Below are 114,404 nucleotides of genomic sequence, written 5' to 3'. Positions count from 1 at the left end.
CCACCGTGCTCACCCTGGACGGCCGGTTTCTGGTCGACGGGCTGCTGGAGATCCCCAGCGAGGTCCAGGCCGGCCCGGAGGCGGCGATCGAGGCGCTGGCCCGCGCGCTGGACGGCGTCCTGGCGCACACCGGCGTGCCCCGCGAGCTGGTGCGGGCGGTCGGGCTGGACACGCCGGGACCGGCCAGCGCGACCGGCGTCATCTCCTCGCGGGGGTCGACCAACTTCGCCCAGCCGGCCTGGCACGGGTACGACGTGCGCGGCGCGCTGGAGCGGCGGCTCGGCCTGCCGGTGGTCTACCACAACGACGGCAACGCGGCCGCGCTCTACGCCCACCACGTCCACTTCGGAGCGGAGGCGATGGTCCGGTCCTCGGTGTCGGCGATCGTCGGCACCGGGCTCGGCGGCGGTGTGGTGGAGAACGGTCGGGTGGTCACCGGCGCGGCCGGGATGGCCGGCGAGTTCGGGCACGTGCACATCCCGCTGGCCGGGCTGCTCGCTCCCGGCCAGCCGGAGCCGACCTGCGCCTGCGGCTTCGTCGGGGACGCCGAGAGCATCGCCTCGCTGACCGGGATCCGGCGCAGCCTGCTGCCGTTCTGGCTGGGGCGCCACCCCGACCACCCGCTCGCCGCCGAGCCGGCCGACCGGGCCGCCAAGCTGCTGCGGGGGTACGCCGAGCGCGGCGACGAACTGGCCCGGGAGGTCTTCGCCCAGCAGGCGGCGGCGCTCGGTCGGCTGTTCACCATCGCGGCCAACTTCACCGACCCGCACGCGTACTTCGTCGGGGGTGGGGTGGTGGAGGCGGCGCCGGAGTTCCGGGAGTGGTTTCTGGCCACCGTGCGGGAGAACACCGTGCTCCGTGCCGAGCAGGCGGCGGTGGCCACCTTCGCCCTGGTGCCCGACCGCGACATGGCCGGCGCGCGCGGCGTCGCCATCGCCGCGTTGGAGGCGCTGCGCGCCGCTCCCGCCCCCCAGCCCACCCTGGCGGCCTGACCCACCCCGGCGGCCCACCGGGTTGACCACTCCAGTTCGCGTCCCGGATCGGGCCATCCGGGACGCGAACTTCGTGACCAACCCGATGGGTGGGGCCGGGGTCAGGCGTGGGGTGGGGCGGTGGCGAAGGCGGCCCAGGCGGCCGGGGGGAAGAGCAGCACCGGGCCGGCCGGGTCCTTCGAGTCGCGGACCGCCACCAGGTCCGGCACGGTCGCCAGCTCCACGCAGGCGCCCTGGTCCCCGCTGTATGTGCTCTTGCGCCAGCTGGCCGTCGCCAGCGCCGCGCTGATCGTCGGTGTCATGGTCCTACCGTCCCTTCAACAGTTGCAGGAGCTGGTCGCGGCTGTCCGTCGGGCTGAGCGCGACGGTCCGCAGGTGTTCCATGATCTTGGTGCAGGTACGCAGGTCGCCCGGCCGGTCGAGGACCATCTGCCCGGCGACCGTCTCCACCGAGGCGATGATCGGGTCCTCGGGGTCGGCGAACTCGAGGATGTGCAGCGAGCCGCGGGTGCCCCGGTGGTAGCCCGCCGCCAGCGGGATGACCTGCACCGTGACGTTGGGCAGCTCGGCCATCTTGAGCAGGTGGTGCAGCTGCCGCTCCATCACCGAGCGGTCACCGACCGGGCGCAGCAGCGCGCCCTCGTCGATGATCGCGTCGAAGATGGGCGGGTCGTCGGCGGTGATCCGCTGCTGCCGGTCCAGCCGTAGCTGCACCCGCTGCTCGACCTGGTCGTCGCCGAGGGTGTGCGGCCCGCCGCGCATCACGCCCCGGATGTAGTCCGCGGTCTGCAACAGGCCGGGCACCACCGAAGGCTCGAAGTTGGCGATGCCGGTCGCCTCCGCCTCCAGGGCGATGAAGTCGATGGTGCGTTTGTCCAGCAGGTGCGAGTACGGCACCCACCAGCCGGGCTTACGGGTGTCCTTGGCCAGTTGCACCGCCGCCGCGATGTCGTCCGACCCGACGCCGTAGAGGCTGAGCAGCGCGCGCACGGTGGCCGGGCTGACCAGCGTCTGGGCGTTCTCGTAGCGGGACAGGGTGCTGCGGGTGCTGTTGATCTCGTCGGCGGCGGCCTCGAGGGTCAGGCCGGCGGCCTCGCGGTGGGTGCGCAGGGCGATGCCCAGCCGGCGGGCCCGGGCGGTCTTCGGAGCCATACGTCGATGGTGACATATGTTCACGGGAACGTGTGCATGAGAGAACGTCGATGAGAGTTGCATTCACGCGTGTCCACCTGTCAATCTGTGATGGCGTCCTCACCAACGGTTGTCGTGGCGACGGCGATGGTGAGCGACCGGAGGGGATGGGGCGCGTGGCGATCGGGTTTACTCCCCCGTACCCGATCGCCACGTGCCACCGCCACCGTCCATCGCGGAGGGACTGCGGGATGAGGCTGACCGGATGGCAGGGCGAGCGGCGATGACCCGTTTCCTCGTGGTGCTCACGGACGTCCGCCCCGTCGAGGGCGAGGTCCGGGACGAGCGACGGGCCCCCGAGCGGCGCCGCCAGGTGGTCGGTGCGAGCAGCCGGGAGGCCGCCGACCGGATCGCCGGGGCGTTCATGGCGCTGGGCATGGTGCGCGCCGGGCGGCAGCGGGTGAAGGTCATCGCCGTCGGCCGCCGGCACGGCGCCGTCAGCGTCGGAGGCGACTGAGTCGACTACGCACCGTATCGGTACGGGTGACCGTTTGCGAGGGACGTACGCGTCCTCCCGGGTATCACCTTCGGCGCGCCGCCACCCACAGTAAGGTCGACCGGGTGAGCGCCGCTGGCGGCTCCGCAGTCGCGTACCGAGAGGTGACCCAGTGACCACCCCAGGCAAGACCCGCGTGGCGATCGTCTTCGGCGGCCGCAGCCCCGAGCACGGCATCTCCTGCGTCAGCGCCGGCAGCGTGCTCGGCGCGCTGGACCCCGACGAGTTCGAGGTGGTGCCGGTCGGCATCACCCGCCAGGGGCAGTGGGTGCTGGCCAGCGGTGACCCGGCCCGGCTCGCCATCAGCGACCGCAAGCTGCCGGAGATCACCGCCGGCTCCGGTGCCGAGGTGGTGCTCCGCGCCGACCCGACCGCGGGTGGCCTGATGGTGCTCGACCCGACCGAGGGGCCCCGGGCGCTCGCCGACGTGGACGTGGTCTTCCCGGTGCTGCACGGCGCGTACGGCGAGGACGGCACCATCCAGGGCATGCTGGAGATGGCCGACATCCCGTACGTCGGGGCGAACGTCTTCGCCTCCGCCGCCGCGATGGACAAGGAGTTCACCAAGAAGCTCTGCGCCGCCGAGGGCATCCCGGTCGGCCCGTACGCGGTGCTGCGCAACGGGATGACGCTCAGCGAGCAGGACAAGCAGCGCCTCGGCCTGCCGGTCTTCGTCAAGCCGTCCCGGGCCGGCTCGTCGTTCGGCATCACCAAGGTCGACGACTGGGCGCAGCTCGACGCGGCGGTCGCCACCGCCCGCGAGATCGACACCAAGGTGCTGGTCGAGGGCGCCATCGTCGGCCGGGAGATCGAGTGCGGGGTGCTGGAGGGCGAGGCCGGCGGCGCGCCCGAGGCGTCCGTGCTGGCCGAGGTGCGGGTGGTCTCCGGCCACGACTGGTACGACTTCGAGGCCAAGTACATCGACGACGCCTGCGAGTACGACATCCCCGCCGGGCTGCCGGACGAGGTGACCCGGCAGGTGCGCGAGTACGCCACCCGGGCCTTCACCGCGCTGGACTGCTCCGGCCTGGCCCGGGTCGACTTCTTCGTCACCCCGGAGCTGGACGTCTACCTCAACGAGATCAACACGATGCCGGGCTTCACCCCGACGTCGATGTTCCCCCGGATGTGGGCGGCCTCCGGCCTGGAGTACCCCAAGCTGGTCAACCGCCTCATCCGCACCGCCCTGCACCGCAACGCCGGCCCCCGCTGACCCGCGCACACCCCGCTCAAGATCCGCCCACTTCACGGAAAAAGTGGCCATCCGGGCGCGGATGGCCACTCTTTCTCAGAAAGTGCGCCCGAGTGGGGCGTGGGGCGGGGGGTCAGGCGGTGCAGCCGGCGGGGGTGTCGCCGGCGGAGGGGACCGAGGCGACCACGGCGTCGGCGAGCGGGGCGATCCACTGCAACGGCTGCTCGTACGCGCGGGGGACGGTCACCCGGACCGCGGTCTCCCGGTCGACGGTGGTGAGCACGGTCGCGTCGGCCTCCTCGGCCGCGTACCAGCAGACCTTGTTGATCGTCCAGACGTCGCCGGTGGCCGGGACGGCCGGCTCGGCGCCGCCGCAGGCCACGGTGAGCGCCGGATCACCGTACGCGGCGTTCTGCTCGGCGCCGGCGGTCACCGGCCGCTGGGCCAGGTCCCGCACCGACGGCGGGAGCTGCGACATCAGCGCCCGGCAGACGGTGGCCGGCCGGGCGGCCAGCGCCGGGGCGGCCATCTCGACCGGGGTGGTGGACTGCGGGCGGGCGGTGGTGGCGGTGGGGCTGGGCGCGGCGGCCGGGGTGTCCGGCGCCAGCTTGGCGAAGGTGAAGCCGGCCACGGCCACCGTCACCGGCACCGCGACCAGGGTGGCGACCAGCGCGGCCCGGCGGGTCGACCGGTCCCAGCCCGGCTTGCGGGCGGCGGTCGGCGCGGCCGGCTTGCGGCTGACGGTCTGCTCGGCCGGCTCGGCGCCGGCGGTCGGGGAGGAAGTCATCTCGTCCACTTACAGGCGCACCACCGAACACGTGAGGGTGCGGGTGATGCCGGGCACCATCTGCACCTTGCTGACGATGAGTTTGCCGAGCTCGTCGACGGTGTTCGCCTCGGTGAGCACCACCACGTCGTACGGCCCGGTGACGGCGTCGACCCGTACCACGCCGGCAAGGTCCGCGATCAGCCCGGCCACGTCACGCGCCCGGCCGACCTCGGTCTGGATGAGGATGTACGCCTGTACCACGACTCGACCTCCGTCCGTCGCCGCCCGTGGGCGGCCCGAAGGGTGAAAGTACCTTACGGAGCAGGCGTGATCCCTATCGGTGGTCGAGGGGAAGCAGTGAGCGAGCGCGGCGAGGGAGTGGCATGAGTGTCGGGGGTCTCGGGGAGTTCGGCCTGATCGACCGGGTGACCGCGCGGCTGACGTACGGATCGGGCTGCCTGCTCGGTCCGGGCGACGACGGCGCGGTGGTGGCCGCCCCGGACGCGCGGGTGGTCGCGTCGACGGACGTGCTGGTCGAGGGGCGGCACTTCCGGCGGGACTGGTCCGGCGCGCGGGACGTCGGCCACCGGGCGGCGGCGGCCAACCTGGCCGACATCGCCGCCATGGGGGCCACCCCGACCGCGCTGCTGGTCGCCCTCTGCATGCCGGCGGACCTGGAGACGGCCTGGGCGGAGGAGTTGGCCGACGGGCTGGCCGCGGAGGCGGCCACGGTGGGGGCGAGCGTGGTGGGCGGGGACATGTCCGCCAGCCCGACCCTGACCATCGCCGTCACCGCCCTCGGCGACCTCGGCGGCCGGGCGCCGGTGGTGCGCTCCGGGGCGCGGCCCGGGGACGTGGTGGCGGTGGCCGGGCGCAGCGGCTGGGCGGCGGCCGGGCTGACCGTGCTCTCCCGCGGGTTCCGCACGCCCCGGCTGCTGGTCGAGGCGTACCGGCGGCCGGAGGTGCCGTACGCCGCCGGCCCGCACGCGGCCCGGCTCGGCGCCACCTCCATGATCGACATCTCGGACGGGCTGGTGGCCGACCTGGGGCACGTGGCGAAGGCCAGCGGGGTCGGCCTCGACGTGCACCGGGACGCCTTCGAGGTGCCCCGGCAGATGCGCGACGCCGCGCAGGCGCTCGGCGTCGACCCGTACTCGTGGATCCTCGGCGGGGGCGACGACCACGCGCTGGCCGCGACCTTCCCGCGCTCGGTGGCCCTGCCCGACGAGTGGCGGCCGGTCGGCCGGGTGGTGGCGGGCGCCGGCGTCACCGTCGACGGTGAGAAGTACGACGGTCGGGGCGGCTGGGACCACTTCCGGTAAGGGGTGGTCGTACCCTTCACCCGTGAGTGAGATCGAGATTCGCCCGCTGGCCTTCGACTCGCCGGTGGCGCGGTCGCTGATCAGCGCGGCCCTGGCCGACCTCGGCGAACGGTACGGCGGCAGCGGCGACGACACGCCGGTCGACGCGGGCGAGTTCGTCCCACCGCAGGGCGCCTTCCTGGTCGCGTACCTCGACGGCGAACCGGTCGGCTGCGGCGGCTGGCGCAGCCACGGCGACGACACCGCCGAGCTGAAGCGGATGTACACCGCCCCGACCGCCCGGGGCCGCGGGGTGGCCCGCGCCGTGCTGGCCGCCGTCGAGGAGTCCGCCCGCTACCACGGGCGCAAGCGGATGATCCTGGAGTGCGGCGACAAGCAGCCCGAGGCGATCGGCATGTACACCTCGGCCGGGTACGAGCGGATCCCCAACTTCGGCTTCTACGCCGACGCGCCGGGCTGCCTCTCCTTCGGCCGTACCCTCTGACCCGGCCCGGCGGGCTCGGTCTCAGCCGACGCTGATCTCCACCAGCCCCGCCGCGTGCCGGGCGGCCCGGGTCGCCTCGGCGGGGTCGTCGCCCCAGGCCAGCACCAGACCGCTGCGCCGGGCCGAGCAGACCACCTCGCCGAGGGTGTCGCCGACCGCGACGTCCACCTGCGCGCTGAGCACCCCGGGCGCCCGCAGCGCGGCGCGCACGCCGGTCACCGCGGTCACCGTGCCGGGCGGGGCGAGCAGGAACTCCACCGCCGCCGCGCCCGCCGGGCGGGCCGGCAGCGCGGGCCGTTCGCCGCGCAGCAGCCGCAGGTACGCGGGGATGAACCCGCAGTCGTACGCGACCGAGACCAGCGCGGCGATCATGTCACCGGGCAGTCGGGCGGCGCACTCCACCAGGGTCGGCACCCCGTCGGCGAGGATCCACTCGCTGTGCAGCACCCCGGTGCGGAACCCGGCCGCCGCCGCCAGCCGGGTGGCGACCTCGACCAGCTCGGCCCGGGCGGTCGCGGGCAGGGCCGACGGCACGGTGTGACCAGTCTCGACCGGTCGGGGGCCCGGCAGCACCCGTTTGTCGGTGACGTTGGCGAAGCACACCTCGCCGTCGGCGACCAGCAGCTCGACGCTGTGCTCCGGGCCGACGACCAGCTGCTCGACCAGCACCTCGGTGGGCAGGCCCCGGTCGGTGGCCTCGGGCGGCTCCTCCGGCGTGGCGGTCGACGCCCAGGCCGCGGCGATCGCCGCCGGTTCGGTGATCAACTGCACGCCCAGGCTGCCGGAACGCCGGGTCGGCTTCAGCACGCACCGGCCGCCGAAGCGCTCCGCGAAGGCCGCCGCCCGCTCGGGCGTGCCGACGAGCTCGTACGCCGGGTTGGGCAGCCCGGCCCCGGCCGCGACCTGCCGCATCCGGTGCTTGTCGGCGAAGACCTCGGCGGCCTCCGGGCCGGCGCCGGGCAGGCCGAGCCGGTCGGCCAGGCGGGCGGCGGCCGGGACGGCGTACTCGATGCCGGGCACCACCAGCCGCGCGGCGGCCAGCCCCGGTTCCCGGGCCAGCAGCGCGTCGACGTCCAGCCCGGTCTGGTACTCGGCGGGCACCACCCGCGAGACGACGGGCAGGTCGGCCGCGAGCGCCGCGACCTCCCGACGGTGGATGACGTCGGGCTCCTCCACCAGCACCACGGCGCCGGGCGGGAGTTGCTCGTCGAGCCAGCGCAGCATGCCGAGCGCCGCGCCGATGAAGATCAGCTCGTCGCGGCCCAGGTCCAGGTCCACCGGTCGTCCTCCGTACGGCGTCGGTGCGCCGAGGCCGGAGACCGGTCGGTCGGGCGGCGCAGGCAGACCGTAGCCGGGCGCCCGGGGCTGGTCGAGAGAGTCGTCGGGGACCGGTCACCGGTGCGGCGAACGGCCCCGGACACGACAGAACCGGCGGACCGTCACGGCCCGCCGGTGCTGGCGAATGTTCGAGCTGGAGGCGTTACCGCGTCAGGCGCGGGTGACCTTGCCGGCCTTGATGCACGAGGTGCAGACCTGCATCTTCTTGGTGTTACCGCCACCGGCCGGGGTACGCACCGACTGGATGTTCGGGTTCCAGCGGCGGTTGGTCCGCCGGTGCGAGTGGGACACGTTGTGGCCGAAGCCCGGCCCCTTGCCACAGACGTCGCACACGCTAGCCACGGGATACTCCTGGGATTGATACGTTCATGAGGTCGCCGGCAGGCGCTGCCCGGGCAACCTGGCCAGGTTACCCGATGAACGGGGTGTCCGACCAACCGCCCCGGAGGGACCGGCCGGCTGTGAGCCGGGCCACCGTCACGGCGGGCGCGGGAGACACGCCGGGGCGGGCCGTCCGGCCCGGGCGGGTGTCGGTGCGCGACAGTAGGCTTCTGGCCGTGCTGGACACCCTCGACGCCGCCGCGGTGCGCCGCTGGTGCGCGGGTGGGCTCAGCGCGCTGCGGTGCCACCAGGGCGAGATCGACGAGCTCAACGTCTACCCCGTCCCCGACGGCGACACCGGCACCAACATGGTGCTCACCCTCACCTCCGCCCAGCAGGCGCTGGCGATGGACCTCGACACCCTTCCGGCGGACGCGCCCACCGCGCACGGGCACGCGCTGCGGCTGATGGCGCGCGGGGCGCTGCTCGGCGCCCGGGGCAACTCCGGGGTGATCCTGTCGCAGATCCTGCGCGGCCTGGCCGACGCGCTCGCCCCCGTCCCGGCCGTCGCCGGCCGGGAGCTGGCCGTCGCGCTGCGCGTCGCCGCCGACGCGGCCTACGCGGCCGTCGCCCGCCCGGTGGAGGGGACACTGCTGACCGTGGTCGCGGCCGCCGCGACCGCCGCCGAGCAGGCCGACAGCGACGACCTGCGCACGGTGGCCCGGGCGGCGGCGGGCGAGGCCGCCCGCGCCCTGGCCCGCACCCCGGAGCAACTGCCCGAGCTGGCCCGGGCCGGCGTCGTCGACGCCGGCGGCCGGGGGCTCTGCCTGCTGCTCGACGCGCTGGTCGAGGTGATCACCGGGGAGAGCCCACCCCGGCCGGCGCCGGTGACCCGGGCGGTCCGCCCGCCGCTCACCACCGTCCGCGAGGCCGGCTCCGACGAGTACGCGTACGAGGTGCAGTTCCTGCTCGACGCCGACCACGAGGCGGTGGCCCGGATGCGCGCCGAGCTGGCCGGGCTGGGCGACTCGCTGGTGGTGGTCGGCGACGGCGCCTCACCGGCGGCCTCCACCACCTGGAACGTGCACGTGCACGTCAACGACGTGGGCGCCGCGGTCGAGGCGGGCGTGGTCGCCGGCCGGCCGTACCGGATCTCGGTGACCCGCTTCGCCGACCAGACCGCGCCGGCGCCCCGGCCCGGCCCGTCCGCCGCCGGTCGGGCGGCCGTGGTGGTCGCGGCCGGCGCGGGCATCGCGGAGCTCTTCGCCGGCGAGGGCGCCACGGTCGTGCCGGGCAACCCGTCCACCGGCGAGCTGCTGGACGCGATCCGCGCCACCGACGCGGCCCGCGTGGTGGTGCTCCCCAACGACCCGAACACCCAGGCCGTGGCGAGCGCCGCCGCGAAGGAGGCGCACCGGCTGGGCATCAAGGTCAGCGTGGTGCCGACCCGCTCGCCGGTGCAGGCGCTGGCCGCGCTCGCGGTGCGCGACCCCCGGCGGCGCTTCGAGGACGACGTGATCGCGATGGCCGAGGCCGCCGGCGCCTGCCGGTACGCCGAGGTGTGCCACGCCAGCCGGGAGGCGCTCACCGTGGCCGGCCCCTGCCGCCCCGGTGACGTGCTGGCGCTGGTGGAGGGGGAGGTGCACCTGATCGGCGCCGATCTGGTCGACACCTGCGCCGCGGTGGTCGACCGGATGCTGGGCGGCGGTGGTGAGCTGGTCACCCTGCTCACCGGCGCGGACGCCCCGGACGGTCTCGCCGACGCGGTGCGGGCGCACGTCGGCCGGCGCTGGCCGTTCGTCGAGGTGCAGGCGTACCCGGGCGGCCAGCCGCACTATCCGCTCCTGGTGGGGGTCGAATGACGTCCGAGGCGTCCACGGTGGACACGCCGTTGAAGAAGCTGGTCGGGGAGAAGACGGCCAAGGCCCTGGCCAGCCACCTCGACCTGCACACCGCCGGCGACCTGGTCTACCACTTCCCCCGCCGGTACGACGAGCGCGGCGAGCACACCGACATCCGCTCCCTCGACGTGGGCGAGCAGGTCACCGTGCTGGCCCAGGTGCAGCGCACGGCGGTGCGGCCGATGCGCCAGCGCCGGGGCAACCTGCTGGAGGTCACCGTCGGCGACGGCTCCGGCGGCGTGCTCACCCTGACCTTCTTCGGCAACCAGGCGTGGCGGGAGCGGGAGTTGCGCCCCGGGCGCTGGGGGCTCTTCGCCGGCAAGGTCACCGAGTTCCGGGGCAAGCGGCAGCTCAACGGCCCGGAATACCAGCTCCTCGGGGAGTCGACCGACGGCGAGGCGGCGGCGAGCGAGGAGATCGAGGAGTTCGCCGGCGCGCTGATCCCGGTCTACCCGGCCGCCGCGGCCGTACCGACCTGGGTGATCGCCCGCTGCGTCCGGGTGGTGCTGGACACCTTCACTCCGCCGGAGGACCCGCTGCCGGCGACCGTGCGGGCCGGGCGCAACCTGGTCGGCATCGGCGCCGCCCTGCGGGAGATCCACCGCCCCTCCAGCAAGGAGGAGCTGTACCGGGCACGCCGCCGGCTCAAGTGGGACGAGGCGTTCGCCGTCCAGCTCACCCTGGTGCAGCGCAAGCACCGGGCGGCGTCCTGGCCGGCCCGGCCCCGCCCGCCGAAGCCCGGCGGGCTGCTCGACGCGTTCGACGCCCGGCTGCCGTACGAGCTGACCTCCGGGCAGCGCGACGTCGGCGTCGAGATCGCCGCCGACCTGGCCACCCCGCACCCCATGCACCGGCTGTTGCAGGGCGAGGTGGGTTCCGGCAAGACGGTGGTGGCGCTGCGGGCCATGCTCCAGGTGGTCGACGCCGGGGGGCAGGCGGCGCTGCTCGCCCCGACCGAGGTGCTCGCCGCGCAGCATTACCGGGGCATGCTCGACCTGCTCGGCCCGCTGGCCACGGCCGGGGAGCTGGGCGCGGCCGACGACGCCACCCGGGTGGAGCTGGTCACCGGTTCGCTCGGGGCGGCGGCCCGGCGGCGGGCGTTGACCGAGGTCGCGGAGGGGCGGGCCGGCATCGTGCTCGGCACCCACGCCCTGCTCTACGAGGGGGTGGACTTCGCCGACCTGGGCCTGGTGGTCGTCGACGAGCAGCACCGGTTCGGCGTCGAGCAGCGCGACGCGCTGCGGTCCAAGGCCGACCAGCCGCCGCACGTGCTGGTGATGACCGCGACCCCGATCCCGCGCACGGTGGCGATGACGGTCTACGGCGACCTGGAGACGTCCACCCTGTCCCAGCTGCCGCAGGGCCGCTCGCCGATCGCCTCGCACGTGGTGCCGGCGGCGGAGAAACCGGCCTTCCTGGACCGGGCGTGGCGCCGGCTGCGCGAGGAGGTCGCCGCCGGCCACCAGGCGTACGTGGTGTGCCCCCGGATCGGCGAGGGCCCGCAGAGCGAGGAGGAGCCGCCGCGGGAGGACGACAACGGGCGGCGGCCCCCGCTGGCCGTGACGGAGGTGGCGCCGCTGCTCGCCGAGGGGCCGCTGCACGGGCTGCGGATCGGTGTCCTGCACGGGAAGCTGCCCGCCGACGAGAAGGACGCGGTGATGCGCTCCTTCGCCGACGGCAACCTGGACGTGCTGGTCGCCACCACCGTGGTGGAGGTCGGCGTCAACGTGCCGAACGCCACCGTGATGATCGTGCTGGACGCCGACCGGTTCGGCGTCTCCCAGCTGCACCAGCTGCGTGGCCGGGTGGGTCGGGGCACCGCCCCCGGGCTCTGCCTGCTGGTGACCGAGGCGGCCGAGGGGTCCTCGGCCCGGGAACGCCTGGACGCGGTGGCCTCCACCACGGACGGTTTCAAGCTGGCCGAACTGGACCTGGAACAGCGCCGGGAGGGCGACGTGCTCGGCGCCACCCAGTCGGGGCGCCGCTCGCACCTGCGGTTGCTGTCCCTGCTGCGCGACACCGACCTGATCCGCGACGCCCGCGCCGAGGCGATCGCCCTGGTCGAGGAGGACCCGGAGCTGGACCGGCACCCGGCGCTGGCCGCGTCGGTCGCCGCCCTGGTGGACGAGGAACGCGCCGAGTACCTGGAAAAGGGCTGACCACCGGGCGTAGCGTCTCCCGCGCGGTTGCGTCCCGCGGGGCTGCGTCCCGCGCGGATGCGCGCCGCGCGGCTGCGCGCCCCGGCGGGGTGTGGGCCCGGGCGTTGCCGAATCGTCGGGCTGTCGGTCCGTCCCGCCGGGGCGAGGCCACGTCACCCCCTGCGCGTCCTTTCGAGCTGATGACGTAGACGATTCACGGCGGCCTTCCTCGCCCTCGCCCCGCGCCCCTTGGCGGCCAGCTTCGACCACCCCCTGCCGTGCCGCGGGGTTGCTGGTGGACCGGCGGGGTGAGCCGCACCACGTGCGTCTCTCTCTTACCGTGTGCGGATTTTGGCGGGTGCACGGGGGAGGCCGACGCCCGCGCCCCTCATCACCCAGCGTGAGTTCACGCCGCCCCCCGGCGTGCACTTTCGCGGAAAGCGTGGCTATTCCGCGCGCCGCTTGGCCACTCGTTCCCACGCCGGGCCGCGGGCATCGCCCCGCACCTGCCGCGCTGAATCGTTCACGTCATCAGCTCCAAAGGACGCGCAGGGGGTGACGTAGCCCCACGGGTCCGGCAGGCCGCGAGGACCGGGCGTCGGGCGCGCGCTGTCCGCACCGCCCGCACCGCCGCGCCGCCCGCACCGCCGCGCCGTCCGCGCTGTCCGCGCCGTCCGCGCTGTCCGCGCCGCCCGCGCTGTCCGCGCTGTCCGCGCCGCCCGCGCTGTCCGTGCTGACCGCGCCGGCCGGCGTGGGCACCGGTCGAGCTGAGCCCCAGCCGGCGCTGCCGCGGATCCAACAGGGCGGGCGGGAACGGTGCGAGGGCGCGCCGACCGGTCGGTCGACGCGCCCTCGGCTTCAGGCAGGTGGTGCTCAGGCGGTGAAGCGCACCCGGCGGCGGCGGGCCACCACGAACAGGATCGCGCCCGCGGCCAGCAGCACGACGGCGCCGGCGGCGATGCCACCGGTGGCGGCGCCGGTGACCGGCAGGCCACCACCCTCACCCTCGTCGCACTTCTTCGGCTGGGTGTACTCGATGGTCTCGGAGCCCTCGACCACGTCGTAGGAGACGGTGACCTTCAGGCCCTGGTACGCGTCGAAGGTGACCGAGCTGGTCTTGCCCGGGGTCGACTCGAGCTTCTTGGTAACGCCCTTCTCGGTGGTGAGCGTGGCGGTGAAGGGGATGCCCTTCGCCGGGTTCTCCACGATGAAGGTCATCTCGTCGCAGGTCTCCTCGAGCCGGAACACCGGCTCCTCCGGCGCGCTCGGCGTGCTCGACGGCGTCGCGGTCGGGCTGGTGGTCGACGGCGACGGGGTGACCTCGGGGGACTTGGTCGGCTCCGGGGACTTGGTCGGCTCCGGCGTGGTCGGCGCGCTCGGCGACGGCGACTCGGTTGCGGCGCAGTCGCCGGCCGGCTGCGCGACGACCGTGCGCTCCTCGGTGATGATCCGGTCGCCCCGCTCCCACCGGGCCTCGACGGTCAGCTTGAGCTCCGGCAGCGCGCCGGTGAAGGTGTGCGCTTGGGTGCCGGTCAGCGGGCCGTCACCCTTCTTGGGCAGCACCGCGTTCAGCGCCAGCGCGCCGGTGAAGCTACCCGGCACGGTCGACTCGAGCTTGGTGATGGTGCCGGCGAGGTCGGTCTCGCTGTTGCCGACGGTCCAGCTGACGACGATCTTGCCGTCGGGCGCGGCGCAGTAGGTGCCCGAGGGCTCGGGGTGGTGGGCCATCGCGGGTCCGGCGACCGTGGCGACGCCGGCGAGGCCGATCAGCGTGCCAGCGGCGATCGCCGCGACGCGCCGGAACTTCAGGCGGTTCACGTGTACTCCTGACGGGGGGAGATTCGCGGGGTGTGCGGCCGGGGAGGCGGGAGCCGGCGGGACCGAGCGGTCGTGCGGGACCGAGCGGTCGTGGCTCAGCGCGACCTCCTCGGGATCGCGGCGCGTCCGCGCGAGCGCGAGCGCGCCGGGTGACTGTACCGACGGGTAGTGAACGCTCCCGCCGCCGGAGGTTGTTGTTGCCGTTTCGAGATCATCGATGGACCGAGCGTCACCGGACGACTGCGCCTCCATGGTGGACGATCGATATGCGAAGGGCGCGCCGACCGGTCGGTCGGCGCGCCCTCAGGCGACCACAGTGGATCAGGCGGCGTCGGGCCACGACGAAGAGCACCGCGCCGGCCGCCAGCAGGGCGAGCGCGCCCGCAGCGATGCCGCCGGCCGCCGCGCCGGTCACCGGCAGGCCCTCACCGGGCGTACCGCCGCCAGCGCCGCCCTCGGCGCAGTCCTTCGGCTGCTCCCAGGCCAGCGGCCCGCCGGAGTCCAGGTCGCCGGTCACCGTCACGGTCAGGCCCTTGCTGGCCTTGAAGCTGACCGAGCCGGTACGGCCCGGCTCGACGGTCAGCGTCTTGGCCTCACCCTTGCTCGGGGTGAAGGTCGAGGTGACGGTCGCGCCGTCCTCCGGGTTGCTGATCCGGAAGGTCATCGCGTCGCAGGTCGACTCGTAGACGGCGTCCGGCGCGCCGACCTCGGGCTGCTGGCAGTCCTCGGGCTTCTGCCAGCCGCCGGTGAAGTTCTTCATGCCCGCGGCGGTCACGGTGATCTCCTGCGCCTGCCCGGGGTTGAGCTTCCGGGTCTCGATCTTGCGCATGGGCACGGTGACGGTCTCGGTGAAGCCGCTACTGCCGGTGACGGCGAAGGTCGCCGCGGCGTTGCCGGTCCGGTTGACCAGGGTCAGCTCGACGCTGCCCTGGCAGTCGGACTCGGCGATCACCTCGGGCGCCGCCGAGCAGCTGCCCGAGCCGCCGTTGTACCAGCCCTTCGGGCCGGTGGACCGGGCGCCGATGCCGGCGGAGCTGCCGACCTTGCGGTCGCCGTACCGGTCGCTGGTGTCGGTGAGCGGGTCGATGATCGTGCTGCCGAAGAGGAAGTCGACCTGGGTGTGGCAGTTCGGCACCTCGACCCGGAAGTCCAGGGTGGCCACACCCAGCTCCCCGTCGGCCACGCCGACGAACTTCTTGATCGACTTGTCGAGCACGTACTGCGGCACGGCGAATGTGGCCGACGGCGTCACGTACGACACCAGGGCCAGTTCCTGCTGCTCGCCCGGGCAGAGCGGGCCGTTGGTGAGGGTGATCGAGGCTTCGCCCTTCGGGCCGTCGAAGGTGTGCGTGTATTTCGCGTCGTCGGCCTTGACGCAGTTCGGCGCCGGCTGCGTCGGCGTGCTCGGCGAGGCCGTCACGGTCGGGGAGGCCGACGGCGAGGGCGACGTGTTGGTGGCGCTCGCCGGCGCCGTGAGGGCGAAGGCCGTGGCGAGGCCGGCCAGCGCGGCGGCGGCCACGGCGAGCGGTCGCCGGAGCGACGGCTGGGGACGGATCACGCGTACTCCCGGGGTGAAGATGCGTCAGGGTGCGGCGTGGGGTGGCGGTGGCTCTGGTCCCGGTCGCATTGCGGCACGGCCCGTGACGGCGCGCTCCCCGGCGCCGCGCGGCCGGCGGAGCGTCGCCGGCACCCGGCCGACCCTAAAGGGATCGCCGTCGGCGTTACAACGCTCAGGAGGAGCTAAGGATCATGTTATGAATCTGAGATCATTGATATACCGGCAGTGATCATGGAGGTACCCGTCCGGGACGCACCGTGTCGGCCGGGCCGACCCGGCCGTCGCGTAGCGTCATCTCCATGAGCAGGGGTAGACCGTGACCCGGATCGTCGCCGGCACGCTCGGCGGCCGGCGGATCGCCGCGCCGCCCGGCGCCGGCACCCGACCCACCTCCGACCGGGTCCGCGAGGCGTTGTTCAGCGCGGTGCAGACCGAGATCGACCTGTCCGGCGCCCGCTTCGCCGACCTGTACGCCGGCTCCGGCGCGGTCGGGCTGGAGGCGCTGTCCCGGGGCGCCGAGCACGTGCTGCTGGTCGAGTCCGACCCGCGCGCCGCGCGCGTGATCAGGGAGAACGTCGCCGCGCTCCGGGCCGCCCCGGCCGCCCGGCTGGTCACCGGCAAGGTGGCCGGCGTGCTCGCGGCCGGGCCGGGCGGCGAGCCGTACGACGTGGTCTTCGCCGACCCGCCCTACGCGGTGCCCGACGCCGAGATCACCGCCATGCTGGCCGCCCTGGTGGAACACGACTGGCTGGCCCCCGGAGCCCTGGTGGTGGTGGAGCGCTCCAGCCGCACCGGCCCGGTCGAGTGGGTGGAGGGCGTCACCGCGGAGCGCAGTCGCCGTTACGGCGAGACCACCCTTTGGTACGGTCGCCGATCATGAGACGTGCGGTGTGTCCCGGCTCGTTCGACCCGGTCACCAACGGACACCTCGACATCATCGGACGGGCCAGCCGGCTCTTCGACGAGGTGATCGTCGGCGTGCTGGTGAACCAGGCGAAGAGTGGCCTGTTCACCGTCGAGGAGCGGATCGACATGCTCCGCGAGGTGACCTCCTCGTACGAGAACGTCCGGGTCGAGTCCTTCCGTGGCCTGCTGGTCGACTTCTGTCGGGCGCAGGAGGCCAGCGTGCTGATCAAGGGCCTGCGGGCGGTCAGCGACTTCGACTACGAGTTGCAGATGGCGCAGATGAACATCGGCCTCGCCGGGGTCGAGACGCTGTTCATGCCGACCAACCCGCTCTACTCCTTCCTCTCCTCCAGCCTGGTCAAGGACGTGGCGAAGTGGGGTGGCGACATCTCCGCGCACGTGCCGGACGTGGTGCGCCACGAGCTGGTCGCCCGGCTCGGCCCGGAGCACCGGGGCTGACACCTCGCCACGCACCGCCGCCCGCCGGAACCGGCGGGCGGCGCGTCGCGACGCGCCGCGCCGGGGTGGATCGGGCGGGGCTCGCCCGCGCAGGACATCATGTGTGGAGCGGGAACCCGGCCGTAACCCGCATCATGTAGGTCGGCCGACGAACGACAGGAGTGAGGTACCGGTGGACCCGCTCGATCGCATCGACGAACTGATCGCCATGGTGGAGCAGGCCCGCTCCGTACCGATGTCGCGGAACAACTGCATGGTCGACCGGGGCGAGATGATCGCGGTCCTGGACGAGCTGCGCGCCGAACTCCCCGCCGACCTGCGCCGGGCCGCCGCGCTCCTGGAGGAGCGGGACAAGATCATGGAGGCCGGCAAGCGGGAGGCCGACCGGATCATCAGCGAGGGTGAGGCGGAACACGCCCGCCTGGTGTCGGTGAACGAGATCACCGTCTCGGCGGAGCACGAGGGCGCCCGGATCATCGCGGAGGCCCGGGCCGAGGCGCAGCGGCTGCGCGACGAGGTCGACGACTACGTCGACACGGCGCTGGCCAACTTCGAGCAGTTCCTGACCCGGGCGCTGGCCTCGATCGAGCGCGGCCGGGACAAGATGCACGCGCTGCGCGAGATCGGCACCTTCGGTGGGGACGAGGCCGAACGCCCGCTACCCTTCTGAGCGGCACCTCACCAGCCGACACTCGGGGCGGGGGTCGCCCCCGGTTCGACGCTGGGGCGGTCGCCCAGGTAACCTTTTTTGTCGGCCTCTCACCGGCCGGAGTCTGACTATGCCCAAACACTCGCCATCGACACTCAATCCCAGGTCGCCGCTGGTCCTCGACACGAGGGACCTGCCGCGTCGGCCTGGTGCGTTGCGTACGGTCAAGCGGGTCGCCTCGGCACCGGCGGACCTCGGCGTGGAGTTGATCGGCGTGCCGGAGGGCGCGGACCTCGACCTCGACCTGAGGTTGGAGTCGGTGTCCGAGGGCGTGCTCGTCTCCGGGACCATCAGCGGTCCCGTCCGGGGCGAGTGCGGCCGGTGCCTGCGCGAGATCAACGACTCGGTGGTCGTGAACATCCAGGAGCTGTACGCGTACGAGAACAGCACCACGGACGACACGACCGACGAGGACGAGGTGGGCCGGATGCAGGGCGATCTGATCGACCTGGAGCCGGCGCTGCGGGACGCGGTGGTGCTGACGCTGCCGACCAACCCGCTCTGCCGGGAGGACTGCCCAGGACTGTGCCCCGAGTGCGGGGTGCACTGGGACGATCTGCCGGTCGACCACAGCCACCAGCAGATCGACCCGCGTTGGGCGGGCCTGTCGCAACTGAACCGTACAGAGGAGTAGGAACCGTGGCCGTCCCGAAGCGCAAGATGTCGCGCAGCAACACCCGGTCCCGCCGGGCGAACTGGAAGGCGGCCGTGGTCGCGACCGTGGCCTGCCCGCAGTGCAAGTCGCCCAAGCTGCCGCACGCCGCGTGCTCCGTCTGCGGCACGTACAACGGCCGCCAGGTCCTCGAGGTCTGAGACCTGGACGCCGAGTGACGCCCCCGACCACGGGTCGGGTGGCGCGCGCACCCTGGCGATCGCCCGGTGCCCCGGCTCCTTCCGACGCCGGCCGGCCTGCTCCGGCCGGCGTTCCGATGGAGCCGGGCACCGCGCGGATCGCCGTTGACCTCCTCGGCGGGGACGATGCCCCCGCCGTCGTGGTTGACGGCGCTCTGCGAGCCGTACGCGCCGATCCGAACCTGCACCTGCTGCTCGTCGGCCCGACCGAGGTCGCGGCCGCGGTGACGGACGCCCTCACCCCGGCGCAGCGCGCCCGGACGACGGTCCGCCCGGTGCGGGCCGCCGCCGGCCCGGCGCACCACGCGCCGCGCGCCGACAGCACCGTCCGCGCGGCGGTCGCCGCCATCCGCGACGGTGCCGCCGACGCGCTGGTCTCCGCCGGCTCGACCGGCGCCACCGTCTCCGCCGCCGCGCTCGGCTTCGGCCGCTGGGCCGACGTCCGCCGGCCGGCCCTGGTGGCCACCCTGCCGGCCGTCGCCGGCCCGGTGGTCCTGCTCGACGTCGGCGGCTCCCTGGAACCCCGCCCGCTCACCCTCGCCCGGCACGCCGTGCTCGGTGCCGCCTACGCCGCGGTCGCGCACGCCGTCGACCGGCCCCGGGTCGGCCTGCTCTCGGTCGGCACGGAGGCCGGCAAGGGCGACCGTCCCCGCAAGGCCGCCGACGCCCTGCTCACCGCCGCGTCGCTGCCCTGCGGGGCGCGCTACGTCGGCCTGGTCGAGGGGTACGACGTCGCGCTCGGCGCGCGCGCCGACGTGGTGGTCACCGACGGGTTCACCGGTAACGTGCTGCTCAAGGCGATCGAGGGCGCGTACGCGATGGCCGGCGGCCCGCCCGCCGGCGGCGGTGCCCCCCGCGCGGCGGCCCTGCTCGGGGTGGCCGGGACGGTGGTGGTGTGTCACGGCGCCGCCGGGGCCGAGGACGTGGCCTCCGGCATCGCCCTCGCCGCCCACCTGTGGCGGCGGGGCGCCAGCGACCGGGTCCGCGCGCTGCTCGACGGCGCCGCCGTCGGGTCGCCGGCCGTGGACCGCATCGACGAGGTACGCCCGTGAGCGCGAGAACGGGGTTCGCGCCCCCGGCAGTCCCGAACGAAGAGGTAGGCACATGACGAACGACAAGCGGCGGCGTGCTCCCGTCGGTCACCTCGAGGCGGCGTTCGGTGTGACGCTCGACCCCGAACTGCTGGAGCGCGCGCTCACCCACCGCTCGTACGCGTACGAGAACGGTGGCCTGCCCACCAACGAGCGGCTGGAGTTCCTCGGCGACTCGGTGCTCGGGGTGGTGATCACCACCGCGCTCTTCCGCAACCACCCGGACCTGCCCGAGGGGCAGCTCGCCAAGCTGCGGGCCAGCGTGGTGAACATGCGCGCGCTGGCCGACGTGGCGCGCGGCCTGGGGCCGGACGGGCTCGGCGCGTACCTGCTGCTGGGCAAGGGCGAGGAGAGCACCGGCGGCCGGGACAAGGCGAGCATCCTCGCCGACACCCTGGAGGCGCTGCTCGGCGCGATCTACCTCCAGTACGGCCTGGAGACCGCCGCGATCGTCATCCACCGGCTCTTCGACCCGCTGATGGCGGAGTCGGCCGGCCGGGGCGCCGCGCTGGACTGGAAGACCAGCCTCCAGGAGCTCACCGCCGCGCTGGGGCTGGGCGTCCCGGAGTACCGCATCGAGGGCACCGGGCCGGACCACCTCAAGACCTTCACGGCCTGGGTGGTGGTGGCCGGCAACCGCTACGGCGGGGCCGAGGGGCGCAGCAAGAAGGAGGCCGAGCAGCGGGCGGCCGAGGCGGCCTGGCGGAAGCTGACCGAGCAGGCCGAGAAGGAGCAGGCCGAGCGGGCCGAGAAGGAGCAGGCCGAGCGGTCGGCGGCGGAGGCCGGAGCGGCCACCGACCCGGCCGAGGCGGGGCTGGGGCGTGCCTGAGCTGCCCGAGGTCGAGACGGTTCGGCAGGGCCTGGCCCAGTGGGTCACCGGCCGCCGGATCACCTCGGTCGAGGTACGCCACCCGCGCGCCGTCCGGCGGCACGTCCCCGGCGCGGGCCACTTCGCCGACGTGCTGACCGGTCGGACGGTCACCGACGTGCGCCGGCGCGGCAAGTACCTCTGGCTCCCGCTGGACAGCGGCGACGCCCTGATCGGCCACCTCGGGATGTCTGGCCAACTGCTGCTCCAGCCGATCGCGGCGGCCGACGAGCTGCACCTGCGGGTCCGGTTCCGGTTCGCCGACGACGGTCCGGAGCTGCGCTTCGTCGACCAGCGCACCTTCGGTGGCCTCTCGGTCAGCGAGGGCGGCGCCGAGCTGCCCGCGGAGATCGCGCACATCGCGCGGGACCCGATGGACGAGGAGTTCTCCGACGCCGGGTTCGTCGCGGCGCTGCGGCGACGGCGTACCGAGGTGAAGCGGGCGCTGCTGGACCAGACGCTGATCTCCGGGGTGGGCAACATCTACGCCGACGAGGCGCTCTGGCGGGCGAAGCTGCACGGCGCCCGCCCGACCGACGCGCTGACCGCGCCGGCGGCCACCCGGCTGCTCGGCCACGTCCGCGACGTCCTCGGCGAGGCGATCAAGCAGGGCGGCACCAGCTTCGACGAGCTCTACGTCAACGTCAACGGCGAGAGCGGCTACTTCGACCGGTCGCTCAACGCGTACGGCCGGGAGGGTGAGCCCTGCCGGCGGTGCGGTACGCCGATCCGGCGCGAGTCGTTCATGAACCGGTCGTCGTTCAGCTGTCCGCGGTGTCAGCCGCGGCCCCGCGGCGCCCTGAAGGGGTGACCCCGAGCCGGCTCGGGGTTGCGCCGGTGTGCCGTCCCCCGGCGTCCCGCAGATCCGCCCGGTTTGCCCGGCCGTCCGCTCCGATCACCCGCACGGCCGGCCTTCGCCGCGTCCGGGACGAGCCGGGGCCGATCCCCGATGTCCGCGCCCGCCGTTGTCCCTAGCGTCGACACGGTCGGCAGCGGGCCGACGCGTGGAGGGGGGCCCGGGAGATGGGCAGGAGACCGGTGACGGTGCGGGTGGCGCGGTGGAGCGCCGAGCACCCGTGGCGGGCGATCGCGCTCTGGGTGGTGTTCGTGGCGGTGTGCTTCGTCGGGGGCAACGCCGCCGGCATGAAGGAGGCGACGAGCGCCGACCAGGCGGTGGGGGAGTCCGGCCGCGCCGAGGCGATCGTCACCGAGGGGAACTTCGCCGACCCGGCGGTCGAGAACATCCTGATCACCTCCCGGGCCGGGGCGCTGGACCAGGCCGCGGCGAAGCGCGCGGCGGCCGACGCCGCCGACCGGCTCCGGCAGGTCACCGGGGTCGCGTCGGTGGGCACGCCGGTGCCGTCCCACGACGGCGACGCCCTGCTGCTGCCGATCACCATGTCCGGCGAGCGCGAGGACGCGTCCGACCGGGTGCAGCCGCTGCGCGACGCCACCGCCGAGGTCCAGGCGGCGCACCCGCAGCTGCGCGTCGAGGAGGTCGGCGGGCCGTCGATCAGCCAGGCGCTGGACGAGACCCTGGGCAAGGACTTCAAGCGGGCCGAGCTGCTCAGCCTGCCGGTCACCCTGGCCATCCTGATCGTCGCGTTCGGCGCGCTGATCGCCGCCGGCGTGCCGGTGCTGCTGGCGCTCTCCTCGGTGGCCGCCGCGATGGGGCTGTCCACCCTGGCCTCGCACCTGGTGCCGGCCACCGACACCACGGCCAGTGTGATCCTGCTGATCGGCATGGCCGTCGGCGTCGACTACTCGCTGTTCTACGTCCGCCGGGAACGGGAGGAACGGGCCAAGGGGCGCTCCGGGCTCGACGCGGTGGAGATCGCGGCGGAGACGTCCGGGCACGCGGTGGTGGTCTCCGGCTTCGCCGTGGTCATCTCGATGGCCGGGCTGCTGCTCGCCAACGACGCGGTCTTCTCGTCCCTCGCGGTCGGCTCGATCCTGGTGGTCGCGGTCGCGGTGACCGGCTCGCTGACCGTGCTGCCGGCGCTGCTGGCCAAGCTCGGCCGCTGGGTCGACCGGCCCCGGGTGCCGCTGCTCTGGCGGCTCACCGCCCCGCGTACCGGGCCGGACGGTCGGCCGGCGACGCCGCGCTTCTGGCCGGCCGTGCTGCGCCCCGCGCTGCGGGCGCCGCTGGCCACCCTGGTCGTCTCGGTCGGGCTGCTGCTCGCCCTGGCCGCGCCCGCGCTGGGCATGAAGCTGAACTTCCCCGGCATGGAGGACCTGCCGCGCACCACGCCGGCGATGCAGGCGTACGACCGGCTCACCGCCGCCTTCCCGAGCACCGGCACCAGCCACCAGGTGGCCGTGCGGGCGCCCGCCGAGCAGGCCGACCGGGTGCGCGCCGCGCTGACCGAGCTGGCCGGGCGGGCCGGTGCCGACCCACTGTTCGCCCCGGTCGAGGCGGACGGCCCGAAGATCGAGGTGTCGGCCGACCGGCGGGTGTCGGTGCTGGAGCTGGCCACCCCGTACGCCGGTCGGTCCGACGAGGCGGCGCGCTCGCTGGACGAGCTCCGCGACGACCTGCTGCCGGCGGCGCTCAAGGGCATCCCCGGCGTCGAGTACGCGGTCGGCGGCGAGGTCGCCGGCAACCAGGACTACGCCCGGCACATCGGGGAGAAGCTGCCGATCGTGATGGCCTTCGTGCTGGCGCTGACGTTCGCGGTGATGGTGCTGACGTTCCGTTCGGTGGTCGTCGCGCTCACCTCGATCGTGCTCAACCTGCTCTCCGCCGGCGCCGCGTACGGCCTGCTGGTGCTGGTCTTCCAGGGCACCTGGGCGGAGGGGCTGCTCGGGTTCACCTCGATGGGGGCGATCGTCTCCTGGCTGCCGCTCTTCCTCTTCGTGGTGCTCTTCGGGCTCTCCATGGACTACCACGTCTTCGTGGTCAGCCGGATCCGCGAGGGGGTCCGGGCCGGCATGTCGAACCGCGACGCGGTGGCGTACGGGATCACCTCGTCGGCGGGCGTGGTGACCAGCGCGGCGGTCGTCATGGTCGGGGTGTTCGGGATCTTCGCCTCGCTCAGCACGATCGACATGAAGCAGCTCGGCGTCGGGTTGGCCGCCGCGATCCTGCTGGACGCCACGATCATCCGGGCGGTGGTGCTGCCGTCGCTGATGACGCTGCTCGGCGACGCCAACTGGTGGGCCCCGCGCTTCCTGCGGCAGAAGGCGGCGGCCCCGCCGGCCGACCCGCCCGCCCCGACCCCGGAGCTGGTCGGCGCCCGCTGAAAATCCCCGCCGAGGGGCCCCTGCCGCAGCAGGGGCCCCTCGCGGCGTCAGGGGAGCTGGCAGGGGTCGCGCCAGGCGTCCAGCGACCGGTTCTTGCGGATGGAGGCGAAGCCGTACCCGAGGGTGGTCACGCAGAACGTCGCCGTGTGCCCGGTGTACTCGACGTGGAAGACCGGCTTGTCCGCATCGGCGAACGGCAGCAGCTTGGCGCAGACCTTCAGCCGGACGCACTCCTCGACGACCGCGAAGTCGAAGTCGGGCGCGAGCGCGGCCACCTGGCCCACGTCGTTCATCAGGCCGGGGGAGAGGTCGAGGGAGCGGGCCAGCACCGCCAGCCGCCGGTTGAACGTCAGTTGTTCGTCGTAGCCGAGCGGGAAGCCGGAGCGGTGGGCGTACCCGTCGGCGTCGGCCAGCGCCACCGCGCCGAAGCCCTTGCCCCGGCAGAGCCGGAACCGGTCGGCCAGCACCGGCTCCAGCACGTCCCACCGGCGTACGTCGAGCCAGCGGCGCTGCGCCCGGCCGGTGGGGGTGCCCCGCACGGCCGTCGGGAAGCGGGTGGCGTCCGGGTCGGTGCCGGCGTATGAGCCGACGTGCACCTGGCAGACCAGCCGGCGGTCCCGTCCGCGCAGCGCGGAGGTCTCGGCGGCGGTGGTCCGTACCGGGTCGAGCAGGAAGACGTCCGCCGCGACGTCGGTGTCGACCGGCCCCTCGAGCTGCCACTGCCACTGCCACCGGTGCGCGTACGCGGACGGCCACGGCGTCGGCGCGCCCGGCGGGACCAGCGGCGTGTGGCAGGCGGGGGTCAGCAGGGTGAGCGCGACGGCGGCCGGCAGAGCCCGGCGGACGCCGCGCCGGGTCGGCGGTCGCCGGCGCGCGGCGCTCGGCAGCGGCCTGCTCCGCCGCGCGGACGCTGGCAGCCGGATCCGCATCGGCAGCTCCCGGGTCGTCGGGCGGCGCGACACCGCCCCGCGCCGTCCCGCACGGCGCACCTCACCCGGTCAAACGAGAGCGCCCCCGCCGACGACGCGGTCGCGTCGTGGACGGGGGCGCCCGCGGTACGCCTCAGCGCGGTGCGGCGAAGACCTGGGTCCAGTACGGCCCGTTGCTGCTGGCCACGCCGACGCCGATCTCGGTGAACGCGCAGTTGAGGATGTTGGCCCGGTGCCCGGAGCTGTTCATCCAGGCGTCCATCACCGCGGCCGGGGTCTTCTGGTTCCAGGCGACGTTCTCGCCGTAGGTGCGCCAGGTGTAGCCGACCCGCTCGATCCGGTCACCGGCGTCGCTGCCGTCGCTGCCGTCGTGCGACATGTTCTGGTGGTCGGCCTGGTCCTGGCTGTGCCGCTGGGCGGCCAGCATCAGCTTGTCGTCGATGCTCACCTTCCCGCAGCCGGCCTTGGCCCGTTCGGCGTTGACCAGGTCGACGACCTGCTGTTTCTGGCTGCTGACGCCGGGGCTGACGGAGTTCGGGGTCGACGCGCTGCTGGTCCGGGTGCTCTGCCGGGACGCGGCCGTGGTCCGCTTCGGCGCGGGTGTCGGCTTGACCGTCCGGCTCGGCGACGGGGTCGGGCGGGCGGTGGTCGGCGTGCCGGTGGGGGAGGCGGTGGCGGCGCCGGCCAGCGCGTCGGCGGGGGTCCCGGCGTCCGGCGCCAGCGGGGCGGCGGCGACGGTGTCGTCGACGGAGGCCGGGTCGGCCGCTCCGCCGTCGCCACCGGCCAGCGCCAGGGCGCCCACGCCGAGGCTCACCACCAGCGTGGCGGCCGCGGCGGCGCCGCCGATGACCAGCGGGCGCGGGAACCGGTTCCGCTGCCGGTGCCGGCCCTGCCCCTCGGCCGACGGCTCGGCGTCGACGGCCCGCAGGCTGCCGGTGGCGTGCCGCCAGTCGGCGGGCGGGGCGAACTCGGGGGCGGGCGCGAAGGGAGCACCGGGTGCGTCCGGGTACGCCGCCGGGTCGAGGTGACCGTTCGGCGGGCCGGCCGGGGTCCGGTCGGTCCACGCGTACGCCCGGTCGTCCGGTTCGGTACGCCACTGCGCGGTCGGGGCGTCCGCCAGGTCGTCGCCCGGCTGCTCCGGGTCGTCGCCGAAGAGGTACGCCGAGCGCGGCTCGGGACGGTCGGTCAGCCAGGCCGGCGGCTCGTCGGTGGGCGGTTGCGGACGCCGGGGGGCGCCGTCCGGGTCGATCGGGTCGGTCCAGCCGTACACGCCTGTCGCCTCCACGGGGTCGGTTGTGGGCCGCGCTGACGCTACGGGTGCGCCCTGAACTGCGGCAACGTGGCTAAGGAAGAGTTAAGGCGATGTCGACTCACGTAGTGACCGTACGCACATTTCCCGGCGTACAGTTAAGGAGTCCGGACAGAGCGTGTCCGAGCCTTGCGGCCCCCCGGCAAGTGACAGGGTAGACGTGGAGATGATCTACGGCCTGCGTGAACTTGACGAAGAGGGGGGTGTCGGCTCAATATGTAGGTGTCGCCAGTCGCGCCCAGTCATGCCCGGATTATGCCGGGGTGGCAGTCGCGGACAGTTATTGGGCGCGCGTTGGCCGGCCATTCCGGCAGCGCATATCAAGGAGTCAGCATGGCGAAAGCCCTCTACGGCCACGTAGGCGCAGCGCCCGACCGGCGTCTGCTCGACGAGGTCACCCGTCTGCGGGCCAGGGTTCAGGCACTCGAGTTCGAGATCACGCGGCTGCGTGCCGACAACGATCGGCTCGCCGCGGCCGCCGCGGAGGCCGACGACCTCCTCCGGCTGGCCGAGCCGGCCCTGACCTGATCCACGGGATCTGGAAAAACTGAATCGCACCACCGCGAAAACGCGCGCCGACACTTTTGTGCCGGCGCGCAGCTCTGTCTCCCGTGGCTTTCCGCCGCAATTTCCCGATCTTGTAGGCGTCGACTCCGCCATTCGCGGTCCGGTCCGCGCCCGGTGCCGTCCCGCGGGGCGGGTCGCGTGCCGACGGGTCGCCGCCGAGGGGTTAGTCTGCGGGTTTACCAGGCTCGCGCAGCCGGCGACGGTACGGCGGCCACCGGACGAGGATCGAGAAGGTGCATCTCAAGAGCCTGACGGTGAAGGGTTTCAAGTCCTTCGCCTCCGCCACGACGCTCAAGCTGGAGCCCGGGATCACCTGCGTGGTCGGCCCGAACGGCTCCGGCAAGTCCAACGTCGTCGACGCCATCGCCTGGGTGCTGGGCGAGCAGGGCGCCAAGGCGCTGCGCGGCGGCAAGATGGAGGACGTCATCTTCGCCGGCACCGCCGGGCGGGCGCCGCTGGGCCGGGCCGAGGTCACCCTCACCATCGACAACACCGACGGCGCCCTGCCGATCGAGTACACCGAGGTCTCCATCACCCGCCGGATGTTCCGCTCCGGCGAGAGCGAGTACGAGATCAACGGCGACTCCTGCCGGCTGCTCGACATCCAGGAACTGCTGTCCGACTCCGGCATCGGCCGGGAGATGCACATCATCGTCGGCCAGGGCCGGCTCGACGGCATGCTGCACGCCAAGCCGGAGGACCGGCGGGCGTTCATCGAGGAGGCGGCCGGCGTCCTCAAGCACCGCAAGCGCAAGGAAAAGGCGCTGCGGAAGCTCGACGCGATGCAAGTAAATCTCAACCGCTTGACCGACCTCACCGCCGAGCTGCGCCGCCAGCTCAAGCCGCTGGGCCGGCAGGCCGAGGTGGCCCGGCGGGCCGCCGCCATCCAGGCCAACCTGCGCGACGCCCGGCTGCGGCTGCTCGCCGACGACCTCGCCACCCTGCGCACCACCCTGGACCGGGAGATCGCCGACGAGACCGCGCTGCGCGAGCGGCGCGAGCAGGTCGAGGCCGAACACAGCGAGGTGCAGGCCCGCCTGGGCGAGCTGGAGGCGGCCCTGGCCGAGGACGCGCCGCTGCTCGCCGCCGCCCAGGACACCTGGTACAAGCTCTCCGCCCTGCAGGAACGGTTCCGCTCCATCGAGCAGCTCGCCCGGGAACGGCTGCGCCACCTCAGCGCCACCACCGACGACGAGCGGCCCGGCCGCGACCCGGAGCAGCTGGAGGCCGAGTCGCAGCGGGTCCGCGAGCAGGAGGAGGAGCTGCGCGCGGCGCTCACCGACGACCAGATCCGGCTGGCCGAGGCGGTGGAGCACCGGCAGGAGCTGGAACGGCAACTGGCCGCCGCCGAGCGGGAACTGGTCGCCGCCGCCAAGGCGATCGCCGACCGCCGGGAGGGCCTGGCCCGGCTCACCGGCCAGGTCAACTCGGCCCGGGCCCGGACCACCAGTGCCGGCGAGGAGATCGAGCGGCTCGCCGCCGCCCACGCCGACGCGCTGGCCCGCGCCGAGAAGGCCCAGGCCGACCTGGACGCGGTGGCCGAACAGTCCACCGAGGCGGACCGGGACAACGCCGAACTCGACGAGCGGCACGCCGAGGCCGTCGCCGTCCACGAGAAGGCCCAGGCCGCCGTGCGCTCCCTCGCCGACGCCGAGCGGGCCGCCGAGAAGGACGCCGCCACCTGGAAGGCCCGCGAGGAGGCGCTCGCCCTCGGCCTGCGCCGCAAGGACGGCGCGGGCGCGCTGCTGGCCCGCGCCGGCGACGTGCCCGGCCTGCTGGGCAGCCTCGCCAGCCTGCTCACCGTTGCCCCCGGCCACGAGGCGGCCCTCGCCGCGGCCCTCGGCGGGCTCGCCGACGCGGTCGCGGTCAGCGGGGTGGACGAGGCCGTCGAGGCGATGCGGCTGCTGAAGATCTCCGACGCCGGGCGGGCCGGGCTGCTGGTCGGCAGCCCCGCCGGCCCCGGCATGGACGGCCCGGCCGACGCCCTGCGCCCGAAGCTGCCGGACACCGCCCGCTGGGCGCCCGACCTGGTGGAGTGCGCCGCCGAGATCCGCCCGGCCGTGCACCGGGCGCTGCGCGACGTGGTGCTCGTCGCCGACCTCGCCGCCGCGGCCGAGCTGGTCGCCGGCAACCCGGAGCTGCGCGCGGTCACGCCCGACGGCGACGTGGTCGGGGCGTACGCGGCGGCCGGCGGGTCGGCCAAGGCGCCCAGCTACATCGAGGTGCAGGCCGCCGTCGAGGAGGCCCGCACCAACCGGCTCACCGCCGAGCGGACCAGCGCCGAGCTGCGCGACCAGCTGGTCGACGCGCGGGCCGAGGTGGCCGCCGCCAAGGAGGCGGTGCAGCACGCCGCGGCCGCCAAGCGGGAGGCGGAGAGCCACCGCAACGCCGCCGCCCGCCGGCTCGCCGAGCTGGGCGCCGCCGCCCGCTCCGCGAAGGCGGAGACCGATCGGCTCGGCGAGTCCCGTTCCCGGGCCGAGGCGGCCCGCGAACGCGACCTGCTCGCCCTGGCCGAGCTGGAGGAGCGGCTGCGGCTGGCCGAGGACACCCCGATCGACGCCGAACCCTCCACCGAGGAGCGGGACCAGCTCGCCGCGATGGTGCCCCGGGCCCGGCAGAACGAGATGGAGGTCCGGCTGGCGGTGCGTACCGCCGAGGAGCGGGTCTCCTCGATCGCCGGCCGGGCCGACTCGCTGGCCCGGCAGGCGACCGCCGAGCGGGCGGCCCGCGAACGCGCCGCGGCCCGGCGGGCGGCGCGCACCCGCGGCGCGGCCATCGCCCGGGCCGTGGTGGGCGGCGCGCGCGAGGCGCTCACCCGGCTCACCGCCTCGATCGCCGCGGCCGAGGAGCACCGCGACGCGGTGGCGCGCGAACGCGCCGGCCGCGAGGCCGAACTCCAGGAGGTACGCGGCGCGGCCAAGCGCCTCGGCGCGGAGCTGGAACGGCTGACCAGCCAGGTGCACCGCGACGAGGTGGCCCGCGCCGAGCAGCGGCTGCGCATCGAGCAGTTGGAGGCGAAGGCCGCCGAGGACTTCGGCCTGGACGTGGAGACCCTGGTCGCCGAGTACGGCCCGGACCAGCTTGTCCCACCCACCCAGGTGGACGTGGCGACGGCCGAACGCGACGGCCTGCCGGTGCCCGAGCCGGTCCGCTACGAGCGGCCGGTGCAGGAGAAGCGGGCCGCCAAGGCGGAGCGGGAACTGGCCCTGCTCGGCAAGGTCAACCCGCTGGCGCTGGAGGAGTTCGCCGCGCTGGAGGAGCGCTTCAAGTTCCTCTCCGAGCAGCTGGAGGACCTGAAGGCCACCCGGCGGGACCTGCTCACCGTGGTCAAGGACGTCGACGACCGGATCCTGGAGGTCTTCGCCAGCGCCTTCGAGGACACCGCCCGGGAGTTCGAGCAGGTCTTCACCGTGCTCTTCCCCGGCGGCGAGGGCCGGCTGATCCTCACCGACCCGGAGGACCTCCTCACCACCGGCGTCGAGGTGGAGGCCCGCCCGCCGGGCAAGAAGATCAAGCGGCTGTCGCTGCTCTCCGGCGGCGAGCGGTCGCTGACCGCGGTGGCCATGCTGGTGGCGATCTTCCGCGCCCGGCCCAGCCCGTTCTACATCATGGACGAGGTGGAAGCGGCGCTGGACGACGTGAACCTCGGCAGACTGATCACGCTGCTGGCACAGTTGCGGGAGAAGAGCCAGCTGATCGTCATCACGCACCAGAAGCGGACGATGGAGATCGCCGACGCGCTCTACGGCGTGACCATGCGCAGCGGGGTCACCCAGGTGATCAGCCAACGGCTCAACCGGGCCGACGAGGACGAGCGGCCTGGCCGCGGCGAGGAGAACGGGTAGTGGCTCGGGAACGCGCGACGGCGCTCCTGCTGGACTTCGACGGCGTACTGCGCCGGTGGGATCCGGCGGTGGCCGCCGGTGTCGAGCGGGAGTACGGCCTCGCCGAGGGGGTGCTCGGCGAGATCGCCATGCAGTGGGGGCGGCTCCAGCCGGTGCTGACCGGCCGGGTCAGCCACGCCGAGTGGGTGAGCAGCGTCGCGGACGCGCTGACCGATTCGGTGGGCAGCCCGGAACGGGCCCGCGCCGCCGTCGACCAGTGGCAGCGCTACCGGGGTGAGGTCGACCCGGAGGTGCTGGCGTTCGTCCGGGAGGTCCGCGCGGCGGGCGTCCGGGTCGGGCTGGGCACCAACGCCACCGACCTGCTCGACGCCGACCTCGCCGCGCTCGGCCTGGTCGGCGAGCTGGACGTGGTGGTCAACTCCTCGGTGATCGGCGTGCACAAGCCGGCCAAGGAGTACTTCCAGGCGGCCTGCGACGCGCTGCAGACCCCGCCGGCCCGGGTGCTCTTCGTCGACGACGAGGACTGGGCGGTCCGCGGCGCCCGCGCCGCCGGGCTGTCGGCGCACCGGTGGGGCGGCCCGGCCGACCTGCGCTACCTGCGGGCGGCGCTGGCGTACTGAGCGCGGCACACGCTGACCCCGCTCGGGGAGCATCTCCTGCGGGCCGGGCGCGGCAGCTGACCGACGCCCGGCGGCGGGAGGGCTCAGTCGCCGGTCACCCCGTCGAGGCGCTCGCGGATCAGGTCGGCGTGGCCGTTGTGCCGGGCGTACTCCTCGATCATGTGGACGTACACCCAGCGGACGTTCACCTCGTCGGCGCTGCCGTCGCGGCGCTTGCGCGCGAAGGTCTGGTCCAGCGACAGGTCGGCGGCGGCCTTGCGGGCGGCCTCGACCTCGGCGGCGAAGGTGGCGAACTCGGCCTCGGCGTCGGCGTCGGCGACGGCGTTGAAGTCGGCGTCCGGGTCCTCGTCCGTGCCGTAGATGCCGGCGATGTCCTGCCCGGCGGCCCGGATCCGGAACCACCAGCGCTCCACGTCCGCCATGTGTCGCACCAGCCCGAGCAGAGTCAGCCCGGACGGCTCCACGCTCGGCGTCCTGAGCTGCTCGGCGGTCAGCCCCGCGCACTTGAGCAGCAGCGTCTGCCGGTGGTAGTCGAGCCAGCCCTCCAGCATGGTGCGCTCGTCGCCGACGTACGGTTCGTTGGTCCGGTTGATCTCCGGTGCTCTCCAGGTCATCGGGACATCCTCGTCCTCGGGTGTGACACCGGCGAGTGGTTATCGCCGCCGGCTCGCGCTACCCGGCGGCGGTCCGCCCGACCTGGCCCCGCCAGTGCGCCAGGCTCTCGACCACCATGCCGGTCAGCGGGTGGTCCGGGCCCACCACCCGCAGGCAGTCGGTGACCAGTTCCGCCAGGGCGATGGCCGCGCCGGCCGGGTCGCCGGCCTCGCCCCGCCACCAGGCGAGGTTGCGGCGGGTGTCCAGCGTGCCGGGGTGGTCGACGCCGAGCAGCCGGACGTAGTCGTCGAGCAGCGCCCGCGTCTCCGCGATGGCGGCGGCGTGCTCGCCGGCCGCGCCGAGCTGCCACGCCAGCCCGTTGCGGGCGTTGAGCGTGGTGGTGTGCTCGGGCCCCAGCACCCGCTCGCAGTCGGCGAGCAGCGCGCGCAGGGCGGTGACCGCGCCGGTCCGGTCGCCCGCCTTGCCCCGCAGCCAGGCGAGGCTGCCCCGGGTGTTCAGCGTGTCCGGGTGCTCCGGGCCGTGCAGCCGGAGACGGTCGGTGAGGAGCTGGGCGGTGGCCTCGGCGGCCCCGGCGGCGTCGCCCGCCTCACCCCGCCAGTAGGCGACGTTGTGCCGGGTGGTGAGGGTCAGCGGGTCGTCCGGGCCGACCACCCGCAGGCAGTCGGTGAGCAGCTCGGCGAAGGCGTCCGCGGCCCCCGCGGCGTCCCCGGTCCGGCCCCGCCAGAAGTTGCGGTGGCCGCGGAAGGCCAGCGTCTGGCGATGGTCCGGCCCGAGCAGCCGGAGGCAGTCGGCGATGACCTCGTCCAGGCCGTCCACGGCGGCCCGGACGAGTCCGGACTCGCCGAGGCTCTCGTAGAGGCGGAAGAGCACCTTGTGGGCGCCGGCGCGCAGCAGCAGGTCGCCGACGTGGTCGCGCAGGGCCGCGGCATTGGCCCGGAAGGCCTGGCTGACCGGGGGTTCGACCTCGGTCGGCGGCCAGCGGTGCAGCAGCGCGGCGGCGGCGACCCGGACGGCGGCGACGAGCTGGGCGTCGGTGAGCCGGTCCCGGGCGGCCCGCTGCACCAGGGCGTGCACCCGCAGGCTGCCGCCGTGCGGGTCGTGGGTGACCAGGCTGAGCCGGTGCAGGTTGTGCAGCGCCCGGGCCACGTCGTCGACCTCCACCGGCGCCCCGTCCCCGGCGGCCCGGGCCGTGGCCAGGTGGGCCAGCGCCGCCGGGGTGGCGAAGAGACCGGTGGGTACGCCGTTCGGGTCCAGCAGCGCCGCCAGCTCCAGCAGCGGGCGGGCCAGGCCGACCGGCGCGGCCGCGTCGGCGGCGTCGATCGAGAGCGACCAGGTCGCCGCCACTGTCGCCCGATGGTCGTCGGGGAGGGCGTCCGGCTGCGGCACCAGGTCGTCGAGCCGGCGCTTGCGGTCGGCGAGCATCCGGCGGTACCCGGCGCAGTCCAGGCCCCGGTCCCGGATGAACGCGGCGGCCTGGGCGACGGCCAGCGGCAGGTGGCCCAGGTCGGCGGCGAGCTGCGCGGCCTCGGCGAGCCGGGCCGGGTCGGCGACCGCCCGGGTCAGGTAGCCGACCGCCTCGTCGCCGGTGAAGAGCCCGACCTCGACCAGGGTGCGGTCGTCGGCGCCGAGGACGGCGTCCCGCCGCCTGGTGGTGACGATGGTGCGGCCGTTGCGGTTGGCCGGTGGCCACCAGCCGGCGGCGTCGGCCGGCGCGTCGAGGTTGTCCAGCACCACCAGCCAGCGCCGGTCGGTGCGTTCGCACCAGCTCAGCAGGGCGGCGGCGGCCTGTTCCGGGTCGGCCGCCGGGTCGACCAGCCGCAGTTCCCGGGCCGCCTGGGCGTACGCGGCGACGATCGCGTCCCGGCTGATCGCGGTGGCCCAGACCAGCAGGTCCAGTTCGCCGCTGTCGGCCAGCCGGCGGGCGAACTGGGCGGCGAGCTGGGTCTTGCCCACCCCGCCCATGCCGGAGAGCACCTGGGTGAGCACGGCGGTACGACCGGCCCGGGCCGCGCGGGCCAGGTCCAGCCGGGCACGCCGGTCCTGGAACCAGGACGCCGGTTGCGGGATCCGACCGACCCGCACCGTGCGGGCGCCGCCGGCCGGTGGGCGCTCGGCGGCGCGGGTGGTGCGCAGGGCCTGCACGGCGGCCACCGTGCCGACCAGGGAGAGCACCGCGCTGACGATGCCGGCGATCCAGCCGGCCTGCTCGGTGCCGGCCCAGCCGGGACGGGGCGCGAGCGCGGCCGGGGGCCGCCGGAGCAGCAGGGCCGCCGCGACGGCGGTCAGCAGGGCCAGGGCGAGCAGCACCACGACCCGCCGCCGCGGGGGACGGCGGCCGAAGATCTCACCCACCCCACCATCATCACGGGCGGCCGCACCCCGGCCCCTCGGCGCTCCGGAGCGCATCGGCCGCCCCACGGACGGTGAGCGGATCCGAACAGGTGACCCGCCGGCGGGTCGTCCGGCCACAGTGGTGGCTCGATATGCCGCGCCGGGCGGGTCAGGGCACCACGACGACCGGCCAGCGGCCGGTGCGGACCAGCCGGGTGGCGACGGAGCCGACGAGGCGGTGCCCCGCCTGCTCCGACGCCCCGACCACGACCAGGTCCGCCCGGGTCTCGTCGGCCGCCGCGCACAGCTCGGTGTACGCGTCCCCGCGCCGGCAGAGCAGGGTGACCGGTACACGAACTCGTGCGCGCCGCGCCGGCACTCCCGGCGCAGCTCGGCGACCAGCTCGTCGTGGGTGCGCTGCAGCGCGCCGGCGTCCACGCCGGGGATCAGCGTGGTGAAGCCGGGCGATGAGCTGACGAAGACGACGACCAGGGCGGAGCCCTGCCGACGGCACGAAGATGGTCAGGGAGAGCTGGACCAGGAGCTTCTTGCTGGTCAGGTCGGCGAGCTTGCCCCAGATCGGGGTGGTCGCGGTGGTCGCCAGCAGCGTCGAGGTGACCACCCACGTGTACGCGGACTGACCACCCTTCAGCTCGGTGATGATCCTCGGCAGCGCGTTCGAGACGACCGTCGAGGAGAGGATGGCGACGAACATGCCCAGCAGCAGGCCGGAGAGGGCCTCCAGGATCTGCCGGTGGGTCATGTCGACGGCGGTCGCCCGGGTGGGCGCTGGCGCCTGGGTCATCGTGACTGCCTCCGGTGGGAGCGGAGAGAAGAAGTTGCCTCGGGCAACCGTATGGCCTGGTTGCCTTAAGCAACAGCTTGGTGGCCGGCACGGTATTCCGCCGGACGGTCGGGGTCAGAAGGTCTCGTTGAACCGGTGCAGCAGCCGGGCGAACTCCGCCACGTCTCTCCTCGGCCAGCTCTCCATCGTCCGGCGGATCTGCCCCAGCCGGGCCGCCCGGGCTGCGTCGAAGCGCCGGATGCCCTCCTCGGTGAGACTGATCAGCGCCGCCCGCCGATCGTCCGGGTCCGGGTCCCGGCGCACCAGGCCGAGCCCCTCCAGGCCGTGGATCTGCCGGCTGAGCGTGCCCTTGCCGATGCCGAGCCGGACGGCCAGGTCGGTCAACCGGATCGAACCGGAGCGCCGGAGCCAGAGCAGCAGCCCGTACGCGTTCGGCTCCAGGTTCGGATGCACCTCCCGGGCGATCTCCCAGGACAACGCGCGACCCCGGCGCAGCAACGCGGTCAGTTCGTCCTCCACCGCGCGCAGGGTCTCCGGCGGATGCTCTTCCACGGCACAGAGCGTACGGGGCCGGCTCAGGCCGCCGGGGTGAGCCGCTGCCGGGCGACCTCGCGCAGGTGGCCGTCACTGGTGGTGCCCTCGATCAGCACCTCGGCCTGCCGGCCGGTGTGCGCCAGCGTGGCCACCGCGTTGCCGAAGTACGGCCCGGCCAGCTTCCGCCAGCGGACGCTCGGCCGGCGTACCCCGGCGGAGCGGGCGAGCGCCCGGGTGGCCGCGGCTGGCCCCGGCGACCAGCCCAGCTTCATCAGCGGGCGCATCCCGGCCGGGACCTGGTTGTGGATCGGGGAACAGGTCAACTGGTGCACCGGGGTACGCACCGCCGGGTCGGCGAACCGGGCCCGGGCCACGTACGAGTGGTGCACGTCTCCGGAGAGCACGCTGATCGAGGCCGGCGGCGCGTACGCCGGGCCGGCGCCGACCCGCTCGCCCGGGCTGCCCGGAGCGCCGCTGCCGAGCCGGGCGAAGAGCGCGCCGAGCGCGTCGAAGGAGCGGCTGAACGCGGCCCAGTGCTCCAGGTCACAGGCCCGGCGGATCCGCTCGGAGAGCCCGGCCAGCCACGGTCGGTGGGAGTCGGCGAGCCGCTCGTTCCACGCCTCCACGTGATGGATCCCCGGGGGCAGCAGCCAGGGCAGCGAGGAGCCGACCACCAGGTGGTCGTAGACCCCGTGCGCCCGGTCCAGGAACCAGGACCACTCGCCGGGCGGGAGCATGGCCCGGTTGCCCGGCTGCAGCACCCGGCTGCACCGGTTGTCCAGCATGACCAGGCGGGTCCGCCCCAGGTCGAGGGCGTAGCTCCACTGGTACTGCACGGCCCGCCAGCGCTCGGTGTCATGCGCCTCGTCGGCCTCGGCGTCCACCCGCTCGCCGAACTCGCGCAGCACGATGGTGGCGTCCTCGGCGGCGACCACCTTGGCGTAGAGCGGGTCGTCGGCGATCTCGTCCGGGGAGAGGTTGCCCAGGTGCTGGTAGACCCAGTAGGAGGCGAGGCCGCTGCGGATCCGCTCGGCCCACCAGGGCTGCGTGCGCATCTCCGCCCGCCACGACGCGGAGGTGTTCCAGTCGTCGATGACCTCGTGGTCGTCGAAGATCATCACGCTCGGCACGGTGGAGAGCAGCCAGCGGATCTCCGGATCGCGCCACGACTCCAGGTAGAGCTTGGTGTACTCGTCGAAGCTCACCACCTGGTCGGTGGGGGCGTTCTTCGGGCGCCGGCGGCGCCGCTTGAGCAGCCGCTTCACCGTGGGCGAGGTCACGTCGGCGTAGACCTGGTCGCCGAGCAGCACCAGCAGGTCGGGCAGGCCGGCCCGGTCCGGGTCGGCCATCAACCGCCGGGCGTACGCGTCGAGCGCGTCCGGGGGCAGCCGTCGGGTGGTGGCGTGCTGGGTGGTCTCCCGGCACGAGCCGAAGAGCAGCCGCACCGGCTGGTCGAGGTCGTCGACGGCCCGGGTACGGATCACGCTGGGCGGGAAGCCGTCGCGCGGTACCGGCCAGGCGACCTCGCCGTCGACCAGCACCTCGTAGCTGGTGGCGCTCTCCGGAGTGAGCCCCTCGACGACCACGAGCGCGTAGTGGTGGTCGTACGCGGAGAAGGTCGGCGCGAAGCCGGCGGCCCCGTCGGCCGTGCGGACGGTGACCACGGCGGGCGCGCTGGTCTCGACCCAGACGGTGGCCCGCGTGCCGACCACCCGCCGCAGCAGGGGGCCGATGAGCAGGCATGGGGCGGGCATGGCGAGACCTCCGAGGTGAGCGGACTTCATCTTTACTACCCCGCCGGCGGTCGCACCACTGCTGGCTGTGGCCGAGCCTACCGCCGGAGCCGGCCGACGCCACGGGGTGCGGTCGATGAGACGCCGCCGCCGGCATCTGACAGGATTTCGGCATGACGGAATACCTCCTCGTCGCGCTCGCCCTGCTCGCGGTGCTGATCCTCGGCGGCCTCAGCCTGGTGGTGCCCCGGCTGCGCCGGCGCCCCGAGCCGCCGCTGCCGAAGACCGAGGTCGACACCCGGGCCGAGGAGGACCTGGCCGGTCCGCCCGTCCAGGCGCCCGAGGCCGAACTCTCCACCGGCATCCTGGTCGAGCCGCCGGTGATCGAGGTGCCCGCGCTGGAGGTGCCCGAGCCGACCGCCGGCCGGCTGGTCCGGCTGCGTTCCCGGCTGTCGCGTTCGCAGAACGCCTTCGGCAAGGGCCTGCTCGGCCTGCTCAGCCGCGACCACCTCGACGAGGACACCTGGGAGGAGATCGAGGACAGCCTGATCACCGCCGACGTCGGCATCGACGCGACCCGGGAGATCGTCGACCGGCTCCGCGAGCGGACCCGGGTGCTCGGCACCCGCTCGGCCAACGAGCTGCGCGCGCTGCTCGCCGCCGAGCTGGTCAACGCCCTCGACCCGACCCTGGACCGCGCCCTGCGGACCGCTCCCAAGGACGGCCGGCCGGCGGTGCTGATGGTGGTCGGCGTCAACGGCGCGGGCAAGACCACCACCTGCGGCAAGATCGCCCGGGTGCTGATCGCCGACGGCCGGACGGTCACCCTCGGCGCGGCCGACACCTTCCGGGCCGCCGCGGCCGACCAGCTGGAGACCTGGGGCGGCCGGGTGGGTGCCATCACCGTGCGCGGCGCGGAGCGCGCCGACCCGGCCAGTGTCGCCTTCGACGCCGTCCGCGAGGGCATCGAGGCCGGCACCGACACCGTCGTGATCGACACCGCTGGTCGCCTGCAGAACAAGATCGGCCTGATGGACGAGTTGGGCAAGGTCAAGCGGGTGGTGGAGAAGCACGGCCCGATCGACGAGACACTGCTCGTCCTGGACGCCACCACCGGCCAGAACGGCCTGGAGCAGGCCCGGGTCTTCACCGAGGTGGTCAACGTGACCGGGGTGGTGCTGAGCAAGCTCGACGGCACCGCCAAGGGCGGCATCGTGATCGCCGTGCAGCGCAAGCTCGGCATCCCGGTCAAGCTGGTCGGGCTGGGCGAGGGCGCGGACGACCTGGCCCCGTTCGACCCGGCGCAGTTCGTCGACGCGCTGCTCGGCACCGAGCCGCTCGCCCGGGACGCGTAATCTCGCGGTGACGACTGACGATCGCGCGTTCGCCGGGTGGCGTGACCCTCGCCACGCGCCGCCGGCCCTGGGGAGACCGTACGTGACCTCGCAGGAGATCCCGCTGCACGGCGGGAACGTGAGCACCGTGGTCCGGGTCGGCGACACCGTCCGGCGCAACGCCGGCCCGTGGACGCCCTCCGTGCACGCTCTGCTGCGCCACCTGGAGTACGTCGGGTTCACCGGCGCGCCCCGCGCGCTCGGCATGGACGAGCGCAACCGGGAGGTCCTGTCGTACCTGGAGGGGGAGTGCGGGGAGTACCCGCTGGCCCCGCACTGGGTCACCGACGAGGCGCTGGTGACGGTGGCGACCATGCTGCGGATGTTCCACGACGCGCAGTACGGCTTCGCCCCGCCGCCCGGCGCGGTCTGGCGCTCGTTCGGCCCGCCGCCGCCGGACACCGAGGTCATCTGCCACCACGACGCCGCCCCGCACAACGTCATCTGGCGGCCGGACGGCACCCTCGGGCTGATCGACTTCGACCTCGCCTCGCCCGGCGCCCGGATCTACGACGTGGCGTACGCGGCCTGGACCTGGGTGCCGATCTTCTCCGACCGGGACTCGATCACCCTCGGCTGGAAGCACCCGGACCGGCCGCGCCGGCTGCGGCTCTTCGCCGACGCGTACGGGCTGATCCCGCGCGACCGGCACCGGCTGATCCGGACCATCCGCAAGCGCATCGTCGACCACGTCGAGGGCATCCGTCGGATGGCGGCGGCCGGTGAGCCGGCGTTCGTGCGGATCGTGCACAAGGGCCACCTGCGCCGCCCGATGCGCGACCTGCGGCTGCTCGACTACGAGCGGCACGCCCTGGAGTACGCCCTGCGCTGACCCCGGTCGACCCGACAGGAGTGGCCGTCGCGCGCGCGACGGCCACTCACGTCGTTTCGGGGAGCCATGATCGACGTTCTTCACATGCCCGAAACAAGCCGTCACGCGTCGGAAATCGAGCGGTGTCGGTGAAGGAAACAGGCGGCGGCGAAGCTTCCCGCCAACCGGCTGACGGGCGATGCTGCCAGGTTCCAGTCGGATGGGAGGACTTCCACACCGAGAGGAGGCAGCGTGGAGATCAACACCGGCAACACCGCCTGGTTGCTCCTGTCGTCTGCGCTCGTGCTGCTCATGACGCCGGGGCTGGCCCTGTTCTACGGGGGGCTCAACCGGTCCAAGGGCGTACTCAACATGATGATGATGAGCTTCTCTTCGATCGGGCTCATCTCCGTTCTCTGGGTCATCTACGGCTTCACCCTCGCGTTCGGCACCAACGACAACGCGGGCGTCAACAACGTGATCGGCAGCTTCACCCAGTACCTCGGCACCGAGACCAGCTTCATCGGCGAGGAGTGGCTCTTCCTCGGCGCGGGGACCGGCATCCCCACGTACGTCTTCCTGGTCTTCCAGATGATGTTCGCGGTCATCACGGTGGCCCTGATCAGCGGCGCGGTCTCCGACCGGCTGAAGTTCTCCGGGTGGCTGCTCTTCGCCTTCGCCTGGTTCACGCTGGTCTACATCCCGGTCGCGCACTGGGTGTGGGGTGGCGGCTTCATCGGCGCCAAGATCAAGGCACTGGACTTCGCCGGTGGCACCGCGGTCCACATCAACGCCGGCGCCGCCGCGCTCGGCCTGGTGCTGGTGCTCGGCAAGCGGCTCGGCTGGCCCCGGGAGAGCTTCAAGCCGCACAACGTCCCGCTGGTCGCGCTCGGTGCCGGCCTGCTCTGGTTCGGCTGGTTCGGCTTCAACGCCGGCTCCGAGCTGACCGTCGACGGCACCACCGCGGTGGCCTTCGTCAACACCCAGGTCGCCACGGCCGCCGGCCTGGTCGGCTGGATCATCGTCGAGTGGCTGCGCAACGGGAAGCCGACCCTGGTCGGCGCCTCCTCCGGCGCCGTCGCCGGCCTGGTCGCCATCACCCCGGCCTGCGGCTTCATCGCCCCGCTGCCGGCGGTGCTGCTCGGCCTCATCGCCGGCGCGGTCTGCGCGGTGGCGGTCGGCCTGAAGTACAAGCTCGGGTTCGACGACTCGCTCGACGTGGTCGGCGTGCACTTCGTCGCCGGCTGGATCGGCTCGCTCTCCATCGGCTTCTTCGCCACCCTCCAGGTCAACTCGGCCATCGAGGGCCTGGGCGGCAGCGAGGGCCTGTTCTACGGCGGCGGGCTGACCCAGCTCGGCCGTCAGGCGCTGGGCAGCGGCATCGTCTCGGTCTACTCCTTCGGGGTGGCCGTGGTGATCGCGCTCGCCGTCAAGGCGCTGATCGGGCTCCGCTCCGACGCCGAGGACGAGGTCGCCGGCATCGACGTGGCCGAGCACGCGGAGAGCGCGTACGACATGTCGCCGACCACCGGCAGCGCCGGCGGTGGGGCCTTCGCGCTGGCCGGGCTCACCCCGGGCGCCGGGAAGCCGGCTTCGGGCGAGGCCGGCGAACCGGCCACCGAGCCGGTCAACGAGAAGGTCGCCGGTTAACGTTCCTGGGATGGAGGGGTTGGACATGAAGCTGGTGACCGCGGTCATCAAGCCGTACCAGCTGGACGCGGTGAAGGAGGCCCTGCACGCCCTCGGCGTGGCCGGCCTGACCGTCAGCGAGGTCCAGGGGTACGGGCGGCAGAAGGGGCACACCGAGGTCTACCGGGGTGCCGAGTACACGGTCGAGTTCCTGCCCAAGATCCGGGTCGAGGTGCTCACCGACGAGATGGACGTCGACAAGATCGTGGACGCGATCGTCGCCGCCGCCCGGACCGGCAAGATCGGCGACGGCAAGGTCTGGGTCACCGGGGTCGAGGAGGTCGTCCGGGTCCGTACCGGCGAACGCGGCCTCGACGCCCTCTAGGAGCCACCATGACCTCGTTGATCAAGAGGAATGCGTCAGGAAACACCGACAACGGTGACGCAAACCTCTTGATCAACGAGGTCGGTGGCATCGGGGAGGCGGCGCGGCGGGAGCGGGCTGCCGGGTTTGACCGGTGGCTCGGGTCGTTGGTGCCGGGGCGGGAGGGGATCGCGCTGGTCGCGGTCGGCGGGCTGGGGCGGCGGCAGTGCGCGCCGCACGGCGACCTCGACCTGGTGCTGCTGCACGCCGGGGTGCCCGGCGTCGACGAGTTCGCCGCGTCGCTGTGGTACCCCATCTGGGACGCCGGCGTGCGGCTCGACCACTCGGTGCGCACCCTCGCCGAGGCGCTCTCCGTGGCCCAGGACGACGTCAAGGTCGCCCTCGCGCTGCTCGACGCGCGCTTCGTGGCCGGCGACCGGGCGCTCGCCGACACCCTCATCCGCACCGCCGCCGACCACTGGCGGCGTACCGCCGTCCGCCGGCTCCCCGCCCTGCGGGAGATCACCGAGAGCCGCTGGCGTACCCACGGCGAGCTGGCCTTCCTGCTCGAGGGAGACCTCAAGGAGGCCGCCGGCGGGCTGCGTGACGTGGGCCTGCTGCGGGCCATCGCCACCGCCGGCATCACCGACGCGCTGCGCCCCGCCGTCCGGGCCGCGCACCTGCGCCTGCTGGACACCCGCGACGCCCTGCACCAGCAGGTCGGCCGCCGGGTCGACCGGCTCATCGCCCAGGAACGCGACGGCGTGGCCGGCCTGCTCGGCCTGCGACAGTCCCCGCCCGGCGGGTCCGACGACGCGCAGCAGCCCGGCGCCACGGCCAGCGACGGTGACGTGCTGCTGCGCCGGGTCGCCGGGGACGCCCGGACGGTCAGCCACGCCCTCGACGACGCCTGGCGCGCCGCCGACCGGTTGCGCTCCGGCCGCCGCCGGGGCGGCGACGGCCGCCCGGTGCGCCGGCCCGTCGCCCGGGACGTCGTCGAGCACGACGGGGAACTGGTGCTGGCCCGCACCGCCATCGGCGCCCGCCCCGACCCGAGCCTGTCGCTGCGGATCGCCGCCGCCGCGGCCACCACCCGGCTGCCGATCGCCCGGGCCACCTGCGAGTGGCTGGCCGCGTACTGCCCGCCGCTGCCCGCGCCCTGGCCGCCGGCCGCCCGCGCCGCGCTGATCACCCTGCTCGGGGCCGGTCCCGGTCTGGTGCCCGCCTGGGAGACCTGCGACCGGTACGGCCTGATCGACGGCTGGCTGCCGGAGTGGACCCGGCTGCGCAGCCTGCCCCAGCACAACCCGGTGCACCGGTTCACCCTCGACCGGCACCTGGTGCAGACCGCGTACGAGGCGAGCCGGCACACCCGCGAGGTGGACCGTCCCGACCTGCTGCTGCTCGGCGCGTTCCTGCACGACATCGGCAAGGGGTTACCCGGCGACCACAGCACCGTGGGGGCGCCGGTGGCCGAGGCGGTGGCCGCCCGGATCGGCCTGCCCGCGCCCGAGGCGGCGCTGATCGGCACGCTGGTCCGGCTGCACCTGCTCCTGCCCGACGTGGCCACCCGGCGGGACCTCGACGACCCGGTGACCATCGCCGGGGTCGCCGAGCGGGTCGGCGACACCACCACGCTGGACCTGCTGCACGCCCTGGTCCGCGCCGACGCGGCGGCCACCGGGCCGGCCGCCTGGTCGGACTGGAAGGGGCGGCTGGTCGCCGAGCTGGTGGCCCGGGTGCGTACCGCGCTGGACACCGGCGCCCTGCCCGCGCCCCCGGCCCCGGACCCGGCGCTGGTGGCGGGGCCGCTGCCGGTCGTACACCTGACCGAGGACCGGGTGTCGGTGGCCGCGGCCGACCGGCGCGGCCTGCTCGCGACGGTGGCCGGCTGCCTGGCCCTGCACCGGCTGGAGGTACTGGCCGCGGACGCCTCCACGGTCGACGGCCGGGCCCTGGTCGAGTGCCGGGTGCAGCCCCGCTACGGGCTCGCGCCGGACCCGATCGCGCTCAGCGCCGATCTGCGTCGCGCCGTCAACGGGGACGTCTCCGTCACCCAGCGGCTGCGCGGCCGGGCTCTCGCGGCGCGGGGGGAGGGGGCCGCGCCGCGAGTGGTCTGGCACCGGGAGGCGGCCACCGACGCGGTGCTGCTGGAGCTGCGCGCCGCCGACGCCGCCGGGCTGCTCTACCGGGTGACCTGCGCCCTCGACGAGGCCGGCGCCCAGGTCCGCGCGGCCCGGATCTCCACCCTCGGCGGCGACGTGGTGGACGCGTTCTACCTGGTCGGCGGCTGGCCCTCCGACGCCGAACGGGCCCGGCTCGAAGCCGCCGTGCTGGCCGCCGTCTGACCCGACCGCCGACCGCCGGTACGTCCGGCGGCGTAGCCGCGGTGCCGCGCGCGGGCGGACGACGCCCGCCCGGACCGGGGGCAGAATGACCGGCATGCGCCTGCGGGAACACTCCGGCAGCCGTCGCCAGGAGGCGGCGGCCGACCTGGCGCTGGCCGTGGTCCTGCTGCTGCTCGGCCTGCTCGCCACCGGCCCGGCCGGCCGCAACCAGCCCGGTGCCACGCCGGTCGACGCCGGCTGCCTGGCCCTGGTCACGGTCGCCACCCTCGCGCTGACCGGGCGCCGCCTCGCCCCCCGCGCCACCCTCGCCGTGGTCACCGTCGCCGTCTCCGCCTACCTGGTGCTCGGCTACCCGTACGGGCCGGTGCTGCTGAGCTTCCTGGTCGCCGTCTACACGGTGGCGGTCCGGCTGCCGATCCGGCCGGCCGCCGTCGCCGGGGCGGCGGGGCTCGCGGTGATCCTGGTGCACGTCTTCTGGTCCCGGGGCGCCTCGCCCGGCCTGCCCGGGGTGCTGCCCGGATCGGCCTGGGTCGTCGTACCGTTCGCGCTGGGAGTGGCGGTGCGGACCAACCGGGAGACCGTCACCCGGGCCCGGGCCGAGCAGGCCCGCCGGCAGGCCGACGAGGAGCGGCTGCGCATCGCCCAGGAGGTGCACGACGTGGTGGGGCACGGGCTCGCGGCGATCAGCATGCAGGCCGACATCGCGCTGCACCTGATGCCCAAGCGGCCCGAGCAGGCCGAGGCGGCGCTGACCGCGATCAGCCGGACCAGCCGGGAGGCCCTGGACGAGCTTCGGGTCACCCTCGGTGCGGTCCGGCGGGGCACCGAGCGGGGGCCGGTGCCGGGGCTGGCCCGGCTCGACGCCCTGCGGGAGCGGTTGGCCGGGGCGGGCCTCGCCGTCGACCTGCGGGTGACCGGCGAGCCACGGCCGCTGCCCGCCGCGGTGGACCTGGCCGCCTACCGGGTGGTGCAGGAGGCGCTGACCAACGTGCTGCGGCACGCCCGGGTCGCCGCCGCGCGGGTGCGGGTCGACTACGGCCGGGAGGAACTGGTGGTGGAGGTGACCGACCGGGGCGTGGGCGCGCCCGGCGCGGCGGGGCACGGGCTGGCCGGGATGCGGGAACGGGTCACCGCGCTGGGCGGCTCGCTGACCGCCGGCCCCGGCCCCGACGGCGGCTTCCGGGTGTCCGCCCGGCTGCCGGTGGAGGCGCGGCGGTGATCCGGGTGGTGGTCGCCGACGACCAGGACCTCGTCCGGATCGGGCTGCGCGCGCTGATCGAGAGCGAGGACGACCTCACCCTGGCCGGCGAGGCCGCCGACGGGCTGCGGGCGGTGGAGCTGGCCCGCCAGGTACGCCCCGACGTGGTGCTGATGGACGTCCGGATGCCCGGTGTCGACGGCATCGAGGCCACCCGCCGGATCGTCGCCGACCCGGAGCTGGCCGGTACCCGGGTGATCGTGCTGACCACCTTCGAGCTGGACGAGTACGTCTTCGACGCGCTGCGGCACGGGGCGAGCGGCTTCCTGACCAAGGACACCCGGCCGGCCGAGCTGCTGCGGGCGGTGCGCCTCGTCGCCGAGGGGGAGGCGCTGCTCTCGCCGTCGGTGACCCGGCGGGTGGTGCGGGAGTTCGCCACCCGGCCGGCCCGGGTGCCCCGCCCGCACCCCCGGCTGGACACCCTCACCGAGCGGGAGCGGGAGGTGGTGGGGCTGGTCGGCGAGGGGCTGAGCAACGCCGAGATCGCCGACCGGCTGGTGGTGAGCCCGGCCACCGCGCGTACCCACGTCAGCCGGGCGATGGTCAAGCTGGCCGCCCGGGACCGGGCCCAGCTGGTGGTCTTCGCGTACCAGTCGGGGCTGGTCAGCTCGTGATCGTCTGGCTGAACGGGGCGTTCGTGGTCGACAACCATGGCCGGTCCCCGGCGGAGGTGGCCGCGGACATCCGCACCCGGCTGGGCCTGCGCCGCTGATCCCCGGGACGGCGGGGTGCGCCGGGCGGCGCCCTGCCCTCGCTCGGAGGGGGCGGAGGGCCTCGCAGACGCTGTCGAGCTGATGACGTAGACGATTCAGCCGTCGCCGTGCGGGCCGGCCCGGGTGGCGGGACCGGGCGGGTCCGGCGGCTGGGCCGGGCTGGTACGCGGGTGCGGGCGGCGGGCTACCCTAGCGGTGGCCGGCCGCTGTACACCGGCCGGGTAGTGCCCGCCGTAACACCGACAAACGGGATGTTCGCGTGTTTGACACCTTGAGTGACCGCCTGTCCGGGATCTTCACCAAGCTCCGCGGCAAGGGTCGGCTCACCGACGCCGACATCGACGCCACCGCGCGCGAGATCCGCATGGCGTTGCTGGAGGCGGACGTCGCGCTGCCCGTGGTCAAGGGCTTCATCGCCAACCTCAAGGAGCGGGCCCGCGGCGCGGAGGTCTCCGAGGCGCTCAACCCGGCGCAGCAGATCGTCAAGATCGTCAACGAGGAGCTGATCAACGTCCTCGGCGGCGAGGGGCGGCGGCTCCAGTTCGCCAAGCAGGCGCCGACCGTGATCATGCTGGCCGGCCTGCAGGGCTCCGGTAAGACCACCCTCGCCGGCAAGCTGGCCCGCTGGCTCAAGGCCCAGGGTCACCAGCCGCTGCTGGTCGCCGCCGACCTCCAGCGCCCCAACGCCGTCGGGCAGCTCCAGGTGCTCGGTGGCCGCGCCGGCGTCGAGGTGTACGCCCCGGAGCCCGGGAACGGCACCGGCGACCCGGTGCAGGTCGCGCGTGCCTCGATCGAGCACGCCCGGCGGGCCGCCCGGGACATCGTCATCGTCGACACCGCCGGCCGCCTCGGCATCGACGCCGAGATGATGCAGCAGGCCGCCGACATCCGCGACGCGGTCGACCCGGACGAGGTCATCTTCGTCATCGACGCGATGGTCGGTCAGGACGCGGTCCGCACCGCCGAGGCGTTCCGCGACGGCGTCGGGATCACCGGCGTGGTGCTGTCGAAGCTCGACGGCGACGCCCGCGGTGGCGCCGCGCTCTCCGTCCGGGAGGTCACCGGGCAGCCGATCCTCTTCGCCTCCACCGGCGAGAAGCTGGAGGACTTCGACGTCTTCCACCCCGACCGGATGGCCAGCCGGATCCTTGGCATGGGCGACGTCCTCACTCTGATCGAGCAGGCCGAGCAGGCCTTCGACTCCGATCAGAAGGAGAAGATGACCGCCAAGCTGATGGGCGGCGAGCAGTTCACCCTGGAGGACTTCCTCGACCAGCTCATCGCGGTCCGCCGGATGGGCCCGATCGCCAACGTGCTGGCCATGATGCCCGGCATGGGGCAGATGAAGGACCAGCTCGCCGAGCTGGACGACAAGCACTTCGACCGGGTCACCGCGATCATCCGGTCGATGACCCCGGCCGAGCGCACCACCCCGAAGATCATCAACGGCTCCCGCCGGGCCCGCATCGCGGCCGGTTCGGGTGTCACGGTGATGGACGTCAACCAGCTGCTCAACCGCTTCGCCGACGCGCAGAAGATGATGAAGCAGATGGGCGGCATGATGGGCCTGCCCGGCGCGGGCCGGCGCAAGGCGACCAAGTCGCCGAAGAACAAGCGCAAGGGCACCAAGGGCGGCGGTCGGCCGCGTACCGGGGCGGGCGCCGGGCTGCCGGGCGGCTTCCCGGGCGGCATGCCGCAGCTCCCGCCGGGGCTGGACCCGGGTGACCTGGCCGGCGGTCAGGGCCTGCCGCCGGGCTTCAAGCTCCCGAAGATCGACTTCAACAAGCTCGGCAAGGGCGACAACCGCCCCCGTTGACGCGTGGCGGTGGCGGTGGTCGACGAGATCAACGCTCAGGGTGGTGCCGACCTGCCGGAGCTCACCGTGCGCGTGCGGGACTCCTTGCGCGAGGCGGAGTAACCGCACCGGACCGACCTGCTCAGCGGTGGCCGGCTCCCGCCACCTGCGGCAGTCGTGGGGCCCGGCCGGAGTACGGCCGGGCCCCACGCCACCCTCCTGGTCAGGACACCAGGTCCGGGCGGTTCGTCACCCGCAGCGCGTTGAGGATCGGCTGGCCGTAGCCCTTGTGCGTCACGAACCGCACGTTGAGCTGGCCGTCGGTCACCCGCACGGTGTACGACCTGGTGAGTGCGGCGAAACTGCCGACCTCACCGGCCACGTCGAGCGACGGCAGCACCTCCTGGCCTTCGAGCAGCACGTCGAAGACCCGCTTGTCGGGGGCCTGCCTGCGTACCTCGGCGAAGTCCAGTTCGACGGTGTAGACGCCGTCACTGAGCCCGTCGACGCGGTACTCGTACATCCCCTCCCGCAGGTCGGCGAAGCGGGCCGGATCATTGGTCCCGGTGATCGGGCTGCTGGTCGACTGCCGGTTGGAGTTGCCCAGATATCCCGCGCCGCCGGCGGCCCAGGGCTGGTCGGGCGACCACGTCTGGCCCTCCACGTCGGTCCGTCCCGCCTGCGCTCCCGCGTTGATCGCCAGGGCGTAGCTCGGCACCACCAGGGTGACCGGGATGACCAGGACGGGCTGGCGGCCGCTGGCCGAGGCGACCCGCACCTTGGCCTTGTGGTAGGTCCCCGGTGACAGGCCGGCGGTGCTGACCGCCACGCCGACGGTGTGTCGGCTGCCGCTGGCCAGCGTGCCGCTGGTGCCGGAGAGGCTCAGCCAGCCGATGTCCTGCGGCACTCCGTCGGCGTTGAGCTCGGTGACCGTGAACTCGGTACCGAGCGCCCCGGTGTTGCTCAGGCCGATCTCCCGGGCCCGGGTCTGCGCCGCCGGCGCGACGACGGCCAGCTCGCTGACCGGGGTGCCGACCCGGGCGGTGCGCAGCGCCGCCGAGCGGACGTCCGCCCCACCGGCCGCCACCGCGACCGCAGCGTTGGCGCTCTCGTAGTGCTCCTTCTCGACGCTGAGCTCGATTGCGCCGGCCGGGGCCTGGATCAGGTACGAGCCGTCGGCCTCCGTGGTCTCCGTGGCGGTCGCCCCGCCCACCCGGGCGGTCACCGTGGCACCGACCACCGGTTGCCCGTCGTTGCCGTCGGTGACCACACCGGTCAGCACGCCGTTGCGGGTGGTGCGGAACGCGATCGCGGTACCGTCGGCGAGCGCCGCGGTGTTGTACGAGTACTCGAAGCCGACGGTGCCGTCGACGTTCTCCAGTCCGATCGTCGCGCCGGTGCCGGTTTCCGGGCCGGTGCCGGCGATGTCCCGGTACCGGTAGGTGATCGAGCCGTCCTCGCCGATGGCCGCGCTGAAGGTCAGTCGCGTCGAGCGGTCGCTGAAGATGGAGACGTTGCGCCACTCCACCACGAAGGAGCGGTGCGGCCTGACCCCGGTGACGGCGGTGTAAATGCCCGAGTCGGCCTCCACGTAGAGGTCGTCCCAGAACGGGAAGAGCGCGAGGTCCGGGTTGGTGGTGTTCGGCAGGGCGGTGTTGGCGCGGCTGGTCGACGAGGTGCCGAAGCCGAGCACGCCGTTGGTGCTCACCCAGGCGTCCCGGTACGACCTGCCGTAGAGCGGCACCCGGAAGGGCAGCGTGACGGCGCTGGTCCGGTCGTCCCCGGTCAACGGCATCAGCTCCGTGCCGCTGACGAAGGAACCGCCGGCCGCGCCGCAGGCGTAACCGAAGGCGTCCACCCGGTCGGGCATGCCGACGTCCAGGACGGTGTCCGCGTTGACCGTCGCCGGACGGGTCACCACGTCGGCGCAGCGGTAGGCGTGGGCGAAGCGGACGTCGTACTGACCGTGCGGCACCCTCACCTGGTAGCGACCCTGCTCGTCTGCGGTCGCGGACAGCGGGGTGCCGAGGATGGTGACGCGCGCGCCGCCGGCCGGACCGGCCGAGGTGGTCACCGTGCCGCTGAGCGTGGCCGACGGGGCCTGCTCGACGGTGATGTCCGCCTCGACGGACTGGTTCTCGGTGACCGTCACCGACCTCGTCGCCGTCAGGTAGCCGAACTTGCTGACCGAGATGTTGTAGTCGCCGACCATCAACCGGTCGAACCCGTACGACCCGTCGGCGGCGGTGGTGGTGGTCCGGCCCATCGGGCCGGCGACCGTCACGCTGGCCCCGGCCAGCGCGTTCCCGCCCGAGGTCACCTGACCGCCGAGCGCGCCGAGCGCGCCCCGAGGGGTGGCGTTGACCGCTGCGTACGCGTCGAGCCGACCCTCGCCGAAGACGTTGTTGTCGTCCACCGTCCCACCGCAGGTGAGGGCGTTGACGTCGATGGCGGTGTCGTCCAGGATGCGCCTGGTCTCGGTGATGTCTCCCTGGATGGCTGGCGAGGCCGACCACATCAGCGCCACAGTCGCCGCGGTGTGCGGCGAGGCCATGGAGGTACCGCTGAAGGACGCGTAGCCGCCTCGCACGGACGAGCGGACGTTGGCGCCCGGCGCGGCGATGTTCGGCTTGATGTCGCCGTTCTCGCCGGTGCCCCGGCTGGAGAAGCTTGCGATCGCGTTGTTCACGTCGAACGCGCCGGAGCTGTAGCTGATGGTGTACGACCCGGGGCTGCCGGAGGTGTTGCAGCTCGGGCCGCTGTTGCCGTTGGAGAAGGCCGGGAAGATGCCGGCGGCCAGCCACGACGAGACGGTCTCGGTGTACCACGGGTCGTAGACGCTGGAGCCCCAGGAGTTGTTCACGACGTCGGGGGCGAGATCGGGGCGGGGGTTCGCACCGGTGAGGTCGGTGGGGGCGACGATCCACTGGCCGGCGGCGAGCAGCGATGCCCGCGAGCAGCTGGTGGTCTCGCAGCCCTTGGCGGCGATCCACTTCGCCCCTGGGGCCACGCCGATCACGTTCGCGCCGTCCGCGCCGACCATCGTGCCCATGGTGTGTGTGCCGTGGTCGTTGTTGTCGCACGGTGCCGCGGTGGGGCAGACGCCGGCCGGGTCGAACCAGTTGTAGTTGTGGTTGGTCGTTCCATCACCGTTGCGGCCCCGGTAGCTCGCCGCAACGGCCGGGTGGGTGGCGTCCACCCCGCTGTCGATGTTTGCCACCACGATGCCCTCACCGCGTACGCCCAGCTCGTTCCACACCCGGGGGGCGCCGATGCGGTCGATGTTCCACTCCACCGCGTCGGTGCTGGGGACGACCTCGCCGGGCAGTGGTTCGGGGATGTGTACCGGGTCGTCCGCGAGGATCTCGGCGACGTCGGAGCGTACGGCGATGTCGCCGAGCAGGTCGGCGTCACCGGTCACCTTGATCGTGTTGGCCAGCCAGAAGGGGGTGAAGTCGGCGCCCCGCGTGGCGAGCATCGAGCGCAGGCCGGCCTGGCTGCGGTTGGCGTGCTCGGTCTTGATCCGGTAGACGTGCGCGGCCTTGTCGGCCTTGTGGCGGAGTTTGGCCGCGCCGGAGAGGTTGGCCTTGCTGTCCAGGAAGACCCAGAAACTTGACTTGCCGTCCTTGGCCAGCTGGCTGGTGACCTTCTTGTCGACCTTCGCGGCCACCGCCTCGGCTTCGGCCTTTTCGGGGGTCTGATCGGGGCGGGCGGCGGCGGGTGGTGCGCCGGCGCCGATCGGGAGGAGGAGGCCGGCCGCCAGGCCGGCCGCTGCCGTACGCCATCGTCGTGATGCCACTGTCTCGACGCTCCTTTGTGAGGCGAAACTGTGCGAGCCCTGAGGTGCGGGCGCTTTCGCAGCATCCTGGCGACGAAGGATCTTTTCATCAAGGCATGCTTAAATAAATAAATCTGTCAATCAACTGTTCGTCTCTTAGCGTGCTCTCCCGGCTACCGTGCGGAATCGGGGCTGTTGGGTGACCCGGACTCGGGAAGACGGGAAGGTTGATCGCGGCACCACTTCTGACGTCGAGACGGAGGACGGATGCCCTGGCGGGTCCGCGGCGTGGCCGCCGGACGACGAGGTTCGGGATCTGTGGCCGGTCGGCGACCGGGTCACCTTCGAACCGGTGCCCCGACGCGGAGGCCGTCGTGGACGACGGGTTGGTGCTGCCCGGCCTGGTCGATGCGCGCTGCCACAGCGGCATCGCTCCCGGCGGCGCCCCGATCAGCTCGCACGACGAGGCCCGCGAGCTGGCCCGTACCGATCGGGACGCGGGGGTGCTCGCCATCCGGGACGCCGGCTGGCTGTTCCCGTACCCGGAACTCGACGACGAACCGGATCTGCCGCGACTGGCCCGTGCCGGGCGGCAGGTCGCCCCGCCGCAGGTTTACCTGCGCGACATCGGCGTGGAGGTCGGCGCGGCGGAGGTGGCCGCGACGGTGATGGCGCAGGCCGCCGGCAACGGCTGGGTGGAGGTGGTCGGCGGCTTGCGCCTGCTCAACCGCTCTGCCGACGCGCAGAAGATGATGAAGCAGACGGGGGCGTTACTGGGACCTGCCCGGGTGGTGGCCGGCGCAAGGCGAGCACGTCGCCGAAGAACAAGCGTGAGGGCACGAAGGGTGGCGGCCGGCCTCCGTCGCCGGCACCCGGGGTCCGTCGGGTCGGCCGGGCGGCGGCCGCTACCGCCACCCGGCCCCGGGTCACCGGCCCCGCGACCGCTTCGGTGGACGCTGACCCAGGATGCTCTCCCGCCGCGCCTCCTTGTGCTCGGCGCGGCGCCGCTGCCGCGGTGTCAGCTGCGGCCGGCCACTCTGCCGCAGGTAGTTGGGCACCCGTCGGTCGTTCGGAATCGGCATGCTCATCGCGCGACCTCCTTGTCGGGGTGGACGGCGAGGGGGATGTCCCGCAGCGCGGGCACCTCCTGCCGTTGCGGCTCCCGGGTCAGGGTCGCGGTGAGCCGCTCCGAGCTGACCTCCAGGTACGGCGGCGCGTCGCCCCCGGCGTGCTCCGCCACGGCGATGGCGACCGGCGCGCGGCACTGCCGGTCCGGGCGCACCTGGATGGTCTGCCCCGGCTGGACCAGGTACGAGGACCGGTTGACCTTGCCGCCGTCGACGGTGAAGGTGTTGTGGGCGACGAGATCCCGCGCCGCGTCGACCGAGGGCGCGAAACCGGCCCGGTGCACCAGCGCGTCGATCCGCTGTTCCAACTGCCCGACCAGGTTCTCCGTCGCGTCGCCCGGCTGCCGGCCGGCCGTCACCACCGCGCGGGCCAGCTGCCGCATGCGCAGCTCGTACGCCGACCGGACCTGCCGCTGGTCGTTGTCGGTCAGATGGAACCCGCGCGGGGCGCGCCGCGGCCCGCCGCGGACGCCGACCGGGTGCCGCTGGCGGCGCAGCAGGTAGCCGTACGCCGGGTGCAGCGGGACCTCGTCGGTGGGCGAGGGACGTACCGTCGTCCGGACAGCCATGTTTCCTCCCTGACCTCTCGGGGTCCGACCACCGTCCACCGGCACCGGGTGAGGCCGCCCCACCCCATCCGGGTGAGCCTGCCGGGGTGACTGCCGGGGCGGCTCCGGCCCGGCGCGGCACGGCGGGGGGTGATCGGGTAGGACTGTGCACATGGCTCTGCATGTGCGCGGTGTGCTCCTGCCGGACGACGAGGTCCGGGATCTCTGGATGGTCGGCGACCGGGTCACCTTCGAACCGGTGCCCGGCGCCGAGACCGTGGTGGACGGCGGGTACGTGCTGCCCGGACTGGTCGACGCGCACTGCCACATCGGTATCGCCCGGGGCGGTTCCCCGATCACCTCGCTCGACCAGGCCCGCGAGCTGGCCCGGATCGACCGGGACGCCGGGGTGCTCGCCATCCGGGACGCCGGCTCGCCGTACCCGTACCCGGAACTCGACGACGAGCCGGACCTGCCGCGCCTGGCCCGCGCCGGGCGGCACGTCGCCCCGCCGAAGCGCTACCTGCGCGACATCGGGGTGGAGGTCGGCGCGGCGGAGGTGGCCGCGACGGTGGCGGCCCAGGCCGCCGCCGGCAACGGCTGGGTCAAGCTGGTCGGCGACTGGATCGACCGGGGCGTCGGCGACCTGGCGCCGTCCTGGGACGCCGACACGATGACCGCGGCCGTCGCGGCCGCGCACGCCGCCGGGGCCCGGGCCGCGGTGCACACCTTCTCCGAGTCGGCCGTGGAGATCATGGTGCGCGCCGGGGTGGACTCGGTGGAGCACGGCACCGGCCTGAGCCTCGACCTGATCGACCTGATGGCCCGGCAGGGCACCGCGCTGATCCCCACGATGATCAACATTCGGACCTTCGGCGGCATCGCCGACCAGGCCCGGGCCAGGTTCCCCGGGTACGCCGACCACATGCTCACCCTGCGCGACCGCTTCCCCGAGGTGGTCCGGGCGGCGTACGAGGCCGGCGTGCCGATCTACGTCGGCACCGACGCCGGCGGCGGCATCGACCACGGGCTGGCCGCCGAGGAGATGCTGCTCCTGCACGAGCAGGCCGGCATGTCCGCCACGGACGTCCTCGCCGCCGCCTCCTGGGGCGCCCGCGCCTGGCTCGGCTTCCCCGGCCTGGTCGAGGGCGGCCTCGCCGACCTCACCGTCTACCCCGAGGACCCCCGCCGCGACCTCCGCGTGGTCCGCACCCCCTCCCGCACCATCCTCCGCGGCCACCCCCTCCCCTAACCCCCCCCGGGGCTCCGCCCCGCGCCCCGCGAGCGCCCCCAACCCGCCCCGCCCGGCCGTGCACTTTCCCGGAAAGCGTGGCCATTTCGGGCCGCTTAGCCACTCTTTCCGGGAAAGTGCACGCCGATCTGGGGTGGGGTGGGGGAGGGGGATCCGGGTCAGGGGGTTGCGGCCGTGAGGAAGAGGTGGAGGGCGAGGTCGGCCAGGGAGGAGGCGGTCTGGTCGATGGGGGTGCGGGGCAGGACGATGTGGCTGACCACGAGGCGGACGACGGTGTCGGCGGCGAAGGCCAGGGCTGCCGGATCGGCGGCGGGCAGGTGGTCGCCCGCCCAGTCCAGCAGGGCGCCGGAGGCCTCGGTGAGCACCAGTTCGGCGCGGGTGGTCAGGTACGGCAGCAGCGCGTCCGAGCCGCCCCGGGCGCTGGTCAGGATCGCCTTGATCAGCGGGTTGCCGGCCGCCTCGGTCAGCGTGTGCCAGATGGCCGCGTACGCGCCGGCCCGCACGTCGGCGCCGTGCTCGCGCAGGGCCGCGCGGACGTCGGCGACGAACCGGTCCACCTCGCGTCGGGCGAGCGCCTCGGCCAGCCCCGCCTTGCTGCCGAACTCGTTGTAGACGGTCTGCCGGCTCACCCCGGCCGCGGCCGCCACCCCACCCATCCGCACCCCGTCCCAGCCGGACGCGACGGTCTGCGCGCGAGCGGCGTCGACGATCGTGTCGCGGAGCCGCTGCCGGGCGGAATCCCTCAGCTCAACCATGGTGGTCGAAGTCTACGATCGCCCGGCGGACCCCGTGTCCGCGCGACCGACCCGGCCCGGCGCCGCCGGCCGTCCGGGGACGCGGACGCGGCGCGCCGCCTCCCGGGCGCAGCGGCGGGGCGGACGCCGCCTAGGATGTGCGGTCATGGCACGCGTGCTCACTCCCCGTGCGGAGGACTTTCCCCGCTGGTACCAGGACCTGATCGCCAAGGCGAAGCTGGCCGACAACGGCCCGGTCCGCGGCACCATGGTCATCCGACCGGCCGGCTACGCCATCTGGGAGCGGATGCAGGCCGAGATGGACGCCCGGATCAAGGCGGCCGGCGCGGAGAACGCGTATTTCCCGCTCTTCATCCCGGAGAGCTACCTGAAGCGCGAGGCCGAGCACGTCGAGGGCTTCTCGCCGGAGCTCGCCGTCGTCACCCACGGTGGTGGCAAGCAGCTCGCCGAGCCGGTGGTGGTGCGCCCCACCAGCGAGACGGTGATCGGCGAGTTCATGGCCAAGTGGATCGACTCGTACCGGGACCTGCCGCTGCTGCTCAACCAGTGGGCGAACGTGGTCCGCTGGGAGCTGCGCCCGCGGATCTTCCTGCGGACCAGCGAGTTCCTCTGGCAGGAGGGGCACACGGCGCACGCCACCCGCGAGGATGCCCGCGCCTACGCGCGGCGGATCCTGCACGAGGCGTACGAGGACCTGATGGTCAACGTGCTCGGCATCCCGGTGGTGGTCGGTCTGAAGACCGCCCGTGAGCGCTTCGCCGGCGCGACCGCCACGTACACCTGCGAAGGCATGATGGGCGACGGCAAGGCCCTGCAGCTCGGCACCAGCCACGAGCTGGGGCAGAACTTCGCCAAGGCCTTCGACATCAGCTACTCCTCCGCCGAGGGCGGCCGCGAGCACGCTTGGACGACCTCCTGGGGCACCTCGACCCGGATGCTCGGCGGCCTGATCATGGCCCACGGCGACGACAACGGCCTGCGGGTGCCGCCGAAGCTGGCGCCGATCCAGGCGTACGTGATGATCGTCAAGGACGGCGAGGGCGTCGCCGAGGCGGCAGCCAAGCTCCGTGACGGCCTGCGGGACGCCGGCGTCCGGGTCGCGCTCGACGACCGCACCGACACCGCCTTCGGCCGCCGGGCCGTCGACGCCGAGCTGCGCGGCTACCCGGTACGCGTCGAGGTCGGCCCCCGCGACCTGGCCGCCGGCAACGCGGTCGTGGTCCGGCGTACGGACGGCTCGAAGGCCCCCACCCCGGTGGCGGACGTGGTCGGCGCGGTGCTGGCCGCCCTGGAGGCCGACCAGCGGGTGCTGCACGACCAGGCCCTCGCCCACCGCGAGTCCCGCACCGTCGAGGTGTCGACGCTGGCCGAGGCGATCGAGGCGGCGGCCACCGGCTGGGCCAAGGTGCCGTGGTCGGCGGTCGGCGTGGCGGGTGAGGCCGAGGCGAACGGTCAGGGCGTCACCGTGCGCTGCCTGCTCCGCGCCGACGGCTCGGTGCCCGACTCGGAGGACGAGTCGGACCTGGTCGCCATCCTCGCCCGCGCCTACTGACGTGCGCCCCGGCGCTCCCGCCGACCGGTTCGCGCCGGGTCGTCTGATCATGCACCGCAACGTGCGGCACGGCCGGATCGGCTGGGTCCGGCCGGGCCGGGTGGTCAGCGACGACGAGCGCGGACTGCTGATCTGGATCGCCCGGGACACCCCGGTCGCCCACGAGGTCACCGAGGCCGGCCTGGGGATGCGGGCGATGCCCTTCGCCGAGTGGATCTCCTCGTCGTACCGGCTGGCGCGCGGCCGGTGGAGCGGCCCGCCGCTGCTGAAGTTCCTGCCCACCGGGGCGGCCCACTCGGTCTGGTGGTTCTCCGACGCGCGGGGCCGGTTCGCCAACTGGTACGTCAACCTGGAGGAGCCGGGCGTCCGCTGGGACGACGGCCAGGTCGCCGGGGTCGACGTGGTGGACCAGGACCTCGACGTGGTGGTGTACCCGGACCACAGCTGGCGGTGGAAGGACGAGGAGGAGTTCGCCGAGCGGCTCGCCTTCGGCGACGACTACTGGGTGGCCGACGAGGCGGCGGTACGGGCCGAGGGGGAGCGGGTGATCGCCCAGGCCGAGGCGGGGGTCTTCCCCTTCGACGGCACCTGGTGCGACTTCGTCCCGCCGCCGGACTGGGACGTACCCGACGAACTGCCGCCCGGCTGGGACCGTCCGCCGGTCCGCTGACCGTGTTCCGCGTCACCGCCACGCCGCGTCGGGTGACATGTCCGGGTCCGGTGTGAGAGATCGGCGACGGATCTGGCAGAATGGGTCGCTGGTATCCGGCGCGCGTCCGGCGCCCTCTAACCCGGGCGTGTCGCCAGTCCACCGAGCTGTCTCCGGCCCAAACCCCACTGTGCCGGTCGGCGCTCACCCGTGCACCGCCCGTACCGGGCCGGTGAGATCGCAACAGGAGCGAAACAACTGTGGCCGTAAAGATCCGGCTCCTGCGGATGGGCAAGATCCGCAACCCGCAGTACCGCATCGTCATCGCCGACTCGCGCACCAAGCGCGACGGTCGCGCGATCGAGTTCGTCGGCGTGTACCAGCCGAAGGAAGACCCTTCGGTGATCGAGGTCAAGTCGGACCGGGTCCAGTACTGGCTCTCCGTCGGCGCGCAGCCGAGCGAGGCGGTGCAGCGTCTGCTGGAGCTGACCGGTGACTGGCAGAAGTTCAAGGGCCTGCCGGCCCCGCCGCCGCTGAAGGTCGCCCCCGAGCGTGCCGACCGCAAGGCGGCGTACGAGGCCGAGGCGAAGGCCGCCGCCGGCCTGGCTCCGGAGACCCCGGCCAAGCCGGCCAAGAAGGCCGCCAAGGCCGAGGCGCCGAAGACCGAGGCTCCGGCCGAGGCGCCGAAGACCGAGGCTCCGGCCGAGGCCCCGGCTGCTGCTGCCGACGCCGGTGAGCAGGCCTGACATGCCGCTGCGTCCCGCGCTGGAGCACCTGGTCAAGGGCATCGTGGACCACCCGGACGACGTGCGCGTCCGGATGGTCGACTCCCGTCGGGGCAAGCGGCTCGAGGTCCGCGTGCACCCCGAGGACCTCGGCACCGTGATCGGGCGGTCCGGCCGGACCGCCAAGGCACTGCGCCAGGTGATCGGCTCCATCGGTGGACGCGGAGTACGCGTCGACATCGTCGACTCGTACTGATGCTGCTCATCGTCGGCAGGATCGGCAAACCGCACGGCATCCGCGGTGAGGTCACCGTGGAGGTGCGGACCGACGAGCCCGAAGCGCGTTTCGCCCCCGGCACGGTTCTTCGGACCGAGCCGGGGGCGACCGCCCCGGCCAACCCCGCCCCCGGCCCCGGAGTGCCCTTCACGGTCCCGGCCGAGCTGACCATCGAGGCGGCCCGCTGGCACCAGGGCCGGATGCTGGTCGCCTTCGAGGGCATTCTCGACCGCGAGGTCGCCGAGGCGCTGCGCGGCACCCTGCTCGGCGTGGACAGCGCCGACGTCGCGCCGCCGGAGGACCCCGAGGAGTTCCACGACCATCAGCTGGTCGGTCTCGCCGTGGTCACCCCGGGCGGCGAGCACCTGGGCGAGGTGGCCCGGATCGACCACGCCCCCGCCTCGGACCTGCTGGTCCTGCGTCGCCCCGAGGGGCGTACCGCGCTGATCCCCTTCGTCCAGGCGATCGTCCCCGAGGTCGATCTCGCCGGCGGTCGCGTCGTGGTCGACCCGCCGGCCGGTCTGCTCGACCTCTGAGACCGGAGCCACCCCCATGCGTGTCGACGTCGTGTCGATCTTCCCGGAGTACTTCGCCCCGCTGGACCTGTCGCTGATCGGCCGGGCCCGGGAGAACGGGACGCTGCGGCTGGCCGTACACGATCTGCGGAGCTGGACCCACGACGTGCACCGCACGGTCGACGACACGCCCTACGGCGGCGGCCCGGGCATGGTCATGCGGCCGGAGCCCTGGGGCGAGGCGCTCGACGCCCTCGCCCCCGACGAGCTCAGCCCCGACGGGCACACCCTGCCCCGGCTCCTGGTGCCGTCGCCGGCCGGCGTCCGGTTCACCCAGGCCATGGCCCACGAACTGGCCGCCGAGTCGCACCTGCTCTTCGCCTGCGGCCGGTACGAGGGCATCGACCAGCGGGTGCTGGAGCACGCCGCCACCCGGATGCGGGTCACCGAGGTCTCCCTCGGCGACTACGTGCTCTTCGGCGGCGAGGTGGCGGTGCTGGTGATCCTGGAGGCGGTCACCCGACTGCTGCCCGGGGTGCTCGGCAACGCCGGCTCGCTGGACGAGGAGTCGCACGCGCACGGGCTGCTGGAGGCCCCGATGTACACCAAGCCGGCGACCTGGCGCGGGCACGAGGTGCCGGAGGTGCTCCGCTCCGGCGACCACGGGCGGATCGCCCGGTGGCGGCGCGACGAGGCGCTGGCCCGCACCGCCGCCCGGCGGCCCGACATGATCGCCGCGCTGCCTCCGGAGAGCCTCGACAAACGGGACGTCGCCGCGTTGGACCGGGCCGGATTTCAGCTGCCGCCGGGGGATGTGGCAAAGTAGGGGGGTTGCCGCATCCACCCGCGCCCGCGGGCGGCTGCGAGGATCCTCGACCGGGGTCGGCCCGCCGACCACCACCCGGGGATCAGAATCACCCATCCGCGCACCGAGTGACGGTGCGCCGTGAGCCTCACGAGGACGCAGCGATGAACATCCTGGACGCCCTTGACGCCCAGTCGAAGCGGACCGACCTCCCCGATTTCCGTGCCGGTGACACCGTCAAGGTGCACGCGCGGGTCGTCGAGGGCAACCGGTCCCGTGTCCAGATCTTCCAGGGCGTCGTCATCCGTCGCCAGGGTGACGGTCTGCGCGAGACCTTCTCGGTCCGCAAGGTCAGCTTCGGGGTCGGCGTGGAGCGGACGTACCCGCTCAACGGCCCGGGCATCGACCGGATCGAGGTCGTGACCCGCGGTGACGTGCGTCGCGCCAAGCTCTACTACCTGCGCGAGCTGCGCGGCAAGAAGGCCAAGATCAAGGAGAAGCGGGAGAAGCAGCCCAGCTGACTTCCCGCTCGCCACGCCGCCTGAGCTGCGCGGGTGTCGTATCGACCAGATCCCATTACCCTGGTCGTACGGGCGCAGCGGGGCAGCGACGCCGCGACGCTGGTCACGGCGTGCGAATGTCCACTACCGCCCGTGGGGCCTCGACGAGGCTCCCGGGCGGTAGTGTCGTTTCTGCGGACCGGGGAGTGGCGTGGTGCAGGTGCTTGACGAGGACGGCACAGTCGATCCGTGGCGCCGGCGGACCCGGCGCACCCGTCGGCAGATGCCGCTCTGGCAGGAACTCCCGCTGCTGCTGGTCGTCGCCTTCTGTCTGGCCGTGCTGATCCGCACCTTCCTGCTCCAGGCCTTCTTCATCCCCTCCGGCTCGATGGAGGACACCCTCCTCATCGGCGACCGGGTGCTGGTCAACAAGGTCGTCTACGACGTACGCGACCCGGTGCGCGGCGAGGTCGTGGTCTTCCGGGGCACCGACCGGTGGGTCCCGCAGGAGGTCCAGGAGCCCGAGCCCGGCTTCGCCGACAAGGTCGGGCGGACGTTCGGCGACCTGGTCGGGGTCAGCCGCCCGGGCGAGAAGGACTTCATCAAGCGGGTCATCGGCGTACCCGGCGACCGGGTGAAGTGCTGTGACGACCAGGGGCGCGTACTGGTCAACGGCACCCCCCTGGACGAGCCGTACGTGATCCGCAACTCGCCGCTGGACGTGCCGCCCAACGCCCGCGAGTGCCGGTCCCGGCGCTTCGAGGAGGTGGTCGTGCCGCCCGGCCAGATCTTCGTGATGGGCGACCATCGACTGGTCTCGCAGGACGCCCGCTGCCAGGGCCCGGTGCCGATCGACAACGTGGTCGGCCGGGCGTTCATGGTGGTCTGGCCGTCCCAGCGGTGGACCTCGCTGCCGGTGCCGGCGACCTTCGACGGGCTCTCCCGGCCGGCCGCCGCTCCGGCCGCCCCGCCGCCGGCCGAACCGACTCCGGTGGGCGGTGTCGCTCTCGTCCTCCCGGCGGTGACCCTGATGTCCGTTGTCGCGCGTTCCGGACGATCGGCCCGCACCCGGGGACGTAGGCTCCACCCGTGATTGACGAGCAGACCGACAAGCCCCGCAGTTCCTTCTGGAAGGAACTGCCCATCCTCCTGGGCGTGGCGATCCTGGTGGCGGTGCTGGTCCGCTACTTCGTGTTGCAGACCTTCTTCATCCCGTCCCCGTCGATGGAGAACACCCTCCAGATCGACGATCGGGTGCTGGTCAACAAGTTGGTCTACGACTTCCGGTCACCGCACCGCGGCGAGGTCGTCGTCTTCAAGGCGCCGACCGAGTGGAGCGGCAACCCCGACGGCGAGGACTTCATCAAGCGGGTGATCGGCGTCGGCGGCGATCACGTGGTCTGCTGCGACGACGACAAGCTGGTGATCAACGGCAAGCCGCTCTACGAGCCGTACATCTTCTCCGCCAACGGCGAGCGGGACAAGCCGGCCGACCAGGAGTTCGACATCACCGTGCCGGAAGGGCGACTCTGGGTGATGGGCGACCACCGCTCCGCCTCTGGGGACTCACTGGAGCACTGGCAGCAGTCCGGTCGGAACATCGACAGCGCCACCATCCCCGAGGACCAGGTCGTCGGGCGGGCCTTCACCGTGTTCTGGCCGGTGGACCGGGCCACCTGGCTCACCGTACCCGAGCAGTTCGACGCCATCCCCAACCCGTAGCGGGCCCGCGGCCGGCCCCCGGGCGTGGCAGTTCGTCACCGGCGTCTGGCAGGCTGGGGCGGTGACCGTCTACACCCCTCGCCGCGCGGCCCGGGTGCTGCTCGTCGACGCGGGCGGCCGGGTGCTGCTCTTCAGCGGCTGGGACCCGTCCCGTCCCGAGCACCGGTACTGGTTCACCCCCGGCGGCGGGCTCGACCCGGGGGAGACGCCCGCCCAGGCCGCCGCCCGGGAGTTGGCCGAGGAGACCGGGCTGCGGCTGGACCAGGGCGAGCTGGGCGCGCCGGTCTGGTCCGAGACGGTCGAGTTCCCCTTCGACGGCGTCTGGTACCGGCAGGAGCAGGAGTTCTTCCTGGTCCGGGTGGCGGGCTGGGAGGTGGACACCACGGGCTTCACCGACATCGAGCGGGCCAGCGTCTCGGGGCACCGCTGGTGGTCGGTCGACGAACTGACCGCGACCGGCGACCGCTACTACCCGGAGGACCTGCCCGCCGTGCTGACCCGGGCCCTGACCGACCCGAGCGGGGGCGTGCCGTGCTGACGCCCCCGCGCACGGTGGTGCGCCGCGAAGGTGGGCTCTACGCCCTGGAACGGGCCCTGCAACGGCGCGGCTTCCGGCACGTCGCCGGCGCCGACGAGGCCGGCCGGGGCGCCTGCGCCGGGCCGCTGGTCGCCGCCGCCGCGGTGCTGCCCGAGGGGCGGCGCGGTGAGATCGACGGGCTGGCCGACTCCAAGCTGCTCACCCCGGCCAGCCGGGAGCGGGTGTACGAGGAGGTCGTCGCCCGCGCCCTGGCGTACGCGGTGGTGATCATCCCGGCCGAGGAGGTCGACGCCCGGGGCCTGCACGTGTGCAACCTCGCGGCGATGCGCCGGGCGCTGGCGTCGCTGACCACCCGACCGGAGTACGTGCTGACCGACGGCTTCGGCGTGGACGGGCTGGACGTCCCGGGGCTGGCGGTGTGGAAGGGCGACCGGGTGGCGGCCTGCGTGGCGGCGGCCAGCGTGCTGGCCAAGGTCACCCGGGACCGGCTGATGGTGGAGCTGGACGGGCAGTACCCGGGCTACGGCTTCGCCGAGCACAAGGGGTACATCACACCCGAGCACAGCGAGGCGCTGCGCGAGCGCGGCCCCTGCGTGGAGCACCGATTCTCGTACGTCAACGTGGCCACCGTCTCCGGCCGCGCCGGCCGTCCGCCGCGGTCCCGACGCCCCGTCGTCGGGCCCGCGTCCGAGCCGATGGAGCGCTTCGACGCGTCAGGGGGTACCGTCGGCGTGGCGTTGGGCGAGCAGCCTCGGCCTCCGGCGCCGGTGGGGGAAGATGTGGTCATGGAAGGCGGAGTGCGATGAGCGCGGAAGATCTCGAGAAGTACGAGACCGAGATGGAGCTGCAGCTCTACCGGGAGTACCGCGACATTGTCCGCCAGTTCTCCTACGTGGTGGAGACGGAACGCCGCTTCTACCTCGCCAACCAGGTCGACCTGCACGTGCGCAACTCGGACGGCGAGGTCTACTTCGAGGTCGAGATGCACGACGCCTGGGTGTGGGACATGTACCGCCCTGCCCGCTTCGTGAAGAACGTCCGGGTTATGACCTTCAAGGACGTCAACGTCGAGGAGCTGGAGAAGCCCGACATCTCCCTCCCCGCCGACTCCGGCTTCGGCGGCTGACGCACCGCTCTTCCCACCGGCATCCCCCACCCGCCGGCCCGCGCGACCTCTTCCCCCGACCTGCCGCCTGCCTCCTGGCGTGAACATTCCGGCCTGCCGGCCGGATTGCGCCCGCCACTCTGCCCGCGTCGCCCACGGCACTGACGCGCCGGGGCACCGCCTCGCTGGTCAGTCCGCGAGGACCGCGACCTCGACCCGCTGGACCAGGTTGTTGGCGAACCCGCCCCGGTTCCACGGCTGCTCGACCGGCTGGGTCCGCCCCGACGCGTCGGTGGCCCGGGCGCCGAGGACGTACCGGCCCGGCTGCGGCGACCACTCGTACCGCCAGCGCCGCCAGGACCAGTCCCCGCCGCGCGGCGGGTCCACGATGGCCGCCGCCCAGGTCGCCCCGCCGTCGGTGGTCACCTCCACCGAGGTGATCGGCGCGTGCCCGGACCAGGCCCGACCGTCCACGGTGCACGGCCCGGGACGCAGCACCCGGGTGCGGGTCATGAAGTCCGGGAACCCCGGCGGGCGGACCAGGGCACGCGGCTCGATCCGGGTCACCGGCTCGCCAGGGTCGTCGGCGTCCCGGCGCAGCCGGTAGGCCACCGCGTTCTGGTAGCCGTCGAACTCCTCGGTCAGCACGGTGATGCCGCGCAGCCACTTCACGTGTGCCATGCCGTACCAGCCGGGCACGATCAGCCGCAGCGGCGCGCCGTGCTGCGGCAGCAGGGGAGCGCCGTTCATCTCGTACGCCAGCAGCACCTCCTCCCGCAGCGCGTCGGCGACCGGGAGGGCCCGCTGGTAGTCCTGCTCGACACCGCGCTCGACGCCGTGGTCGGCCCCGGTGAAGACGACGTCGACGGCCTCGGGCGCGATGCCGGCCTCACGCAGCAGCGGCGCGAGCGGCGTGCCGGTCCACTCGGCGTTGCCGACCGCCTCCACCAGCCAGGGCTGGCTCACCGGACGCGGGTGCAGCAGCGCCCGGCCGTTGCCGGCGCACTCCAGCGTCACCTGCCGGGTCACCCGGGGGCGCGAGCGCAGCTCGTCCAGCCCGAGGATGAGCGGCAGGCGTACCGCGCCGTCGACGGTCAGCGCGTGGCCGGCCGGGTCGACGTCCGGGATGTCGTAGTGGATCAGCAGATAGTGCAGGCCGGCCGGGGTGACGTCGTAGCGCAACGCCTCCAGCGGGATGCCGTGGTTGCGGGCGGCCAGTTGCAGCTCCTCGGCGCTGATCGCCTCGTCCGGCCCGGCCAGCCGGGAGGGGCGGCTCACATCGTCCACGCTGGTCACGGCGGCCTCCCCGGTATCTCCCTCGGCGCGTGGGCCCAGCCTAGTCGCCGCGCCGCTCCACCGGTCCGGTGCCGGCGCGGCTCGCGGCCGCGTCCCACGCGCCCACCGGTCGGGTGCCGGCGCGGCCGGCTCCGCCCCCGTCGCCTAGCAGATCGACTCCATTGGTGAGCGTTGTCCACAGGGCGGCCCCTCGTCCACAGCGGACGCGCTGTCCGGGTCGGCCGGTGGTCGATGCGGGCATGCTGCGGACATGCGGAGCGCAGTGCGGGCGGTGACGGTGTGGTGGGCGGTCCTGCTGGTCCTCGGCCCGCCGGGCGCCCTCGCCGCGGCGGCCCCCGGATCGGGGGCGGACCGGGCGGGCGGCACCCGGCCCGTCGCCCCGCCGGCCGCCACGGCCACCCGTGCCGCGGGGCCCGTCCCGTCCGGACCAACGGTCGACCGCCGACCGCCCGCGAAAGTCGCGGCGGCGCCGGCCACCCTCGGCGCGCCGGCCGGTGCGCCGGCCTTCCGGTGGCCGCTCGACGGCACGCCCCGCCCGGTGCGGCGCTTCGACCCGCCGCCCCGACCGTGGCTGCCCGGTCATCGCGGGGTCGACCTGGCCGGCGCCGCGGGGGCGACCGTGCGCGCGGCCGGCGCCGGAACGGTGCTCTTCGCGGGCGTGGTCGCCGGCCGGCCGGTGGTCACGGTGGGGCACGCGGCGGGCCTGCGGACCACCTACGAGCCGGTCCGACCCGAGGTACGCCTCGGCGACCCGGTCCGGCCCGGCGCGCCCCTCGGCGTGCTGCTGGCCGGGCACCCCGGCTGTCCCACCCCGGCCTGCCTGCACTGGGGGCTGCGGCGCGGTGCGGACTACCTCGACCCGCTGGCCCTGCTCGGGCTCGGGCCGGTCCGGCTGCTCCCGGTGCGCGACCCGAGCGGCCCGCTCACCGAGCGGATCGCGAGCGGCCCGCCGACCGCGCGGATCGCCAGCGGCCCGCTCACCGAGCGGATCGCGAGCGGTGCAGTCGCCGAGCGGACGGCGCGGGCCGCCTGCCGGTGCGGTCGGCGCGGGCCGGGGTCAGGGCCGGGCGAGCAGCGGGGGCAGCCGGACGGCCAGCCGTTCGTACTCCTCGGCGGAGTTGTAGACCTGCGCGCAGAGCCGTAGCCAGCCCCGACCGTCCCAGGCCATCACCGCCACCTCGGCGGCGAGCCGCTCGGCGATCCGGCCAGCAAGAGCCCGCGCGGTGTCGATGGTGGTGGCCACGCCGGGCGGCAGCGGCACGATCCGCATGGCGACCGCCGGTCCACCCGGGTCCGGCAGGTCGGCCGGCGCCACCCCGAGGGCGTCCCCGACCACCCGTTGCCCGTACGCGGCCAGCGCCGCGTTGTGCGCCCGCACCCGGTCCAGGCCGAGGCTGCGCAGCGCGTAGAGCCCGGCCGGGGCGCTCAGCCAGCCCGTGTAGTCGAGGGTCGCCTGCCACTCCACGTTGCCGGGGAAGCCGGCGCCCTGCTCCCAGGAGACCACCAGCGGCTCGATCCGCTCCCGCCACGGCGGGGCGACCACTAGCACGGCGGTGCCCCGCGGGGCGAACGCCCACTTGTGCAGGTTGCCCACCCAGAAGTCCGCGCCGACGGCGCCGACGTCGACCGGCAGCATGCCGGGCACGTGCGCCGCGTCCACCAGCACCGGTACGCCCCGCTCCCGGGCCACCTGCACCACGGCCGCCACCGGAAAGAGTCGGGCGGTGGGCGAGGTGAGCTGGTCGACGACGAGCAGTCGGGTCCGCCCGGGTCGCAGACCGGTGCGGACGATCTCGACGACCTCCTCGTCGGTGGCGGTCAGCGGCACCCGCAGCGCCCGGGTGCCCGCCCCGGTACGCCGGCACTCCCGCTCGATGCTGAAGCCGACGGCGCCGTACCCGTGATCGGTGGTGAGCACCTCGTCGCCGGCCCGCAGGCCGAGGGACTGCAGGACCAGCGCGACGCCGGTGGTGGCGTTGCCGACCAGCGCCGTACCGTCCGGATCGGCGCCCAGGAAGGTGGCCAGGTGCCGCCGGGTGTGGCCGATCCGGTCGGCCAGCCCCTGGGTGAAGAAGCGCAGGGGGTTGGACTCCATCTCGTCGCGCAACCGCTGCTGCGCCCGCTGCACGCTGATCGGTACCGCGCCGAACGCGCCGTGGTTGAGGTAGCTGACCGCCGGGTCGAGCGAGAAGAGCAGTCGGGCCCCGGGAATCGGCTCGGGCGGCCGGGCGACGGTCACGCGGTGATCATATCCGTCGACGGATCAACCGTCGTCGGTTCGCCGTCCTCCGGCGGCAGCCCGCCGTCGGCGGCAACGCGCCGTGCTGCCGGCGGTTCGACCCGGTGCGCCGCCGATCGGGTGACCGCAGTCTGCGGTCGTTGAGCAGCGGCGCGTCGAGGCTGGGGGCGGTGCGCAGCGGGTGGGTCAGGCGCGGGGGTGTGCCTGCCGGTACGCGGCGCGCAGCCGCTCGACCGAGACGTGGGTGTAGATCTGGGTGCTGCCGAGCGAGGAGTGGCCGAGCAGTTCCTGCACGGCGCGTAGGTCCGCGCCGCCCTCCAGCAGGTGCGTCGCCGCCGAGTGCCGCAGTCCGTGCGGGCTGACCCGGGGCAGGCCGAGGGACTCGGCGTACCCGGCCACGATCCGGCGCGCCGTCGTCGGGTTCAGCCGCCCGCCGCGCGCGCCGAGCAGCAGCGCCTCCCCGGAGCCGGGCACCGCCAGGGCGGGCCGCCCGGAGCGCAGCCAGTCGTCGATCGCCCGCTGGGCCGGCACCCCGTACGGCACCGAGCGTTCCCGGCCGCCCTTGCCCAGGACACGGATCACCCGGCGGCCGTGGTCCACGTCGGCGACGTCCAACCCGCACGCCTCGCTGACCCGTACCCCGGTGCCGTAGAGCAGTTCCAGCAGGACCCGGTCGCGCAGTCGCACCGGTTCGTCCTCGGGGCGGGCGGGGTGGGCTGGACCGTCCTGCCGGGTGGCCCCGGTGGCCGCGTCGTCCCGGTGTCCGTCCGCGTCGGGCCCGGCCGGGTCGGGGCCGGTCGCCGTGTGCCCGGTCGGGTCGGTGGGCCGAGTGGGGTCGTCGTGTCGCGGGCCGACGATGCGTGCTGCCGCGTCGGTGCGGGTGCCGGCGGCGGGCCCGGTCGCTTCGGCGGGCCGGGTGGCGGAGGGACGCCGATCGGGCGCCTCCACGAGGGCGGCGGCCTGGTCGGCCCGGAGCACGGTGGGCAGGTCGCGGTGCGCCCGGGGGCTGGACAGCGGAGCCGCCACGTCGGTGGGGAGCACGCCCGCGCGGTGCGCCCAGGCGCTGAAGGTCCGCGCCGCCGCCGCCCGCCGGGCCAGTGACGTCCGGGCCGCTCCCACGGTGCGCTGCCGGGCCAGCCAGCTGCGCAGCACCGTCAGGTCCAGCTCGGCGGGTGCGGAGCAACCCATCCGTACCGCGTGGTCGAGCAGCGAGACCACATCGGCGACGTACGCCCGCACGGTGTGCGCGGATCGGTTGCGCACCCGGGCCAGGTGGTCGGCGAAGTCGTCCACGGCCTCCCGCATGGCGGGTGGCAGCGCCTCGTGGGTGGCCCGGGTGGCCCGCGTGCCGCCCGTCATCGCCCCGCCCGTGCCGTCGACGGGCAGGCCGGAGCGGGGAGGCGTGGCACCGTATGACGTCCGGCTGGCATGGGCTCAGCGTAGGCGCGTGCCGGGCGGTCGGCAGAACTGCGCATCGACACGATGCTGCGCGAGGACGCGCACCGGCCCAGCCGTTCCGTCCCGGGGGCGCGGCGTGGACAAAGTAGACCTGACCTTGCGTGGCGGCGCGCCGTCGGTGCTGGCCGGTGGTGGCGTGGACGGGGAGACTGGAGGCAGGGACGGCGCGTGCGCCGTCGCCCGGTTGCCTCGGCGGAGACGCCGACGGGAGGAGGGGACCGCTCATGGGCCTGGACGTCGTCCTCTACCGGCTGGTCCGTGGCGGCCCCGGCCGTCGGCCGTCCCCGGTCGCGGCGCAGGTGGTGCCCGACCCCGACGACCTGCTGCTCGATTTGCTGAAGCGGGGTCGGGGCGGCGGACGCACCCCGACGCTGGACCGGGTCGACCCGCTCGGTGAGCTGGTGGTCGGGGCGGAGCGGGCACCCCAGCTCCTGACCGAACTGGACTGCCTGGTCGAGGCCGCCCGCACTCCGGCCGAGACCGCGCAGGTGCGGCGGGTCGCGGTGCTGGTCCGCCGGTGCGTACACGAGCGCGACCTGGAGATCCGGTTCGAGGGGGACTGAGCCCGTCAGCCTCTGGTCTCTCGCCCCGGGCCGGCGGGGGCGCGCGCCGACGTGGCGGGCCGCGCCAGGGCGTACCCGCCGTCCCGGCGAAGCACCAGCGCCAACTCCTCCAGCAGGGAGAGCTTCCGCATCGCCGTCCGTATGTCGACCCCGGCCCGCGCGGCGAGCGCGTCGAGCCCGACCACCCCACGCCGGGGCAGCGACTCCAGCACCATGGTCGCCTCGTCGTCGAGCAGGTCACCCGGGCGCTCCGGCCCTCGTGCCGGCGGGGCCAGGTCGGTCCCGATCCGGCCGACCTCCTCCAGCACGTGCGGCACCCCGGTCACCAGCCGCGCGGCCGGCTGCTCCCGCAGCACCTCGTGCGCCCCGACCGACATCGCCGAGGTGACCGGGCCCGGCACCACCATCGCCCGCCGGTCCATCGCGATCGCCCGGTTCACCGTCTGCGTCGCGCCGCTGCGGGCCGCCGCCTCCACCAGCACCGTCCCCCGGGTGGCGGCGGCGATCACCCGGTTGCGGATCAGGAACCTCGGCCGCAGCGGGTCGGCGCCGGGCATCCACTCGCTGACCAGCAGCCCGGTCTCGGCGATCCGGTCGAACAGGGCGGCGTTGCCCATCGGGTAGGGCCGGTCGACGCCACAGGCCAGCACGGCCACCGTCAGCCCGCCGGCGGTCAACGCGCCCCGGTGCGCCGCCGCGTCGATGCCGAACGCCCCGCCGGAGACCACGGTCCAGTCCCGCTCGGCCAGCCCGTACCCGATCTCGGTGGCGACGTGCAGGCCGTACCCGGTGGCGGCCCGCGCGCCGACCACCGCGACGGAGCGGTCCAGCGCCTCGCCGAGCGGCCAGCCGCCGCGTACCCAGAAGCAGAGCGGCGGGGCGGTCTCCAAATCGACCCGCCGGCTCGTTCCGGACAGCACCAGCCGGCGCAGGTCGTCCAGGCGAGCGGGCCACTCCTCGTCCTCGGGCGTGAGGAGGCGGGCACCGATCCGCTCGGTGCGGGCGAGCGCGTCGGCGGCGACGGCGCGGGCGTCCTCGCCGGCCGTGCGCGCCGACACCGCCGTACGCAGGCTCGCCTCCGGCGCGCCCCCGTCGAGCAGCAGGTCCAGCGCCGCCACCGGACCGAGCTGCTGGACCAGCCGGTGCACCGACCGGGTGCCCGGCTCGGTGAGCCAGGTCAGCGCCACCCGGGCCAGCAGCCGCTCCTCGCTGGTGCTCATGCTCCCTCTCCCGTCCTGAGCTGGATGGCCTCCAACACGTCCTCGCGCTGCGGCCTGGCCCGCCCGTCGAGGTCCGCGATGGTCCAGGCCAGCCGGATGATCCGGTCGAAGCCACGGGCCGAGACGGCCCCCGAGTCCAGCCGGCCGCGCAGCTCGGCGGTGTCCCGGGCGGGCAGCCGCCAGGGCGGCTGTCGCAGGTGCGGGCCGGGGATCTCGGCGTTGAGCCGGCGGCCCACCGGAGCCCAGCGCACCGCCGCGGCCTGCCGGGCCGTGGCGACCCGGGCCGCCACGGTCGCCGAGGACTCGCTGGCCACGGCGGCCTCCATCAGCTCCGCCGCCCGCACCGGCAGCAGCTTCACCTGCACGTCGATCCGGTCCAGCAACGGCCCGGAGAGCCGGCCCAGGTACCGCCGCCGGGCCAGCGGACTGCACTCGCAGTACGCGTCGCCGGCCGGCTTCGCGCACGGGCACGGATTGGCGGCCAGCACCAGTTGGCTGCGGGCCGGGTACTCGGTGCCGCCCCCACTGCGGGCCAGCTGGATCCGGCCATGCTCCAGCGGTTGCCGCAGCGCCTCCAGCGCGCCCTTGCTGAACTCGGGCGCCTCGTCGAGAAAGAGCACGCCCCGGTGGGCCAGCGAAACGGCTCCCGGCCGGGCCAGCCCGGACCCGCCCCCGACCAGGGAGGGGATGGTCGCCGTGTGGTGCGGCGCCTGGAACGGCGGCCGGCGCAGCAGCCGGCCGCCCGGCGGGAGCAGCCCGGCGATCGAGTGCAGCGCGGTGACCTCCAGCGCGGCGGCGTCGTCCAGCTCCGGCAGGATCGAGGGGAGCCGCTCGGCGAGCATGGTCTTGCCCGCGCCGGGCGGCCCCAGCAGGGCGAGGTGGTGCCCGCCCGCGGCGGCCACCTCCAGCGCCCGGCGGCCCAGCGCCTGCCCCGCCACCTCGGCCAGATCCGGGCCGTCGACCGGGGGCGGCGCCGGCGTGGCGGGCGGCTCGATCAGCGGGCTGCCGTCGCGGACGAAGCAGGCCAGCCGGTGCAGCGTGTCGACCGCCCGGACCCGGATCCCGGGGATGACCGCCGCCTCGGCGGCGTTCTCCACCGGCACGATCACCCGGTCCCGCCCGGCCCGGGCCGCGGCCGCCACCATCGGCAGCACCCCGCGCACCGGCCGGACCGTCCCGTCCAGGCCCAGCTCGCCGAGGATCACCACGCCGTCCAGCGGCACCAGGGGCAGCTCTCCGGAGCCGCCCAGCACCGCCGCCGCGATGGCCAGGTCGAAGGCGGAGCCGTACTTGGGCATCGTCGCGGGCAGCAGGTTGAGCGTGATCCGCCGGTTGGGCCAGCGCTGACCCGAGTTGACGATCGCGGCCCGTACCCGGTCGCGCGCCTCGTGCAGGGCGCTGTCGGGCAGGCCGGAGATGACCACCGCCGGTAGCCCGGCGGCCAGGTCGGCCTCCACCTCGACCAGGTGGCCGGTGACCCCGACCAGCCCCACGCTGAACACCTTGGCGTAGCTCACGCCAGCACCCCCGGCGTACGCATCAGAACGCCCCCTTGAGGTGCTCGACGCGGGCCGCGCCGGCGGCGGACAGCCGGACCGCCAGCACGTCGAAGCGCACCTCGTCGGCGTCGACCCCGCTCTCGGCCAGCCAGCGGGCGGCGAGCCCGCGCAACCGGCGGGCCTTGGCCGGCACGACCGCCTCGGCCGGGGTGCCGTAGTCGTCGGTGCGTCTGGTCTTCACCTCGCAGAAGGCGAGCACCCGGCCGTCCCAGGCGATGATGTCGATCTCCCCGTCCGGGCAGCGCCAGTTGCGGGCTACCGGCCGCAGCCCGGCCCCGATCAGGTGCCGGACGGCGCACCGCTCGCCGTACGCGCCGACCGCCTGGTTCCGCTTCGTCATGCCGGTCAGGGTGGTCCGGCCGGCGGCCGCGCCGGGGCCGGCGGCGGGGTGCCTGTGGACGACGAGCCGGCCTGTGGACAGGCGGACGATCATGGGTGTCCCGTGCTAGGGGCCCGGCCGCCGCAGGCAGGGGAGGGCTCCGCCGCCGAAGAGCCCGGACCTGTGCCGGGAGGGACGGATGGCGCCGGTGGGGTGGGTCGCATACGGTGCCGGACGTGGACGCACGACGGAGCTATCCCGAAGATCAGGAGTCGCGCTGGTATCCCGCCGGGCAGGAGCGCGGCTACGGCGAGCCGGACTGGCGCGGCGCGGGCGAGTCCCGCACCCGGGATGACGAGTACCCGACCCCCGAGCAGCGCGCCGCGGAGGAGGGCCGGTTCGCCGATCCGGGCGGCCCCGGACGGTACGGCCAGACCGGGCGTTACGGCGCGGCGGACCCGCTCGGAGACTCCCGGGGCGAGTCCGAGGGATACCGCGCGACCCGCTCACGCCGTGCCGACGACCCCGACGTCTCTGGCGAGCTGCCGGGCGACCGCCCCGGCCGGCGGGCGGCCCGGGAGACCGCCGACCCCCTCACCACCACCGGCGCGGGCCCGCTGACCTCCGTCGACCGGCTCTCCACCACCGGTGCCGGGCCGCTGACCAGCGGTGTCGACCGACTCGGCGGCCCCGGGTCGGCCGGCGTGGAGGCGGGGGAGCGGCCGGATCGGGTCCGGTCCGCCCCGCTGGGCGGGTACCCGATCGTCGAGCCGGCCCGCCCCGCCGAGCCGGCGCACCCGCTGGAGATGCCGACCGGCCCGATGCCTCCGGTCATGCCCCGCCTGGACGGCGCGGTGGGCCCCGAGGCGGCGTACCGTCCGGCCGGCGGGCCCTCCGACGGCGTCTACCGGACCCGCCGGCCGGCGCTGGCGGTGCTCCTCGTCCTGCTGGTGCTGGTCTTCGAGCTCCCCGCGCTGCGGGTGCTGCTGCACGGCCTGACCGGCGACCCGGTCTCGACGTCGCACGTCGTCGTCGGCACCTTCCTCGTCACCGGGCTGCCGATCTTCGCCGCCGGCCTGTACGGGCTGCGCACCGGCGGCCTGGCGATGGCCGACGGGGCGCGGGGCTGGCTGCGCCCGCCGACCGCCTACCTGACCGTCGGGCTGGTGCTCTTCCTCGCCGCCGCGCTCGCCGCCGGCTGACCCGGGCGCAGCGCGCCCGCCGCCGGCTGACGCGGGCGGGACGCCGCCGGCCGACCCGAGCCGGCCGGCGGCCGCCCTCCCAGGGCCCAGGTCGGTGCGGTGCGGAGCAGGTGCCGGAGATCCCGGTCGGCGTGCCGCGTCCGAATTCGCGACGGGAGCATCGGACCGGCGGGTTCGCGCACCCGCCAGCTCGGCGGCGCGACAGGCGCGTACACTGGTCGACTGGCGACCGCCTCGCGCGGTCGACCTCGCGCGCCCTCTCCACGGTTCGTCGTGGGGCGGCGGCCTCCCTGGTCCCGATCTTGGTCGGGTCCGTCATGGCCGACGACCGGGCGCCAGGCGTCCGGCCGCCGGCCGGACGGGACAACCAGGGACAATAGGAGTACCCACCATGGCCGTCGTGACCATGCGTCAGCTGCTGGAGAGCGGTGTCCACTTCGGGCACCAGACCCGGCGCTGGAACCCGAAGATGAAGCGCTTCATCTTCACCGAGCGCAACGGTATCTACATCATCGACCTGCGCCAGACCCTCGACTACATCGAGAAGGCCTACGAGTTCGTGCGTGGGACCGTCGCCGAGGGTGGCAGCATCCTCTTCGTCGGCACCAAGAAGCAGGCCCAGGAGGCCATCGCCGAGCAGGCGACCCGGGTCGGCCAGCCGTACGTCAACCACCGCTGGCTCGGTGGCATGCTGACCAACTTCCAGACGGTGTACAAGCGCCTTCAGCGGATGAAGGAGCTGGAGGCCCTGGGTGACCTGACCGGCACCGCCGCGGGTTACACCAAGAAGGAGACCCTGCAGCTCTTCCGCGAGAAGACCAAGCTCACCAAGACCCTCGGTGGTCTGCGGGACATGCAGAAGCTCCCGGCCGCGATCTGGGTGGTCGACACCAAGAAGGAGCACATCGCCGTCGACGAGGCCCGCAAGCTGGGCATCCCGGTGATCGCGGTGCTCGACACCAACTGCGACCCGGACGAGGTCGACTTCCCGATCCCGGGCAACGACGACGCGATCCGCTCGGCCGAGCTGCTGACCAGGGTCGTGGCCGCCGCCGTCGCCGACGGTCTGATCGCCCGCTCCGGCCGCCGCCGGGGCACCGACGAGAAGCCCGAGCCGGGCCAGGTCGGCGCCGACGAGCCGCTGGCCGAGTGGGAGCGCGAGCTGCTCGAGGAGCCGAAGAAGGCCGACGAGCAGCCGGCGCAGCAGGTTGAGCAGCCGGCCGAGAAGCCGGCCGAGCAGCCGGCGACCGCCGCCGCGGAGTGACCGCACCGCCGCTTCCCCACCGTCCGTTTTCACCGACGGTGGGGAGCGGCGGGTACGCCGGGCACATCCGGCCCGGATCCGGGTAACCGGCACCCAGACCATCCCACCCCGCAGTTCCGACATCGAAGAGAGAGCCATGTCCAACTTCACCGCCGCGGACGTCAAGAAGCTCCGCGACCTCACCGGCGCCGGCATGATGGACTGCAAGAAGGCGCTGACCGAGGCCGAGGGCGACTTCGACAAGGCCGTCGAGATCCTGCGTGTCAAGGGCGCCAAGGACGTGGGCAAGCGGGCCGGCCGTACCGCCGCCAACGGCCTGATCGCCCACTCCGGCAAGGCCCTGCTGGAGCTCAACTGCGAGACCGACTTCGTCGCCAAGAACGAGGCGTTCGTCGCCCTGGCCCAGCAGCTGGTCGAGCACGGCGAGCGCAGCGGCGTCAGCAACGCCGAGGAGCTGCTCGCCTCCGAGCTGGACGGCAAGACCGTCGCCGACCTGATCCAGGAGCAGTCCGCCAAGATCGGCGAGAAGCTGGTGCTCAACCGCTTCGCCAAGCTGGACGGCAACGTCGCGGTCTACCTGCACCGCAAGAGCCAGGACCTGCCGCCGGCCGTCGGCGTGCTGGTGGAGTACGCCGGCCAGACCGACGAGGCCGGTGACGCCGACGCGCGCGGCGCCGCCATGCAGATCGCCGCCATGCGGCCGAAGTACCTCACCCGGGACGAGGTGCCGGCCGAGGTCGTCGAGTCCGAGCGGCGCATCGCCGAGCAGACCGCCCGCGAGGAGAACAAGCCCGAGGCGGCGCTGCCGAAGATCGTCGAGGGTCGGGTCAACGCCTTCTTCAAGGACTACGTCCTCGTCGAGCAGGCGTCGGTGGCCGACAACAAGAAGACGGTGAAGCAGGTGCTGGCCGAGGCCGGCATCGAGGTGACCCGCTTCCTGCGGTTCGAGGTCGGCCAGGCCTGAGCCGCCGGATCGGGCGTGTGACGCGCCCGAGGGCAGGAAACGTCGACGAGGAGGCCGCCGGTGTACGTGACAGGCACCGCGGCCTCCTCGTCACATAGGGTCGGCAGCGGCAGTTGCGGGGTACATGGCGTGCAGGACGTGCGCGCGGGGAAGGGCGGGGCGGATGACACAGGTTGTGAGTGACCGGAGCCTGGAAGCGGACGACCCGACGGCGCCGCCGCCCGGGCGGGCCCGCCGGGTGGTGCTGAAGCTCTCCGGCGAGGTCTTCGGCGGCGGGGCGATCGGCGTCGACCCGGACGTCGTACAGGCCATCGCCCGGCAGATCGCCACCGTGGTCCGCCACGGCGTGCAGGTCTCCGTGGTGGTCGGCGGCGGTAACTTCTTCCGCGGCGCCGAGCTGCAGAAGCGCGGCATGGACCGGGCCCGGGCCGACTACATGGGCATGCTCGGCACCGTGATGAACTGCCTCGCCCTCCAGGACTTCCTGGAGAAGGAGGGCATCGAGACCCGCGTGCAGAGCGCGATCACGATGGCCCAGGTCGCCGAGCCGTACATCCCGCTGCGCGCCATCCGGCACCTGGAGAAGGGCCGCGTGGTCATCTTCGGCGCGGGCGCCGGCATGCCGTACTTCTCCACCGACACGGTTGCCGCCCAGCGCGCGCTGGAGATCCGCGCCGACGTGGTGCTGATGAGCAAGAACGGCGTCGACGGCGTCTACACCGCCGACCCCCGGATCGACCCCTCCGCCAGCAAGTTCGACTCGATCACCTTCTCCGAGGTGCTGCGCCGCAACCTGCGGGTGGCCGACGCCGCCGCGTTCAGCCTCTGCATGGAGAACGGCCTGCCGATGCTGGTCTTCGGCGCCCAGGGCGACGACACGATCATTCGCGCCGTCGGCGGCGACAAGATCGGTACCCTGATCACCGCCTGAACTCCCCCGGCCGACCGTCTCGGCGGTCCTCCGACGGACAGCAGCAGAGCCCACCACGAGTAACAGAAGGAGGCGAGGAGACCGGTGATCGACGACACCCTCCTCGAGGCCGAAGAGAAGATGGACCGTGCCATCGAGCACGCCAAGGAAGAGTTCGGCGCCATCCGCACCGGCCGCGCCAACGCCGCCATGTTCTCCAAGGTCGTCATCGACTACTACGGCACCCCCACCCCGCTGCCCCAGATGGCCTCCATCGGGGTTCCCGAGCCGCGCATGGTGATCATCAAGCCGTACGACAACTCGCAGATCAACGCCATGGAGAAGGCGATCCGCGACTCCGACCTCGGCGTGAACCCGAACAACGAGGGCAACCAGCTGCGCATCCTGCTCCCCCAGATGACCGAGGAGCGCCGCCGCGAGATGATCAAGGTGGCCCGGCACAAGGGTGAGGAGGCCAAGGTGGCCATCCGCAACATCCGCCGCAAGGGCAAGGAAGAGCTGGACCGGCTCGTCAAGGACGGCGAGGTCGGCGAGGACGAGGGCCGCCGCGCCGAGAAGGAGCTCGACGACCTGACCCAGCGGTACGTGGCCAGCGTCGACGAGCTGGTCAAGCACAAGGAGACCGAGCTGCTCGAGGTGTAGCCGCCCGGACGGGACACCCCGTCCCGGACGCCACCGAGGCCCGCCCCCCGCATCCGGGGAGCGGGCCTCGCCTCGTTCAGCGCGAGATCCGCACGTTCCGGGTCGTCTCAATCAGCGTCGTCCCCTGGTACGCGTCGTGCAGCTCGAACCGCACGACGGCCCGCCCCGAATGCAGGACCGGGTCGGCCGGTAGAAGCTCATCGCGAGGCTCGTGGTGCCGCCGTCGCAGGTGATCTCGCCGGCGCCGTACCGTGGCTGCGCCCGGCTGCCGGTGGCCGGCTGGCCTCGTCCGCCGCCCCCGGCCGCCCCGTGCAGTAGGCTCGGCACGATTCCCGGCCACCGCGCGGTGAACGGGGGGAATCGGCCGGCCGTCGGGCCGGTCAACCGGACGGAACAGTCACGCGTGTAGGGGATGGCCTTGGTCTTGCGGCATGTGGTGGAACTCGTACCGTTCCCGCACGGTGCGTGATGTCCCACCCCGACCCCTACGGCGGCACCGAGCCTCGCGGCTGGGACCGACCCGAACGCCCGCCCGCGCTGCCCTGGCCGGAGCGTGACGTCGAGCCCACCGGCCCGTGGAACCGGCAGTCCGGCGCCGACCTGTACGCCGGGCCGCAGGCCCGCCCCCGGCCGACCGCCCGCCGGTACGACGAGCCCGCCCTCGACCCGTACGACGGGCACGGCGGCCCGTACGACCGCCACGACGCCGACCGCTACGGGGCCTACGACGACGGGTACGACCGGCGCGGTCCGGGGCGCCCGCCGCGCGACGACGACATGCCCACCTCCTCGCTCCCGCCGGTGCGCGACGACGACGTGCCGACCTCCCAGTTCCCCCCGGTGCGGGAGGCCGGCGAGCCGGAGCGCGACCCGCAGCGGCCCCCCGGCCGGCGGCAGCCCGGCCGGCGTCGGGCCAGCGCGGACCGGCCGGCGACCGGGCAGTCGGCGCCCAGCCGGGCCGGCCGTAACCTGCCGGCCGCCATCGGGGTGGGCCTCGGGCTCGGCGCGCTGATCCTGATCCCGCTCTTCTTCTACCTGCCGGCGTTCCTCGCCGTGGTGGCCGGCGCGATCGGCGTGGGCATCTGGGAGATGGCCCGGGCGGTACGCCGCAGCGGCGCCCACCCACCGCTGGTGCCGCTGATCGCCGGCGGCGTGCTGATGATCGGGCTGGCCTGGTACGCCGGGCCGGACGCGCTCAGCCTGGGTCTGCTGGTCACCGTGCTGGGCACGATGATCTGGCGGCTCGGCGACGGCCCGGGCGGCTTCCAGCGGGACCTCACCGCGGCCACCCTGATCGCGGTCTACGTGCCGTTCCTCGGCGGCTTCGCGGCGCTGCTCGCGGCGGCGCCCGACGACGGCCACCTGCGGGTGCTGGCGACCCTGGTCGCCGTGGTGCTCTCCGACACCGGCGGGTACGCGGCGGGGGTGTCCTTCGGCAAGCACCCGATGGCCCCCTCGATCAGCCCGAAGAAGTCCTGGGAGGGCTTCGCCGGGTCGGTCTCGGCGGCGGCGGTCGGCAGCGCCGTGCTGCTCTGGCTGCTCTTCGACCTGGCACCGTGGTGGGGCGCGCTCTTCGGGGTCGCGGTCTCCGTCGCGGCGGTCCTCGGCGACCTCGGCGAGTCCATGATCAAGCGTGACCTGGGCGTGAAGGACATGAGCAACCTGCTGCCCGGGCACGGCGGCCTGATGGACCGGCTCGACTCGATCCTCTTCGCCGTTCCCGCCGCGTACCTGCTGCTGGCGGTCTTCGTGCCGGTGGTGGGCTGAGGCATGAATCACGCCCGGCAGATTGTGTCGCCCGCCCGGTGGGGGTCGATTCGGCACCTCCGGACGGCTGTGTTCCCCGGTCGGCGTGTCAGACTGGACCGGCCATGACGAGCCTGCCTGTGATCCCCGTAGACCCCGACGCCCCCGGGCGCCGGCCCGCGATGCCGCCCCGCCACCTCGCCGACCTGGACCTGCCGGGCCGGCAGGCGCTGGTGACCGAGCTGGGCGAGCCGGCCTTCCGCGCGAAGCAGGTCTCCAACCACTACTTCGGTCGGCTGGTGCGCGACCCGGAGCAGATGACCGACCTGCCGGCAGCCACCCGGGAGCGGCTGGCCGGCGCGCTGCTGCCGACCCTGCTCAACCCGGTCCGCGAGCTGGCCTGCGACGACGGCGCCACCCGCAAGGCGCTCTGGCGGCTGCACGACGGCTCGCTGGTGGAGAGCGTGCTGATGGGCTACCCGGACCGGGTCACCGTCTGCATCTCCAGTCAGGCCGGCTGCGGCATGGCGTGCCCGTTCTGCGCCACCGGCCAGGCCGGGCTGACCCGCAACCTGTCCACGGCCGAGATCGTCGACCAGGCGGTCTACCTCGCCGGCGTCGCGGCCTCGGGTGCGGTGGCCGGGTCGCCGCCGCGGCTGTCGCACGTCGTCTTCATGGGCATGGGCGAGCCGCTGGCGAACTACAACCGGGTGGTGGCGGCGATCCGTCGGCTGGTCGCGCCGGCCCCCGAGGGGCTGGGCCTGTCGCAGCGGCACATCACCGTTTCCACGGTCGGCCTGGTTCCGGCCATCCGCCGACTGGCCAGCGAAGACCTCTCAGTGACCCTTGCGCTGTCGCTGCACGCGCCCGATGATGATCTGCGCGACGAACTCGTGCCGGTCAACCAGCGCTGGAAGGTAGCCGAGGTGCTGGACGCAGCGTGGGACTACGTGGCCCGGACGGGGCGCCGCGTGTCGATCGAGTACGCGATGATCAAGGACGTGAACGACCAGCCGTGGCGGGCGGACCTGCTCGGGCGGCTGTTGGCCGGCAAGCTGGCCCACGTGAACCTCATCCCGCTCAACCCGACACCCGGCAGCCGCTGGGACGCGAGCGCGAAGCCGGTCGAGCGCGAGTTCGTCCGGCGACTCCGCGAGGCCGGGGTGTCCACCACGGTGCGGGACACCCGGGGGCGCGAGATCGACGGCGCGTGCGGGCAGTTGGCTGCCGCCGAGGACAGGGACACCGATGCGCCGCGCGGGCGTGACCGGGCGTAGCGACGAGACCAGGAGACATAGTGGCGAGTCAGGGTCAGCGTTTCCGGCGTAAGGCGCTCCGCCGGGGATACAAGGTCGACGAGGTGGACGCCTTCCTGGACCGGGTCGAGGCGACACTCGCCGGCCAGCCGGTCGGCGCGCCCGTGGCCTCCCAGGAGGTCCACGACGTCGTCTTCCGGGTCCGCTTCAATGGCTACGACGAGTGGCAGGTCGACCTGCACCTGGACCGGGTCGAGCGGCAGCTGGCCGAGCTGGAGGAGCGCGGCGGCCTCGGCGGTCGCGGCGGCGACCCGCGGGGCGCCGACCGCCTCGGCCCGCCGATGCGCGACGACCACCGCGGCCTGTCCCCGGTGCCGCAGCCGCTCCCGCCGCGTGCCATGCCGGCCCAGGCCGGCCCGCAGGGCTACGGCAACCGGTACGACGAGCCCACCGGCGCCTTCGCCGGCGGGTACGACGCCCCCCGGGGCGGCTACGACGCGCCGCGCGGTCCGGGTGGTCCCGGCCCGGGCGGGCCGATGGGTCCCGGTGGTCCGGGCGGCCCGGGCGGGCACGGCGGTCCGCCGCAGCGCGGCCTGCCCCAGGGGCCGGGTGGCTACGGCGCCCCGGAGGAGCCGCGGTTCGACGGTTTCGAGGCGGGCCGGCACGGCCGGGCCGACATGACCGCCGAGATCCGGATGCCGGAGCGGGACCAGCGCGACATGCGCGGGCGCGGCCCGGCCGGCCCGCCGATGCCGCAGCCGGCGCTCGGTGGCCCGCCGATGGGTGGCCCGCCGCCGATGGCCGGTCCGCCGGTGGGCGGCCCGCCGATGGGCGGCCCGCCGATGGCCGGTCCGCCCGGCAGCGACCTCTACCGGGTCGACCAGATCCGGCGCAGCTTCCAGGTGCGTCGCTTCGGCAGCGGATACGACCCGGACCAGGTGGACCGGTTCTTCGAGACGCTGCTCGGCGGCATGCAGGGCCGCAACCCGATGCCGGTGAACCCGAAGGACCTGGACACCCTGCGCTTCGGGCTGGTGCCGGGCGGCTACTTCGAGGCCGAGGTCGACGCCGCGCTCAAGGACGTGCAGGACATCCTCTTCGGCCGCTGACCGCGCGAGGGGGACCGCCGCGGCGAGACAGCAGCGACGGGACCGGAGCGACGGGGATCGACGTGACGAAAAGGGCCCACCCCCTCGGGGGTGGGCCCTTCACGCGTTCGTGGTCCGGCGCGGCGGTCGGGTCAGGAGCGCAGGCCGTTGCGGCGCAGCACGGCGTCGCCGATGACGATCGCCAGCAGCAGCACGGCCAGGCCGACCAGCCAGATGTCCTCGACCCTGCCCTCGTGGTTGCCGCACAGCATCGCCAGCAGCGCCAACGCGGAGAGCACCGCGCCGATCCGTCCGGACCTGCGGTGCCCGGGCTTGTGCTGATCTGGCGCGGTTACCGGCTCGCTTCCTGCCACTGTCGGTCCTTCCCTCGCGATCGGATCTCCGGTTAGTCTGGCACGCCCCGCGGCGGGCCCGGCGCAGGGTCCGGCCTGATGGGGGTACGCGGGCGGGGGAGCGCCGGGCGGACCGGGCCGATGACCCCCACCACGGGGGCGCAACGCCTCTGGCGGCGTCGCGGGTCGGCGACCACACTGCCTCCGGTAGCGTTCTGACGTACACCTTGATTGTCGTTTTGAGGGGGACTGCGGTGCGAGTGACCGGTACGGGACATGCCAGCATGCGGATCGACACGGCCGCGGGCAGCATCCTGTGCGACCCGTGGGTCAATCCCGCCTACTTCGCCTCGTGGTTCCCCTTCCCGGACAACTCCCAGCTCGACTGGGCGGCGCTCGGCGACGTCGACTACCTGTACGTCTCGCACCTGCACCGGGACCACTTCGACGCCGCCCACCTCAAGCGGTACGTCTCGAAGGACGCCACCGTGCTCCTCCCCGAGTTCCCCACCTCGGAGATGGAGGACGAGCTGCGGGCGCTCGGCTTCACGAAGTTCCTCAAGGCCCCGAACGAGCAGGTCGTGGAGCTCGACGGCGGCCTGAAGATCATGATCCAGGCGCTGACCAGCCCGACCGACGGCCCGATCGGCGACTCCTCGCTCTGGGTGGAGTACGACGGGGTCCGGCTGCTCAACCAGAACGACGCCCGCCCGACGGACCTGAGCGTCTTCGCCGAGCTGGGCCACGTGCACGCGCACCTGCTCCAGTTCTCCGGCGCGATCTGGTACCCGATGGTCTACGAGCTGCCGCAGGCGGCCAAGACCGCGTTCGGCAAGCAGAAGCGCGACCGGCAGTTCGACCGCACCTGGCGCTACATCGACGACCTCAAGGCCGACCACGTCTTCCCGATCGCCGGCCCGCCGTGCTTCCTCGACGACGCGCTGTGGCAGTTCAACGACATCCACGGCGACGAGGGCAACATCTTCCCCGACCAGTCGGTCTTCCTCGCCGAGTACGCCAAGGTGGGCGGCACCAACGGCATCGTGCTGCTGCCGGGCAGCGTCGCCGAGGTGACCACGGAGGGCGCGAGCACCACCCACCCGGTGCCGGTGGAGGAGTTCTTCGCGAACAAGACCGCGCACCTGGAGGAGATGCGGGAGCGCAAGCGCCCGATCATCGAGGCGGAGAAGGCGTCCTGGCGGCACCCCGAGGTGGACGTGCTCGGCGAGATGAAGCGCCGCATCGAGCCGCTGCTGGACGAGTCGATCTACCTGGCCAAGGGCGTCGGCGGCCCGGTCCGCTTCGACCTGGTCGGCTACGACGGCGAGAGCGTCGAGTCGATCGTGGTGGACTTCCCGGGCAAGGAGGTCCGCCCGTACGCGGACGAGAAGGTGCGCTACCGGTTCCGTACCGAGCGGGCGCTGATCGAGCATCTGCTACACATCGAAGAGGTGGACTGGGTCAACTCCCTCTTCCTCTCCTGCCGCTTCTCGGCGGCCCGGATCGGCCAGTACAACGAGTTCGTCTACGCCTTCTTCAAGTGCCTCTCCGAGGAGCGCCTCCAGTACGCCGAGGGCTGGTACGACGAGCACGAGCGGGCCGTCGACGCGGAGGACATCACCATCGGCGACTGGGTAGTGCAGCGCCGCTGCCCGCACCTGAAGGCCGACCTGAGCCGGTTCGGCATCGTCGACGGCGACCAGCTCACCTGCCAGCTGCACGGCTGGAAGTTCGACATGCCCAGCGGCCGCTGCCTGACCAGCGTCGGCCACAAGATCCGCGCGCACCGCGCCGACGAGCAGACCCCCGCCCCGGCCGGCGAGGCGCTCAGCTAGTGCGGTGTCCACTAACGTTCGCCGGGTTGGCTGCTGCCGGGATTTGTCGTATCCGTGGGGTTGGGTGTGGTTGTGCCTCGTCGTCGGGATCCCAACGGGCCTCGGGTCGTGTATCGCACGGCTCGTGTAGCTCTGCGGTTGACGGCGGGGCAGCGGCGGCGGTGTTTCGCATTGCTGCGCTCGGCCGGTGACGTCTGGGCGTGTGTCCTGGAGGCCAACGCGTGGCGGCGCCGCCGCGGTGATGCACCGCTGGTGGGCTATCAGGAGTTGTGCCGCGAGTTGGCGGTGTCGGGGCCGGGCACGTTCGGCGAGTTGGACAGCACAGGTGCCAGGTCGGTGTTGCGCCGGTTCTCCGATGCGTGGTTCGCGGCGGCGTAAGCCTGCCAGGACGGGGACCTGTCGGTGCGGTTTCCGCGTCGTCGGCGGGCGTTGATGCCGGTGCGCTGGTATCACGGCACCTTCACCCTCCAGGGCCGTCGGGTCCGCCTTCCCACGGCTAGGGGCACGTCGTCGTTGTGGGTCAGGCTGGCGCGGGAGGTGCCGTATCCGGTCGAGCAGGTCCGCTCGGTCACCCTGCTGTGTGAGGGCGGCCGGCTGTTCCTCGACGTGAGCGCCGAGGTTCCGGTGGCGACCTACCCAGCGGGTGAAGGGCCGGATCCGGGCCGGGTGGCGGGGGTGGATGTGGGGATCATTCACCCGTATGCGGTGGCCGGCCCGGACGGTGAGGGGCTGTTGGTGTCGGGGCGGGCTGTCCGCGCGGAGCACCGCATGCACCTGGCCGACAGCAAGGCCCGCCGCCGCGCCGTGGCCCGCCGCGCCCCGAAGCCGGGTCAGCGGGGGTCGCGGCGGTGGCGCCAGCACCGGCGCCGCGCCCGCTTGGTGGAGGGCCGGCACCGGCGTAGGGTCCGTCAGGCCCAGCACGAAGCCGCCGCCACGGTGGTGTCCTGGGCGGTGCGGCGGCGGGTGGGTGTGCTGCATGTCGGTGACCCGCGCGGGGTGTTGGACATCGCGGCGGGGCGGCGGCACAACCTGCGGCTGCGGCAGTGGCAGATCGGCTGGCTCCTGCAGATCCTCACCGAGAAGGCCACCTTGGCCGGCATCACGGTCCGGTTGGTTGACGAGCGGGGAACCTCGTCCACCTGCCCTGTCTGTCACCGCCGGGTGCCGAAACCGCGCGGGCGGAGCCTGTCCTGCCCGCACTGCCAGTTCTCCGGGCACCGCGACCTGGTCGCGGCCGCCAGCATCGCCACCCGCAGTCCGGGTGGCGGACCCACCACCCCCACAGCAGCCGTCGTGCTGCCCGAGGTGGTCACGCACCGTCGAGCCGGCCGGCACCTGCCTGGTGCCGGTCGGTCCCGGCGTGATCCCCGCCGCCCCGCGTTGACGGCGCGAGGATCAGTTGGCCCGCGGAGGCCCGCCCCACCACCAGGTGGGGAGTCGCTCGCCCACACGGCGAGGATCCACAACGGTGCATCGGAAACCCGGTGAACGTTTGTGGACACCGCACTAGCGGTTTCCCCGCGCCCGCCGCCCCCGCCGGGTGACCATCAGGTCGGGAAGGGGGGGCGGCGTGGCCGACGGCGCGGGCAGGAGCGGGTACCGGTTCAGGCGTGACCGGGAGATGGCCCGGGACGCCTCCCGGGTGGAGACGTTCAGCGACGGTGTCTTCGCGGTCGTGCTGACGGTGATGGCCGTCGAACTGCTCCAGTACGGTCCGGCCAGGGCCACCGGGAGGGAGCTTCCCGACGCCCTCGCCCACGCCTGGCCCACCTACCTGGCGTACGTGATCACCTTCGGGATCGCCGGCCAGATCTGGCTCGGCCATCACAACATGTGGCGGTACGTGGTCCGGGTCGACCAGCTGCTGCTGGTGTTCAACCTGCTCGTGCTGCTCTTCGTGGCCGCCATCCCGTTCACCGCCGACCTGCTGTCGGACAACCTGCGCGGCAGTGCGACCGAGCAGCGGCTGACCGCCGGCCTCTACCTCGGCACCGTGCTCGGCGAGTCGCTCTTCTTCAACCTGAGCTGGTGGTGGGCTCGGAAGCGGCGGCTGCTCCACCCCGACCTGGATCCCCAACTGGCCCGGGCGGTCTCGCGGCGATTGCTGCTGCGCCCACTGCTCTACCTGATCGCCTTCGCCTTCGTCTTCGTCGACCCGATCCTCAGCCTCGTCCTCTACCTGCTGCTCGTCGGTCTCTCCCTCATCCGCCGCCCCGGCGATCTGCCCCCCGCCGAGGCCGGCGGTGAGGTCAGCGACCGAGGTCGCTGAGGATGCGGCGGGCGGCGTTGTGGCCGGCGGCGCCGATCACGCTGCCCGCCGGGTGGCAGCCGGCGCTGCCCGCGTAGACGCCGTCGACGCCGGTCGCGTACGGCATGCGGTCGGTGAACGAGACGGTGTTGTCCACGTGGTGGATGTGCCCGCCGGTGATGCCGAAGTGCGCCTCGATGCCGGGCGGGGGCAGCGGTACCGCGTCGGCGATCAGATCGCCGGCGCCGGGGGCGTACCGCTCGCAGATGGCGATCAGCTTCTCGACGTACCCGGGCATGGCCTCGTCCCAGGTGGTGCCGGCCAGCTCGTAGGGGACCGACTGCACGAACAGGGCCGAGGAGTGGTGGCCGGCCTCGTCCGAGAGCGACGGGTCGACGGTGGTGTGCAGGTACCACTCGATGGTCGGCTCCTCGGGCAGCCGGCCGGCCTGCACGTCCGCCCACATCGCGCGCAGCGCGGCCATCGGCGCCTCGCCGCCCCCGCCGACCAGCGAGGCCGAGCCGGGGAGCAGGTGGATGGTGGAGCCGAACGGGCTCGGCGCCCCCGCCGGCAGGCAGGCGAAGCGGGGCAGCCCGGTCAGCGCCAGGTTCAGCTTCAGGGTGGTGCCGGGGCGGCGGACCGCCGTCATCCGCTCGTGCAGCGGCGCCGGGAGCGCGCCGTCGGGCAGCAGGTCCATCAGCCGGTACGGGTCGCAGGCGCCGAGCACCACCGGGGCGGCGACGTGCCGGCCGTCGGCGAGGGTCACCCCGCTGGCCGCGCCGCCGTCCAGGGTCACCCCGGTCACCGGCGTACCCGTGCGGATGGTGGCCCCGGCGGCGCGGGCGGCCTCCGCGAAGGTCCGCGAGACGGTGCCCATGCCACCCCGGGCGATCATCCAGGTGCCGCCCGCGCCGGGCAGCCGGCACATGTTGTGCACCAGGAAATTGTGTCCGGTGCCGGGATCGTCCGGGCCGGCGTTCAGGCCGGAGAGGCCGTCGGTGACCGCGTACATGCTGACCAGCAGCTCGGAGCGGAAGTCGAAGCGGGCCAGGTGGTCGGCGACCGAGCCGCGCACCAGGTCGACGAAGACCTGCCGCAGCGCCGGGCGGACGTACCGCTCGGCGGTCTCCTCCACCGGCAGCGGCTCGGCCAGCCAGGCCGGCGCCAGGTCCTCGCGCAGCTGGGCCAGTTCGGCCTGCAACGCGTCGTCGGCGGCCGCGTCGGCGGGGGAGAAGAACTCGGCGAGCTGCTTGCGGGTCGCCGCGACGTCGCTGCCGAAGAGCAGGTACGGCGAGCCGATGCCGCCCGGCGTGGGCAGGAAGTAGTGCGGGTCGCGGCGCAGCACCGGGATCCGCACGTCGAGCGTGGCGAGCAGCTCCGGCGGCATCAGCCCGAGCAGGTACGACCCGGTGGAGTGGCGCAGCCCCGGGACCTTGGGGAACGGGTTCTCGGTGCGGGTGGCCCCGCCGATCTCCTCCGCCGCCTCCAGCACCAGCACGTCCAGCCCGGCCCGGGCCAGCAGGACGGCCGAGACCAGCCCGTTGTGCCCGGATCCGACGATCACGACGTCGGCGCGGGCCGGCAGCTCACTCGCTTCGCTCATGCCCGGGCAGCCTAGTGCGGCGCGGCCCCCGGCGGGAGGGCTTCAGCGCCCGGAGGGCTTCTGTGGCCGGAGGGTTTCAGCGGCGCTGGGCGCGCCAGCGGCTCAGGGCCAGGGTGGCGGAGTAGCCGGCCAGCACGATCACGTGGAACAGGTAGAGCCAGAGCAGCACCGCGACGCCCGCGCCGATCTCGTCGAAGCCGCCGAAGGGCACCCCCAGGTCGATCGGGAGCGAGGCGAACAGCACGAACCCGTGCAGGAAGCCGGAGAGGTTCGCCGCCGTGAACGAGCCGAGGAGGAGGGTGGACAACCAGTCCGGGGAGGCGGGCCCCACGACCCGGAACACCCACATCAGCACCGGCGTGAGCACGAGCCACACCGCCAGGAACGACAGCACCACGCCGAGCGCGCCGATCCAGCCGCCCTGCCGGACCAGGTAGGTGGTGGTGGGCAGGGCGATCAGGATCGACAGCAGCAGTGCCGGGGCCGGGGCGAGCAGCGGCAGCAGCAGCAGCCGACCACGCCAGCCCACCAGCGACTCGTCGGGGTTCGGCGGTGTGGCGACCGAGACGAACGCCCGACGCAGCCCCTCGCCGTAGAGCGATGCCGGCAGCAGGGCGGCCAGCGCGAGCAGCGGGGTCAGCTCCACCCCGGCCGCGACCAGCGCCTCCACCGCCCGGGGCGCCCCGATCGCGTCCGGCAGCGTGGTCACCGCGTACGAGGTGAGCCGGCGGACCCGCTCCCCGCCCGCGAGCAGCGAGGTCAGCCAGATCGCCAGCAGCGCCACCGGCACCACGGCGATCCCCCCGTAGAAGGTGATCGCGGCGGCGTGCAGCGAGATGTCCCGGCCGCGTACCGGCCGGAAGGCGGCGCTGGTGATCCGCTTCGTGCGCTGCCATGCGTGGCCCATCGCGACCTCCTTCCCCCTCCCGCGCCGGGGCACGCATTACGATCGCGCGTCATGACGGTGCTCACCACGGAACGCCTGGTGCTGCGGGACTGGACCGACGCCCCGGCGGACCTGGACCGGATCTTCGACATCTACTCGCGTACCGAGATCACCCGCTGGCTGGCCGCGTCCGGCCTGCCGCTGACCGACCCGGCCCAGGCCCTGGACCGGCTGGCCATCTGGCGGAAACGGCACGCCGGCCACGCCGGCCGGTACGGCACCTGGGCGATGGAGGTCCGGGACACCGGCCGGGTCGCCGGCACCCTGATCCTCAAGCCGCTGCCGGGGGCGGACGGCGTGACGGAGACCGACGACATCGAGGTGGGCTGGCACCTGCACCCGGACTCCTGGGGACACGGGTACGCCACCGAGGCGGCCCGCGCGGTGCTGGCCCGCGAGTTCGCCGCCGGCACACCTCAGGTGTACGCGGTGATCCCGCCCGGCAACGACCCGTCGATGGCGGTGGCCCGCCGGCTCGGCATGGTCCACCTGGGCCGGCGCACCGACTGGTACGGCGGCGAGTTGCTGGAAACCTTCGTCCGCCGGGCCGACGGCTGACGTCTGCCAGGACAGCGGAGAACGCCGCGTGGGCCGTATCGTCCTCCGCCGTGATGATCAGTTTCGAGACGCAGCCGGACCGGCGGCGGCTCACCGCCGCCCTGCGCCGCGCCTACCGGCACACGCTGCTGCTGTACTGGCTCTGCCCGGTCGTGCTGCTCCTGCCGGCCCTGGTCGCCGTGCTCCTCGGAGATCCGCTGGAGGCGGTGCCCTGGGTCGCCGCCGCGGTGACCGCCGTGGTGCTGTCGCCGCTGGTCCTGCGGGCGCTGGTCCGGGCCAGTTGGAAGATGCACGGCATCCCGATCACCTGGACGATCTCGGACGAGGGCGTCCGCGCCGCGAACGCGCTCTCCGACGGCATCGTGCGCTGGGAGGCGCTGACCGGGGTGGAGCCGATCCCCGACCACCTGCTGTTCCGGCTCAGCCGGTACCAGGTGTTCCCGGTCCCGATCGACGGTCTGAGCGTCGAACAGCAGGCCGAGCTGTACTCCTACCTGCGCGGCCGGGGACTGCTCAGCGCCGATCCGGTCGAGTCGGGGCCGCAGGCCGTCCGGCGGTAGGTCGCCCCCGCCGGATCGTCACGGAGCGTAGTGCCCACCCCCCCCGGACATGCTGGTGAGCGATATACCTGAGAGTCATATTTATGCCTCTCAGGTATATCGCTCACCAGGCATAGGTCGTCCTTCCTGCGACACGCCTGAGGACAGCGCTGGCTGGTGCCGGAGCTGCTGTCCCGGCGGTCGAGCTGGGTGTCAGCAGACTGTCCGCCGAGGGGTGAGCCCGGATGACCCAGGCCGCTTTCGCGCCCGAGCCGACGCCGCAGGGCTGAGGCTCCCAGCGGGCGCACAGTGACGCCGGGGCAGAATGGCCGCGTGACAACTCCCCGCGACCTCGTTCTGCTCGGCTCCACCGGCTCGATCGGCACCCAGGCCATCGACATCGTGCGGCGCAACCCGGACCGGTTCCGGGTGGTGGCGCTCGGGGCCGGCGGCGGCAACGTGGAGCTGCTCGCCGCGCAGGCCCTGGAGCTGGGCGTGGACGCGGTCGGGGTGGCGAAGTCCTCCGCCGCGCAGGACCTCCAGCTCGCCTTCTACGCCGAGGCGAGCCGGCGCGGCTGGGCCACCGGGGACTTCCGGCTGCCGAAGATCGTCGCCGGCCCGGACGCCATGACCGAGCTGGCGCAGTGGCCCTGCGACGTCGTACTCAACGGGGTGGTGGGGTCGTTGGGGCTGGCGCCGACCCTGGCGGCGCTGCGCGCCGGCCGTACCCTCGCCCTGGCCAACAAGGAGTCGCTGGTGGCCGGCGGCCCGCTGGTGAAGGCCGCGGTGACGCGGCCGGGGCAGATCGTGCCGGTGGACTCGGAGCACTCGGCGCTGGCGCAGTGCCTGCGCGGCGGGGCCCGCGGCGAGGTGCGCCGGCTGGTCGTCACCGCCAGCGGCGGGCCGTTCCGCGGCCGGCGCCGCGACGAGCTGACCGAGGTCACTCCCGCGCAGGCCCTGGCCCACCCCACCTGGAACATGGGCCCGGTCGTCACGATCAACTCCGCCACCATGGTCAACAAGGCGCTTGAGGTGATCGAGGCGCACGAGCTGTTCGACGTGCCCTACGCCGACATCACCGTGATGGTCCACCCGCAGTCGGTGATCCACTCGATGGTCGAGTTCGTCGACGGCTCCACCCTCGCCCAGGCCAGCCCGCCGGACATGCGGCTGCCGATCGCCCTCGGCCTCGGCTGGCCCGACCGGGTGGCCGACGCCGCCGCCGCGGTCGACTGGACCACCGCGCACACCTGGGAGTTCGCCCCGCTGGACGACGAGGCGTTCCCGGCGGTCGCTCTGGCCAAGGCCGCCGGCGAGACCGGCCGCTGCCGCCCGGCGATCTACAACGCGGCGAACGAGGAGTGCGTCGCCGCCTTCGTCGCCGGCCGGCTGCCCTTCCTCGGCATCGTCGACACCCTGCGCCGGGTGTTGGAGGAGGCACCCGATTTCGGCGAACCAGGTACCGTCGAGGACGTGCTCGCGGCCGAGTCGTGGGCACGAGCGCACGCGCAGGAGATCATCTCGGGGTCGGGGAAGGAAGCTTGATGCTCTATCTGCTCGGGGTGGTCGCGATCGCCCTGGGGATTCTCATCTCGGTGAGCCTGCACGAGGCGGGTCACATGCTGACCGCCAAGGCGTTCGGGATGAAGGTCACCCGCTACTTCGTCGGCTTCGGCCCGACCCTCTGGTCCTTCCGCCGCGGTGAGACCGAGTACGGCATCAAGGCCATCCCGCTCGGCGGCTTCTGCAAGATCGTCGGGATGACGCCGCAGGACGACGACGTCGAACCGGGCGACGAGCACCGGGCGATGTGGCGCTACCCGGTCTGGAAGCGGACGATCGTGATGTCCGCCGGCTCGGTGACCCACTTCGCCCTCGCGATCGTCGCCATCTGGCTCGTCGCGATGTTCGTGGGGATGCCGAACAAGGACCTGCCCAACCCGCTGCCGGCGCACGTCAAGGTCGTGGACTGCGTCATCCCCACCGACCCCCAGCGCGACTGCGCCCCCGGCGATCCGGCCAGCCCCGCCAGGCAGGCCGGGCTGCGCGACGACGACAAGATCCTCGCGGTGAACGGGACGCCGGTGGCCGACTACACCGAGCTGGTCAAGAAGGTCCGCGACCTGCCCCCGGGCAAGGCCACCATCCGCTACGAGCGCGACGGCGTGCAGAACGACGCCCAGGTGACGCTGGCCGCCGTGCAGCGCAAGCCGCTGGACGACCCGAACGGCGCCCCGAAGACCGTCTCCGCCCTCGGCGTCGCCGGCCCGGTCCCGCCGCCGGGCGTGCCGGCCACCGTCACGTACGGCCCGGTCGAGGCGATCCCGGCCACCGCCGGCTACACCAAGGACCTCGCCGTCGGCACCTACGAGGCGATGAAGCGGATCCCGCAGAAGGTGCCCGCCCTCTGGACCGCCGTCACCGGCGGCGAGCGGGACAAGGACACCCCGATCAGCGTGGTCGGCGCCAGCCGGCTCGGCGGCGAGGCGTTGGCGAACGGCTTCTGGCAGATGCTGCCCTTCCTGTTCATCTCGCTGAACTTCTTCGTCGGCGTGTTCAACCTGCTGCCGCTGCTGCCCCTCGACGGCGGCCACATCGCCATCGCCTGGTTCGAACGGGTCCGCTCCTGGCTGTACGCCCGGATCGGCCGCCGCGACCCGGGCCGGGTGGACTACATGAAGCTCATGCCGCTCACGTACGCGGTGATCCTGGTCGGTGGCGCCTTCACGCTGCTGACCGTCACCGCGGACGTCGTCAATCCGATCACGCTCTTCTCAAGGTGAGTGCCTGAAGTGACCGCTGTCAGTCTCGGTATGCCCGCCGTACCGCCCCCGCCGCTGGCCCCCCGTCGGGCCAGCCGCCAGATCATGGTCGGCTCGGTGCCGGTCGGTGGCGGTGCGCCGGTCTCGGTGCAGTCGATGACCACCACCCTCACCTCCGACGTCAACGCCACCCTCCAGCAGATCGCCGAGCTGACCGCGTCCGGCTGCCAGATCGTCCGGGTCGCCGTGCCCAGCCAGGACGACGTCGAGGCGCTGCCGGCGATCGCGCGCAAGTCGCAGATCCCGGTGATCGCCGACATCCACTTCCAGCCGAAGTACGTCTTCGCCGCGATCGACGCCGGCTGCGCCGCCGTCCGGGTCAACCCGGGCAACATCCGGCAGTTCGACGACAAGGTCAAGGAGATCGCCAAGGCGGCCGGCGCGGCCGGCGTGCCGATCCGGATCGGCGTGAACGCCGGCTCGCTGGACAAGCGGCTGCTCGCCAAGTACGGCAAGGCCACCGCCGAGGCGCTGGTCGAGTCGGCGCTCTGGGAGTGCTCGCTCTTCGAGGAGCACGGGTTCCGGGACATCAAGATCTCGGTCAAGCACAACGACCCGGTGGTCATGATCCGGGCGTACCGGCAGCTCGCCGAGCAGTGCGACTACCCGCTGCACCTGGGCGTCACCGAGGCCGGCCCGGCGTTCCAGGGCACCATCAAGTCGGCGGTCGCCTTCGGCGCGCTGCTGGCCGAGGGGATCGGCGACACCATCCGGGTCTCGCTCTCCGCGCCGCCGGTCGAGGAGATCAAGGTCGGCAACCAGATCCTGGAGTCGCTGGGCCTGCGCGAGCGGGGCCTGGAAATCGTCTCCTGCCCGTCCTGCGGCCGGGCCCAGGTCGACGTCTACAAGCTGGCCGAGGAGGTCACCGCCGGCCTGGAGGGGCTGCCGGTGCCGCTGCGCGTCGCCGTCATGGGCTGCGTGGTGAACGGCCCGGGTGAGGCCCGCGAGGCCGACCTCGGCGTCGCCTCCGGCAACGGCAAGGGCCAGATCTTCGTCAAGGGCCAGGTCATCAAGACCGTGCCCGAGGGGCAGATCGTGGAGACGCTGATCGAGGAGGCGCTCCGCCTCGCCGACGAGATGGGCGCCGAGATCCCCGAGGAACTCCGCGACCTGGTCCCCGGCGCCACCGTCACCGTCCACTGACCGACGGAGTCGGCACGCGGGTGCGGCCGTCCCCGCGGGGACAGCCGCACCCGCCCTTCCCGGGCCGTACCGGCGGGCACGGCGGGGCCCTGGGTCGCGGTCAGGCCGTCGGCGTCGGTCTGGGTACGGCGGCGAATCCGGGCAGCGTGAACCACCGGGGCAGGGCCCGTCGGAGCGCTTCGGGGCCGGACACCGCCACCGCGCCGCCGCGAAGCGCCTCCGGCCAGCTGAGGTCGCCTCGCCAGACCCCCACCATGCCGCGCAGGCTCGCGGTCACCGTCACGGTCACGCCGTGGCCGGGATCCACATCGCAGACGTCGGCCTCCTCGCTGGTGATGACGAGCCACCAGTCACGAAGGGCGGCCGGCACGTCACGGAAGCGGAACTGGATGACGGTCCGCCCGTGCGGGACGGCGCTGTGATCGACGTTGCGGTGCATGTCCCACAGCAGCAGCTTCGGGTCCAGGTCCTCGTCCCCGAGTTCACCGATCCAGCGGACCCCCCACGCGCCGAGTGCTTCGAGCACCGGCCGCAGCTCCTGCCCGGCCTGGGTGGGGACGTACCGTACGTCGTTGCCGTCAGTGTGCCGCTCCACGACGCCGGCCCGGACGAGTTGGTGCAGCCGCCGGGACAGCAGGGTGGGTGACATCCGAGGCAGGCCGCGGCGCAGCTCGTTGAACCGCTGGGATCCGCTCACCAGCTCCCGGACGACGAGCAGCGTCCACCGCTCGTCGAGGAGTTCATGGCCTTCGCGACCGGACAGAACTGCTGGTAGGAGGTCCCCATGGCTGCAGGCTATGCCGCCTGCGCAACCGGGATCAGGACCGGCCGGCCGCCGATACAGATCTCGTACTAGGGCGTGTGTCGAAGTCGGTGGCAGGGCCTGAGCCGACTTGAGGATCTTCGCGTGTCGGAGATCGAGATGTGGCGAGGTCTCCGGTAGATGGTTCAGCGACCAAGCAGAACCTGAAACCGGAGACCTCGTGGACACCCTAGCGGTGACGAGGCGGTTCGACCTGACTGACGTGCAGTGGGCGGTGTTGGAGCCGTTGCTGCCGGCGCCGAAGCGGCCGGGTCGACCGTCGTTGTGGAGTAGACGGCAGTTGATCGACGGGATCCGGTGGCGGATCCGGGTGGGTGCCCCGTGGCGGGACGTGCCACCGCAGTACGGGTCCTGGTCGGCGGTGTATGCCCTGTTCCGACGCTGGCAGCGCAACGGCACCTGGAAGCAGGTGCTCACCGCGTTGCAGGCCCTCGCCGACTCCGCCGGTCGGATCACCTGGGACGTGTCGGTGGACTCGACCAGCACCCGCGCCCACCAGCACGCCGCCGGAGCGCGGAAAAGGGGGATCTGCAGGCCGAACCACCCGGCGGCGTCAGCATCGAGCCGGACGACCACGCCCTGGGGCGGTCCCGCGGCGGGTTGACCACGAAGCTGCACCTGGGCTGCGAGCAAGGCCAGAAACCCCTCGCCATCGTGCTGACCGCCGGGCACCGAGGCGACAGCCCGCAGTTCATCCCGGTCCTGGCCGCCATCTGCGTCCCCCGCCTGATCGCGGGCCGCCCGAGGACCCGCCCGGACCGCGTCCTGGCCGACAAGGCGTACACGTCCAAGGCCAATCGGTCCTACCTGCGTCGACGGGCATCGCCGCGACGATCCCGAGCAAGGCCGACCAAGACGCGAACCGGCGGGCCAAGGGATCCAAAGGCGGCCGACCGCCAACCTTCGACCCGCACATCTACCAGCAGCGTCACGCCGTCGAGTGCGGCATCAACCGGCTCAAACGCCACCGCGCCGTTGCCACCCGCTTCGACAAACTCGCCGTCCGCTACGAAGCCACCATCCACCTCGCCGCCATCAACGAGTGGCTGTGACCGACTTCGACACACGCCCTAGTTCGCCTGTCTTCCGCTGCCTAGCGTCTGAGGGCAAGACGGGTGGAGGACACGTGATGATCGAGCAGACCGATGCGATGGAGATCGACCGGGCCGTGAAGACCCGGCATCGACAGATGTGGGCACTGGGTAACTACCCCGCGCTCGCCGAGGAGATCATCCCGGAACTGGGTGCGATCCTGGTCCGGGCGGCCGGTGTGAAACCGGGGGACCGGGTGCTGGACGTGGCCGCGGGCACCGGCAACGCGGCCATTCCGGCAGCGCTGGCCGGGGCCAGCGTGCTGGCCAGCGACCTCACCCCGGAGTTGTTGGCGGCCGGCCGGGCGCTCGCCGCAGAGCGTGGTGCCGAGCTGGAGTGGCAGCAGGCCGACGCCGAGGACCTCCCGTACGCCGACGGCGAGTTCGACACGGTGCTGTCCTGTGTGGGCGTGATGTTCGCTCCCCGGCACCAGGTCAGCGCCGACGAACTGGTCCGGGTCTGCCGGCCGGGCGGGACGATCGGCTTGCTCAACTGGACGCCCGAAGGCTTCATCGGTCAGCTGTTCGCCACGATGAAGCCGTACGCGCCACCACCGCCGCCCGGCGCGCAGCCCCCGCCGCTCTGGGGCAGCGAGGAGCACGTCCGCGCACTGCTGGGTGACCGGGTTACCGACGTCGTCACGCGCCGCCAGACCGTCATGGTCGACAGGTTCGCCGGCCCCGACGCGTTTCGCGACTACTTCAAGACCCACTACGGACCGACGATCTTTGTGTACCGGGCGATCGCCGGCGACCCCGAGCGGGTGGCCGCCCTCGACCACGACCTCACCCAGTTGGCGCGGCGGCACACGCCGGACGACGGCGTGATGCGGTGGGAGTATCTGCTTCTCACGGCGCACAAGTGCGGTTGACGCCAGCTTCGGCAGGAGCGGCGGCCACCGGCTGGACCGCCGCTCCTGCCCGGGGGGACGAGGCCGCGGGGGAGCGACCGCCGGGCGGCGGTCACTCGGATTCGGCGAGGATGGCGTACAGCTTGCGGCGGGTCTCGTCGAGGACCTGGGCGGCGCGTTCCCGCTGGTCGTCGGTGCCGGTCATCATCACCTGGCGCAGCGCGTGCATCGCCTGCGCGCCGGCGTCGCGGATGTCGTGCCAGCTGTTGACGGTGTTCTCGGCGAAGTCCGCCCAGGGTGGGGTCTGCGCCGCGGCGGCGGCCTCCTCGCGGCCGGCGTCGGTGAGGCCGAACCGCTTCCGTCCACCGGTGGAGGAGTCCGCGCTGGCCTCGATAACCCCCTCGTCCTCCAGCAGCTGGAGGGTCGGGTAGATCGAGCCGGGGCTGGGCCGCCAGGCCCCGCCGGTGCGGGAGTCGATTTCCTGGATCATCTCGTACCCGTGCATCGGCCGCTCGGTGAGCAGCGCCAGCACGGCGCCGCGGACGTTCGGCCGGCGCCCGCGGCCCCGACCCCGGCCGCCCCGGCCCCCACCCCAGCCGCCGCGCCCGTGCGGGCCCGGCGGGACGGGCGGGAAGCCGAACCCGCGTCGACGGGCCTCGTGCATCGCGTGGAAGTGCTGATGGAATCCCATGCCACGATCCCTTCTCAGACTGTCGTTGATGCATCGACGATATATCGGCAACGTGTCGGCGACAAGTGGGTTGGCGGAGGCCCGGTACCAAACCGTACGTACGTCTTGTTAGAGTGTCGGCGTGCGCCTGCTTCCCGAACCGGGTCCGGCCCGGACCCTCGCCCTCTCCACCCTGGTCAACACGGTCGGCCGGGGCACCTGGCTGACCGTCAGCGCGCTCTTCCTCACCCGCTCGGTCGGCCTCTCGGTGCGCGAGGTCGGCGTCGGCCTCACCGTCACCGCGCTGGTCAGCCTGATCGCCAGCACGCCGATGGGGTACCTGGCCGACCGGCACGGCCCGCGCGGAATCCAGCTCGCCGCGCTGGTCGCCTCCGGCGTCTTCACCGCCGCCCTGGTGACCGTCCGGTCGTTCCCGACGTTCCTGGTCGTCGGGGTGCTGATGGCGGTCGCGGACGCCGCCAGCCGGGGTGCCCGGGGCGCGCTGATCGCCGGAGCCGTCCCCGCCGACCAGCGGGTCCGCACCCGGGCCTGGCTGCGCGCCGTCACCAACGTCGGGATCTCGGTCGGCGCCGTGGTCGCCGGCGTCGGGCTCGCCGCCGACACCCGCGGCGCGTACGTCGCGCTGATCCTGCTCGACTGCGTCACCTACCTGCTGGCGGCGGTGGTGCTGCTCCGGCTGGCGCCGGTCCCGCCGGTGCCGGCGCCCACGCACGGGCCACGGCTGATCGCGCTGCGGGACCGCCCCTTCCTGGCGTTCACCGTGCTCGACGGGCTGATGTCGATGCACTTCGGGCTGCTCAACATCGCCCTGCCGCTCTGGATCGCCGACCACACCACGGCGCCGCACTGGCTCATCTCCGCCTGCATGCTGGTCAACACGGTGACCGTGGTGCTCTTCCAGGTGCGCGCCTCCCGGGGCACCGAGGAGCTGCCCGGGGCCGCGCGCGCCGCCCGGCGGGCGGGCGTGGTCATCGCGGTGGCCTGCGCGCTCTTCGCCGCCAGCGCCGGCGTGCCGACCGCGGTCGCCGTGGCGCTGCTGCTGGCCGGGGCGCTCGTGCACGTGGTCGGCGAGCTGTGGCACGCGGCGGCGGGCTGGGGCATCTCCTTCGGCCTGGCCCCGGCCCGGGCGCAGGGCCAGTACCAGGGGGCGTACGGGATGGGCATGCAGCTCGGCGGGATGGTCGCCCCGGTGGTGGTGACCAGTCTCGCGGTCGGCTGGGGCGCGCCCGGCTGGCTGGTGCTCGGCGGGTTGTTCCTGGTGCTCGGCGCGCTGGTGCCGCCGGTGGTGCGGTGGGCGGCGCGGACCCGGCCGGCCGAGCCGGTGGCTGAACCTGTCACCGTCTGACCGGTCGGCCGGCGATTGGCCGCCCACATCTGGCAGGCTGGTAGCCGTGCTGACGATGCCGGTACGCCAACTGGGGGAGTCGGAGCGCCGCGCGGTCGAGCGGCTGCTCGACCTCGACCCGTTCGCGGGCGCGCAGGTCGCCGAGCGGGTCGCCGCCCGTGGCCTGGCCTGGTGGCGGGCCGAGGGGCGGATCCTGGGGTACGGGGCGCGCCGCAACCTGGAGTCGATCTGCTGGCTGGGCGGGAACCTCACCCCGGTGCTCGCCTCGGAGCCGGCCGTCGCCGCCTTCGCCGAGCAGCTCTCCGCCGAGGAGCGCCTCTGCTCCTCGATAGTCGGGCGGGCCGACGCCGTGCTCGGCCTCTGGGACCGGCTCTCCACCCACTGGGGTCCGGCCCGGGACGTCCGCCCCAACCAGCCGCTGCTGGCCACCGACGCGCTGCCCCCGGTCTCCGCCGACCCGCAGGTACGTCGGGTGTGCGCCGCCGAGATCGACCGGCTCTTCCCGGCGGCGGTGGCGATGTACACCGAGGAGGTCGGCGTCTCGCCGCTGGCCGAGGACGGTGGACGGGCCTACCGGCGGCGGGTCACCGACCTGGTGCGGGCCGGTCGGGCGTACGCCCGCTTCGTCGACGGCCGCGTGGTCTTCAAGGCCGAGTTGGCAGTGGTGACCCGGCGTACCGCCCAGGTGCAGGGGGTCTGGGTGGCCCCCGAGTGGCGCGGGCGGGGGATCGCCACCGCGGCGATGGCGGCGGTGGTGCGCGACGCGCTGCTGCGGGTCGCGCCGACCGTGAGCCTCTACGTCAACGACTTCAACCTGCCCGCCCGCCGGGTCTACGAGCGCTGCGGCTTCCAGCCGGTCGGCACCCTCGCCACCGTGCTGTTCTGATCCGTCCCGCCCGCCGGCCATGGCGGGGATCACGCCCGCCCCGGTCCGGGAACCGGACGTACGGCGCTATGCTGGGCATGTTTTTATACTGACCAGTCAGTTCAAGCATGTCGGGATGTCGGATGAGGATCGTCGAGGCGCACGGGCTGGGGCTGCGCACCCGGCGAGGCTGGGTGTACCGGGACGTCGACCTGACCGCCGAGGCGGGTGAGCTGCACGTCGTCACCGGGCCGCCCGGCAGCGGGCGCACCTCGCTGCTGCTCGCCCTGGCCGGCCGCTTCCCGCACAACGAGGGCACCCTGCGCACCCGGGGGCCGGCCGCGCTCGGCCAGGTCGCCGGGGTGCACGAGCCCGACCCCGCGCTCACCGTCGCCGAGCACATCCAGGAGCGGCTGCTGCTGCTCGGGCCCGTCCCGCGCCGCCGGCGCCAACTGGTGCCGGTGGCCGCCGTCCGGGCCCGCCGGGCGTACCGACGGGACGCCTTCGCCGCCGCGATCGCCGGGGCGGGCTTCACCGACGTACCCCTCGATCCGGACGTGCGCGGCCGCGACCTCACCCCGCAGCAGCGGCAGGTCCTCGGCCTGGTCCTGGCCACCCTGAGCGGCCCCAGCCTGATCGTCGCCGACGACGTGGACGCCGGCTCCGACGCCCCCGAACGGGCCTGGCTCTTCGATGCCCTGGCCCGCCTCGCCGACCAGGGCTACGCGGTGGTCGCCAGCGCCCGCGCGGTCGAGCCCGGCGCCCGGGCCGTCGTGCACCGGCTCGGCGACCCGTCGCTGCCGGTCCGGCCCGACCTGAGCCTCCCGGCCAACACCGCCCCGGGCACCGTCGCCGTCCCCGCCCAGGCCGTCCCGACGGACGCCACCGACCCGGACGCGACCGTCGACCCGGACGCGACCGTCGACCCGGACGCGACCGTCGACCCGGAGGGCGCCGGCGGGCCGGCCGGCGACCCCGCCAGCCCCGACATCGTCGACCCCGAGGTGAACCGATGAGCGTCTTCCGCCTCGCCCGCTTCGAGCTGCGCCGGATGACCCGGGGCCGGCTGCCGCGCGCCGCGCTCGCCGTGCTGACCGTGATCCCCCTGCTCTACGGCGCCCTCTACCTCTACGCCTTCTGGGACCCGTACGGGCGCATGGACCGGATCCCGGTGGCGCTGGTCAACGCCGACCGGCCCGCTACCGCCGGCGACGGCAGGGTGGTGCACGCCGGCCAGGACCTCACCGACGAGCTGCTCGACCGCAAGGTCTTCGGCTGGCACGTGACCGACGCCGACGACGCCACGGCCGGCCTGCGCAGCGGCCGCTACCACCTGGTCTTCTCCATCCCGGCGGACTTCTCCGCCACCCTCGTCGCCAGCCCCGAGCCCGACCAGCCGGCCCGCCGCGGCGAGCTGCGGGTGGTCAACGACGACGCCACCAACTACCTCTCCGGCCTGCTCGCCCGCTCCGCGTTCAGCGAGATCCGGGCCGCCGCCGCGGAGAGCACCGCCAGCGGCTACTTCGACAAGATGCTGGTCGGCTTCACCGACCTGAAGGCCGAGACCGGCAAGGCCGCCGACGGCGCCGGCCAGCTCGCCGACGGGCTCGGCACCTCCCAGGACGGCGCCGGGCAGCTCGCCGACGGGCTGGGCCGCTCGGAAGCGGGCGCCGGGCAGCTCGCCGCCGGGCTGGGCCGCAGCGCCCAGGGCGCCGACCAGCTCTCCTCCGGCCTCGACGAACTCCGCACCGGTGCGACCCAGCTCGCCGACGGCAGCGCCCAGGCGGCCACCGCCACCCGGGCCGCCGCCGACAAGGTGGACGCCCTCGCCGACCGGGCCGAGCCGTTCCTGCGCGAGAACGCCGACGAGATCGGCAGGGCCGCCACCGTCATCGCCGAGGGCGCGGACGCGCTGGCCGACGGGCTCGACACGCTGCCCGGGCAGGCCGACGTCGTGCTGACCCAGGCGCGCAAGGTCGCCGACCGCCTCGACGCGCTCGTCGCGGCGCATCCCGAACTCGCCGACGACCCGACCGTCACCGCCGCCCGCGCCGCCGCCGACAAGGCCGTCGCCGAGGCCGAGGAGCTGGCCGCCACCATCGACCGGACCGACCTGGCCGCGCTGCAGAAGAAGATGCGGGAGGTCGCCGCCGCCGCCCGCGAGGTGGCGGCCGCCGCGCCGCACCTCGCCGACGACGTGGCCGGCGCCAAGACCAAGGTGCACCGGCTCGCGGACGCCATCGACCGGATCGCGAAGGGCAACGCCGAGCTGCGGGACGGGCTCGGCACCGCCGCCACCGGCGCCGACCAGCTGCGGGGCGGACTGTTCCGGCTCTCCACCGGGGCCCGGGACCTCGACGGCGGGCTCGCCCGGCTCAGCGGGGGCGGCGACCGGCTCGCCGCCGGCCTGACCAAGCTGGAGGGCGGCGCCGGCCAGCTCGCCGACGGGCTCACCGCGGGGGAGAAGAAGATCCCCGGGTACGACGACGCGGCCGACCGGGCCAGCGTCCTCGGCGACCCGGTCTCGCTGGACCGCACGTCCGAGCACCCCGCCGGCTCGTACGGCGTCGGGTTCGCCCCGTACTTCCTCGGGCTGGCGCTCTGGGTCGGCGCGATGATCACGTACATGCTGCTGCGGCCGGTGAACCGGCGGCACGTGATGTCCGACGCGCCCGCCTGGCGGGTCGCCCTCGCCGGCTGGCTGCCCGCCGTGGCGATCGGACTGGCCCAGGCCGGGGTGCTCTTCACCGTGGTCACCCTGGTGCTCGGCCTCGACCCGGAGTACCCGGCGGCGGCGTTCGGGCTGCTCGCGCTGACCTCGCTGGCCTTCACCGCGATCATGCAGTGGCTCGGCGCGCAGCTCGGCCCGGCCGGGCGGCTCGCCTCGCTGGCCCTGCTGATGCTCCAGCTCACCTCCTCCGGCGGCACCTACCCGGTGCAGACCTCGCCCGACTTCTTCCAGGCCGTCCACCCGTGGCTGCCGATGACGTACGTGGTGCAGGGGCTGCGGCACAGCATCAACGGCGGGTCGTCGGCGACCGTGGTCACCGCCGCGCTGGTCATCGTCGCCTTCGGCGCGGTGGCATTGGTGCTCACCGTCGGCGCGGCGCGCCGGTCCCGGCGACTGACCCCGGCGAAGCTGCACCCCGAACTGACCATGTGAGGATGCTGATGGGCCGGACGGGGGTACGAGAGCCCCTCCCCGGCTCGCACCGGTCCGCCACGGGCCGGTCGGGCGGACGGGGAGGGCGAGTGACGGACGGACGGTCGCGGCGGCGGGAGGACACCCGGCAGCGCCTCTTCGTGGCGGCGGTGGAACTCATCGCCGAGCAGGGCTTCTCCGCCACCACCGTGGACGACATCGCGGCCCGCGCCGGGGTGGCCAAGGGCACCGTCTACTACAACTTCGAGTCCAAGACGGTCCTCTTCGAGGAGCTGCTGCGGCACGGCATCGGCCTGCTCACCGCCGACTTCCGGGCCGCCGTGGCCGGCCTGCCGCCGCGCGAGGCGCTCGCCGCCCTGGTCCGCGCCGAGCTGGAGTACATCCGGCGCTACCGGGCCTTCGCCCAGCTGCTGCTCTCGGAGATGTGGCGGACCAACCGCGAGTGGCAGCAGACCCTGCGCCTGCTGCGCGGGGAGGCGATCGAGGTGATCGCCGACACCGTCCGCGCCGGGGTGGCCAGCGGTGACCTCCCCGCCGACCTGGACGTGCGGACCGCCTCGTCGGCGCTGTTCGGCGTCGGTCTGGTGGTGGCCGTGGACTGGCTGGTCTTCCAGCCGGACCGGCCGATCGAGGACGTGCAGGAGGCGCTGTTCGGCATCGTCCGGCGGGTCGCCCAGACCTGACCTCCGGGGGCCGCCGCGCAGGTCGGGGCGCGGGTGGGGGCGCGGTAAATGCGTTGAATCGTCGCGGCCGGAGGACCAGGCTGGGACGTACCGCCACCACCCGAGTCCGGAGGGACCCTCCCATGCGCCTGCTCCGTGATCTCTGGGCCACCGCGCCACGCCGGATGACGGTCGTGGTCGTCCTGATCGTGCTCGGCGCCGCCGGGCAGGCCGCCGCCTCGGCCCTGGCCGGTCCGGTCCTGGTGCACCGGTCCGCCGCCTTCTTCGCGCTGCTGGTGCTGGCGCTGGTCGCCGCCGTCCTGAGCGATCTCGTCATCGGCCTGCTGATGGCCGGGCTCACCGCCGACTGGTCCGCCGACGTCCGCCGCCGGCTCTGCCGGGTGGCGCTCGGGCAGGACCTGACCACTCTGGAGACCACTCCGGTCGGCGAGCTGCTGGACCGGATCGACAACGACGTCTACCAGGTCGCCTCCGAGCTGCGGAACACCGGCGTACGGCTCGTCCAGGGGCTGGCGGTCTGCCTGCTGGCCACGGTCAGCGCCCTGTTCGTCTGGTGGCCTGCCGGTGTCGGCATGCTCCTGCTCACCGCCCTGCTCGGCGTCGTGCTGCGTCGCCCCACCGCGCGCATCGCCCCGGCCCGGATGGCCGAGGAGGAGGCCTGGTCGGACCTCGCCGCCGTGATGGAGGAGGCGGTGCACGGCCAGGACGACGTGCGGACCAGCCTGGCCCGGCCGTACGTGCTGCGCCTCTACGCCGGGCGCGCCGCCGAGGTGCTGGCCCGGTGCCGGCGGGTGTTCCTGATGTCCGCCCGGGTCACCACGATCGCCGCCGGCGCGATCCGCGCCGGCATCGCCGCCGTGGTGCTCGGCGGGGCGTGGGCGCTGGCCACCGGCCGGATCGACGGCGCCCGGCTGACCGCGATCTGGCTGCTCGCCATCGCCTTCGGGGCCACCGTCGAGCACCTCGCCCGCTGGGTGCCCCACCTGCAGTACGCGCTCGGCGCGTGGGCCCGGGTGCAGCTGCTCTCCGACGCCCGGCAGGAGCCGGCGGGCGGCGCGGCCCCGGCCGAGGGCGACCTCAGCGTCCGCGGGCTCACCTTCCAGTACCCGGACACCGCCGACGGGGAGCGGGGGCCGGCGCTGCGCGACATCCGGCTCACCTTCGCCCGCGGCCGGTCGTACGCCCTGGTCGGGCGGACCGGGTCGGGCAAGTCGACGCTGGCCAAGGTACTCACCCGCGCGGTCGACGTGCCGCGCGGCACGGTCTTCCTCGGCGACGCCGACCTGGTGGACCTGGACGTCGAGCAGTTGCGCCGGTGGGTGGCCGTGGTCCCGCAGCGCACCGAGATCCTGGCCGGGACGCTGGCCGAGAACGTCGCGCTCTTCGACCCCGACCTGCTCGACGACGCCACCCGGGCGCTGGAGGAGCTGGGGCTGGCCGGCTGGATCGCCGAGCTGCCCGACGGCGTCCGGACCCGGCTGGGCGAGGGCGGGCACGTCCTCTCCGCCGGTCAGGAACAGCTGGTGGCGTTCGCCCGGATCCTGGTCCGCGACCCGCACGTGGTGATCCTCGACGAGGCCACCGCCCGGTTGGACCCGGTCACCGAGACCCGGGTGCGCCAGGCCACCGAGCGGCTGCTCACCGACCGGATCGGCATCGTCATCGCGCACCGCCTTTCCTCGGTGCGCCGCTGCGACGAGGTGGTGGTGATGGCCGACGGCGCGGTGCTGGAGGCGGGCCCGCTGCGCGAGTCGGAACGCTTCGCCGAGCTGCTGGCCAGCAGCCACGCCGCCGCGTACGCCCCGGCCGGCGCCGGCCGGGGCGGGGTGGACCTGCTGCCCGGGCCGCGCGACCCGTGGGAGGTGGAGCCGTCGGCGTCGGCACCGGCGCCGGTCGAGCGGCCGGCCACCGTGGCGGTGCCGAAGACCGACCCGCCGCCGCTGCCCGCGCCGCCGCCCGCGCGCACCATGCGGGAGATCCTCCGGCTGGGCACCAACGACCCGAGGTACGGCCTGGTGTCGGTCGCCATGTTCGTGGTGATGACGCTGCTCGGCCTGGACGGCGCGGTGCTGCCCTGGCTCTGGGCGGACGTGGTCGACGGCGGCAGCCCGTGGCTGCCCGCGCTCGGCATCGCCGCCGCGCTGCTGGTCGTCCTGCCGCTGCCGTTCTACACCAACCTGTGGTTCCCGCAGTGGTGGGTACGCCAGATGCTGCGGATCAGCCTGCGCCTGGTGCACGGGCAGACCGGGGCTCGCCGGGTCAGCGGGCACACCCCGGCGGAGGTGGTCGCCCAGAGCGGTGACACCGAGCGGGTGGTGCAGCTCGCCGACAACCTGATGGACCAGTTCATCGCCCTGGCGATCGTGGCCACCATGACGGCGGTGACCGGCAGCTTCGTACCGGCGCTCTTCTTCGCCGGGACGATGGTGGTCTCCGGGCTGGCGGCGACGCTGTTCGGGCCCCGGCTGGAGCGGTCCGCCCGGGGCACGGTGGCGGCGCGGGCGGCCTTCGCCACCGCGCTGGTCTCCGCGCTCTCCGCGGCCCGCACGGTGAAGCTGGCCGGCGCCACCCGGCCGGTGCTGACCCACCTGGCCGCCCTGGACACCGTGCGCAGCGACCGGCAGCGCCGGGAGATCTCCGCGCAGGTATGGGCACGGTCCACGCCGTCGCTGGTCAGCGGCCTGCTGCCGATCGGCGCGTGGGCGCTCTACCTGGCCGGTGGGCTCTCCGCCGGGGCGACCCTGGTGGCGGTCTCCACGCTCGGGGCGGCCCGCTGGTTCGCCTGGACCACCGCGTCACTGGTCTCGCACTACCCGTCGGCGCGGGTCTGGACCCGGCGGACGGCGGCGATGTGCGGGGTCGGGACGTACTCGGCGCCGGTCCCCGGGGTCGACCTGGCCGCCGGCACCGCGCCGGCGCCCGTGCCGCCGGCCCGGCGTCCGCTGCGCCGGCTGGAACTGGCCGGCTTCGGGGCCCTGCACTCGGACGGCACCCTGGCCGTGCGGGACGTCGACCTGACCGTCGACCGGGGCCAGCTGGTGCTGGTCGTCGGGCCGGTCGGCTCCGGCAAGTCCTCGCTGCTGCGCGCGCTGGCCGGGATCGTGCACCACATCGGCACGCTGCGCTGGAACGGCGAACCGGTGACCGAGCCGGAGCTGTTCCTGCGTCCGCAGCAGGTGGGGTACGTCGGGCAGCTGCCCCGGGTGCTCTCCGGCACGGTCGCCGACAACATCGCGCTCGGCCACGAGGTGGACGCGGCCGGGGCGGTGTCGACCGCGCAGCTCGACCACGACCTGGCCGCCGCCGGTGGTGGGCTCGGGCTGCTCATCGGGCACAAGGGGACCCGGCTCTCCGGCGGCCAGTTGCAGCGGCTGGCGCTGGCCCGGGCGCTGGCGCCGCGTACCGAGCTGCTGGTGGCCGACGACGTCTCGTCGGCGCTGGACGTCACCACCGAGCTGGCGCTCTGGGCGGCGCTGCGCGAGCACGGCGTGACCGTGGTCGGCTCGACGTCGAAACGCGCGGCGCTGGTGCGGGCCGACCACGTGGTGGTGCTGCGCGACGGGGCGGTCGCCGCGCAGGGCCCCTGGCGCGACCTGGAGGACGACTGGGGTCACCTGGCCGGCTGACCCCGGCCGGATGCTCCACGGTTTGCGGCGTGTCGCGGTGTCCCTGGACGGGGACACCGCGACACGCCGCAACCGGAGTGGATCAGGGTCGGGCCGGCCGACCGGGCACGGTCAGAAGGCGCGGGCGTACTGGTCGGGCCAGCCGGGGTGGGCGCCGAGCTTGGCGGCGGCGCGGCGGGGCCAGTACGGGTCCCGGAGCAGTTCCCGGCCGAGCAGCACCAGGTCAGCCTCGCCGCCGGCGACGATCTGCTCGGCCTGCTCCGGCTCGACGATCAGGCCGACCGCGCCGGTGAGCACCCCGGCGTCGCGGCGGATCCGCGCGGCGAGGGGCACCTGGTAGCCGGGCCCGACCGGGATGCTCGCCCGGGCCGCCGCGCCGCCGGAGGAGGCGTCGACCAGGTCGACCCCGGCGGCGGCGAGTTCACCGGCGAGCACGACGCTGTCCTCGACGGTCCAGCCGCCCTCGACCCAGTCGGTGGCCGAGATCCGGGTGAGCACCGGCACCCGCTCGCCGACGGCGGCGCGCACCGCGCGAGCCACCTCCAGGGTGAGCCGCATCCGGGCCGTCCGGTCGCCGCCGTAGCCGTCGGTGCGGTGGTTGGTCAGCGGGGACAGGAACTCGTGCAGCAGGTAGCCGTGCGCGGCGTGGATCTCCACCGCGCCGAAGCCGGCCTCCACCGCCCGGCCGGCGGCGGTGGCGAAGGCGGACACCACGCGGGCGATCCCGGCCTCGTCGAGCGCGGTCGGCTCGCGATAGTCGGGCAGGAACGGCTCGGCGCCGGGGCCGACCGGGGTCCAGCCGCCCTCGGCGTCCGGCACGCCGCCGCGCCGCTCGGCCCACGGCCGGTACGTCGACGCCTTGAACCCGGCGTGCGCGAGCTGCACCGCCGGCACCGCGCCCTGGGCGGCGACGAACCCGGTGACCGGGCGCCAGGCGTCGACGTGCGCGTCGGACCAGAGCCCGGTGTCCTGCGGGCTGATCCGACCCTCGGGCACGACGGCGGTGGCCTCGGTGAGGATCAGGCCGGCGCCGCCCACGGCCCGGGAGCCGAGGTGGATCCGGTGCCAGTCGGTGGGCAGGCCGTCCGGGCCGGCGCTGTACTGGCACATCGGGGCGAGGGCGACCCGGTTGGGCAGGGTGACCGCGCGCAGGGTCAGCGGGGTGAACAGGGCACTCATGTCGGTGATCCTCCGGGAGAGGCGATGGGCAGGACCCGCCGGGGAGGGCCCGGCGCGACCGGTGGCGCGTGCGGAGCCGGATGTCCGCTGGATGCGGCGGCCGTCCACGTGGTTCGGGTGCGTTTCCGGTCACCCGAGCGACCGGAAACGCACCCGAAGGGCGACTCAGGCGGGGACCGGCGCCAGCTCGTCGGAGCGGGTCGGCCGCTGCTCGTCGGCGTCGACCAGCTCACGCCGGCCGGCGGAGTCGTACGCGGCCCGGTCCAGGGTGCCCTCCCGCGCGGCGACGATGGTCGGCACCAGCGCCTGCCCGGCCACGTTGGTGGCGGTGCGGATCATGTCCAGGATCGGGTCGATGGCCAGCAGCAGGCCGGCGCCGGCCAGCGGCAGACCCAGCGTGCTCAGGGTCAGGGTGAGCATCACGATCGCGCCGGTCAGGCCGGCGGTGGCCGCCGAGCCGACCACCGAGACGAAGGCGATCAGCAGGTAGTCGGTGACGCCCAGGTCCACCCCGAAGACCTGCGCGACGAAGATCGCCGCCAGGGCCGGGTAGATCGCCGCGCAGCCGTCCATCTTCGTGGTGGCGCCGAACGGCACCGCGAACGAGGCGTACTCGCGGGGGACGCCGAGGCGCTCGACGGAACGCTGGGTCACCGGCATGGTGCCCACCGAGGAGCGGGAGACGAAGGCCAGCTCGATGGCGGGCCACGCGCCGGCGAAGAAGCGCAGCGGGTTGAGCCGGCCGGCCGCCACCAGCAGCAGCGGGTAGACCACGAACAGCACGATCGCGCAGCCGACGTAGACGGCGGTGGTGAACTTCGCGAGCGGGGCGATCAGGTCCCAGCCGTACGAGGCGACGGCGTTGCCGATCAGGCCGAGGGTGCCGATCGGGGCGAGCCGGATCACCCACCAGAGCGCCTTCTGCACGATCTCCAGCAGCGAGCGGTTGAGCGCCACGAACGGTTCGGCGGCCTCGCCGACCAGCAGCGCGGCGGCACCGACGACCAGGGCGAGGAACACGATCTGGAGCACGTTGCCCTCGACGAACGCGCCGACCGGGTTGGTCGGCACGATGCCGGTGAGGAAGTCGGTCCAGGAGCCGGTCTTCTTCGGGGCGCTCGCCGCGCCGGTGTCCAGCGAGACACCGCGACCCGGGTCGGTGAGCAGGCCGAGGCCGATGCCGACGCCGACCGCGATCAGCGCGGTGGCGCCGAACCAGAGCAGCGTCTTCAGCGCCAGCCGGGCGGCGTTGGCCACCCCGCGCAGGCTGACCACGCTGACCACGATGGCGGTGAAGACCAGCGGCGGGACGGCCAGCTTGAGCAGCTGGACGAAGAGGCCGCCGACGGTGTCGAGGGTGCTGGCCAGCCAGCTCAGGTCATTGGCGCGGGCGAGGAAGCCCAGCGCCACGCCGAGGACGAGGCCGAGCAGGATCTGTGCGGAAAAGGGAATCTTGCGCAGGGCGGAAGCCATGAGGATGCGTCCAAGGTCTGTCGGAGGTCGGTGCGGGCGGCGTCAGAGAGCGGGCCGCGCCGGACAGACGCCGCTGGCCTGCAGTCGGAGATCGACGTACAGGCGCACGGTGAGGTGCCAGACATTGGTCATCGCCTGGCGACGCTACTCCCGGCCACCGCGCAACGGGAAGGACCGAAGGGCGTGAGGCTCCTTACAGGGCGGGTCTGCCGTCCGTTGACCGCTTCGTCACGGTCGGGTCCCGGCGCAGGCCCAGCGCCGTCGCCGCCGCCAGGCCCCAGCCGAAGGTCACCGCCAGCAGCACCCGCTCCAGGCCGCCCACCAACCCGCCCCGACCGGCGACCAGCATGGCCAGCGCGATCACGCCGGACAGCGGCAGCGCCAGCGCCGCGCCCAGGGCCGAGATCCGGCGCAACGCGGGCGTCGTCGCCGGGGACCAGGCCAGCGCGAGCATCGCGAAGACCACCGCCGCGACCGCCGCGATGCTCGACCCGCCGTGCACCAGGTCCGCCACCGTCGCCGCCTCGAACGGCGGCAGCGGACAGCCGGTGCTGCACGTCACCACCGCGGAGAGCAGGGTGAACCCGCTGCCCGCGCCGAGCAGCGCCGCGGCGAGGCGCAGCGCCGCCGGCAGCGCGGCGGCGAGCAGCAGCAGCGCCGCGGCCAGGGCGAAGACCCCGATCCGGTACGTCGGGGCGTACGCGCTGTCGGCGACGCCGGCCTCACTGACGTACCCGGTCAGGCCCGGACCGGGACCGGCGACCACGGCGACGATCACCGCGATGGTGCCGGCCAGCACACAGCCGGCGGCGGCCGACGCGGCGGCGGCCCGGGCGGGGCCGACGGCCCGGTCCGGCTCAGCCACGCCCGTGCGGCGTGGTCCAGCCGTGCAGGTCCGGGCCGAGCGGCACGATGCGGGTCGGGTTGATCATCTCGTGGGTGGCGTAGTAGTGCCGCTTGATCTGGTCGAAGTCGACCGTCTCCCCGAAGCCCGGCGTCTGGAACAGGTCCCGCGCGTACGCCCAGAGCACCGGCATCTCGGTCAGCTTCTGCCGGTTGCACTTGAAGTGCCCGTGGTACGCCACGTCGAAGCGGACCAGGGTGGTGAACAGCCGGACGTCCGCCTCGGTGATCTGCTCGCCCATCAGGTAGCGGCGCCCGGCCAGCCGCTCCGACAGCGCGTCCAGCCGGGCGAAGAGCGCGGTGTACGCCTCGTCGTACGCCTCCTGGGAGGTGGCGAAGCCGCACCGGTAGACGCCGTTGTTGACGTCCCGGTGGATCTCCGCCATCAACGCGTCCATCTCCGGGCGCAGCTCGACCGGGTAGAGGTCCGGCGCGCCCGGAGCGTGAAACCGCCGCCACTCGGTGGAGAAGTCCAGCGTGAGCTGGGGGTAGTCGTTGGTGACCACCCGCCCGGTGAGCGTGTCGATCAGTGCCGGCACGGTCACCCGCCCGGTGTAGTCCGGGTCGGTGGCCAGGTACGCGTCGGAGAGGAAGCCGATGCCCAGCACCGGGTCGAAGCCGTCCGGGTCGAGGTTGAACCGCCAGCCCCGCTCGTCGCGGATCGGGTCGACCGTGCCCAGCGAGATGACCTCATCCAGGCCGAGCAGGCCGCGCACGATCCTCGCCCGGTGCGCCCACGGGCAGGCGCGGCACCAGATCAGCCGGTAGCGGCCCGGCTCCAGCGGCCAGCGGTCCTGCTCGTCCGGCCCGCCCCCGGGGGGCGAGGTGGAGTGCGGGGTGACCCGACCGGTGAACCGGTTGGGCTGGCGGACGAACGCGCCGCCGCCGGCGGTCTCTGCGCTGAACTGGGCCCGGGCCATGCCGTCAACCTATCGGCTCGGCCCGCGGATATCCTGGCCCTCGGGCGTCCCCGCGACCCGGGCCGACGCGCCGCCGCCGAGCCCCTTCCACCCCCCGAAGGACAGCGCCGATGACCGTGGCATACCTCGTGGCCGGAGTCCGCACGCCGATCGGCCGGTACGCCGGCGCCCTCGCCGGGGTACGCCCCGACGATCTCGCCGCCCACGTGATCCGCGAGCTGGTCGCCCGCCACCCGTCGGTGGACTGGGCCCGCACCGACGACGTGGTGCTCGGCTGCGCCAACCAGGCCGGCGAGGACAACCGCAACGTCGCCCGGATGGCGGCGCTGCTCGGCGGGCTGCCCGAGGAGGTCCCCGGCAGCACGGTCAACCGGCTCTGCGGCTCCGGCCTGGACGCGCTGGCCACCGCCGCCCGGTCCATCGTGGCCGGCGAGGCCGACCTGGTGGTCGCCGGCGGAGTGGAGAGCATGAGCCGCGCGCCGTTCGTCATGCCGAAGGCGGCGACGCCGTTCGCCCGCACCGCCGAGGTGTACGACACCACCATCGGCTGGCGGCTGGTCAACCCGCTGATGAAGGCCGGCTGGGGCATCGACTCGATGCCCGAGACGGCGGAGAACGTGGCCGCCGAGTTCGGCGTCGACCGGGCCGCGCAGGACGAGTTCGCGCTGCGCTCCCAGCAGCGGGCCGCCAAGGCGCAGGCTGACGGCCGGTTCGCCGAGGAGATCGTGCCGGTGACCGTGCCGGCCGGGCGGCGCGAGACGAAGCTGGTCGAGGTCGACGAGCACCCCCGGGAGACGTCGCTGGAGAAGCTCGCCGCGCTGCCCACCCCGTTCCGCGAGGGCGGCACGGTGACCGCCGGCAACTCCTCCGGGGTCAACGACGGCGCGGTGGCCCTGCTGGTCGCCTCCGAGGCCGCGGTCGCCCGGTACGGCCTGACCCCGCTGGCCCGGATCGGCGGAGCCGCCGCGGCCGGCGTACCGCCCCGGATCATGGGCATCGGGCCGGTGCCGGCCACCCGTAAGCTGCTCGACCGGCTCGGCCTGGGCCTCGGCGACGTCGACGTGGTCGAGCTGAACGAGGCGTTCGCCGCGCAGGGCGTGGCGGTGCTGCGCGAGCTGGGCCTGCCGGAGGACGCCGAGCACGTCAACCCGAACGGCGGCGCCATCGCGCTCGGCCACCCGCTCGGCGCCAGCGGCGCCCGGCTGGCGCTGACCGCGGCGCTGGAGCTGCGCCGCCGGGGCGGCCGGCGGGCGCTGGCCACCATGTGCATCGGCGTCGGGCAGGGCATCGCGCTGATGCTGGAGTCCGCCGCCTGACCCGTCGCGCCGGTCGGCGGCGCGAGGTCGGGCGGCCGCCGGTGTCCCGGGCCCCGGGGCACCGGCACGTCACCGCCGCCGGGACGCTGTCGGGCGGACAGGTGATCACCGTCCAAATGTGGATCTCCCGCGCTCGGGCGTACGCGCCTAGAGTGGTCAGCACCACACCTTCCGCGGGTCGGCCGGTGTCGCCTCCGCGTGCCTGCGCGCGTCCGGACACCGGTGCCCTCCCGCACCGCGGCGACGAACTGGGGCGAACCGATGCAGATGCCGGACGGAACTCCCGCCGAGATAGACCTGAGCCGGCCGAGCGCGGCCCGCGTCTACGACTACTTCCTCGGCGGCGCGCACAACTTCGAGATCGACCGGCAGCTCGCCGAGCAGATCGCCAGCATGACGCCGAACCTGGCGGCCACCATGCGCTCCGGGCGGGAGTTCCTGCGCCGGGCCGTCCGGGTGCTGCTCGACGCCGGCATCGACCAGTTCCTCGACATCGGCTCGGGCATCCCCACCGTCGGCAACGTGCACGAGGTGGCGCAGGCCGCCAACCCGCAGGCCCGGATCGTCTACGTCGACATCGACCCGGTGGCCGTGGCGCACAGCCGGGAACTGCTCGCCGGCAACGACCGGGCCACCGCGATCCACGCCGACCTGCGGGAGCCGAAGCTGATCCTGGACGAGGCCCGGGCCAGCGGCCTGATCGACTTCAGCCGCCCGGTCGGCATCCTGCTCGCCGGGGTGGTGCACTTCATCCCCGACGCCGACCGCCCGGCCGACATCCTCGCCGCCCTGCGGGCCGCCGCGGTGCCCGGCAGCTTCCTGGTCATCTCCCACTCGACCTTCGAGGACCAGCCCCAGGAGATGCTCGACGCGCAGCGGCTGTCGGCGCGTACCGCCACCGAGATCACGCTGCGCTCCCGGGCCGAGATCACCGGCTTCTTCGGCGACTGGACGATCCTGGAGCCGGGCGTGGTGCACATGCCGCTGTGGCGGCCGGACTCACCCTCCGACGTGGACGAGCACCCCGAGCGGTTCGGCGCCTTCGGCGGCGTCGCCCGGTACGACCGAGCCGCCGGCTGAGTCCGACATGGCCGCCGTCCCGGATTCCGGCGGGGACGATCTCCACCGCCCCGGCGCCCAGCGGTACGCCGCCGACTGGGCCCGGGCGGTGCGTCGACTCGGTTTCGTGCCGCTGAGCGCGGACGAGACCGAGCGGCTGCTGCTCGTCCACACCGTACGGCTGGGCCAGGCCGTGCTGGCCCGGCAGTTCTCCGCCACCCCGGCGGAGGACGTGGGCCGGGCGCTGGTGGAGGCGCACCTCACCGAGCCCCGGGTGCTGGACTGGTCGGTGCACGCCCTCGGCCACCGGTTCCTGGCACAGGTGCTGCCGGACCGGGTCCACCCCGCCGACGTCGCCGACCGGGTGGCGGCGTTGCAGGGGGCGCTCGCGGCCGGGTTCGCCCGCGCCCTGCGCAACCGGACCTTCAGCCAGCAGGAACGCATCGCCCGCTCGGCCTGGCAGGCCCGGGACGCGGTGGAGCGGGCGCTGCGCGACAGCGAGGCGCGCTTCCGCGCGGTCTTCACCGGCGCGGCGATCGGCATCGGCATCGCTGGCATCGACGGGCAGATCATCGAGGTGAACCAGTCCTTCGCCGACATGCTCGGCTACCCCGTCGACGAGCTGCGGCAGATCAACGTGGCGTCGCTGTTCCACGCCGACGACGCCGCCGGCATGTGGGAGCTGTACCAGGAGCTGATCGAGGGCAAGCACGACCACGCCCGGGTGGAGAAGCGCTACCACCGCAAGGACGGCACCGTCGTCTGGACCGACCTGGCGGTCTCACTGATCCGGCACGACGACGGACGCCCCCGGTTCACGGTGGCGATGATCGAGGACATCACCGAGCGGTACGAACTCCAGCAGCGGCTGCGGTTCCAGGCCCTGCACGACCCGCTGACCGGCCTGCCCAACCGGACGCTGTTCTTCGAGACCCTGGGACGGTGCTTCGAGCGGGCCGGTCCGGAGCAGCGGATCGCCGTCTGCTTCCTGGACCTGGACGGCTTCAAGGCGGTCAACGACAGCCTCGGCCACGACCTCGGCGACCGGCTGCTGATCACCATCGCCCGCCGGCTCGCCGACTGCGTGGCCGGGCAGGGCCACCTGGTCGCCCGGATGGGCGGCGACGAGTTCGTCATCCTGGTCGACGGCGGCGACGGGCTGGACGACGCCGTCGGCGTCGCCGAGCTGGCCCTGGCCGCCGTCTCCGCCCCGGTGCTGGTCGGCGACCAGCAGCTCGCGGTCTCCGCCAGCGTCGGCGTGGTGGAGTGCCCGGCCGCGGAGACCAGCGCCTCCGAGCTGATGAAGGCCGCCGACACCACCCTGTACTGGGCGAAGGCGGAGGGCCGGGGCCGCTGGGCGGTGTACGACCCGGAGCGCAGCGCCGCCGACATCGCCCGGTCGGCGCTCGCCGCCGGGCTGCCGGCCGCCCTGGACCGGGACGAGTTCGTGGTCCACTACCAGCCGATCGTCTCGCTGCTGGACTCCGAGATGCTGGCGGTGGAGGCGCTGGTGCGCTGGCGGCACC

Annotated in this window: 102 protein-coding genes and 4 pseudogenes (2 of these 106 only partly in view); 71 read left to right on the top strand and 35 right to left on the bottom strand. The window is 73.9% G+C overall.

All coding sequences use genetic code 11. From position 1 onward, the window contains the following. Nucleotides 1-992, top strand: partial view of an ROK family protein gene (locus tag ACTMTB_RS10720; protein WP_441144579.1) — the 3' portion only. It extends 52 nt beyond the left edge of the window; only the last 992 of its 1,044 coding nucleotides appear in the window; its start codon lies beyond the left edge, outside the window; its stop codon occupies nt 990-992. A 101-nt stretch (nt 993-1,093) separates the two neighbouring features. Here the strand turns inward: ACTMTB_RS10720 and ACTMTB_RS10715 are convergent, their stop codons facing one another. Beyond that, nucleotides 1,094-1,294, bottom strand: coding sequence for a DUF397 domain-containing protein (locus tag ACTMTB_RS10715; RefSeq protein ID WP_441144577.1), 201 nt, complete (start codon nt 1,292-1,294; stop codon nt 1,094-1,096). A gap of 4 nt (nt 1,295-1,298) precedes the next feature. Beyond that, nucleotides 1,299-2,144, bottom strand: a complete 846-nt coding sequence (locus tag ACTMTB_RS10710; protein WP_154943380.1) for a helix-turn-helix domain-containing protein — start codon at nt 2,142-2,144, stop codon at nt 1,299-1,301. A 262-nt stretch (nt 2,145-2,406) separates the two neighbouring features. Between ACTMTB_RS10710 and ACTMTB_RS10705 the strand changes: the two genes are divergently transcribed. Together ACTMTB_RS10705 and ACTMTB_RS10700 are read left to right on the top strand one after the other, a co-directional pair. Next, complete coding sequence (locus ACTMTB_RS10705; protein ID WP_154943382.1) at nt 2,407-2,640, top strand: hypothetical protein; 234 nt, start codon at nt 2,407-2,409, stop codon at nt 2,638-2,640. 151 nt (nt 2,641-2,791) lie between these two features. Then, nucleotides 2,792-3,892 carry a D-alanine--D-alanine ligase family protein gene (locus ACTMTB_RS10700; protein ID WP_154943384.1) on the top strand — a complete coding sequence of 367 codons (1,101 nt, stop codon included), beginning with the start codon at nt 2,792-2,794 and terminating at the stop codon, nt 3,890-3,892. Nucleotides 3,893-4,004: 112 nt separating this feature from the next. Here ACTMTB_RS10700 and ACTMTB_RS10695 read toward each other — a convergent pair whose 3' ends face one another. Continuing rightward, the gene (locus ACTMTB_RS10695; RefSeq protein WP_441144573.1) at nt 4,005-4,667 is read right to left on the bottom strand and encodes a DUF3515 family protein; all 663 of its coding nucleotides are present in this window, start codon (nt 4,665-4,667) and stop codon (nt 4,005-4,007) included. Beyond that, nucleotides 4,668-4,901 (bottom strand): Lrp/AsnC ligand binding domain-containing protein, encoded by a 234-nt coding sequence (locus ACTMTB_RS10690; RefSeq protein ID WP_013284547.1) that lies wholly within the window; start codon nt 4,899-4,901, stop codon nt 4,668-4,670. It lies immediately after the preceding gene. Nucleotides 4,902-5,023: 122 nt separating this feature from the next. Here ACTMTB_RS10690 and ACTMTB_RS10685 point away from each other — a divergent pair, with 122 nt between their 5' ends. Together ACTMTB_RS10685 and ACTMTB_RS10680 are read left to right on the top strand one after the other, a co-directional pair. Beyond that, entirely contained in the window at nt 5,024-5,962 is a 939-nt protein-coding gene (locus ACTMTB_RS10685) for a thiamine-phosphate kinase (RefSeq protein ID WP_441144569.1), read from the top strand. Nucleotides 5,963-5,984: 22 nt separating this feature from the next. After that, nucleotides 5,985-6,446: a GNAT family N-acetyltransferase gene (locus ACTMTB_RS10680; protein ID WP_441144567.1), complete on the top strand. Its 462-nt coding sequence runs from the start codon at nt 5,985-5,987 to the stop codon at nt 6,444-6,446. A gap of 21 nt (nt 6,447-6,467) precedes the next feature. Here ACTMTB_RS10680 and ACTMTB_RS10675 read toward each other — a convergent pair whose 3' ends face one another. Together ACTMTB_RS10675 and rpmB are read right to left on the bottom strand one after the other, a co-directional pair. Beyond that, nucleotides 6,468-7,724 (bottom strand): ATP-grasp domain-containing protein, encoded by a 1,257-nt coding sequence (locus tag ACTMTB_RS10675; protein ID WP_441144565.1) that lies wholly within the window; start codon nt 7,722-7,724, stop codon nt 6,468-6,470. Nucleotides 7,725-7,934: 210 nt separating this feature from the next. Continuing rightward, nucleotides 7,935-8,126 (bottom strand): 50S ribosomal protein L28, encoded by a 192-nt coding sequence (rpmB, locus tag ACTMTB_RS10670; protein ID WP_088963534.1) that lies wholly within the window; start codon nt 8,124-8,126, stop codon nt 7,935-7,937. Between the two features lie 215 nt (nt 8,127-8,341). Here rpmB and ACTMTB_RS10665 point away from each other — a divergent pair, with 215 nt between their 5' ends. Next, nucleotides 8,342-9,967, top strand: coding sequence for a DAK2 domain-containing protein (locus ACTMTB_RS10665; RefSeq protein WP_441144563.1), 1,626 nt, complete (start codon nt 8,342-8,344; stop codon nt 9,965-9,967). After that, complete coding sequence (recG, locus tag ACTMTB_RS10660; protein ID WP_441144561.1) at nt 9,964-12,165, top strand: ATP-dependent DNA helicase RecG; 2,202 nt, start codon at nt 9,964-9,966, stop codon at nt 12,163-12,165. The genes ACTMTB_RS10665 and recG overlap by 4 nt, the downstream gene beginning before the upstream one ends. Before the next feature lie 852 nt (nt 12,166-13,017). Here the strand turns inward: recG and ACTMTB_RS10655 are convergent. Both ACTMTB_RS10655 and ACTMTB_RS10650 read right to left on the bottom strand, forming a co-directional pair. Continuing rightward, entirely contained in the window at nt 13,018-13,962 is a 945-nt protein-coding gene (locus ACTMTB_RS10655) for a cell wall anchor protein (protein WP_441144559.1), read from the bottom strand. Between the two features lie 229 nt (nt 13,963-14,191). Continuing rightward, complete coding sequence (locus ACTMTB_RS10650; RefSeq protein WP_441144557.1) at nt 14,192-15,520, bottom strand: cell wall anchor protein; 1,329 nt, start codon at nt 15,518-15,520, stop codon at nt 14,192-14,194. Between the two features lie 316 nt (nt 15,521-15,836). Between ACTMTB_RS10650 and rsmD the strand changes: the two genes are divergently transcribed. From rsmD to ACTMTB_RS10605, 9 genes are all read left to right on the top strand, one after another. Beyond that, the gene (gene rsmD, locus ACTMTB_RS10645) at nt 15,837-16,400 is read left to right on the top strand and encodes a 16S rRNA (guanine(966)-N(2))-methyltransferase RsmD (RefSeq protein ID WP_441144555.1); all 564 of its coding nucleotides are present in this window, start codon (nt 15,837-15,839) and stop codon (nt 16,398-16,400) included. Next, nucleotides 16,397-16,885, top strand: a complete 489-nt coding sequence (gene coaD / locus ACTMTB_RS10640; protein ID WP_210777900.1) for a pantetheine-phosphate adenylyltransferase — start codon at nt 16,397-16,399, stop codon at nt 16,883-16,885. Before rsmD ends, coaD begins: the two co-directional genes overlap by 4 nt. A 172-nt stretch (nt 16,886-17,057) precedes the next feature. Further along, the gene (locus ACTMTB_RS10635) at nt 17,058-17,555 is read left to right on the top strand and encodes a hypothetical protein (RefSeq protein ID WP_154943401.1); all 498 of its coding nucleotides are present in this window, start codon (nt 17,058-17,060) and stop codon (nt 17,553-17,555) included. Between the two features lie 109 nt (nt 17,556-17,664). Further along, nucleotides 17,665-18,228, top strand: a complete 564-nt coding sequence (locus ACTMTB_RS10630) for a YceD family protein (RefSeq protein WP_357618590.1) — start codon at nt 17,665-17,667, stop codon at nt 18,226-18,228. 5 nt (nt 18,229-18,233) lie between these two features. After that, nucleotides 18,234-18,407, top strand: coding sequence for a 50S ribosomal protein L32 (rpmF, locus tag ACTMTB_RS10625; RefSeq protein WP_088646032.1), 174 nt, complete (start codon nt 18,234-18,236; stop codon nt 18,405-18,407). Nucleotides 18,408-18,523: 116 nt separating this feature from the next. Next, on the top strand, nt 18,524-19,498 hold the full coding sequence (locus tag ACTMTB_RS10620; protein WP_441144552.1) for a phosphate acyltransferase PlsX: 975 nt from the start codon (nt 18,524-18,526) through the stop codon (nt 19,496-19,498). A 52-nt stretch (nt 19,499-19,550) separates the two neighbouring features. Continuing rightward, the gene (rnc, locus tag ACTMTB_RS10615) at nt 19,551-20,366 is read left to right on the top strand and encodes a ribonuclease III (RefSeq protein ID WP_441144550.1); all 816 of its coding nucleotides are present in this window, start codon (nt 19,551-19,553) and stop codon (nt 20,364-20,366) included. After that, the gene (mutM, locus tag ACTMTB_RS10610) at nt 20,359-21,216 is read left to right on the top strand and encodes a bifunctional DNA-formamidopyrimidine glycosylase/DNA-(apurinic or apyrimidinic site) lyase (RefSeq protein ID WP_154943408.1); all 858 of its coding nucleotides are present in this window, start codon (nt 20,359-20,361) and stop codon (nt 21,214-21,216) included. Before rnc ends, mutM begins: the two co-directional genes overlap by 8 nt. A 212-nt stretch (nt 21,217-21,428) precedes the next feature. Beyond that, nucleotides 21,429-23,648, top strand: a complete 2,220-nt coding sequence (locus tag ACTMTB_RS10605; RefSeq protein ID WP_441144548.1) for an MMPL family transporter — start codon at nt 21,429-21,431, stop codon at nt 23,646-23,648. Between the two features lie 47 nt (nt 23,649-23,695). Here ACTMTB_RS10605 and ACTMTB_RS10600 read toward each other — a convergent pair whose 3' ends face one another. Together ACTMTB_RS10600 and ACTMTB_RS10595 are read right to left on the bottom strand one after the other, a co-directional pair. Further along, nucleotides 23,696-24,577, bottom strand: coding sequence for an endo alpha-1,4 polygalactosaminidase (locus ACTMTB_RS10600; protein WP_441144546.1), 882 nt, complete (start codon nt 24,575-24,577; stop codon nt 23,696-23,698). Between the two features lie 133 nt (nt 24,578-24,710). Then, a complete protein-coding gene (locus ACTMTB_RS10595; protein ID WP_441144544.1) occupies nt 24,711-25,862 on the bottom strand; it encodes a CAP domain-containing protein in 1,152 nt (383 codons plus the stop codon). Nucleotides 25,863-26,219: 357 nt separating this feature from the next. Between ACTMTB_RS10595 and ACTMTB_RS10590 the strand changes: the two genes are divergently transcribed. The 3 genes from ACTMTB_RS10590 (at nt 26,220) to ACTMTB_RS10580 (ending at nt 30,918) form a co-directional block, all read left to right on the top strand. Further along, nucleotides 26,220-26,414, top strand: a complete 195-nt coding sequence (locus ACTMTB_RS10590) for a hypothetical protein (RefSeq protein ID WP_007456482.1) — start codon at nt 26,220-26,222, stop codon at nt 26,412-26,414. Nucleotides 26,415-26,686: 272 nt separating this feature from the next. Beyond that, entirely contained in the window at nt 26,687-30,298 is a 3,612-nt protein-coding gene (gene smc / locus ACTMTB_RS10585; protein WP_441144541.1) for a chromosome segregation protein SMC, read from the top strand. Then, a complete protein-coding gene (locus ACTMTB_RS10580) occupies nt 30,298-30,918 on the top strand; it encodes an HAD family hydrolase (protein ID WP_441144539.1) in 621 nt (206 codons plus the stop codon). Before smc ends, ACTMTB_RS10580 begins: the two co-directional genes overlap by 1 nt. Nucleotides 30,919-31,001: 83 nt before the next feature. Here ACTMTB_RS10580 and ACTMTB_RS10575 read toward each other — a convergent pair whose 3' ends face one another. The 6 genes and pseudogenes from ACTMTB_RS10575 to ACTMTB_RS10550 form a co-directional block, all read right to left on the bottom strand. Then, entirely contained in the window at nt 31,002-31,532 is a 531-nt protein-coding gene (locus ACTMTB_RS10575) for a DinB family protein (RefSeq protein WP_441144537.1), read from the bottom strand. Nucleotides 31,533-31,590: 58 nt separating this feature from the next. Further along, nucleotides 31,591-33,885 carry a tetratricopeptide repeat protein gene (locus ACTMTB_RS10570; RefSeq protein WP_441144535.1) on the bottom strand — a complete coding sequence of 765 codons (2,295 nt, stop codon included), beginning with the start codon at nt 33,883-33,885 and terminating at the stop codon, nt 31,591-31,593. Nucleotides 33,886-34,033: 148 nt separating this feature from the next. Next, nucleotides 34,034-34,243, bottom strand: a complete 210-nt coding sequence (locus tag ACTMTB_RS10565) for a universal stress protein (protein WP_441145005.1) — start codon at nt 34,241-34,243, stop codon at nt 34,034-34,036. A gap of 132 nt (nt 34,244-34,375) precedes the next feature. Further along, a pseudogene (locus tag ACTMTB_RS10560) lies at nt 34,376-34,669 on the bottom strand (MFS transporter); the annotation flags it as partial. A gap of 114 nt (nt 34,670-34,783) precedes the next feature. Next, a complete protein-coding gene (locus ACTMTB_RS10555) occupies nt 34,784-35,221 on the bottom strand; it encodes a MarR family winged helix-turn-helix transcriptional regulator (protein ID WP_441144533.1) in 438 nt (145 codons plus the stop codon). A gap of 23 nt (nt 35,222-35,244) precedes the next feature. Then, nucleotides 35,245-36,957, bottom strand: coding sequence for an alkaline phosphatase D family protein (locus ACTMTB_RS10550; protein ID WP_441144531.1), 1,713 nt, complete (start codon nt 36,955-36,957; stop codon nt 35,245-35,247). Nucleotides 36,958-37,109: 152 nt separating this feature from the next. Between ACTMTB_RS10550 and ftsY the strand changes: the two genes are divergently transcribed. The 8 genes from ftsY (at nt 37,110) to ffh (ending at nt 47,269) form a co-directional block, all read left to right on the top strand. Beyond that, entirely contained in the window at nt 37,110-38,291 is a 1,182-nt protein-coding gene (gene ftsY / locus ACTMTB_RS10545; protein ID WP_441144529.1) for a signal recognition particle-docking protein FtsY, read from the top strand. A gap of 7 nt (nt 38,292-38,298) precedes the next feature. Continuing rightward, a complete protein-coding gene (locus tag ACTMTB_RS10540; RefSeq protein WP_179803565.1) occupies nt 38,299-39,162 on the top strand; it encodes a phosphotransferase in 864 nt (287 codons plus the stop codon). A gap of 231 nt (nt 39,163-39,393) precedes the next feature. Further along, the gene (locus ACTMTB_RS10535; RefSeq protein WP_441144526.1) at nt 39,394-40,791 is read left to right on the top strand and encodes an ammonium transporter; all 1,398 of its coding nucleotides are present in this window, start codon (nt 39,394-39,396) and stop codon (nt 40,789-40,791) included. Between the two features lie 25 nt (nt 40,792-40,816). Next, entirely contained in the window at nt 40,817-41,155 is a 339-nt protein-coding gene (locus tag ACTMTB_RS10530; protein WP_170285500.1) for a P-II family nitrogen regulator, read from the top strand. An 8-nt stretch (nt 41,156-41,163) separates the two neighbouring features. Beyond that, a complete protein-coding gene (locus ACTMTB_RS10525) occupies nt 41,164-43,482 on the top strand; it encodes a [protein-PII] uridylyltransferase (RefSeq protein WP_441144524.1) in 2,319 nt (772 codons plus the stop codon). A 94-nt stretch (nt 43,483-43,576) separates the two neighbouring features. Then, the gene (locus ACTMTB_RS10520; protein ID WP_441144522.1) at nt 43,577-44,701 is read left to right on the top strand and encodes a sensor histidine kinase; all 1,125 of its coding nucleotides are present in this window, start codon (nt 43,577-43,579) and stop codon (nt 44,699-44,701) included. Next, nucleotides 44,698-45,354, top strand: a complete 657-nt coding sequence (locus ACTMTB_RS10515; protein ID WP_441144520.1) for a response regulator transcription factor — start codon at nt 44,698-44,700, stop codon at nt 45,352-45,354. The genes ACTMTB_RS10520 and ACTMTB_RS10515 overlap by 4 nt, the downstream gene beginning before the upstream one ends. Before the next feature lie 358 nt (nt 45,355-45,712). Then, nucleotides 45,713-47,269, top strand: a complete 1,557-nt coding sequence (ffh, locus tag ACTMTB_RS10510; protein ID WP_441144519.1) for a signal recognition particle protein — start codon at nt 45,713-45,715, stop codon at nt 47,267-47,269. A gap of 202 nt (nt 47,270-47,471) precedes the next feature. Here ffh and ACTMTB_RS10505 read toward each other — a convergent pair whose 3' ends face one another. Continuing rightward, complete coding sequence (locus tag ACTMTB_RS10505) at nt 47,472-51,047, bottom strand: S8 family serine peptidase (protein WP_441144517.1); 3,576 nt, start codon at nt 51,045-51,047, stop codon at nt 47,472-47,474. A 246-nt stretch (nt 51,048-51,293) separates the two neighbouring features. Between ACTMTB_RS10505 and ACTMTB_RS10500 the strand changes: the two are divergent. Then, nucleotides 51,294-51,736, top strand: a pseudogene (locus ACTMTB_RS10500) (amidohydrolase family protein); the annotation flags it as partial. Nucleotides 51,737-51,952: 216 nt separating this feature from the next. Here the strand turns inward: ACTMTB_RS10500 and ACTMTB_RS10495 are convergent. Together ACTMTB_RS10495 and rpsD are read right to left on the bottom strand one after the other, a co-directional pair. Then, the gene (locus ACTMTB_RS10495) at nt 51,953-52,114 is read right to left on the bottom strand and encodes a hypothetical protein (RefSeq protein ID WP_350795382.1); all 162 of its coding nucleotides are present in this window, start codon (nt 52,112-52,114) and stop codon (nt 51,953-51,955) included. Then, a complete protein-coding gene (gene rpsD, locus ACTMTB_RS10490; protein ID WP_441144514.1) occupies nt 52,111-52,722 on the bottom strand; it encodes a 30S ribosomal protein S4 in 612 nt (203 codons plus the stop codon). The genes ACTMTB_RS10495 and rpsD overlap by 4 nt, the downstream gene beginning before the upstream one ends. A gap of 151 nt (nt 52,723-52,873) precedes the next feature. On the opposite strand from rpsD, the gene ACTMTB_RS10485 reads away from it, so the two are divergent. Beyond that, nucleotides 52,874-53,953 (top strand): amidohydrolase family protein, encoded by a 1,080-nt coding sequence (locus tag ACTMTB_RS10485; protein ID WP_441144512.1) that lies wholly within the window; start codon nt 52,874-52,876, stop codon nt 53,951-53,953. Nucleotides 53,954-54,111: 158 nt separating this feature from the next. Here the strand turns inward: ACTMTB_RS10485 and ACTMTB_RS10480 are convergent, their stop codons facing one another. Further along, nucleotides 54,112-54,708, bottom strand: coding sequence for a TetR family transcriptional regulator (locus ACTMTB_RS10480; RefSeq protein ID WP_441144511.1), 597 nt, complete (start codon nt 54,706-54,708; stop codon nt 54,112-54,114). A gap of 145 nt (nt 54,709-54,853) precedes the next feature. Here ACTMTB_RS10480 and proS point away from each other — a divergent pair, with 145 nt between their 5' ends. The 12 genes from proS (at nt 54,854) to ACTMTB_RS10420 (ending at nt 63,117) form a co-directional block, all read left to right on the top strand. After that, nucleotides 54,854-56,260, top strand: coding sequence for a proline--tRNA ligase (gene proS / locus ACTMTB_RS10475; RefSeq protein WP_334568819.1), 1,407 nt, complete (start codon nt 54,854-54,856; stop codon nt 56,258-56,260). Nucleotides 56,261-56,309: 49 nt separating this feature from the next. Further along, the gene (locus ACTMTB_RS10470) at nt 56,310-56,930 is read left to right on the top strand and encodes a DUF402 domain-containing protein (protein WP_441144509.1); all 621 of its coding nucleotides are present in this window, start codon (nt 56,310-56,312) and stop codon (nt 56,928-56,930) included. A gap of 239 nt (nt 56,931-57,169) precedes the next feature. Next, nucleotides 57,170-57,655 carry a 30S ribosomal protein S16 gene (rpsP, locus tag ACTMTB_RS10465; RefSeq protein ID WP_350795386.1) on the top strand — a complete coding sequence of 162 codons (486 nt, stop codon included), beginning with the start codon at nt 57,170-57,172 and terminating at the stop codon, nt 57,653-57,655. Beyond that, entirely contained in the window at nt 57,630-57,890 is a 261-nt protein-coding gene (locus ACTMTB_RS10460; RefSeq protein ID WP_172862164.1) for an RNA-binding protein, read from the top strand. Before rpsP ends, ACTMTB_RS10460 begins: the two co-directional genes overlap by 26 nt. Nucleotides 57,891-57,892: 2 nt before the next feature. Next, nucleotides 57,893-58,447, top strand: coding sequence for a ribosome maturation factor RimM (gene rimM / locus ACTMTB_RS10455; RefSeq protein WP_441145002.1), 555 nt, complete (start codon nt 57,893-57,895; stop codon nt 58,445-58,447). Nucleotides 58,448-58,463: 16 nt separating this feature from the next. Continuing rightward, the gene (trmD, locus tag ACTMTB_RS10450) at nt 58,464-59,252 is read left to right on the top strand and encodes a tRNA (guanosine(37)-N1)-methyltransferase TrmD (protein WP_441144506.1); all 789 of its coding nucleotides are present in this window, start codon (nt 58,464-58,466) and stop codon (nt 59,250-59,252) included. Between the two features lie 143 nt (nt 59,253-59,395). Continuing rightward, on the top strand, nt 59,396-59,752 hold the full coding sequence (gene rplS / locus ACTMTB_RS10445; protein WP_030335223.1) for a 50S ribosomal protein L19: 357 nt from the start codon (nt 59,396-59,398) through the stop codon (nt 59,750-59,752). A gap of 190 nt (nt 59,753-59,942) precedes the next feature. Beyond that, nucleotides 59,943-60,824: a signal peptidase I gene (gene lepB / locus ACTMTB_RS10440; RefSeq protein WP_441144504.1), complete on the top strand. Its 882-nt coding sequence runs from the start codon at nt 59,943-59,945 to the stop codon at nt 60,822-60,824. Continuing rightward, nucleotides 60,821-61,453 carry a signal peptidase I gene (lepB, locus tag ACTMTB_RS10435; RefSeq protein ID WP_154943462.1) on the top strand — a complete coding sequence of 211 codons (633 nt, stop codon included), beginning with the start codon at nt 60,821-60,823 and terminating at the stop codon, nt 61,451-61,453. The genes lepB (ACTMTB_RS10440) and lepB (ACTMTB_RS10435) overlap by 4 nt, the downstream gene beginning before the upstream one ends. Before the next feature lie 61 nt (nt 61,454-61,514). Continuing rightward, nucleotides 61,515-61,991 (top strand): NUDIX hydrolase, encoded by a 477-nt coding sequence (locus ACTMTB_RS10430; protein ID WP_441144501.1) that lies wholly within the window; start codon nt 61,515-61,517, stop codon nt 61,989-61,991. Further along, nucleotides 61,985-62,797, top strand: coding sequence for a ribonuclease HII (locus ACTMTB_RS10425; protein WP_441144499.1), 813 nt, complete (start codon nt 61,985-61,987; stop codon nt 62,795-62,797). The genes ACTMTB_RS10430 and ACTMTB_RS10425 overlap by 7 nt, the downstream gene beginning before the upstream one ends. Then, on the top strand, nt 62,794-63,117 hold the full coding sequence (locus tag ACTMTB_RS10420) for a DUF2469 domain-containing protein (RefSeq protein ID WP_007075222.1): 324 nt from the start codon (nt 62,794-62,796) through the stop codon (nt 63,115-63,117). The genes ACTMTB_RS10425 and ACTMTB_RS10420 overlap by 4 nt, the downstream gene beginning before the upstream one ends. 168 nt (nt 63,118-63,285) lie before the next feature. Here the strand turns inward: ACTMTB_RS10420 and ACTMTB_RS10415 are convergent, their stop codons facing one another. After that, a complete protein-coding gene (locus ACTMTB_RS10415) occupies nt 63,286-64,392 on the bottom strand; it encodes a sulfite oxidase (RefSeq protein ID WP_441144493.1) in 1,107 nt (368 codons plus the stop codon). Between the two features lie 250 nt (nt 64,393-64,642). On the opposite strand from ACTMTB_RS10415, the pseudogene ACTMTB_RS10410 reads away from it, so the two are divergent. After that, nucleotides 64,643-65,296, top strand: a pseudogene (locus ACTMTB_RS10410) (murein hydrolase activator EnvC family protein); the annotation flags it as partial. Between the two features lie 153 nt (nt 65,297-65,449). Here the strand turns inward: ACTMTB_RS10410 and ACTMTB_RS10405 are convergent. Together ACTMTB_RS10405 and ACTMTB_RS10400 are read right to left on the bottom strand one after the other, a co-directional pair. Further along, nucleotides 65,450-66,631, bottom strand: a complete 1,182-nt coding sequence (locus ACTMTB_RS10405) for an aminotransferase class V-fold PLP-dependent enzyme (protein ID WP_441144491.1) — start codon at nt 66,629-66,631, stop codon at nt 65,450-65,452. 186 nt (nt 66,632-66,817) lie between these two features. After that, nucleotides 66,818-67,990, bottom strand: a complete 1,173-nt coding sequence (locus tag ACTMTB_RS10400; RefSeq protein ID WP_441144490.1) for a tyrosine-type recombinase/integrase — start codon at nt 67,988-67,990, stop codon at nt 66,818-66,820. Between the two features lie 323 nt (nt 67,991-68,313). On the opposite strand from ACTMTB_RS10400, the gene ACTMTB_RS10395 reads away from it, so the two are divergent. Further along, a complete protein-coding gene (locus tag ACTMTB_RS10395; protein ID WP_357612605.1) occupies nt 68,314-68,652 on the top strand; it encodes a hypothetical protein in 339 nt (112 codons plus the stop codon). A 5-nt stretch (nt 68,653-68,657) separates the two neighbouring features. On the opposite strand, the gene ACTMTB_RS10390 is transcribed toward ACTMTB_RS10395, so the two are convergent. From ACTMTB_RS10390 to ACTMTB_RS10380, 3 genes are read right to left on the bottom strand one after another with little or no spacing between them, the layout of a single operon-like run. Then, nucleotides 68,658-69,872 carry a DNA-processing protein DprA gene (locus tag ACTMTB_RS10390; protein ID WP_441144489.1) on the bottom strand — a complete coding sequence of 405 codons (1,215 nt, stop codon included), beginning with the start codon at nt 69,870-69,872 and terminating at the stop codon, nt 68,658-68,660. After that, on the bottom strand, nt 69,869-71,389 hold the full coding sequence (locus ACTMTB_RS10385; RefSeq protein WP_441144488.1) for a YifB family Mg chelatase-like AAA ATPase: 1,521 nt from the start codon (nt 71,387-71,389) through the stop codon (nt 69,869-69,871). The genes ACTMTB_RS10390 and ACTMTB_RS10385 overlap by 4 nt, the downstream gene beginning before the upstream one ends. Nucleotides 71,390-71,411: 22 nt before the next feature. Beyond that, on the bottom strand, nt 71,412-71,771 hold the full coding sequence (locus tag ACTMTB_RS10380; protein WP_350798511.1) for a YraN family protein: 360 nt from the start codon (nt 71,769-71,771) through the stop codon (nt 71,412-71,414). A 178-nt stretch (nt 71,772-71,949) separates the two neighbouring features. On the opposite strand from ACTMTB_RS10380, the pseudogene ACTMTB_RS10375 reads away from it, so the two are divergent. The 8 genes and pseudogenes from ACTMTB_RS10375 to ACTMTB_RS10340 all read left to right on the top strand — a co-directional run bounded on the left by ACTMTB_RS10375 (nt 71,950) and on the right by ACTMTB_RS10340 (nt 80,864). Then, a pseudogene (locus ACTMTB_RS10375) lies at nt 71,950-72,952 on the top strand (hypothetical protein). Nucleotides 72,953-73,343: 391 nt separating this feature from the next. Continuing rightward, complete coding sequence (gene rpsB / locus ACTMTB_RS10370) at nt 73,344-74,216, top strand: 30S ribosomal protein S2 (RefSeq protein WP_441144486.1); 873 nt, start codon at nt 73,344-73,346, stop codon at nt 74,214-74,216. Nucleotides 74,217-74,352: 136 nt separating this feature from the next. Then, entirely contained in the window at nt 74,353-75,180 is an 828-nt protein-coding gene (gene tsf, locus ACTMTB_RS10365; RefSeq protein WP_441144484.1) for a translation elongation factor Ts, read from the top strand. A 163-nt stretch (nt 75,181-75,343) separates the two neighbouring features. Next, nucleotides 75,344-76,111 carry a UMP kinase gene (pyrH, locus tag ACTMTB_RS10360; protein ID WP_441144482.1) on the top strand — a complete coding sequence of 256 codons (768 nt, stop codon included), beginning with the start codon at nt 75,344-75,346 and terminating at the stop codon, nt 76,109-76,111. 84 nt (nt 76,112-76,195) lie between these two features. Continuing rightward, entirely contained in the window at nt 76,196-76,753 is a 558-nt protein-coding gene (gene frr, locus ACTMTB_RS10355) for a ribosome recycling factor (RefSeq protein ID WP_210778183.1), read from the top strand. Nucleotides 76,754-77,221: 468 nt separating this feature from the next. Next, nucleotides 77,222-78,520 (top strand): phosphatidate cytidylyltransferase, encoded by a 1,299-nt coding sequence (locus ACTMTB_RS10350; protein WP_441144480.1) that lies wholly within the window; start codon nt 77,222-77,224, stop codon nt 78,518-78,520. A 104-nt stretch (nt 78,521-78,624) separates the two neighbouring features. Beyond that, a complete protein-coding gene (gene rlmN, locus ACTMTB_RS10345; protein WP_154943493.1) occupies nt 78,625-79,776 on the top strand; it encodes a 23S rRNA (adenine(2503)-C(2))-methyltransferase RlmN in 1,152 nt (383 codons plus the stop codon). Between the two features lie 20 nt (nt 79,777-79,796). Next, nucleotides 79,797-80,864: a DivIVA domain-containing protein gene (locus tag ACTMTB_RS10340; RefSeq protein WP_441144478.1), complete on the top strand. Its 1,068-nt coding sequence runs from the start codon at nt 79,797-79,799 to the stop codon at nt 80,862-80,864. Nucleotides 80,865-80,995: 131 nt separating this feature from the next. Here ACTMTB_RS10340 and ACTMTB_RS10335 read toward each other — a convergent pair whose 3' ends face one another. Beyond that, nucleotides 80,996-81,217: a DUF2631 domain-containing protein gene (locus ACTMTB_RS10335; protein WP_154943497.1), complete on the bottom strand. Its 222-nt coding sequence runs from the start codon at nt 81,215-81,217 to the stop codon at nt 80,996-80,998. A 233-nt stretch (nt 81,218-81,450) separates the two neighbouring features. On the opposite strand from ACTMTB_RS10335, the gene ACTMTB_RS10330 reads away from it, so the two are divergent. From ACTMTB_RS10330 to ACTMTB_RS10320, 3 genes are all read left to right on the top strand, one after another. Beyond that, nucleotides 81,451-83,031, top strand: a complete 1,581-nt coding sequence (locus tag ACTMTB_RS10330; RefSeq protein ID WP_441144475.1) for a Rieske 2Fe-2S domain-containing protein — start codon at nt 81,451-81,453, stop codon at nt 83,029-83,031. 432 nt (nt 83,032-83,463) lie between these two features. After that, the gene (locus ACTMTB_RS10325) at nt 83,464-84,519 is read left to right on the top strand and encodes an RNA-guided endonuclease InsQ/TnpB family protein (RefSeq protein ID WP_441145000.1); all 1,056 of its coding nucleotides are present in this window, start codon (nt 83,464-83,466) and stop codon (nt 84,517-84,519) included. Nucleotides 84,520-84,652: 133 nt separating this feature from the next. Next, nucleotides 84,653-85,300, top strand: a complete 648-nt coding sequence (locus tag ACTMTB_RS10320; RefSeq protein WP_441144998.1) for a TMEM175 family protein — start codon at nt 84,653-84,655, stop codon at nt 85,298-85,300. On the opposite strand, the gene ACTMTB_RS10315 is transcribed toward ACTMTB_RS10320, so the two are convergent. Further along, nucleotides 85,281-86,882 (bottom strand): phytoene desaturase family protein, encoded by a 1,602-nt coding sequence (locus ACTMTB_RS10315; protein WP_441144473.1) that lies wholly within the window; start codon nt 86,880-86,882, stop codon nt 85,281-85,283. The two genes, ACTMTB_RS10320 and ACTMTB_RS10315, sit on opposite strands and share 20 nt — an antisense overlap. 76 nt (nt 86,883-86,958) lie before the next feature. Next, nucleotides 86,959-87,789, bottom strand: coding sequence for a YhjD/YihY/BrkB family envelope integrity protein (locus ACTMTB_RS10310; RefSeq protein ID WP_441144471.1), 831 nt, complete (start codon nt 87,787-87,789; stop codon nt 86,959-86,961). Nucleotides 87,790-87,840: 51 nt separating this feature from the next. On the opposite strand from ACTMTB_RS10310, the gene ACTMTB_RS10305 reads away from it, so the two are divergent. The 5 genes from ACTMTB_RS10305 to ispG all read left to right on the top strand — a co-directional run bounded on the left by ACTMTB_RS10305 (nt 87,841) and on the right by ispG (nt 92,890). Beyond that, complete coding sequence (locus ACTMTB_RS10305; RefSeq protein WP_441144469.1) at nt 87,841-88,386, top strand: GNAT family N-acetyltransferase; 546 nt, start codon at nt 87,841-87,843, stop codon at nt 88,384-88,386. A 53-nt stretch (nt 88,387-88,439) separates the two neighbouring features. Next, nucleotides 88,440-88,946 carry a YcxB family protein gene (locus ACTMTB_RS10300; RefSeq protein WP_441144996.1) on the top strand — a complete coding sequence of 169 codons (507 nt, stop codon included), beginning with the start codon at nt 88,440-88,442 and terminating at the stop codon, nt 88,944-88,946. A 312-nt stretch (nt 88,947-89,258) separates the two neighbouring features. Beyond that, a complete protein-coding gene (dxr, locus tag ACTMTB_RS10295) occupies nt 89,259-90,470 on the top strand; it encodes a 1-deoxy-D-xylulose-5-phosphate reductoisomerase (RefSeq protein WP_154943506.1) in 1,212 nt (403 codons plus the stop codon). Then, complete coding sequence (locus ACTMTB_RS10290) at nt 90,470-91,708, top strand: M50 family metallopeptidase (RefSeq protein ID WP_441144467.1); 1,239 nt, start codon at nt 90,470-90,472, stop codon at nt 91,706-91,708. Before dxr ends, ACTMTB_RS10290 begins: the two co-directional genes overlap by 1 nt. A gap of 9 nt (nt 91,709-91,717) precedes the next feature. Then, nucleotides 91,718-92,890 (top strand): flavodoxin-dependent (E)-4-hydroxy-3-methylbut-2-enyl-diphosphate synthase, encoded by a 1,173-nt coding sequence (gene ispG / locus ACTMTB_RS10285; RefSeq protein ID WP_088963467.1) that lies wholly within the window; start codon nt 91,718-91,720, stop codon nt 92,888-92,890. 100 nt (nt 92,891-92,990) lie between these two features. Here ispG and ACTMTB_RS10280 read toward each other — a convergent pair whose 3' ends face one another. Beyond that, complete coding sequence (locus ACTMTB_RS10280) at nt 92,991-93,587, bottom strand: winged helix-turn-helix transcriptional regulator (protein WP_441144464.1); 597 nt, start codon at nt 93,585-93,587, stop codon at nt 92,991-92,993. A gap of 286 nt (nt 93,588-93,873) precedes the next feature. Here ACTMTB_RS10280 and ACTMTB_RS10275 point away from each other — a divergent pair, with 286 nt between their 5' ends. The 3 genes from ACTMTB_RS10275 to ACTMTB_RS10265 are packed head-to-tail and all read left to right on the top strand — an operon-like array spanning nt 93,874 to nt 95,676. Continuing rightward, nucleotides 93,874-94,317, top strand: a complete 444-nt coding sequence (locus ACTMTB_RS10275) for an IS5 family transposase (protein ID WP_441144462.1) — start codon at nt 93,874-93,876, stop codon at nt 94,315-94,317. Next, nucleotides 94,314-94,787, top strand: coding sequence for a transposase (locus tag ACTMTB_RS10270; protein WP_441144460.1), 474 nt, complete (start codon nt 94,314-94,316; stop codon nt 94,785-94,787). Before ACTMTB_RS10275 ends, ACTMTB_RS10270 begins: the two co-directional genes overlap by 4 nt. A gap of 55 nt (nt 94,788-94,842) precedes the next feature. Continuing rightward, nucleotides 94,843-95,676, top strand: coding sequence for a class I SAM-dependent methyltransferase (locus ACTMTB_RS10265; RefSeq protein WP_441144459.1), 834 nt, complete (start codon nt 94,843-94,845; stop codon nt 95,674-95,676). Between the two features lie 91 nt (nt 95,677-95,767). Here ACTMTB_RS10265 and ACTMTB_RS10260 read toward each other — a convergent pair whose 3' ends face one another. Beyond that, nucleotides 95,768-96,346 (bottom strand): PadR family transcriptional regulator, encoded by a 579-nt coding sequence (locus ACTMTB_RS10260; RefSeq protein WP_441144457.1) that lies wholly within the window; start codon nt 96,344-96,346, stop codon nt 95,768-95,770. A 121-nt stretch (nt 96,347-96,467) separates the two neighbouring features. On the opposite strand from ACTMTB_RS10260, the gene ACTMTB_RS10255 reads away from it, so the two are divergent. The 6 genes from ACTMTB_RS10255 to ACTMTB_RS10230 all read left to right on the top strand — a co-directional run bounded on the left by ACTMTB_RS10255 (nt 96,468) and on the right by ACTMTB_RS10230 (nt 106,028). Next, nucleotides 96,468-97,691: an MFS transporter gene (locus tag ACTMTB_RS10255; protein ID WP_441144455.1), complete on the top strand. Its 1,224-nt coding sequence runs from the start codon at nt 96,468-96,470 to the stop codon at nt 97,689-97,691. Between the two features lie 46 nt (nt 97,692-97,737). Continuing rightward, complete coding sequence (locus tag ACTMTB_RS10250; RefSeq protein WP_441144453.1) at nt 97,738-98,577, top strand: GNAT family N-acetyltransferase; 840 nt, start codon at nt 97,738-97,740, stop codon at nt 98,575-98,577. A gap of 122 nt (nt 98,578-98,699) precedes the next feature. Further along, nucleotides 98,700-99,572 carry an ATP-binding cassette domain-containing protein gene (locus ACTMTB_RS10245; protein WP_441144451.1) on the top strand — a complete coding sequence of 291 codons (873 nt, stop codon included), beginning with the start codon at nt 98,700-98,702 and terminating at the stop codon, nt 99,570-99,572. Further along, nucleotides 99,569-101,719 carry a YhgE/Pip family protein gene (locus ACTMTB_RS10240; protein WP_441144449.1) on the top strand — a complete coding sequence of 717 codons (2,151 nt, stop codon included), beginning with the start codon at nt 99,569-99,571 and terminating at the stop codon, nt 101,717-101,719. The genes ACTMTB_RS10245 and ACTMTB_RS10240 overlap by 4 nt, the downstream gene beginning before the upstream one ends. A gap of 89 nt (nt 101,720-101,808) precedes the next feature. Further along, entirely contained in the window at nt 101,809-102,402 is a 594-nt protein-coding gene (locus ACTMTB_RS10235; RefSeq protein ID WP_441144447.1) for a TetR/AcrR family transcriptional regulator, read from the top strand. Between the two features lie 122 nt (nt 102,403-102,524). After that, nucleotides 102,525-106,028: an ATP-binding cassette domain-containing protein gene (locus ACTMTB_RS10230; protein WP_441144445.1), complete on the top strand. Its 3,504-nt coding sequence runs from the start codon at nt 102,525-102,527 to the stop codon at nt 106,026-106,028. A 111-nt stretch (nt 106,029-106,139) separates the two neighbouring features. Here the strand turns inward: ACTMTB_RS10230 and ACTMTB_RS10225 are convergent, their stop codons facing one another. From ACTMTB_RS10225 to ACTMTB_RS10210, 4 genes are all read right to left on the bottom strand, one after another. After that, nucleotides 106,140-107,207, bottom strand: coding sequence for an NADH:flavin oxidoreductase/NADH oxidase (locus tag ACTMTB_RS10225; RefSeq protein ID WP_441144443.1), 1,068 nt, complete (start codon nt 107,205-107,207; stop codon nt 106,140-106,142). A gap of 165 nt (nt 107,208-107,372) precedes the next feature. Then, nucleotides 107,373-108,668: a dicarboxylate/amino acid:cation symporter gene (locus tag ACTMTB_RS10220; RefSeq protein WP_441144994.1), complete on the bottom strand. Its 1,296-nt coding sequence runs from the start codon at nt 108,666-108,668 to the stop codon at nt 107,373-107,375. A 205-nt stretch (nt 108,669-108,873) separates the two neighbouring features. Continuing rightward, the gene (locus ACTMTB_RS10215; RefSeq protein ID WP_441144441.1) at nt 108,874-109,545 is read right to left on the bottom strand and encodes a DUF998 domain-containing protein; all 672 of its coding nucleotides are present in this window, start codon (nt 109,543-109,545) and stop codon (nt 108,874-108,876) included. Continuing rightward, nucleotides 109,538-110,503 carry a glutathione S-transferase family protein gene (locus ACTMTB_RS10210; RefSeq protein WP_441144440.1) on the bottom strand — a complete coding sequence of 322 codons (966 nt, stop codon included), beginning with the start codon at nt 110,501-110,503 and terminating at the stop codon, nt 109,538-109,540. Before ACTMTB_RS10210 ends, ACTMTB_RS10215 begins: the two co-directional genes overlap by 8 nt. Nucleotides 110,504-110,613: 110 nt before the next feature. Here ACTMTB_RS10210 and pcaF point away from each other — a divergent pair, with 110 nt between their 5' ends. From pcaF to ACTMTB_RS10195, 3 genes are all read left to right on the top strand, one after another. Continuing rightward, nucleotides 110,614-111,819: a 3-oxoadipyl-CoA thiolase gene (gene pcaF / locus ACTMTB_RS10205; RefSeq protein WP_154943525.1), complete on the top strand. Its 1,206-nt coding sequence runs from the start codon at nt 110,614-110,616 to the stop codon at nt 111,817-111,819. A gap of 261 nt (nt 111,820-112,080) precedes the next feature. Continuing rightward, nucleotides 112,081-112,899: an SAM-dependent methyltransferase gene (locus tag ACTMTB_RS10200; RefSeq protein WP_441144437.1), complete on the top strand. Its 819-nt coding sequence runs from the start codon at nt 112,081-112,083 to the stop codon at nt 112,897-112,899. Nucleotides 112,900-112,906: 7 nt separating this feature from the next. After that, nucleotides 112,907-114,404 carry the 5' portion of a putative bifunctional diguanylate cyclase/phosphodiesterase gene (locus tag ACTMTB_RS10195; RefSeq protein WP_441144434.1) on the top strand. 671 nt of this gene lie beyond the right edge of the window, so only the first 1,498 of its 2,169 coding nucleotides appear in the window; the start codon lies at nt 112,907-112,909; its stop codon lies off the right edge, out of view.

The organism is Micromonospora sp. L32 (genome assembly GCF_052068055.1).
Taxonomy (GTDB): Bacteria; Actinomycetota; Actinomycetes; order Mycobacteriales; family Micromonosporaceae; genus Micromonospora; species Micromonospora purpureochromogenes.
Note: the sequence above shows the minus strand (reverse complement) of the source record. Positions and strands in the feature narration are given on the sequence as shown.

Excerpts from the sequence above, each read along its gene's own strand:
- ACTMTB_RS10485 (WP_441144512.1), top strand. The coding sequence starts at position 52,874 with ATGGCTCTGCATGTGCGCGGTGTGCTCCTGCCGGACGACGAGGTCCGG.
- ACTMTB_RS10470 (WP_441144509.1), top strand. The coding sequence starts at position 56,310 with ATGCACCGCAACGTGCGGCACGGCCGGATCGGCTGGGTCCGGCCGGGC.
- ACTMTB_RS10210 (WP_441144440.1), bottom strand. The coding sequence starts at position 110,503 with ATGGCCCGGGCCCAGTTCAGCGCAGAGACCGCCGGCGGCGGCGCGTTC.
- ACTMTB_RS10395 (WP_357612605.1), top strand. The coding sequence starts at position 68,314 with ATGGGCCTGGACGTCGTCCTCTACCGGCTGGTCCGTGGCGGCCCCGGC.
- ACTMTB_RS10605 (WP_441144548.1), top strand. The coding sequence starts at position 21,429 with ATGGGCAGGAGACCGGTGACGGTGCGGGTGGCGCGGTGGAGCGCCGAG.
- pyrH (WP_441144482.1), top strand. The coding sequence starts at position 75,344 with ATGACACAGGTTGTGAGTGACCGGAGCCTGGAAGCGGACGACCCGACG.
- ACTMTB_RS10300 (WP_441144996.1), top strand. The coding sequence starts at position 88,440 with ATGATCAGTTTCGAGACGCAGCCGGACCGGCGGCGGCTCACCGCCGCC.
- ACTMTB_RS10620 (WP_441144552.1), top strand. The coding sequence starts at position 18,524 with ATGGAGCCGGGCACCGCGCGGATCGCCGTTGACCTCCTCGGCGGGGAC.
- ACTMTB_RS10305 (WP_441144469.1), top strand. The coding sequence starts at position 87,841 with ATGACGGTGCTCACCACGGAACGCCTGGTGCTGCGGGACTGGACCGAC.
- ACTMTB_RS10495 (WP_350795382.1), bottom strand. The coding sequence starts at position 52,114 with ATGAGCATGCCGATTCCGAACGACCGACGGGTGCCCAACTACCTGCGG.
- ACTMTB_RS10520 (WP_441144522.1), top strand. The coding sequence starts at position 43,577 with ATGCGCCTGCGGGAACACTCCGGCAGCCGTCGCCAGGAGGCGGCGGCC.
- rplS (WP_030335223.1), top strand. The coding sequence starts at position 59,396 with ATGAACATCCTGGACGCCCTTGACGCCCAGTCGAAGCGGACCGACCTC.
- ACTMTB_RS10685 (WP_441144569.1), top strand. The coding sequence starts at position 5,024 with ATGAGTGTCGGGGGTCTCGGGGAGTTCGGCCTGATCGACCGGGTGACC.
- proS (WP_334568819.1), top strand. The coding sequence starts at position 54,854 with ATGGCACGCGTGCTCACTCCCCGTGCGGAGGACTTTCCCCGCTGGTAC.
- ACTMTB_RS10715 (WP_441144577.1), bottom strand. The coding sequence starts at position 1,294 with ATGACACCGACGATCAGCGCGGCGCTGGCGACGGCCAGCTGGCGCAAG.
- ACTMTB_RS10325 (WP_441145000.1), top strand. The coding sequence starts at position 83,464 with ATGCCGGTGCGCTGGTATCACGGCACCTTCACCCTCCAGGGCCGTCGG.
- ACTMTB_RS10710 (WP_154943380.1), bottom strand. The coding sequence starts at position 2,144 with ATGGCTCCGAAGACCGCCCGGGCCCGCCGGCTGGGCATCGCCCTGCGC.
- ACTMTB_RS10240 (WP_441144449.1), top strand. The coding sequence starts at position 99,569 with ATGAGCGTCTTCCGCCTCGCCCGCTTCGAGCTGCGCCGGATGACCCGG.
- rpsB (WP_441144486.1), top strand. The coding sequence starts at position 73,344 with ATGGCCGTCGTGACCATGCGTCAGCTGCTGGAGAGCGGTGTCCACTTC.
- rpsD (WP_441144514.1), bottom strand. The coding sequence starts at position 52,722 with ATGGCTGTCCGGACGACGGTACGTCCCTCGCCCACCGACGAGGTCCCG.
- rnc (WP_441144550.1), top strand. The coding sequence starts at position 19,551 with ATGACGAACGACAAGCGGCGGCGTGCTCCCGTCGGTCACCTCGAGGCG.
- rlmN (WP_154943493.1), top strand. The coding sequence starts at position 78,625 with ATGACGAGCCTGCCTGTGATCCCCGTAGACCCCGACGCCCCCGGGCGC.
- ACTMTB_RS10530 (WP_170285500.1), top strand. The coding sequence starts at position 40,817 with ATGAAGCTGGTGACCGCGGTCATCAAGCCGTACCAGCTGGACGCGGTG.
- ftsY (WP_441144529.1), top strand. The coding sequence starts at position 37,110 with ATGACGGAATACCTCCTCGTCGCGCTCGCCCTGCTCGCGGTGCTGATC.
- ACTMTB_RS10600 (WP_441144546.1), bottom strand. The coding sequence starts at position 24,577 with ATGCGGATCCGGCTGCCAGCGTCCGCGCGGCGGAGCAGGCCGCTGCCG.
- ACTMTB_RS10350 (WP_441144480.1), top strand. The coding sequence starts at position 77,222 with ATGTCCCACCCCGACCCCTACGGCGGCACCGAGCCTCGCGGCTGGGAC.
- ACTMTB_RS10400 (WP_441144490.1), bottom strand. The coding sequence starts at position 67,990 with ATGACGGGCGGCACGCGGGCCACCCGGGCCACCCACGAGGCGCTGCCA.
- ACTMTB_RS10630 (WP_357618590.1), top strand. The coding sequence starts at position 17,665 with ATGCCCAAACACTCGCCATCGACACTCAATCCCAGGTCGCCGCTGGTC.
- ACTMTB_RS10525 (WP_441144524.1), top strand. The coding sequence starts at position 41,164 with ATGACCTCGTTGATCAAGAGGAATGCGTCAGGAAACACCGACAACGGT.
- ACTMTB_RS10290 (WP_441144467.1), top strand. The coding sequence starts at position 90,470 with ATGCTCTATCTGCTCGGGGTGGTCGCGATCGCCCTGGGGATTCTCATC.
- pcaF (WP_154943525.1), top strand. The coding sequence starts at position 110,614 with ATGACCGTGGCATACCTCGTGGCCGGAGTCCGCACGCCGATCGGCCGG.
- ACTMTB_RS10480 (WP_441144511.1), bottom strand. The coding sequence starts at position 54,708 with ATGGTTGAGCTGAGGGATTCCGCCCGGCAGCGGCTCCGCGACACGATC.
- ACTMTB_RS10550 (WP_441144531.1), bottom strand. The coding sequence starts at position 36,957 with ATGCCCGCCCCATGCCTGCTCATCGGCCCCCTGCTGCGGCGGGTGGTC.
- recG (WP_441144561.1), top strand. The coding sequence starts at position 9,964 with ATGACGTCCGAGGCGTCCACGGTGGACACGCCGTTGAAGAAGCTGGTC.
- trmD (WP_441144506.1), top strand. The coding sequence starts at position 58,464 with ATGCGTGTCGACGTCGTGTCGATCTTCCCGGAGTACTTCGCCCCGCTG.
- ACTMTB_RS10230 (WP_441144445.1), top strand. The coding sequence starts at position 102,525 with ATGCGCCTGCTCCGTGATCTCTGGGCCACCGCGCCACGCCGGATGACG.
- tsf (WP_441144484.1), top strand. The coding sequence starts at position 74,353 with ATGTCCAACTTCACCGCCGCGGACGTCAAGAAGCTCCGCGACCTCACC.
- ACTMTB_RS10310 (WP_441144471.1), bottom strand. The coding sequence starts at position 87,789 with ATGGGCCACGCATGGCAGCGCACGAAGCGGATCACCAGCGCCGCCTTC.
- ACTMTB_RS10590 (WP_007456482.1), top strand. The coding sequence starts at position 26,220 with ATGGCGAAAGCCCTCTACGGCCACGTAGGCGCAGCGCCCGACCGGCGT.
- ACTMTB_RS10245 (WP_441144451.1), top strand. The coding sequence starts at position 98,700 with ATGAGGATCGTCGAGGCGCACGGGCTGGGGCTGCGCACCCGGCGAGGC.
- ACTMTB_RS10315 (WP_441144473.1), bottom strand. The coding sequence starts at position 86,882 with ATGAGCGAAGCGAGTGAGCTGCCGGCCCGCGCCGACGTCGTGATCGTC.
- ACTMTB_RS10420 (WP_007075222.1), top strand. The coding sequence starts at position 62,794 with ATGAGCGCGGAAGATCTCGAGAAGTACGAGACCGAGATGGAGCTGCAG.
- ACTMTB_RS10575 (WP_441144537.1), bottom strand. The coding sequence starts at position 31,532 with ATGACCTGGAGAGCACCGGAGATCAACCGGACCAACGAACCGTACGTC.
- coaD (WP_210777900.1), top strand. The coding sequence starts at position 16,397 with ATGAGACGTGCGGTGTGTCCCGGCTCGTTCGACCCGGTCACCAACGGA.
- ACTMTB_RS10260 (WP_441144457.1), bottom strand. The coding sequence starts at position 96,346 with ATGGGATTCCATCAGCACTTCCACGCGATGCACGAGGCCCGTCGACGC.
- ACTMTB_RS10705 (WP_154943382.1), top strand. The coding sequence starts at position 2,407 with ATGACCCGTTTCCTCGTGGTGCTCACGGACGTCCGCCCCGTCGAGGGC.
- ACTMTB_RS10380 (WP_350798511.1), bottom strand. The coding sequence starts at position 71,771 with ATGACGAAGCGGAACCAGGCGGTCGGCGCGTACGGCGAGCGGTGCGCC.
- ACTMTB_RS10225 (WP_441144443.1), bottom strand. The coding sequence starts at position 107,207 with ATGAGTGCCCTGTTCACCCCGCTGACCCTGCGCGCGGTCACCCTGCCC.
- ACTMTB_RS10390 (WP_441144489.1), bottom strand. The coding sequence starts at position 69,872 with ATGAGCACCAGCGAGGAGCGGCTGCTGGCCCGGGTGGCGCTGACCTGG.
- ACTMTB_RS10320 (WP_441144998.1), top strand. The coding sequence starts at position 84,653 with ATGGCCCGGGACGCCTCCCGGGTGGAGACGTTCAGCGACGGTGTCTTC.
- ACTMTB_RS10265 (WP_441144459.1), top strand. The coding sequence starts at position 94,843 with ATGATCGAGCAGACCGATGCGATGGAGATCGACCGGGCCGTGAAGACC.
- ACTMTB_RS10200 (WP_441144437.1), top strand. The coding sequence starts at position 112,081 with ATGCAGATGCCGGACGGAACTCCCGCCGAGATAGACCTGAGCCGGCCG.